The sequence below is a fragment of the Roseibium denhamense genome (genome assembly GCF_009711415.1).
GTDB classification, from domain to species: Bacteria; Pseudomonadota; Alphaproteobacteria; order Rhizobiales; family Stappiaceae; genus Roseibium; species Roseibium denhamense.
Genome location: NZ_SMLZ01000104.1, coordinates 1 through 111,783, shown reverse-complemented (window position 1 = coordinate 111,783; position 111,783 = coordinate 1). Strand labels below are relative to the sequence as shown.

Here is a 111,783-nt window from a genome sequence, read left to right as displayed (position 1 = left end):
TGGTCCGGTCTGGGAGGGATTGGTTATTAAGCTTCCCGGAGGCGCGCCTGTTTGGCGGGGGGGCGGCGGTCTGCCTCTGGTAATGGATCGAACTGTGGATCTGTTTTCAAATTGAAATGGAATGCAGGTCCGGCTCCGGCGCGCGTCAAAGTTCGCCCATCGCGCGGCGGAACCGTTGGACGCTTTGCGCAAACCCATGAACCAGCGCATCGGCTGTAAATCCGTGACCGATCGACATTTCCCGGATGAATGGCGCGCGCTCCAGAAGGGGCGGGATGTTTTCAACCGTGAGATCGTGCCCGGCGTTGACGCCCAGGCCAGCGCTTCTAGCAGCTTCGGCCGCCGCAGCAATCTTGCCGAGTTCCCTTTCCGCGCTGGCGGGATCGTCATAACAGGCGCCATAAGGACCTGTGTAGATTTCGATCCGCTCCGCCCCGAGGGCAGCGGCTTGTTCGGCAGAGGCTGGATCCGGGTCACAAAAGAGCGACACGGTGACGGCCCACTCTTTCGATGCAGCAATGGCGGTCTCTAGGATCCCGGTGTCTTTTGAAAAATCCCAGCCATGGTCGGATGTGGTCTGCTCGGGGTCGTCTGGCACGAACAGGACCTGCTCGGGCCGCGCGTCTTCCACGAGTTTCAGGAAGTCCGGTGATGGATAGCCTTCCAGGCACAATTCCTTGTTTGGGAACCGGTCCTCGATCAATTCGGCCAGGTCGAAAACGTCGGACTTCCGGATGTGGCGCTCGTCCGGCCGCGGGTGCACGGTTATCCCCTTCGCGCCGGCATCCATGGCAAGTGCCGCGAGTCCTGTCACGCTCGGCCAAGGAAGGTCGCGGCGGTTCCGCAGCATCGCTACGGCATTTACATTTACGGACAGGCGGGAGATTGCGGACATGGTGTCGTTCCGGCTTGGTCTATTGGGGTAGTGGATGAAGATGTCGGATCGAAGGCCGAAGATTGGTTCAAAAGCCTTTGATGTCAAACGTCATATTGTCTCTAAGGACAATATTTCCCGCCGGTTTTCTCAAACTGGCAAAGACAGTTTCGCGCAGTCCTGACGCGGCGTTTCCGTTCCATTCTCAGTTCGCGTCCCCTGTCAAAACACCCAGATTGCTGGTGCTTGAAATGCCGTGTTACAGTTTTGTGACAGTTGGGAGTGACTTATGCAGAGCGATGTCTTGGACGCCGGGGATGAAATCGAGAGCAACGTGCCTCCCGAAGATGAACCGGCCGACGACAGCGGGACGCCATACTCGACCAGATATCAATATTTTTATGTGCCGGCCGCCGGCGACAGTGGCACCAATGGTGTATCCGCGCCCGGGGCGTTTTTGAGGCTCGGCAGCTACTCCGACATTGAAGAAGATGCAGCGCTTGCCGATGGCGTTATGCCAGCCTTTTATCCGGCCAAGCACATCAGCGACGAAGCCAGCGATGCGACGGTGAACTCCGGCGGCCCGAACGGCGCCGGGAGCTGCGGAATGCTGCTCGCCTGTGACGGGCGCGTGCTTTTGCGTGCGTCTGACCGTCTTTACATCAACACGGATGAAAAGATCCATATCCAGTCCGGCGACAAGATTACAATTATCGCGGACACCGGAGATGTCAGTCTGAAAACCGGGAAGAACTACAATGTCCGGTCAGCCAAAAAGGTAAGCATGCGGTCCGGTATTGGACCCAACGATTCCTACTCGACGCGGTCCGTGAACAGCTCCGGTGAAAAAGGGATCGAGATCATTGCCGACGAAGGCAGTTCCGATGTCTATATCGAAGGAAAGTCGCTTTATCTTCAGGTGAATGGCACCAGCACCGCGGATGTCACGGAAGACAATTCCACAATCATGCGTGCCGACAACTATGAAGATATCTGGGGCAACCAACTGTGTTTCTTCAGAGGCCGCAATGTCGAATTCTACTTCGGATATGGTTTCTCCTACCGGGCCAGCGTTTCCCTCAACATCTCTACAGCCATCGATATCAATATCGGACTGTTTGATGTTGGATTTCTCGTTTTCGACATCACCAAGACAGTGGTTGAAGTGAAGGCGTCGATGTTCAAGGCCAAAACCTCCACGGCGGAAGTCGCAGCGACGGCAACACGGGCGCGGTCGGACGCCGTCAGTGTCAGTGCTGTTCCCACAAAAGCGGAGTCCGGCGTTGTGACGGCCAGCACCGGCAGCGTGAAGTCGCTGATTGCGTTTTGGGAAGCGAAGATCGCAAATACTGCGCAGATCTAAGAAAACCCTACTTTTTCTGGGGGGGATTCTGTCAAACCGGGCGCTTCATGGACGCTGGGCAATGTGCACACTCTGATTAGAGCTGCACATTGCACTGCTGCATGATCGAGGCCTTCATGTTCCCCATTTCGGTGGCGATTTGGCTGGTTTTCGCCGAGAGGCTGCTAATGTCCATTTCGTAGAACACCGTGTCCGTCGATAGGTTGCAGACCCTGTTGCTGAGTTGAGTGATCTGTGTGTCGAGTACACTGTTGTTCACGCTCATCTCTTTCAGGTTGACTGCCCATTTGACCAGCTCAAACGTGCCAATTGCGAATTTGAAGTCCGTCATCAGGAGATTCAAATCAATGGATGTCGAGACATTAAACGATGCGCTGGCGCGGTAACTGAGGCCGCCTGCGAAGTAGAGCGACAGGTGGCTGCCTCGGAAGATTGACTTCTTGTTTCCCCAGATATCATCGAGGGTGTCAGAGCGCACAATGGTCGTCTGCTCTCCATCGATGTCCGTGGTTTGAGATCCATGCGCATGCAAATAGATCGCTTTTCCTTCGAGGAAAACGTCCGAGTTGCCATTGTCCGCGATGATTTCAACGCCTGTGTCCCCTGATGTGTTTTCAGCGGGTGGCACATATGGTTCATTCTGATTGGCGCCGGACCGCAGGCTGACTTTCTTGGTGGCAGAGACGGAGAAGTTGTCGCCTGTTGCTGCCGTGATCGGTCCAGTATCGGCCGTGAGATTAATGTCCTTGCCAGAATGAATGTCCACCAGATCGGTGGCCTCGATGAAAACCTCCTCCTCGGCTTTCAGCATGACCCGGCCGTCACAGGTCAAGGCGATGCCGCAGCTCTGGGCGGCATCGGAACCGGCAGCGTTCTTGAAGACGTTATCTTCGGATTCCCTGGCGATATAGCGGCTCGGATAATAGGCGGACAAACCACCCTCCGTCTGCGCGCTTTCCTCTTCGATATCGGAATAAGCGCCCAGGCGCAGGAAGGCACCTGGCTTGGTGATGCATTCCGCATCGTCCTCATCAGTCTGGTGCGAGGGCACAAAGAAATACTGGTAGCGGGTCAGCGACTGAGCCCTTTCCTGAGCAGACGAAGCCTCCGTGGCTGCCGGCAGTATGCTGTCCGGCGGCTCATACGGCGATTCGCTTGTATCCGCTTCGGGCCATCCAATGTTCAGATCCATCTCACTCTCCCTATCTGTTTTAGTGGATATCAATTCCTGGATCTTAGATGGCGATTGGCTGCGCCTTTCCAAATTAAGGATTGGTAAGGGTTGGAAAGGCAGCTCCTGACTTTCCTGGCGTGGGTTTGTTCTCCGGACTTTCCTCGGAGGGGCGAATGCTTGGCTTGAGGATTATTCAAAAAACGTGTTGTCAGTCCCGTGATCTATCGATATCTGTAACGTAATAACGTTACATATTGAGGAGAGGTCATGTCTGTGTCCCGTTTGCCGGTGACCGTGCTATCCGGGTTTCTCGGTGCCGGAAAAACCACCCTTTTGAACCGGGTCTTGAACAACAGGGCAGGGCTCAAGGTCGCCGTCATTGTCAACGACATGTCCGAGGTCAACATCGATGCGGATCTTGTCAGGGCTGGCGGAGCGGAACTGAGCCAGACCGACGAAACGCTGGTTGAGATGTCCAATGGCTGTATCTGCTGCACCTTGCGGGACGATCTCTTGCAGGAAGTCCGCAGGCTTTCGCAGGAGGGCCGGTTTGACTACCTGCTGATTGAGTCCACCGGAATCTCCGAGCCGTTGCCCGTTGCGGCGACCTTCGAGTTCCGGGATGAACACGGGGACAGCCTTTCGGATGTCGCCAAGCTCGACACGATGGTCACCGTTGTGGATGCCGTCAATCTTCTGAATGACTATTCAAGCCATGACTTCTTGGCCGACCGGGGGGAAACCCTCGGGGAGGAAGATGACCGCACCCTGGTGCATCTGCTCACCGATCAGATCGAGTTTGCCGATGTTGTGGTTCTGAACAAGGTCGGGGCCGCTGAGCCCGCCAAGGTGGATGCAGCCCTTAAGATCATCCGCAGCCTGAATGCCGATGCGAAGATTATTCAGACCGATTTCTCGGAGGTCGATCCGTCCGAAATCCTCAACACGGGATTGTTTGACTTCGAAAAAGCGCACGAGCATCCCATGTGGGCAAAGGAACTTTACGGTTTTGCCGACCATGTGCCGGAGACCGAAGAATATGGTGTTGCTTCATATGTTTATCGCGCCCGGCGGCCTTTTGATCCCGCGAGGATCCATGCGGTTCTGAACGGCCCGTTGCCGGGTGTTATCCGCGCAAAGGGGCACTTCTGGCTGGCATCGCGTCCGGACTATGTGGCCGAGTTTTCACTGGCTGGCGCGCTGTCCAGTGTAAGCCCAATTGGAACCTGGTGGGCCTCGGTGCCGGAGAGCCGGTGGCCGCAGGATGAAAGGGCACGGGCCTATGCCCGCTCGAACTGGAGCGAACCCTTTGGCGACCGGCGGCAGGAAATCGTCTTCATTGGGGCGGGGATCAACTGGAGTGAGGTAAGTGCCACTTTGGACGCTTGCCTTGTTCCAGAGAGCGCCGGAAATGATCTTTCTTCTTTTGCGGATATGCCCGACCCCTTCCCGGTGTGGCAGCGCGGCAGCGCGGCGGCATGACCGTGTATCAGGAAAAGATCGCACCGCGCCAGCGGCTGGCTCGGGACGTCTTGATTGGCCGGGATCCCGATATCCTGTCTGACATTGCCTCTCCGGGTGTCGCTGCGGCAATCTGGTCACGAAACTGCGATCCGGGCTTTCAGGCCTGGATCGATGGGTTGCCGGAGGAGCAGCTGCCGGACCTTCGAACTGTCATTCCGTTTCATCTGGCCAGTTCTGCGGTCCTGTCAGCCTGCCAGCAGGCGGGAACGCCCCACGGCCCGGAACTCGACATGTTGAGCGATGATGTCGGGGCGCTTGCGCTCATGCTGGCAAAGACACTGGACATAAGGCAGGTCCGGGTCCGTCTGGATGTGGCAACCGGTGTCATGTGTCCGAAGTTTCACATTGACAATGTGCCGGCCCGGCTCTTGTGCACGTATCGCGGCGCGGGGACGGAATATGTTCCGGCCGGGTTTGAGATGGAGCCAAGCCGTATCAGGCAGGTCAACACCGGGCACGTTGCGCTGTTCCGGGGGCAAACCTGGCTTGACGAGGAGAAGACGGGATTGCTGCATCGCTCGCCCGGTCGCGAAAGCGATGGAAAGACGCGCCTTCTGCTCGTGATTGACGCGGTCAGCTGATCGCAGAGGGTACCGCCAGCCGCTCCTGATCTCAGAAGAACCACTGCTCTGGCGCGTCAGGAGCGGCTAGGCACGTTCTGAACTGCTTTGATTTTTTGAGAGAATTGCGAGAATGGTTGAGATGATCTGAGAATTTCGCGTAATAAGTGCGAAATGGGGTGCGGCAAGCTAATCAGCTTAGAGAATTGTACACAGAGCGGTATTTACTCAAATTTCCTATTGGCGTAACTGCCGGTATATGTATGCATTATAAATAGTTTGACGCAGCGGCAAGCCGGGCGGCGATGGCTATTTATAACGGACTGATACTTCTTGCCCAGGCCATAGTCTACTTCACGGTCATGATGGGATTGTTGCGCGCGCGCCGGATGATTGGCCTCGGTGCCTTCATGTGCGCGCTTGGTGTCCTGCATTTTCTCGAGACATATCTTGGAAGTTTCTTCTATGTGCAGGTGCCGTTTGGGGTCGTGACACCGGGGTCCGTCGTCTTTTTCGCCGGCAAACTCTTGATGATCCTGCTCCTTTACATCCGTGAAGACGCCATGGTTGCCCGCCAGCCGATTTATGGCTTGTTTATCGGCAATCTGCTGGTCGTTTCACTTGTGCTTCTGCTCGGCCTTCATGTGACCACGCCGCTTGCAGGTGAGCGTGTTCCCGACATGGACTTCATCGACGAGATGGGGTGGTTGATGGTTTGGGGCACGACGTTGCTCTTTATCGACGGGATCGCCATCATCGTCCTTTATGAGCGGCTGGGGAATTGGTTCGGCCGCCATCTTGGCTGGCGGTTCCTGGTCTCGGGCGCTGTCGTTCTGACCTTTGACCAGTTCGGGTTTTTCCTGGCCCTGCATTTTCTTCTTGGGGCGCCCTGGGATGTTTTCTGGAGCGGTTGGATCGGGAAGATGATTGCGACCGGTGTCTACACGGGTCTCTTCATCATCTATCTCCGGTTCTTCGGTCATGAGAGCCAATGGCTGACCAACAGATCATTCAAGGATGTCTATGCGGTTCTCACTTACCGTGAGAGATACAAAGACCTTTTGGAGACCGCCAATCGCGATCCTTTGACGGGTGTTTATCATCGCCGCCGGTATGAAGAGATCGCGGCGCAGCTGCTTCAGGAAAACCTCGGTCATGGCCGTCCGGTTTCGATGATGATGATCGATATCGACAACTTCAAAGCCGTCAATGACAGGCTGGGGCATCAGGCCGGCGACACAGTCCTAATATCGGTGGCCCAATTGCTGGAAAGCAACCTGCGATCAGATGATCATCTTTTCCGGTTTGGCGGGGAGGAGTTTGTGTTGATGTCCGAGCGGCTTCCGGTCGACGGGGGGATCTCGCTTGCGGAGAGACTTCGAAAGTCCATCCTGCGGCACAGCGAAAAGCATCTCTCTGAACCGATAACGGTCAGTATCGGTGTTGCCTGCGCGCCGGAGGATGGGGAAACACTGCATGCGCTGTTCAAGCGGGCCGACGAGCGCCTGTATCGAGCGAAGGACCTGGGCCGCAACCGCGTCTGCGGCCCCGAAGTCAATGTTGAGTGACGCTAGGTCCGACCGGCTGGGCGGCATCTATGCCAGGCGCGTGCTTTTAGATCAGCGGGCGAAAAATCGGATCCGATGTACCGCCCAAAGCTGATCGATTGTGGAGTTGTCGAGCATCTTTGGGCGTTTCCAACAAAATGCCCAATGCTCTTTAAACCCTGTTCAAAAGACGGGCGCGGATCGTATTCGGCAGGGCCCGGATTTCTTCCAAGATCTTGACCGGGTCAGACACCGGGCTGTCGACATCCAGAACCACGTAGCCGATGTCTTGATGGGACTGCAGGTACTGAGCGCAGATATTCATGTCATGACGGGTGAACAGGTCGTTGAGGGTGCGCATGGCGCCCGGTGCGTTGTGGTGCACCTGAATGAAGCGGGTCGCCTCTGTTCCTTTTGGAAGCTGAACCTGTGGAAAGGAAACCGCGCCGATCGTGGACCCAACGTCGGAATACTCTACCAGGCGCTTGGAGACCTCTTCGCCGATCCGGTCCTGTGCCTCTTCCGTCGAGCCGCCGACATGCGGTGTCAGAATGACGTTGTCGAGACCGCGCAATGGACTGATGAACTCGTCCTTGTTGGATTTGGGCTCGACCGGAAACACATCGATGGCAGCGCCAGCAAGATGGCCAGAGGACAGGGCTGCCGCAAGAGCGTCGATGTCGATTACCTGACCGCGCGCATTGTTGATGAGGAACGCGCCCTTTTTCATCTTGGCGATCTGTTCGGCGCGGAACATGTTCCGTGTTGCCGGTGTATCCGGCACATGCAGAGACACCACATCGGCTTCCGCAAGCAGCGCATCCAGGCTGTCCGTTGGCATCACGTTGCCATGCTGCAGCTTGTCGATGGTGTCGTAGTAGATCACCCGCAGACCCATGGCTTCGGCAAGATTCGAGAGCTGGGTACCGATGTTTCCATAGCCGACGATACCCAACGTCTTGCCGCGCACCTCGTGCGAGCCGGCAGCCGTTTTCATCCATTTGCCGTCATGCGCGCCGGAAGACTTTGGAAACACGCCGCGCATCAGAATGACGATTTCGGCGATAGTCAGTTCGGCGACAGACCGCGTGTTGGAGAAGGGCGCATTGAAGACCGGAATGCCGCGCGTCAATGTACCGGGCAAGTGCACCTGGTTTGTGCCAACGGAAAAACAGCCGACGGCGACCAGACTTTTTGCTGCGTCCAAGACCTCTTCGGTGAGCTGGGTCCGCGAGCGGATGCCGAGCATCTGGACACCTTGGAGCCGTTCAATCAGCGCATCCTTGTCGAGGGCACCAGGCAGGACCTCGATATTTGTGTAGCCGGCTTTGTCCAGAACAGCGCGCGCGGTCGGGGATATACCTTCCAGCAGCAGCCACTTGATCTGGTTTTTCGGCCGGGAAAGACCGTGAATCATGGGCGGAAAGCCTCTTGTCTGTCTTTGAAGTTCAGCGCCGGTGTTGGCGCCTTGAAAACGCCGGTGTCGTATACGCGCAGATCGGTGTCGCGTCTAGTGTGGTGGGATTGAAGTGCGTCTCACGAAAGAGGCAACTTCCAATTCAGGCAACTAGGTCGCGCTCGTGCAATTGAGGCGGCCAAAACGCGGGAAACGACATCAAATGGCGGTCGGCGCCTCACCAAACTGGCTTTTGCTCTCAATGCATGTGGATTAGATGAAGTGTTTCTGATTTCTGCGGAAGTTTCATTGTAAACATTGACAATATAAGCAGAGTTATTTGCTAAAATACGCTAGTTGTTTGTCTTTATAAGAATTTTTACATGGAGTTCATATGCTATTTCCCTTACGGAGCCTGAGCTTCAAGGTGGTTTCGGGATGCTTATGGAATTGGAAACGCTCAAACAGTCATTTCTGGACCTGACCAGCGATGCCGTTGCGATCGGGGAATATGTCGGCGCCGGTGATGGCGTACGCGTTGTTTATATCAATCCAGCATTCACAAAGTTGTTTGGGTACCAAGAAGACGATGTCATCGGCCGACCGGTAACGGAATTGGCCGGTTCAGCATCCTCTTCGCCGTTTTCATTCCTGCAGAACCGCGTGCAAATGTCCGATCACCGCCCGCCGGATATGGTCAGGGTCCACACGGCCGATGGCACCCGTCTGCCGATCAGTGTTTCGGCATTCGGTTGTCATGATGGGGAACGTGGCAAGCACATTGTTGGCGCGACATTTCGTGACATGAGCGGAACCACCTACGCCGGGCCCCTTCCCGGCAGCCCTGAGAGTGACCGAAGTGATGGCCCGGGCATCCCGCCGCAGTCCTACGAGGATCTGCTTGCCGATCACACGCGGCTTTTGTCCGCCTTGAATGCCTATCCGGATCCGATTGTCATCTATGACAAGGATCAAATCCTCGTCTATCGCAATGACGGCTATGCAGCTTCAATGGCGGATGACATCACGGAGATCGTTCCCGGTATGCATCTTCGGGATGTGCTGCGAAGCGCAATCCGCCATGGCCGGTATCCTGCCGCTGTCGGACGGGAAGAAGACTGGATCAACGAAATCCTGTCGCCCTCGACCCTGTTCCGGCCGTTAGAAGATGTGGAGCTGGATGGTGATGTGCACCACCGGCTGTTCCGCAACCGGTCTATCAACGACGATTACATCATCATCCGCTTGAACTCGACCGAATTGGTCCGCGAAAAGCGCGCTGCGGAGGCGATAAAGGCCCGACTGATAGCAGCCCTGAATGCCTATCCGGCGCCCTTTGTAATTTATGATGCCGAAGACTGCCTTGTCGTTTGCAATGACGCCTACCGAGCCTCCATGGCCAACGACCCGAACGACCTGAAGGAAGGTATGCACCGGACGGAAGTTGCGAGGATCGCCATTCGTGCCGGCAAAATCGCGAATGCGATTGGGCGCGAAGAAGAATGGATGTCCGACGCGCATCAGCAGGAAGAAGTGGAGAAGCCGGTTCAGGACCTGGAACTCCCCGGCGATGTTCATCACCGGCTGCTCAGGTCACGGGTTGAAAACGGCGACCTCGTGATCTTGCGGATCGATACCACCGAGCTTGTCCGCCACCGGCGCATGTTGGAGCAAAACTCCGAGAAGCTGGAGAAGGCGAACTCCGAAATCACTTACATGGCGCTTCATGATGACCTGACCGGGCTTGCGAACCGGCGCTATCTGGCCGTGAAATACGAGGAGCTGGTCAAGAAACGGGCGGAGACGGGCGGCGACCTTGCTGCCCTGCATATCGATCTCGACCGGTTCAAGCAGATCAACGATACAATGGGCCACCGTGCCGGTGACAATGTGCTCGTTGAAGTTTCCAGGCGTATTTCAGGCAGGTTGTCAGCGGATGAATTTGTGGCCCGGATTGGCGGTGACGAATTTGTCGTTCTTCTGCATGTTCCCTCCGGCAGTTCACGGCCGCAGGATCTTGGATACCTGCTATTGAACGACCTTTCCAAGCCAACATATTTTGAGTCCCGGGAATGCCGGTTTGGCGCGTCCATCGGACTTGCCCAAACGCCGCTTGCCGGCACAGACGAGCTTCTGACCAATTCCGACGTTGCACTCTACAAGGCCAAGCGGAACGGGCGGGGGCAGCTGGCCGTATTCGATCAGTCGGATCTTGCGGATGTGCGGCGTGCCAAGGCATTGGCGGATGATGTCCTGCGGGGAATCGAGCAAGAGGAATTCGAGCCTTACTACCAACCGCAAATCGATGCGCGGTCAGGCCGCATTCTGGGCGTTGAAGCTCTGGCACGATGGCGCCATCCCGAACTGGGTTTGCTGCCGCCGGCAGAATTCCTGGAGGTGGCGCGCGAACTTAATGTCGACAGCGATATAGACCGCCTGATTTTCGAAAAAGCGATAGCGGAATGTGCGCCTGCGTTTGCCGGAAAACATGCCGGACTGGCACTGTCCTTCAATGTGAGCGAACGGAGGATTTCACATGCCGATCTTGAAATTCTCCATCGTCATGTCAGGGATTATTCGGGGCAGATCTGTTTTGAACTGCTTGAAACGATTTTCCTCGAGGAACAGGACGACGCGTTTCTTGAGCGTTTGCGCTTGCTGAAAGAACTCGGCATTTCGATTGAAGTTGATGATTTCGGCAGCGGCCGCGCATCCGTTGTCGCCCTTCAGAAAATCAACCCCGACAGATTGAAGATAGACCGGCGGCTGGCGTCGCTTGTCACCAAGGGCAGCGCAGGCCTCCGCTTGCTGCGGTCAATCATCGAAATTGCGCAGGCGCTCGATCTTGGCGTAACAGCGGAGGGCGTTGAGACCGCTGAGCAGGCCGAGATCCTGACCAAGCTCGGATGCGATCAGCTTCAGGGGTACCACTTTGGCAAACCCATGCCCTTTGCCGACCTTTTACGCCATCTGGAGCAGGAGCCGGACCGCACCGGTGGTCAGGCCGCGCGTGCGGATACCGGCGCGATATAGAACTTCTTCTTCCCAAGGATCGAAACGTTCGCCAGGTGTCCAGCCTGGACCCTTCGTGCGGAAATAAACCGCTTGACCTCACCTTAACTTGAGCTCCTATCAAGCCGTCTTTGAACCTTCAAGACAACGACTTGGGAGTAGGTCAAAGATGCGGATTTCAAACCGGAAATATGCAATCACCGGAGCCGGCCGGGGCTTGGGCGCAGCGCTTGCCATTACAATGGCCGACGCCGGATGCCGTGTTGTGCTGCTGGGAAGACATGAAGGCATGCTCACCGAAACCGCTCGTACGATCAAGGACCGGACGGGACAAGTGGCCGCCACGATTTCCTGTGATCTTGCGGATGCGAAGAGTTGTAGTGTGGCAGGGACAGCGCATGCCGCCAATCATGAGGACCTGGACGGGGTGATCCACAATGGCGCCATGTGGCTGACGGGCCCTTTGTCCGGTATGCTGGATGAGGACATTCAGTCCTGTCTTTTATCTGCGGCGAGCGGTGCGTTGATCCTGACGCGCCATGTTCTTCCCAATCTTCTGAACAGACCCGATGCTGACATCCATACGGTTGTGTCCACCAGCGGCATCCAGAACCGCAAGCAATCAGGCGGGGGCGTGCCGTTCCGTGCGTCAAAATCCGCACAGGCCGGAATGGTGCAAGGCCTTGCCGATGAACTGGCAGACACCAATGTGCGGGTCTCTGCCGTTTTTCCAAGTTACATCGATGATATCTCGCCGCTGGATGCAGAGTGGACCGCGGCCGATACTGGGCGTCAGTCGCTTAGCAACCGGGAAGTGGTTGAGGCTATTCTGTTCATGCTGAACGTCCCCCCAAGCGTGACAGTCTCATCGCTTGTGATCGAGTAAGCGCAGGAGTGGACCGCGACAGCTGTGCTTTGGCAGGGGCCACGGTACAGCTGTCACTTTCTTATCCTTCGAAGAGCGAATTCAGCGGGGCCGGATGGCTTGCCGGTTCCAAATAGCCTAGGCTCATCCCAGACGTCCTGCCCAACCCCGGAGCCTTCCAGTGATCAGCTTGCCGCCCTTGCCCTATACCGAGTGGTCCGAGACGAAAGACACGCTTCATCTATTTTTGCAGATCATTGGCAAAATCCGGATGAAGACGCATCCAAAGCTGAACCATTGGTGGCACGTCACGCTCTACCCGCATATCAGCGGCCTGACGACGGGACGTATTCCCTACGGGGACAGCGGCTTCGAGATCCTCTACGACACGCTGGACCACAGGGTCATCATTACGCGGAATGATGGTCGAAAAGCCGAATTTTCCGTGCCGGGCCTGACCGTGGCCGGTTTTTATGATGCGGTTTTCTCCCGTCTTGCGGAGTTAGATATTGCGGTTGAGATTCTGGCCACGCCCTATGACAACAAGTCGACAACGCCCTTTGCGCAGGACACCCGGACGCGTGCCTATGATGCGGCGGCAGTTTCCCGGTTCTGGCGGGCCCTGTGTTCGATCTCTGGCGTTTTTGAGGCGTTCCGCACCCGCTTTGCCGGCAAGCAGACCCCGGTTCAGCTTTACTGGCACTCTTTTGACCTGGTCGTGACGCGGTTTTCAGGAAAGCCACATCCGCTCGAAGGTGGCCGTCAGTCGGACCGGGAAGCCTATTCCCATGAGGTGATTTCCGTCGGGTTTTGGCCCGGCGACGACACCTTCCCGGAAGCTGCCTTTTACGGCTATGCCTATCCGGAGCCGGTAGGCATGAACCAGGTAGAACTTCAACCGGCACCGGCATTCTGGGCTGAGAAAAACGGCGGCGCGCTGGCGATCTTGAAATATGAGGACGCCCGGACAGCCGAGGATCCGTCCGCTGCTATCCTCGCGTTTCTCGACAGTCTTTATGAGGGGGCTGCGGTCAAGGCGCAGTGGCCTGCTAGGGAGCTGGTGCATGCCCATGCTTGATGCCTTGGCCGTACGGCGAAGACTGAGCTTGGTGGTGTCGTTTGTTGTATGTGATCGGATCTGCTACCTTTACGGTAGGGGGGCTTAGTGCTGCGTCCGGGAGGGACACATGCTTAAGTCATTTTTTGCGACATTATTCTGCTACTTGCTGTTATTACACACCACTCTTGCGCAACCGGCCGACATAGCTTGTCGGGGTGACGGGCCGCAAATCGCTGGTGCTGTGAATCTTGAGACCATTGATCTTGCACCTGGCTATGTCACCAATGATGGCGGTATTGCGTATCTGAGACAGATTGACGATATCGTCTATTGGTTCGCCGAGCATCCGGGGCGAAGCTACGCCCATGTATTCCGGGGGCGGCGAATCGGCAGTACCATCACGGGCCGCTTCATTTCCGTCCCCAAATTCACCGCAACAGCGAATGGCCGGGTGACCCTTTCAATCATCGCTGGAGGTCACCTCAGGCTGCAGGGACAGGCGAACGGATTGCCCTATTCGATCATGCGTCCGTGCAATCTCTCGCAGCTGCGTGCCCAGCTTCCACTACAAACCGACGGAGGTTTTCGAAGTCACGGCACCGATTTTGACGGCACCTACCAGGACGACAGGGGGCGCCGTTTTTACCTTCGCACCGTGGGAGACAAAGTGGTTTTTTTCGCTGAATCCCGTTTCCAGAAGGGCAAACGTCCCGTAGCGGCCTATTTTTATTTCGGGACCCGCATCGAAGCGTCACCACGGTTTTCTTCCGGTCCCATGATCGCCCTTCCAAAGGGCCAGCGGCGTGCGAACGGCGGGTTCAGCATGGGGTTCGGAGATCCCAAATCCATTTCCGGCCGGAGCGACTTTCAGCATCTGCAAAACATTCTGGCCGTGCCGATGGCTGAGCGCATGCAGGTTCAGCTGCTGGGGGAGCCGGACGCGCGCCTGCGCGATGTCGATATCCGGGGGAGTCTTCTTACCGTTGAGGGGGATATTGTCGTCGGTGAGATGCAATCCGGTCTCGCGAATGCGAGCTATGCATTGAGCGTTTCCAGCGGTGCCAAGCTTTGGCCGGATTGCCGGGTCCCTTATGAAATTGATGCCAGTTCCCTTGTGGTGCGCCCCGGTGACAGCGATGTCGTCTTTAGCGGCAGCAACGCGCCGAACCTTTCCTCGGCGAAAATCCAGACGCGCCAGGCCATCGACGCTGCGATTGAATACGTGAACGCCAACACGGATTTCCGTTGGGTTCCAAAGACCTCCGCCGATGACGATTATGTCGTTTTCACCGGGCTGGAGGCCCCATGCGACTATGAGGATACGGACCGCAGCCAGCCGGTCTTTTGCGGTCGGTCAAAAGTGGGCCGTGCGGGCGGCCGGCAGGATATTCTGTTCACCATCCCAAGCCAGCAAGCCCGGAACTTCATTGGCCGGGGGACATTCGTCCACGAAATGGGCCATGCCATGGGGCTGTTTCATGAGCATACGCGGATTGACCGCGACGAATATGTTCAGATCAACTGGAATGGTATCCGGGAATCGGCAAAGCCGAATTTCGTGAAGAGGACCAGCAACGGTCTTGAGATCGGACCTTACGATTTCAGGTCGAACATGCACTACGGGGCCAGGACCGGCGGAATTCTGAGCGGCAATTTGCGTGCCCGGACGATCATTCCAAGGCCGGAAGGACAAACTATCGGAAGCCTTCCATCCGGGTACACGCGCGGCGACATCGATGCGTTGGGCGCGATGTGTCCCGATCCTGTGCAGCAGGATACGCGCTCCAGACGAGGCGATGGCGGGGGAATTGCCATCACCAATCTGGACAACGATCCGCGCATGGAAGTGGTCTTGATGACATATGATGACGCCAATGGCCAGAACAGCTTTAAACTCGATCTGTGCGACTATGAGGAGACCGGCAACAGACTGACATGTTTCGAACAGCTGCAACTGGATGGCCTTGGCCATCGCGGCAATGGTGCGGGGATAGCCTTTGGCGATCTTGACGGGTTCAACAGCGACGACATGCTGGTTGCGGTTTATGACGGTGGAAATCTGATAAAGTACAGGATCTGCAGGGATTTTGCCGATGACCGGCTTGGCAACTGCCTGTCCAGCCGCCAGGCCATGGGCGGACAGTCGCTCGGCAGCAACATCGATGGATTGGGTGTTGCCATTGGCGACATTGACGGTGAGGGCCGCGACGATGTGATCATCGGCGTCTACGACAATCCGGATGGGCAGAACAAGATCAAATACATCATTGGCCGCAATCCCACGAGCCTTGGAAATTTCACCTGGTTCGGGCCGTTTCAGGAGGACGGTTTGAGCCATCGTTCAGATGGCTTTGGGGCGACGCTGTTCGACAGCGATAACAATGGCAGGCCTGAGCTGATGTTCGCGATACTGGACGACAGTTCCGGATCGGATCACTTCAAGACTGTCACTTTGTACAATTTGAACACGCTTGGAATTTCAGACGGAACCCGGCTCGAACAAAGGTTTCATGCCCATTCCAGCAGCTCAGATGGTGCCGGGATCGCCGCTCACCAGTTCGGCGACGGTGATCCAGCGACACCATCGATCAATGATGGGGCGCCGGACCTGTTTTTGATGTCTGTCGATGATCCGGGAAATGATGATGAGCGCAACAACCGCTATAAATTGCGGCTCATCTATTCCGGTGCTCAGTAGGCGTTGAACTCCGCAACATAATAAGGCCCGCCGCGATCAGCGTGGCAGGCCATGGTTGTTGTCGCAATTCTGGCGAGGATCAGAGCCCTTCCGGCCCGCGCTGGACGGCGGCGACGCCTGTGCGGGAGACTTCCACCAGCCCCAGTGGCTTCATGATCGAGATGAATTGCTCGATCTTGGAGGTCCGTCCTGTAATTTCGAAGACAAAGTGATCGGTTGTCGCATCAATCACCGTGGCCTTGAAAGCATCGGCCAGGCGCAGGGCCTCCAGCCGCTTTTCACCGGCACCTGTTACCTTCACAAGAGCGAGCTCCCGTTCCAGCGGCTTGTCCTGGTTCATGCGGCGCGCCCGGACGGTCAGGTCCGTGACCCGGTGAACCGGCACCAACCGGTCCAGCTGGTGGCGGATCTGTTCGATGATCATCGGGGTCCCGGTGGTCACGATGGTGATCCGGGACAGGTGCTTTTCGTGCTCTGTCTCCGACACCGTCAGGCTGTCGATATTGTAGCCGCGGCCTGAAAACAGCCCGATCACCCGTGCCAGCACGCCCGGCTCGTTGTCAACGATCAGCGATAGGGTGTGCGTTTCGATCTCGTTGCTGACTTCCGCAAGAAAATAGGCGGATGGCGCATTGACGTTTTGTGCGTTCATCTTCTCAAAAATCCTTCTGACCGGCCCTAGACGAGAGTTTTGCCTTCGGCGGAAATCGCATTGGCGACCGCCTCGTCATTGGCCTCGTCCGGAAGCAGCATTTCATTGTGAGCTTTGCCCGATGGGATCATGGGGAAGCAGTTGGCGAGCGCCGCAACCCGGCAATCGAACAGCACAGGCCTGTCGACAGCGATCATTTCTTCGATTGCACCATCCAGATCGGACGGTTTTTCAACCCGGAACCCAACCCCACCGTAAGCTTCGGCCAGTTTGACGAAATCTGGCAGGCTCTCCGTATAGGAATGCGACAGACGGTTGCCATGCAGCAGCTGCTGCCACTGGCGCACCATGCCCATATACTGGTTGTTCAAGATGAACACCTTGACGGGAAGCCGGTACTGAACCGCGGTCGACATTTCCTGAATGTTCATGAGGATCGAGGCATCGCCTGCAATGTCCACGCACAGCGCATCGCGGTGGGCAACCTGGGCACCGATTGCGGCCGGAAGGCCGTAGCCCATGGTGCCGAGGCCGCCAGAGGTCAGCCACCGGTTCGGCTCCTCGAAACCGTAGAACTGGGCTGCCCACATCTGATGCTGGCCCACTTCCGTGGAAACAAAAGTCTTGCGGTGTTTGGTCAGTTCATAGAGCCGCTGGATGGCGTATTGCGGCATGATGACATCGTCGTTGGGCTTGTAGGCCAGCGAGTTGCGGGCGCGCCAGGCATCGATTTGATGCCACCAGGCCTTCATCGCGCTGTCTTCAGCCTTCATGGACGACGTGCGCCAGATCCGGACCAGATCTTCCAGGACATGGGCCACATCGCCGATTATCGGCAGATCCGCATTGATCGTCTTGTTGATCGAAGACGGATCGATGTCGATATGGATCTTCTTGGAACCGGGGGAGAAGGCGTCTGTCCGCCCGGTGATGCGGTCGTCAAAGCGGGCACCGATGTTGATCATCAGGTCGCAGTCGTGCATCGCCATATTGGCTTCGTAGGTTCCATGCATGCCGAGCATGCCGAGCCAGTTGTCACCGGAGGCCGGATAGGCGCCAAGGCCCATCAGGGTTGAGGTGATCGGGAACCCTGTCAGAGAGACCAGCTCGCGCAGCAGCTGGCAGGCCTGCGGGCCGGAGTTGATGACGCCGCCGCCGGTATAAAGGATCGGCCGTTTCGCGGCGGCCATCATTTCCGCAGCCATGCGGATCGATGCCGCATCGCCCTTCACCTGCGGGCGGTAGCTCTTGTGGGCGGCAGCCGGGTTCGGTGTCGGACCCTGATAGGTGCCGGTCGCGAACTGGACGTCCTTTGGGATGTCAACGACCACCGGACCCGGACGGCCGGATGTTGCGACATAAAAGGCCTCGTGCAGGATGCGCGGCAGATCGTCGACATTGCGGACCAGCCAATTGTGCTTCGTGCAAGGCCGGGTAATGCCGACCGTGTCGCATTCCTGGAAGGCGTCATTGCCGATCAAATGCGTCGGCACCTGGCCAGAGATGCAGACAAGCGGAATGCTGTCCAGCATGGCATCGGTCAGGGCGGTGACCATGTTGGTTGCGCCCGGGCCTGACGTGACCAGGGCAACGCCGGGCTTGCCGGTGGAGCGGGCATAGCCTTCCGCGGCATGGCCCGCGCCCTGTTCGTGGCGCACGAGAATGTGCTCGAGGCCGTCCTGTTGAATGATCTCGTCATAGATGGGAAGCACTGCGCCGCCCGGGTAGCCGAAGATGGTATCAACTCCCTGGTCTTTCAGCGCCTGGATGACCATTTCGGCGCCGGTCATTTCCCGTGTCATTCTTTTCACGTCCTCAGTTTTCCGCCTGAATTCAGGCTTGGCTCTCACTTTTTTGGTTCGCTTTCGCGGGTTAGGACTGCAATTCGGTCCGTTGGTGTGATCGTCCTTCGACGCCGGATACAAAAAAAGGCCCCTGGGGGAGCCTTGGTCGCGCGCCATTATGTCCGGTCGGGGGTTATCCCGCCGGGGCGCGCATGTCCACCACCACTAGAATGAGCGACATCATCATGCCGGTCCGGTCCTTGTTGCTGTGCAAAGGCCGCGAAGCCCGTTCTTGCGTTTTTTGGCTATAAGCCGGTCCAACCGTTCAGGCCTCCATAAACAGAAGCATCAAACAAATTGGCTCAAGGACAACCCGCCAGCCGAGCCTTGATGCGGCGCACCCTAGTCAGGCGCGTTTGATGGGTCAAGCCTTAAATCCGAATATTGCGCAGAAGATCGCTTATGTTTTTAAATGTTTCTTATGGATGGCAAATTAAAGATGATAATTAGCGGGAATCTGCTGCGCCTGTCAGCCGCAGTTTGACGGCATCCGAATTGACAAAAAAATGACATGAGGGGATTGCATCGGCCTGCTTGCCCGATTATACAGCGGGCTCTCCGGCGCACCGCAGTTCGGCTGCGGGCCAGCATCGTTGCCGGACTTGGTGAGAGCCGATAGCTCAGCTGGTAGAGCAACTGACTTTTAATCAGTAGGTCCAGGGTTCGAACCCCTGTCGGCTCACCAAAAACTTCCTGGACAATCCAAAAAGCGAACGCAAACGACCTGATGGCTTTGCCTGTTAGGCTGATTGCTCCTGCACACTCCTTTCATGACCAACTTGGTGCGTGATGTTGTCCTGGCATCGAGCCACGACAGCAGCTGAAAATGACATTTTCGCCTATTGCGTGTATATTTGGTTGTGGTCCTTCTTCCCCTGCTTGCCGTTAGGGAAGTTTTGGTAGCTGTAAGGTTTCGTAAAAGCAATAGCTTAACCGAATTTCCTGAGCGCTGGCGAACGCGGGTTCTGAAAAATCAGAAGAAAAAATTCACAAGAATAGAATCCTAGCGTCTTTAGGTTGTGCGGAACAAAACGGGTTCAAATCCGCAGCGAAGCGGATCGGGGAGCGACTGATGAGGGAATGGGATAGGAACATTACCGGCACCGGCACGCCTGCTCACAGCCTGTGGATGAGCTGGATTGACGATGCCCAGGTTCTCCGCCGCCGTGCCTTGCGGTTGACCCGCGGCGACCGCGAGGCCGCGGAGGATCTCCTGTCGTCGACCTTGATCAAGGCAGTCACCCATGTGGAACGCCACGAGACCAGCATCCGCGAGCCGAGGGCTTTCCTGCTGTTCGCAATGAAAAATGAATATATCAGCCGACTGCGCAAGGAGACGTCCGAGCGGCAGGTGCGGGACTTCAGCGCAGATGTCTATCAGGACCACCAGGCCGGATTGGCGGACAGCCAGCCGGATCAGGAAAACCTGTTGCGCCATCAGGACGCGCTGCGGCGGGTTCTAGAGGTGGTCAATGCCCTGACGCCGGAGTTCAGAATGGTGTTCCGTTTGAGGTTTTGTGAAGAGTGCAGCTACCGGGAAATCGCCGGACGGCTTGACATATCCGAGCCGCTTGCGCGCAAGCGGGTCCAGCATTTGCGGGAACATTTGCGTAAAGCGCTTTCGGATGACAGTCCGGCGCTTTCTGCGGGTTCTGCGTCACAAGCTGTCCGGTAGGGCGTCCTTGTTCCTGACCGGGAATGTCCTGTGAAGCGCTGTCACTCGATGCAGGGCAAGAGCACCGGTTCTAAGGATCGCGATCACGACGACATAGGAAAACACCATGGCCGACAATGTTAACGCGCAAATTACAGATGCGGTGACGCAGACCAATGTGAAGGTGGTCGCCGAGGCCCCCGCGCAAGCCATTGCGAGCTTGTATCAGGTCAGCAGCCATGCGTCCGGCCTGTCTATTCAGAACGCGGTTCACAGCCAGCAAGCCATGAACCAAATCACAACGGCGGTTGTATCCAAGGCGTGTCAGCTGATTATGGATATTGGCGAGTAGCCTATGTGAGATCGGCGTCCGGCCCGGAGAGTTCAGATCATGTTCGGTGCATTGAAAGATTGGTTGGGCGGCTCGGCTGGCACAACGCCGCCGATTGCAGATGCCGGGGAACCAGTCCCGGGTTTGTCCCGCAATGGCGCGGGCCACTTGGCACCAGCACCGGGATCTTCGTCCGGAGCGGATGGTGGCCAACTCAGGAGCAGTAAAAACATGGCAGGAGATCAGCACTCGGGTGCCCCGGCCGATGGGCATAACAAGCCGGACGGTAAGCCTGGTCCCGGCGGTGGAGACGGCGGTAGCAAGAACGGTAAACCATCAGGACCAAATCCGGCGGGTGGAAGTCCGGCAGGAGGGGGCGGCGCAGCGCCGTCAACATCGGCCCTGAATCAGCAGGTGGTGCAAGCGGCCGCGTTCTCGAATTATGAGAATGCGGATTACGCTCCGACAATGGTTGCAACGCCGCCGGAAATCATGGTGGGTCAGACAACCGGGCTCGCGGTACAAGATGCTGCCAACTACATGAACGCGATCATGCAGATCGCGGTGGCGGCGCAAGCCGTTGCCATCAAGAAAGCGGCCGAAGATCCGGCGATGGCGGCGGCGGAAATTCCCCTGCTGACCGACATTCAGAACATGGTGACCCAGGCGGTCCAGGTTTATGGCACTGTCAGCTCAACGGCCGGCACATCCGCCAAAACTGTCATTTCCGATTTGAAACCGAGTTGAGCATTGCGATGACCCAAGATCCAATCATTTTTCCCGCCCGGACGATTAGCAAGCCATTCATAGCGTACTGTCCAAGCCTCGCCGGACAGAAAGGTTCCGGCAATGGACAGGACAATGACAATCCGGATGATGGTCAGGAGGAGCGTGGCGCAGATCAGCCCCCCAAAGGGCGCACATTTCCCAAGCCGCTTCTGGATGCCTTTGAAGAGCTGCCGAAGGACAAGCAGGACGAGATCGTCGATCTCCTGGACCGGATGATCGGGAGGAAATCATGAGGGAACGTCTGGAGTATGCCTGCCGGGAGCTTGATGAGCTCTTGATGCAGTGTTTGTTGACGTGGTCCGATGCGGCCGACCGCCACCGGGAAACACCTCAATATTTGCACGCGCACGCGCAATATATGAGCGTGTCGTCCCATCTGTTGCGCGCAAGAGCGGCTTTAACCAGCGCATCGCAAACGCTCGTCAGTGGCACAGTGACAACGAATACCGTCTCCGAGGACACGTCCTTGACGCCTTCGGCTGCAGGTCCCGCGCCCATGCCAGTTCAGGTCCATGTGACCTGTCACTGTGTGCCCGGCAATGGATCTGGGCATTGCCGGAACTGTTCAGACATAACGAGTGGCCGGCCGGGCCGGCCGGAGCGGTCTGACAGGTCCTGCGGACGCGGGACGGGACGGGATTGGAACCGCACCGTTTTCGGGGAAGGGGCGGCCCCTGCAAGTTCTGACGGATTGTGCCCTCCGCAAGACGGCGGGCGGGGCAGGACCGGGACCGGCGGTTCCTCCCGCTTTCCGGCGGAGGCTTCAGACATCATCGATGAAGTTGTCACGGAAACGGACGTGGTCGAGGACGATGAGGTCGTCGATCTGCAGACCGGGAAAACTGACAAACGGCGTATTGAAACACATCAAAAGACGGACAGTGTCCAAAAGGAGGCTAGAAGTGGCCCGAAATCCAAAGCCCGCCGGTCAAAAAGCCGGGACTGAAGCGCAAGGCGGCGAAGACCCGGAGGAGGTTTCCTTGTCGTCAAAGGCCACTCAGGAAAGCAGCGGGGCAAAAGCCGCAGGCACCGCCACAAAAGATGAGACGGCACGTGGTCGTGCGGACCAGCGGTCAGGGCGGGTAGCCCCAGACACGGCTGCCGTCTTCAAGCATCTTTTGGAGAGTTACCTTGAGACCTCGCGGCTGCAGGGAGACTATCAAAACCTGTACCGGTCCTTGCCGGCCGTTGTAGGGATCGCGGCTGAGGTGTTGAAGAAGAAGGAAGATGGCGACGCTGCGCTTAACGAGGGGATGCAAGCTGTTGAGCGGGTTCTTAAGAATGCGCGCGACAAGGCCGAACAACTGTCCAAGGCCATGCTGGCCCAGCAGGCGGCGCTCGATCAGATCCTGCAGAACAAGACATCCCTGACAGAGCTTTTGAAGGCTGGCGGACAGGCCGTTGAAAATCAAAAGCCCGCGAAGAGCCTGGCCACCGATATCGCTGCCCTGTCCGATCCCAAGGTGGCTTATCAGCTCAACACGCTGATGGGGACAATCAACGCGATGATTTCGCGTGAAATTGCGCGCCAGCTATCCGGATATAATGGTGCAACGGCCACCGCTCAGAAAGGTCCGCAAACCGCATCCGCAGCGCCGCCGAACACGTCCCCCAAGACGTGAGCATTTAGCACAGACCGTGTTTTGCGGCACCGTTTGCCCTCATAGGAAGCACACGGTTCATACAAGAACCTGGTGCGCGCCTTTTTCCAAGCCAGATGCATGAGTTCTCGACCTCTGTGCAGCGTTCTCTCCCAGGAAGAAGCTTTCGGGTGCTGCGGGGGCAGCGGGCGGTTTGGCCGCTGCCGGGCGTTGCTGTGCGCCTGGCGCTTCACCATAAGCTGCCAAATGCCCGAAAAAAACAAATAAAATAGAGGCTTAGCCGTTCACAACTTGGCTCTCCCAACGTCATACCAAGTGCCAAAACCGGATAATGGCTCCGGCTCAGCTCAAGGAGTAGCAAGAATGGCAGATCCCGTAACGGTGAACCCAATGGTCACGGACGCCGTGACCCAATCGAACGTCAAGGTGGTCGGCGAATCACCGGCCATGGCCATCAGTACCCTGTATCAGTCGATGGCCCATTCAACCGGTATTCTGTTTGAGAATGCGGTGGCCGCACAACAGCAGCAGAACATCCTGGCCCAGGCGGCTGTGAACCAGGGCGTCATGCAGATTTACAGCATGGACACAATGGCCGGAGCAGGGGCCACCGAAAAGGTGGGGCAAACCGGCGTTGCCGACAATCTGACCGGCTTGATGACCGTGCTGCAGGCGTTCAGCGGCGGCCGGTAACAAAACCCGGATCCCCCGATCCCAACTGGCTCTGTTCCAATATCCTGGAACGGAGCCACTCTTGCTGGTTTTATCAATATAGAAAAAACAACCATTGATTGGTACTGTTCCTGCGGGCCATGCGCGTCTTAGTCCTGTAAGTGGATGCCCGCAAAGGTGCCATCTGCGTGATGCCCAAAACTGCCGAAACACCTAAGCGTGCCGGCCCGTCCGGCGCGATGCAGGAGGGACCATGCCAGCACCATCTCCGAAAAACACACCCGACACGGCTTCTGAGGCCCTTGACCAGTTGGAGCAGGATCTTGAAGGCCTGGACAAGGCGGCCGCTGCGGCCAACTTGAACGATCTTGTCTTGGGAATGTCACCGGCCCTGGCGGCAACCAGCCTTTACCTATCCAATGCGCATTCGCTCAGCGTCTTATATGAGAATGCGGTGGCAACGCAGCAGCAACAGACCCAGCTTGCCCAAGCCTCGCTGAAGGCCGGTTTGAAACAGCTGCATGCGCTGGCCTCGCAAGGGGCTCAAGCGGCGGATGCAAGGATGGATCCAGACCAGAGCATCATTGACCTTCTCAAAGCCGTCAAAGAAATGGGCGCACCGGGACGTTAGTGCGGCCTGCTTGATTTCTCTGGGGCGGAATGCGTTTTCTAGGTTGGAAGGTCCGAGAAACTGCGGACTTTTCAGACAGGGGCGGTTGGCTGTATAGAGGGCGCTAAATGGCTGGACGAGAGCTGTCCGGCGCCTTCTAAGAAAAAGAACACGTCCCATGAAGAACGACTTTCTCGTCGCTGCCCTCTATCTGTTTACACCGCTCGATGATTTCGAGGCAATGCGTGACCCCTTGAAGGCGTTTTGCGAAGACAAGGATGTGCGCGGCAGTCTTCTTCTCGCGCAAGAGGGGATCAACGGAACGATTTGCGGGCCGGAGGCAGGCGTTCGCGCCGTTTTGGCGCATCTGAAGTCCGACCCCAGGCTGTCAGGCTTGCAGCACAAGGAATCCTGGACCCACCGGCATGTCTTCAAACGCATGAAGGTAAGACTGAAGCAGGAGATCGTGCGGCTTGCAGTCGACGGGATCGATCCGAATGAGATTGTCGGCGAATACGTCAAGCCGGAGGATTGGAACCAGCTGATTTCCAATCCGGATGTCGTGGTGATCGATACTCGGAACGACTACGAGTTTGCGTTCGGCACGTTCGAAAACGCGCGCAATCCGGAAACCCAGTCCTTCAGGGAGTTTCCGGATTGGGTGCATGACCAGCAAGACCTTCAAAAGAAACCGAAGGTCGCCATGTTCTGCACGGGCGGTATCCGCTGCGAGAAGGCAACGGCCTGGATGCTGAAAAACGGATTTGACGAGGTCTATCACCTGGAAGGCGGTATCCTGAATTACCTTGAAAAGGTGCCGGAAGATCAGAGCCTTTGGAAAGGTGAATGCTTCGTGTTTGACGACAGGGTCTCGGTCGATCACAAGCTTGAGCCGCGTTGGGGGGAGTGGATCCCCGAAGAAGCCCGGCACATCATCAATGAAGACCTTGACTATGATCAGGGACCGCGTGAGCGGACGGATGACGGCATGCCTGTAAAGGCCGTTTCTTAACAAAGGTTAACGAATTCGCTTTTGCCGAACGGGCAATTTCCCTAGAGTTACCATCGCAGGCCTTTTGCGGCCGGACTTGGGGGAATGTTCATGCGTCACAAGCTTTTCAGCGCTGTAACAGCGCTCACAATATCCGTTTTGTTTGCAGCATCTGCGGCCGAGGCCGGTGGAAAGGCATTGTCCTGCTACCAGCAGGCCGTGGTTCCAGCCGTTTACAAAACCGTTCAGGAACGCGTTCTGGTAAAGGCGGCAAGCAGCCATACGGTCCAAAAACCTGCTGTCTACGGCTACCAGAAGCGCCGCGTGCTGGTTCAGCCGGAACGCGTGACGTATCGAACGTCTCCGGCTGTCTACCAGACCCGTCACCGCCAGGTTCAGGTGCAGCCAGCCAGCATCGGCTGGGAGTACCGGATAGTCAAGGGCCGCAAAACCTTGTGTAAGGTCCAACATCCGGCTGTTTACCGCACAGTGGCCGAGAAGGTTATGGTGCAGCGGGCCTCAAAAGTGGCCGTCCGGCATCCCGCCGTTTATGGCCATGTGAAGGAAAAAGTGCTGATCCAGCCGGCGCAAAACTACGTGGTTCAGCAGCCAGCGGTCTACAAAACGGTGACGCGCCAGGTTCTTGTTCAACCGGCCCGCACCGTGTGGCAACCGGTCAAGGTGCGCGGCTGCCGGCACTAACGCATCAGGCGCTTTGAAACTGACACGCTGGTCTGGAAGCTAGTGCTGCTAGCAGCCACAAAATTGCATTTTGCGAGTCAAATCAGTTGAATAAGGAGTTCCTTAAGTAGGAATTCGGGAATTTCTTTTCTGTCGGCTGCATTTTCCCTAGGGTCATCTGATGGTGTTTAGTCACGAGGCAAGGTGATCGGTATGCGGTACATGAACAGCGTCAAGATAATCGCATTTGCGTTTGCGTTCATTGGCTCGAGCCCGGCTTTGGCGGCCGGTATGACGCAAGCTTGCTATGAGAAAGCCCATCAGCCTGCCGTTTACAAAACCATCAAACGGACCGTCATGACGCACAGGGCCCATACGCACTGGGAATACCGGACAATAGGCGGGCGTGAAGTCTTGTGTAAGGTGCACCGCCCGGCCGTCTATGAGACCGTGCTGCAGAATGTTATGGTGCAGCCTGCCAAAACCGTCCTGCGCCCCATAAGCGCCCGTGACTGCAATCAGACGGCCCGGATCACCAGCAATTTTTAGCCGCGTCGGGGCAGCGGTCAACTTTACCTCGCCCGATGCAACAAAGACGTCTTAGCCGGTCTTGAAACGATATGTTTCAAGGCCTTTTTGCCCGTGGCCTTCAACCAGGAACAGACCTCCAGACATGCAATCCGCATCGGTCGATGTTGGGTCGCTTTCTTGCCGGATGCTGGTGACAACCAGTTGATCCAGCTCCGGGCCGCAGAAACACGGCATAGTCGGCTTCTGAACTGGCATCTTGATTGCGTGGAGCAATTCACCATTGGCTGAAAAGCAGTTCAAGACCCCGGCTGAGACACCCGCACTCCAGTAGTTCCCTTCCACATCGACGGTTGCCCCGTCCGGGCGCCCGGTATTGTTGGTCTGCTGGGCGTAGAGCATCTTGGACCCGAGCGTTCCCGTTGCTGGATCGAAGGAATAGCATTCGATCCAGCCGGGCGACGTGTCGGAGTGATACATGTAGGTGCCGTCGGGCGTCCAGGCGAGACCGTTGGAGCATTGCAATTCGTCGCGGATCTCTTCAACGTCGCTGCTTCCGTTCACCCGGTAAAGACCGGCAATTGGATCGCGGGGCGACTTTGTATCCATCGTTCCCACCCAGAACGCGCCGTCCGGCCCGACCTTGCCGTCATTCAACCGGGTTGTCGGTTTGTCTGTCTCGATTTCCGCCAGCACTTCGCTGTCCCCGGTGGCCGGATCAAACAGCAGGATCTTGTCCCAGACACTGACAATGAGGCGGTCGTCATCAGTCAGCCCGAAGGAACCAACTTCGTTGTCGAACTGCCAGCTTGTTATGTCTTTTGATGCCCAGTCCATGGACTGGATTGTCCGGCCCTGGATATCGGCCCAAAGGAGCCGGTTATGTCTGTCGTCCCAGGTCGGGCATTCGGCGAGTTGGTAGGTCGTATCGAGAAAACGGGTAACTGTGTGAGCCACTGGGGCGGGTTCCTTGGAAACCTATGAACGAAAAGGAGCCAGACTATAGCGGGCAAGTCTGCGAGCGTCGACCACGGTTTTGCCACGGTTGCATCAGGTTTGCGAAATGACGATCGTCTCGGGAAGCGGGATGGCTGTGCGCCGGACAATCGGCCGGATGGCAAAAGACGATTTCATGCGCAAAACACCGGGCAGGCGGGTGAGGTGGTCCCGGTGAATACGCTCGAAATCAAGCGGGTCTTCCGCGATTATCCGCAGGATGTAATCGGCGTCACCGGCCATCAGGAAACACTCCATGATCTCCTCGGACCGGGCCACGGCCCGCTCAAAGGCCTCCAGAGTCTCGCGGGACTGTCCGGTCAGGGAGATCTCGACGAACACATCCATGCGCCGGCCGAGTTTCTTCTGGTCCAGCAGCGCCACGTAGTTTTCAATTACACCGGCTTCTTCCAGCGTCCGCATCCGGCGCAAACAGGCTGAGGCAGACAGACCGACTTTTTCGGCAAGATCCGCATTTGCGATCCGTCCATCCTTTTGCAGGACGTCCAGGATTTTTCTGTCGAGGCGGTCGAGTTTCATTTTGTTGCACTGCATATAATTCGATGAATTAAAAACTACGTAGCAGATTGTCTCTTTAAATGACATCTGCACGCATGAAAATTGCAAATATTCCATCCTAGTGCCATTCGAACGCAACCTCCTGCGGCGCAAGCGGGCGTATAATCAAACCAATCAAAACGCTTCCAGAGGAGATTGGTGTCATGCGTGTTGGTGTGCCGAAGGAAATCAAGAACCACGAGTACCGGGTGGGCCTGACACCGGACAGTGTCCACGAAATGGTTGCCCATGGACATGAAGTTGCAATCGAGACCAATGCCGGGGTTGGCATTGGCGCCGCCGATGCCGAATATCAGGCCGCAGGCGCCAAGGTCCTTGCGACCGCAAAGGATGTTTTTGACTGGGCGGAGATGATCGTGAAGGTTAAGGAGCCGCAGGCTGTCGAGCGCGCCATGCTGCGCCCGGACCATATCCTGTTCACATATCTGCACTTGGCACCCGATGCAGACCAGACTGCTGACCTTGTGAAATCGGGCGCGACATGTATCGCCTATGAGACCGTTGTCGATGCAAAGGGCGGATTGCCGCTCCTTGTTCCAATGTCTCAGGTGGCCGGACGTCTGTCAGTCATCGCCGGTGCCAAGTCCTTGGAAAAGGCCAATGGCGGTTCGGGCGTTCTTGTGGGCGGCGTTCCGGGCGTGGCCCCGGCCAAGGTGGTCGTGATCGGTGGCGGTGTCGTCGGCTCCCATGCCATTGAAATGGCTCTTGGACTTGGTGCGGACGTAACCGTTCTGGACCGGAACAATCAGGTTCTGGCCGGTCTGTCCCAGACCTTCGGGCCCGCCTTGAAAACGGTCTACTCGACAAAGTCCGCGCTCGCGAAGCTGGTTCTCGAAGCCGACATGGTCATCGGAGCGGTCCTGGTGGCCGGAGCCGCTGCGCCGAAACTAGTGTCTGCTGATCTCGTCAAGCGCATGAAGCCGGGCTCGGTGCTGGTCGATGTGGCCATTGATCAGGGCGGTTGCTTCGAAACGTCAAAAGCAACAACCCATTCCGATCCGACCTACATCATCGATGAGGTGGTGCATTACTGCGTTGCAAATATGCCAGGTGCCGTGCCGCGCACGTCCACCTATGCGCTCAACAATGCAACGTTGCCGTTCGCGTTGGCGCTGGCCGGCAAGGGAGCGGAAAAGGCGTTGCTGGACAATGCACATTTCCTGCCGGGACTGAACGTCTACAAAGGTCAGGTGACCTGTGAAGCGGTTGCCGCGAACCTTGGCTACACCTATGTCGATCCGGCCGCCGCGCTGACCCGCAAGGAAGAGAGCCAGGCCGCATAATCCTGCGGTAGGCCCAGATGGTTCTTCAATAAAAAATGCCGGGCGCAATAAGCCCGGCATTTTGTATTTCTAGATCACAGTGTCAGGGACAGCGGACTTTGTAGGGCGTTCCGTCCTGATCGCGCGCAATGCAGTTCCGCGGGGTGGTCACCACACCGACAATACCGCCGCCAACCGCGCCAAGAGCCGCGCCTGCCAATGCAGCACCGGCCGTGGATCCGGCAACCGCGCCGATTGTGGCGCCGGTTGCAGCGCCCAGTCCGCCGCCAATCAACATGCGGTCCCGCTGGCTGTCAGTGTTCACGCACCCTGCGAGAAAGACCGCGAGCGCCGTCACCGCGATGGCTGATTTCATAAGACCGTTCCTTGGCAAAGAATCCTCCGCCAAGGGTGATCCGCTATGGTTAACAGTTCCTTAGCGGATCAAAGGTTTTCCCGGGAAAGACCTTACGGGCAGACGACCCGGTAGGGGTTGCCATATTGGTCATAAGCAACGCAGTTCTTGGGCGCTGTCGCTGCCCCGACGATCGCGCCGCCTGCCGCACCGATGGCCGCACCAGCTAGCGCCGGACCGGCGCCATTGCCTGCCGCCGCGCCGATGATGGCACCGGTTGCCGCACCAAGGCCGCCGCCCACGAGGGCACGGTCACGCTGGCTATCGGATTGGCAACCTGCGAGGAGAGCAGCTGCCGCTGCCACAAAAAGCAGTTTCTTCATGGTGTTTCTTCCCGAAATCAGCCCACCAGTCTTTTTGGGTCAGCCCGCTTATGGGCAAGCGACCCGGTAGGGATTGCCGTTCTGGTCATAGGCAACGCAGTTCTTTGGCGTCGTCGCGCCTCCCACGATAGCACCACCGGCCGCGCCAATAACACCGCCGACAAGAGCGCCGCCGACATCGCCCGTTGCTGCCGCGCCAATTGCTGCGCCTGTTGCTGCACCGAGACCGCCGCCGACAAGCGCACGATCGCGGGAACTGTCGGATTGGCAACCAGCCAAAGCAAAACCGACGGCTGCGAGCAAGACAAGCTTCTTCATTCCAAAATCTCCTCTAGGGCTGAGTGTTTAAGCCCAATATGATCCGACGTCCCGAAAACGCGCAACGTCTGGCTGTTATTCAGTCGAGCCGAATCGTAAGCTGCTTCGCGTACTGGAGCAATGACTGTTTTAATTAACAATACACTCGCGTAACGTATCGATAACCTTTTACAACAGCATGACCTGATAATGGTCGTTAGGCAAAAATAAGGCGGCAGCCACCCTGATAGCCGCTGCCCACATCACGTTTTCAATTCATGCCGCAAGGCTTCGTTGACGGGCGGTTGCCCTCAGCCGCGCAAGGCAGAGAGCAGCCCCCTTGTCGAGGCGTCTTTGGACGCAGGATCGGTCTCGCCCTTGACCATCGGCAACAGCGCAGTGGCCAGTTCCTTGCCAAGTTCGACCCCCCACTGGTCGAAGGAGTTGATGCCCCAGATAATGCCTTCCACGAATACCCTGTGTTCGTAAAGTGCGATCAGCCTGCCAAGCGCAAACGGGGTCAGCTGCTCATGAACGAGTGTGATGGACGGGCGGTCGCCCGGAAACACTTTGTGCGGGGCGAGCCGCTCTACTTCATCTTCGGCCATGCCTGCTGCTTCGAGGAGAGATGAGGCTTCCTCCAGGGTCCGGCCGAGCATCAATGCCTCGGATTGGGCCAGACAGTTCGCCACCAGCAGATCATGGTGGTGTTTCAAGTCGTCTTCATGGCCTTTGGCCGCGATCAGGAATTCGCACGGGATCACGGATGTTCCCTGGTGAAGAAGCTGATAAAACGCGTGCTGGCCGTTTGTGCCGGGCTCGCCCCAGACCAGCGGGCCGGTTTCGTGATCGACCGCGCTGCCGTCTTGCTTGACCCGTTTTCCGTTGGATTCCATGTCCAGTTGCTGCAGATAAGCGGGCAGGCGGGCTAGGCGCTGATCATAGGGAAGTACCGCCCGCGCAGTGTACCCGAGAACATCGCGGTGCCAGACGCCAATCAGGGCCATGATCACGGGCAGGTTTTCTTCAAGCGGGGCTTCCTGGAAATGGAGGTCCATTTCGTAAGCGCCGTCCAGGAAATCGATGAACGCATCCGGGCCGATCGCGATCATGAGCGGCAGCCCGATGGCTGACCAAACGGAATACCGTCCGCCGACCCAATCCCAGAAACCGAAAACCCGGCTTTCTTCGATCCCGAAGGCAGCGACCTTGTCCAGAGCCGTCGAGATGGCGGCAAAATGGTCTCCGACAGCATCCTCTCCCAGTGTATCGGCGATCCACTTACGCGCTGTTTGCGCGTTCGTCATCGTCTCGATGGTCGTGAAGGTCTTGGAGGCGACAAGGAAAAGCGTCGTCTCCGGATCCAGCTTTTCAAGCGTGTCTGCAATGTGGGCGCCGTCGACGTTGGACACATAATGCAGTTCCGGGCCGTCGTGATAGGGGGCCAGAGCGAGGGTGGTCATAACCGGGCCGAGATCGGACCCGCCGATGCCGATATTGACAACATCGGTAAACGGGGCGCCGCTTGAGGACGTCAGCTCGCCGGAGCGGATCGCCTCGGCAAAGTCGGCCATGGCATCCAGCACGGCTCTAATGTCCGGCATGACGTCCTTTCCGTCGACCATGACGGGGGTGTCCGACCTGTTCCGCAAGGCGGTGTGCATCACGGCGCGGTTTTCTGTGGTGTTGATCTTTTCACCGGCAAACATGGCATCCCGTTTGCCCTTGATGTCCGCTGTCCGGGCCAGCTCCAGGAGCAGCTCGAGGCCGGTGGCATCAAGTTTTGTTTTTGAAAAATCGAGAAGAAGATCGCTGCAATTGGCGGAGAATTTCTGGAACCTGTCCGGGTCTTCTGCAAACAATTGGCGCAGCGAACTGGTCGATAGTTGGCTGGCATGTTGCGAGAGCGCGGAAAAGATCGCTTCGAGCGCCATGAAGCATCTCCTTAAATCGATTAAATCCAAAGAATTCCGCCGTGCGGAAAGCCATGCTTCCTTACCACAGCCGATTTGCCGGGGGGAAGGAAAAACCCGTATTAAAATATCGGCAAGGGATTTACCCTACCGTTAGGAAAATTCTTTCCGGAGTAAAACATGCACGGCTTTACCCACCTGCAGGATCAGCCCGATGCCGAAGAAGAAGTGCTCGTCGTTGACTTCGACAATATGGCTGCCGTCCACGGTACGGTTTCGAATGTGAGTGAATGGGGATGCCGTGTCACATCCGTGGATGTGAAGGAGCTTTACAAGAACATCGGCATCTTGCCGAAGGACGCCGCCAAGCTCGTGCGGGCAAGTGTCACGTCCGTGAAAGGAAACGACGCGGCGGTCGTCTTCGCCAAAAACGAAAAGTCTGTTGCCAACAAACGCCGGGAGAAGCGGAATACGGTCAACATTCCGGTCAAGATTACCGATCTTGAGGGGATTACCGAAATTACCGGGACGATTATTGATGCCGGCAATAATGGGTGCCGGGTCTCCGCGAAGGGATTGGCCGCCTTTCCGGAGGAGGTGATCTTGACCATGAAGAAATTCGACAGGCCGGTCATCGCCGAGTTTGCCTGGCGCAATGAAACCTCGGCCGGGCTCCGCCTTTTGTGGAACCGGACGCTTGAGGAAAGTGAAAAGTCCGACGATGACGAAGCGGCGGCCGACGAGGCATTTGCTGCCGCCGAACAGGGTGCTGGAGCCGACTAAACCCAAAATCGGCCAGGCAGCTCACTCCGCCGGCCTCTGCCATTCTGATTGATCGCTCGGTGGTCCAATATGACCGGGAGAGGCTTTCGGAGCCGCCCGTATTGGGGCCGGTTTATGACGTCAACGCGGCGGCCGCTTTCGCGCGGGTCTCGATCCCGCTCCAATCTTCGGCAGCAATCGCCTTTGCGTCCGCGATCCATGAGCCACCCACGCATAGGACATTCGGCAGTTTCAGATAGTCCGGCGCTTTTTCGAGGCTGACACCACCGGTCGGGCAAAACTTGGCCCCTGCCAGCGGCGACGACAGGGACTTGAGATAGGCGGCCCCACCTGCCTGCTCGGCCGGGAAAAACTTGAGCCGTTCATAGCCGCGCTCCAGCAGGAACATGACTTCCGACGCGGTCGCTGCGCCGGGCAGCAAGGGGACATCGTGGCTCGCGGCAGCATCGAGCAGGGTGTCTGTTGCGCCCGGTGAGACGATGAACTTGGACCCGGCCTTAACCGCAGCCTCGTACTGGCTTGCGTTCAACACGGTTCCAGCGCCGACGATTGCACCCTCAACATTGTCCGCCACCGCCTTGATTGCTTCCAGCGCCCTGGCCGTCCGCAGGGTGATCTCGATGGACGGCAGGCCGCCGCGCACAAGGGCCTCCGCCATCGGGACCGCCTTTTTGGGATCTTCCACAATCAGGACCGGAATGACCGGCGCTGCCGTCATGACTTTTTCGAGTTTGGCGATGTCCTGTGCCATTCTGTTTCCTGTTCGTGCTTTTTGGGCAGGGACCTTACGCTCCAAATACGTGGGCGCCGGTATCCGGTGTGCCGACATTGGCGCGGAAGGCTGCAAAGAGATCGCGGCCGACACCTACCTGATGTGCGCTGAGGTCGGCCTCTGCCACCGGGCGCGCGTTAAACTCGGCCTCATCCACCAGAACGGTCAACTCACCCGATACCGCATCAATCCGGATCATGTCGCCATCGCGGATTTTCGCGATCGGACCACCATTGGCTGCTTCTGGGGTGACGTGAATTGCGGCCGGGACCTTGCCGGATGCGCCGGACATGCGGCCGTCGGTAATGAGCGCCACCTGATGGCCACGGTCCTGGAGAATGCCGAGGGAGGGCGTTAGCTTGTGGAGTTCTGGCATCCCGCACGCCTTCGGCCCCTGGAACCGGACCACGGCTGCAACATCGCCGTTCAGTTCCTTGTTCTTGAAGGCGGTCAAAAAGTCTTCCTGATCGTGGAACACGCGCGCCGGTGCCTCGATGACGTGGCGTTCCTTCGCGACCGCCGAAATCTTGATTACGGCCTTGCCGATGTTGCCGGTCAGCATTTTCAAGCCGCCCGTCGGCTGAAACGCCTTTGTTAGAGGCGCCAGAACCGTCTCATCGCCTGACTGTTCAGAGACGGGGTCGCGGACCACATTGCCCGCTTCATCAAGCCGTGCTTCCACGGTGTAGCCGGACAGGTCGCTTCCGTAGACGGTCTTCACGTCCTGGTGCAGATACCCATCGCCCAGAAGCTCGCGGATCAGGAATGCGAGACCGCCAGCCGCCTGGAAGTGGTTCACATCGGCCTTGCCATTGGGATAGACACGGGCGAGAAGCGGAACAACGTCGGACAGGTCGGAGATATCGTCCCAGGTCAGTTTGATGCCAGCAGTTGCAGCGATGGCCACAAGATGCATCGTGTGATTGGTGGAGCCGCCGGTCGCGTGCAATCCGACAACGCCGTTCACGATAGCCTTTTCGTCAATGATTTCGCCCGCCGGAGTGAATTCGTTCCCAAGCGCGGAAATGGCCAAGGCGCGTTTTGCAGCTTCCCGGGTCAGTGCTTCGCGGAGCGGTGTGCCCGGATTGACAAAGGACGCGCCGGGCATGTGAAGGCCCATGATTTCCATCAGCATCTGGTTGGAGTTCGCTGTGCCGTAAAAGGTGCAAGTGCCTGGCGAGTGGTAGGCCCTGGACTCCGATTCCAAAAGAGCGTCGCGGCCCACTTTTCCTTCCGCATAAAGCTGGCGGACCTTTGCTTTTTCGTCATTGGAAATGCCGGTTGTCATTGGACCGGCTGGGACGAAAACGGCTGGAAGGTGCCCGAAGGACAGGGCTGCAATGGCCAGGCCCGGCACGATCTTGTCGCAAATCCCAAGAAAAACAGCCGCATCGAACATCTGGTGTGATAGGCCGACAGCTGCCGCCATGGCAATCACATCGCGGGAGAACAGAGACAATTCCATGCCGTCCTGGCCCTGGGTGACCCCATCACACATGGCCGGAACACCGCCGGCAACCTGGGCGACGGCACCAATCTCGCGGGCGGCTTGCCGAATGAGCCCAGGATAGGTCTCGTAAGGCTGGTGCGCCGACAGCATATCGTTATACGCGGTAATAATGCCAAGGTTGGGCACAACGTCGCCCGAAAGCGCTTGTTTGTCCGATAGGCCGCAGGCGGCAAAGCCGTGCGCCAGGTTTCCGCACGAAAGTCTTGAGCGCTGAGGTCCCTGATCGGCCGCTTTGCCGATGCGGTCCAGATAGATTGAGCGGCTGTCGTGACTACGCTTCGCGATGCGTTCGGTCACCTCACCGATGCGATCTTGAATGCTCATGGCTGTCTCCCTCTCAAAGCCTGCCGGCACAAGCCGGTCCCAGCTCCAAACCAGATAGGGCAGTTTTGCCCGATCTGTTATCTAGATCAGCGGGCGGTAAATCGGGATCGATTTGCCGCCCGAAGCTGATCGACTGTGTAGTGGTCGGGCATGTCTGGGCGTTTCATACAAAACGCCCAAAGATGTTCTAATCGATTTAAATCGCGTGCGGCTCCTATATCTGCAGGGCCGGGCACCGTTCTTAGTCGCTGTCTTCTTCGGCCCAGGTTCTTCCGTCGCGCTCAACAAGCGCGATGGCGGCCGATGGTCCCCAAGTGCCTGCGGTATAGCCTTTCGGTGTTTCCTTGGAGTTTGCCCAGGCCGCCTGGATCGGGTCAATCCAGGCCCAGGCCGCATCGACTTCGTCGCGGCGCATGAACAGGGTCTGATTGCCCCGGATGACATCCATGATCAGCCGCTCATAGGCGTCCGGGTTGCGCACCTTGAAGGCTTCGGCAAAGCTCATGTCGAGAGGCACCTGGCGCAGGCGCATCCCGCCCGGGCCCGGATCCTTAATCATGACCTGCATTTGAACGCCTTCGTCCGGCTGCAAACGGATGATCAGTCGGTTCGCGGTGATCCGCCCGGCTTCTACATCGAAGATCGAATGCGGGATCGGCCGGAATTGAACAACGATCTCGGAAACACGTCTTGCCAGACGTTTGCCGGTGCGCAGGTAGAAGGGCACGCCCGCCCAACGCCAGTTTGCGATTTCCGCTTTCAGCGCGACGAAAGTCTCCGTACGGCTTTGATCATTGCCGAGTTCTTCAAGATAGCCTGGAACAGCGCCGCCTGCAGAGGCTCCGGCACGGTATTGGCCACGGACCGTCAGCTTGTCCGAATTCTGCTCGTTAATGGGAGCGAGCGCTTTGAGAACCTTCAGCTTTTCGTCGCGGACACTGTCGGCGTTCATGGATTCCGGCGGCTCCATCGCGACAAGGCAAAGCAGTTGCAGGATGTGGTTCTGAACCATGTCCCGCAAGGCGCCGGCGGTATCGTAATATCCGGCCCGGCCCCCGGTTCCCAGGGATTCGGCAACGGTAATCTGCACATGGTCGATATGCGCGGCATTCCAGAGCGGTTCGAAAAGCGCGTTTGCAAAGCGCAATGCCATCAGGTTCTGAACCGTTTCCTTGCCGAGATAGTGATCGATCCTGAAAATCTGATCCTCATGGAAAACGGCGCCAACCGTATCGTTCAGGGCTTTGGCAGAGGCACCGTCTTTCCCGATGGGCTTTTCCATGACAACGCGGGCGTGGTCGTTGACGACACCGATCCGGCCGAGATTTTCGCAGATCGTGCCAAAGAGATCCGGTCCAACGGCAAGATAGAAAGCCCGGATAACGTCCGGTTGCTCGTCCAATACCTCTTTCAGGCCTTCAAACCCGTCACCGGTGGCAATGTCGATCTTCACATACCGGATGCGGTCAAGAAACTGCTGGAGATGGACGTCGTCCAAATCCTTGACGTGTTCCTGAAGGGCGGATTTGGCAAATGCCCGGTAATCGTCATCAGAATAGTCCCGGCGGGCACTGCAGATGATCCGGCCGCTGCCGGGCATCTGGCCGTCTGCATCGCGGTGGTAAAGTGCCGGCAGGAGTTTCCGCTGCGCCAGATCGCCCGACGCGCCAAACACAACCAGGTCAAACTCGTCTACTTCAATGACGCGTACCGCCATGAACACATTCCTTCTTGATGCGCAATGCCCAATCCGCCGCAGCGGCATCCGCTCTGGCAAGGGTTTTAAATCGATTTAATTCCATTGTCAGCCCCCCTATTTGAGAGAGGCGATTTCTTTTTCCAGTTCCGCCCGGCGCGGTAGATCCGCCCCCCGGCGCGAGCAGGTAACCGCAGCCGCTTGCGCGCACAATTGGAGAAGCCGGGTCAGCGGTCCCTCGTCGAGTGCGGCAAGCGCGGGCCTGTTCGTGATCCCAAGTGTTTTAAGTCCTGCCAGAAGCGCTGCCTGAAAGGTGTCTCCGGCACCAACGGTATCTTCGACCTTCACCTTGATGCCGGGGATGCTGACTTCAATCCCCATGGTGAAGGCAGATGCGCCTTCCGCACCTTTGGTAACAACGACCAGTTTCGCGCCTTTCGCCAGCCAGGTCCGTGCAACATTTTCGACCGGTTCGCCAGGTGCGATAAGGTCTAGATCCTCGTCGCTGACCTTGATGACGTCGCATAGTGGAACCAGGCTCTCCGTGTTCCGGCGCCATGTTTTCATGTCGCTCACGACGGTTGGCCGTATGTTCGGATCAAAGGCAATCAGGCACGATGTCCGCTCCCGCTCTATCAGCGCACGGTAAGCTTGGGACACCGGCTCTACCAGCGCGGTGTATGATCCGATGTGGATGAATTCTGGAGGTGTTCCGGCAAAGTCGGGCAGATCATCGGAGGTCACCATCCGGTCCGCAGCATTGTCCCCGTAAAATGTGTAGGCCGGGACGCCATCTTCGTTTTTCTGGACGATGCTGAGGGTCGTCAGATAGTCAATGCGTAGGATGTGTTGACCGGAAACACCCTCATCGGCCAATTTGGCCACCAGTTTCTCCCCGAGAACGTCCCTCGAAATCCCGCCGAAAAAGGCTGCGTCTTCCTCGAGCCGGGCAAGCCCGAGCGCGACATTGTAAGGAGATCCGCCAATACGCGCATCGAAAGACAAAGACGTTGCAGACGTGTCCTCTCCGAAAAGATCGAACAGGGCTTCACCGCAGACCAAAAACATAAACTCAATCCAATTCTTAAAAGCCGTTCGTGCCTCGATTGCCAGATTTGCGCTAGAGCATTGGGCGATTTGTGAGACATGCCCAAAGGTGCTCGTTCAGGCCACAATCGATCAGCGGGCGGTATGTCGTCGCCGATTTATCGCCCGCTGGTCTAAGCAATGCAAGGCGGTCACTCACACACCCAGTGCTCACAATCCGCGGTGATCAGTTAGGTCGTGATCGCTAACGGCCCGACACTGAGTTTTCAAAATAGCGACTGCCCATTATGCCGCTTTCGCTTCCGGCGGGTCCATGGCCCCGGTCATGATTGCAACGGCATCCGACATGGATAAGTCGTCCGGTTTGATCACACAGGCGCGCCGGCCGAGCCGGTGAATGTGGATCCGGTCGGCCACCTCAAACACATGTGGCATGTTGTGGCTGATCAGAACGATGGGCAGGCCGCGCGCCCTCACGTCCTTGATTAGATCCAGCACCCTGCGGCTTTCCTTGACTCCGAGCGCTGCAGTCGGTTCATCCATGATGACAACCTTGGACCCGAATGCGGCTGCACGGGCAACGGCAACGCCCTGACGCTGGCCGCCCGACAGTGTCTCGACCGCCTGGTTGATGTTCTGAATCGTCAAAAGGCCGAGCTCGTTGAGTTTGCCGCGCGCGATCTCCTCCATTTTCTTGTGGTCGAGCTGCCGGAGCCATTTGCCCCGGAAACCCGGTTTGCGGAGTTCGCGGCCCATGAACATGTTGTCCGTGATGGACAGGGCCGGGGACATGGCAAGTGTCTGATAGACGGTTTCAATGCCCGCTTCCCGTGCGTCGATCGGAGACGAGAAATGCACTGTCTTTCCGTCGAGGCGTATTTCGCCCTCATCCGGCTGGACCGCGCCGCTCAGGGCCTTGATCAAGGTTGACTTCCCGGCGCCATTGTCGCCGATTACGGCTAGGATTTCGCCCGGATAGAGTTCGAAATCGGCATGGTCCATCGCCACGACACGCCCGTAGCGTTTGACTAGATTGCGTGCTTGCAAGACAGGTTCCATCAGACAGATACCTTTCTGATCCATTGGTCGACCGCGACCGCAGCAATGATGAGAAGGCCAATGAGCAGGTAGGTCCATTGGGCGTCCGCGCCCAGGAGCCGCAAGCCAAGCGTAAACACGCCGACGATCAATGCCCCGAACAGGGTGCCAAGGATTGATCCCCGTCCGCCGAACAGTGAGATCCCGCCAATCACCACAGCCGTGATGGATTCAATATTCGCAAGCTGGCCAGTTGTCGGCGACACAGACCCGATCCGCCCGATCATGGCCCAGCCGGCAAAGGCGCAGATAAGGCCAGAGAGCATGTAGACTGAAATCTGCACTTTCTTGACCTGAACGCCGGATAGCTGCGCCGCTTCAGGGTCATCTCCAATGGCATAGACATGCCGGCCCCACGCGGTTTGACGGAGCACATATGCCAGAACAAGGACCAGCAGCACCATGAAGATCACCCCATAGGTGAAGATTGCTCCGCCGATCTCGACCTTATTGCCGAAGAACTGGAGGAGAGGGGCCTGCTCTGAGATGTCCTGGGACCGGATGGTTTCATTCGCGGAATAGAGAAAATTGGTTGCCAGAACGATCTGCCACATGCCGAGCGTCACAATGAACGGTGGTAGTTTGACGACGGCGACCAGAAAGCCGTTGATGTAGCCGCAAATCGTTCCGCAGATAAGGCCGGCTGCAACGGCGACCTCCACCGGAAGCCCGTAGCGGAACGTGAATTGGCCCATGACCACAGAGGACAGGACCATGATCGCCCCGACTGAGAGGTCGATCCCGGCGGTGAGGATCACAATGCTCTGGGCTGCTGCCACGATGCCGACGATCTGAACCTGTTGGAGGATCAGCGTCATGGCGAAGGGGGAAAAGAATTTCGAGCCCAGGAGGATCCCGAAGACCCCAACGGAGATAAGCAGCACGATCAGCGGCACGAGAGACGGCGTCTGGTGCAATGTGTGCTGAACTTTCTGGCCGAAACTTTGTTTGTGCTCGTCAAACTCGGCAACAGTCTGGGGACTTGATGCAGCCGCGGATTCAAACTCCGCTGGCCCCCTGGCTGTCTTCGTTTCTGAGGTCATGCCCGAATCCCTCTTGTGTGTTGCGGTGGAAGGGCGCTGTTGCCAGCGCCCTTCCGGCAGTTCCAATCGTGGAGCGGCTTAGCCCCAGCAGAGATTAGTACCTTCGGCTGTATCGATGGAGTCAACACCGTCAACCGGCTTATCGGTGACCAGCGCAACGCCGGTGTCGAAGAAGTCCTTGCCGGGGGTCGGTTCAGGCTTGTTGCCGTTGTCGGCCCATTCCTTGATGGCCTCAATTCCAAGAGACGCCATCAAGAGCGGATATTGCTGGGACGTGGCGCCAATTACGCCGTCCTTGACGTTTTGAACGCCCGGGCACCCGCCATCGACGGATACGATGAGCACGTCATTTTCCCGGCCGATTGCCTTCAGCGCCTCGTAGGCGCCAGCTGCGGCCGGTTCGTTGATTGTGTAGACGACGTTGATCATCGGATCTTGCGCAAGGAGGTTTTCCATGGCGCGGCGGCCGCCTTCCTCATTGCCCTGGGTGACGTCGTTGCCGACGATCCGCGGATCAGTCTCATCGCCCCACTTGTTCGGGTCGCCAAGGTCAATGCCGAAGCCTTGCAGGAAGCCCTGGTCGCGCAGAACGCCAACGGTCGGCTGGCTGATGGCCAGGTCAAGCATGGCGATCTTGGCGTTCGCAGCTTCGTCTCCAAGCGAGCCTGCGGCCCATTTGCCAATCAGCTCTCCAGCAAGGAAGTTGTCTGTTGCAAAGGTCGCATCGGCAGAGTCAATCGGGTTCAGCGGCGTGTCGAGTGCGATCACCAGAAGGCCGTTGTCGCGGGCCTGTTGAACAGCCGGGACAATGGACGATGTGTCGGACGCAGTCAGCAGGATGCCCTTCGCGCCGTCGGCGATGCAGGTCTCGATGGCTGCGACCTGGGTTTCGTGGTCACCATCGACCTTGCCGGCAAAGGACTTCAGCTCGATGCCGAGTTCTTCTGCCTTGGCTGTTGCGCCTTCTTTCATCTTCACGAAGAAGGGGTTGGTGTCGGTCTTGGTGATCAGGCAAGCCGAAATGTCGGCAGCCATAGCCGGTGTCGCTGCCATTGCAGCAAGAACGGAACCGGTCGCGAGTAGTTTGCGGATCATTTACGTTTCTCCTCCCTGGCCTGTCATTCAGGTACGGCTGGGTGCGGCCAGATGCGACCCCCACCGTGCTGCCCGTGCGGGAAAACCGGTGCGCTCCTCAACGCTTCCGGCACCTGCGGGTCCTTCGTGCTTGCCGCCGGTCAATATCGTGGCCCGCGGCGAGAAATTAAAAAATTGCGGCAAACTGGCCGCACCAACGGCTCCGGCATCATGACCGAACGAGCCCACCAGTATGTCAGGCGACAACCGGCTTTCCGGTGCAGCCTCCGTCACCGCGGATGCCAGCGCCTTGCCGAAACGCTCGTTGAAAGCGGATCCGAGATCGCTGTCGATCAGCACAAGCGGCATATCCAGCACCGCGAAAGCGGAGCGCAAGGCAACAGCCAAGGCATCGACACAGTCTGCGAGCCACTCCAGAGCCAGTGGATCGTCGCACTCAAACGCGGACTGAAGATCCTTGCGGCTCATATTAGGAAAGTTGAGGGGATCAAGGTGCCGGGCAAGCGCAACGAGGCTCGCACGCGCCAGCAGCAGGTCCCAGGCCTGACGGGGAGGATTGGCGGTCGACAGTTTGCCCGGCGGCACCGGGACCATTGCCACATCGCCCGCGTTGCCGGACGAACCGCGCACCACGTCACCGTTCAGGATTAACCCGCCCCCTATGGCAGGGCCGAGAAACAAGTAAAGGAAATTGTCGTTTTGCCGCCCGACCCCGTAAAAAAGCTCAGCAACGGCGGCCGCCGTCCCGTCATTTTCGCTGAAGACAGGTAACCCGGTCTCGTCCTGCAGCGCATGGGTCAGATCAAAGTCGTCCCACTTCTTGAAATCAGCCTCAGGAAGACCGAGCTCGTGCAGCCAGGCGCCAAGATTGAAAGGTTGCGCCAGTCCAATGCCTGTTATTCTCGCCCTGTCGGTATCATCAAGAGTCGCACCAAGCGCCTCAAGATCCTCAAGCAGGATAGATAAGGCTTCGGCGGGGGCCGGAAGGATCCTGTCGTGTATCCGCCGGTCCAGGATGGTCCCGGAAAAGTCCATCAAGACGGTTTCGAGACTGGTCCGGTCGACCCGGACACCAAAGGAAAAAGCTCCCTTCGGCGCGAGGCTGAGCATCGTCGCCGGCTGGCCTCTGCTGCCATCATGGCGCTTGCCGACTTCAGTAATGAAACCATCTTCATGCAAATCATGTATGATCGCGCCAATAGCGGCATTGGTAAGCTGGACGGCTCTTGCAAGTTCGGCTTTTGAAGCGGTGCCGGCGCGGCGCAAAATCTGCAGCACGATGCGTTCATTGTAACGCCTCAGCTGCGCGGAGTTTGACCCCCGTCCTGACTTACGCTGTTCCTCCACGACCAGCTATCCTCCCGTTTTTCCGGCTCGCTGCACCGGAATAATTTATTATGATGAAATTATTCTATTGATCCCTGGTTATGTCAATCGTCAACTATGTTGCATCGCGTTATTTCGATGCTGTATAGCAACAAATTCCTGTTTTTATGCCGCTATTTTCAGCGTCCCGGTTTTGGCTGTGTGACCTTGGGGAAGCCTTTTGGCGCAATTGATCCAGCCGGAGACCGGTAAGTTACCGGTGTGTGGCTGTCATGATAGGAGCTGTGCGCTCGCAGGATTATGCAGCATTTTTCCTTCCGGTATCCTGTCCAGTCTGATTTGGTGACAATGACGTCGAATCGGAGGTTTAAAGATGCAGCCCGCTCATGATGCAGCGTTTTTGTCGAAAGCGATCAAGGCCGGTGCGGGCGAACTCCCGGCGGATCTGGTCATCAAGAATGTCAATCTGTTCAGTGTTGTTGATGGGTCGACAGCACAAACCGATATCGCGATTTTCGGCGACCGGATCGTTGGCACGCATGGCCAATACAAAGGCGAGCAAACGATCGATGGCGAGGGGCTGACGGCGGTTCCCGGCTTCATCGACACCCACCTTCATGTTGAATCTTCGCTGGTAACGCCGTTTGAGTTTGACCGTTGCGTGCTGCCACATGGGGTAACAACGGCGATTTGCGATCCGCACGAGATCGCCAACGTGCTTGGCGCCGAGGGGATCCGGTACTTTCTCGACAGCTCGCTTCAGACGGTCATGGATTTGCGTGTCAATCTCTCGTCATGCGTGCCCGCGACGGCTTTCGAGACCGCCGGTGCTTGCCTGGAGATCGAGGACCTATTGCCCTTCAGGGATCACTCCAAGGTGATTGGTCTGGCGGAATTCATGAACTTTCCCGGTGTTCTGGCCTGCGATCCGAAGGTGCTTGCCAAACTTGAGGCGTTTCAGGATGGCCATATTGACGGCCATGCACCGCTTTTGTCCGGTCTCGGGTTGAACGGCTATCTTGCGGCTGGAATCCGCACGGATCACGAGGCAACCAGCGCTGAAGAGGCGCTCGAAAAACTCTCTAAAGGCATGACGATCCTGATGCGGGAAGGGTCTGTCTCAAAGGACCTTGAAGCGTTGGCTCCGATCCTGACGCCGGACAGGTCTGCGTTCGTTGCGTTGTGCACCGATGACCGGAACCCGCTGGATATTGCCGAAGAGGGTCACCTCGACAGCATGATCCGCCGGCTCATTGCCAAGGGTATCCGTCCCCTCGATGCTTACCGGGCGGCGAGCTGGTCTGCGGCAAATGCCTTCGGGCTGAAGGACCGCGGCATCATCGCGCCGGGCAAACGGGCCGATATCGCACTTCTGAGTGACTTTACGGAATGCCGTGTCGAAACGGTCCTCAGTGGAGGCGTTGTTGCTGGCGAGGCGGCTTTTTCTGCTCGCAAGATTGTACAACCGGTTGGTCTTGATAGCGTCCATGTCGCACCGGTGAGCGCGGAGACATTCGTCATTCCGGCACGAAACAGCGAAGCCGATGTGATCGGTGTGGTGCCGGGCAAGATCATCACGGAGCATCTCAAGCGCACGCTGCCGGTGTCCGGCGGCAAGACCCATGTCGACCTCAACCAGGATGTGCTGAAAGTCTCGGTCGTTGAACGGCACAAGGGAACCGGCAACATCGGTCTTGGCTTTGTTCATGGTTTTGGCATGAAGAGCGGGGCCATCGCGTCTTCCGTTGGTCATGACAGCCACAACATATGTGTGGTCGGGGCCGATGAGCAGGCCATGGCCCATGCGGTGAATAGGGTCATCGCCATGAAAGGCGGGTTTGCTGTCGCAGATGCCGGTGGTGTCACCGCCGAGCTTGCCCTGCCGCTTGCCGGGCTGATGAGCCTGGAGCCATTCGAGGCCGTCCGGCATGAGCTGGAGGATCTAAGAGCGGCCGCCAAGGCGCTGGGCTGCACCTTGGCCGAGCCCTTCCTACAGGTGGCGTTTTTGCCCTTGCCGGTTATCCCGCACCTGAAAATCACGGATTTCGGGGTCTTTGACGTCAACAAGTTCGAGCTGGTCGATCAAGGATGATGATCCTCACACTCGCCGTTTCAGGATACCGTTCGCTCCGCGATCTTATCCTGCCGCTTGACCGCATCACGGTCGTGACCGGTGCCAATGGGAGTGGAAAATCAAGCCTTTACCGGTCTATCCGCCTGCTTGCGGATGTCGCGCAGGGACGTGCGATTGCCTCGCTGGCAGCCGAAGGCGGGCTGAGTTCAACCCTTTGGGCAGGGCCCGAGGCATTTTCCCGCGCGATGAAGCGGGGCGACGTGCCGGTGCAGGGCACGCTGCGCAAGGGCGTGGTCAGTCTCAAGCTCGGTTTTGCCGATGAAGACTATGGGTATGCCATCGATCTGGGGCTCCCTGTGGCCGATGGAACCTCCATGTTCAACGCCGATCCGGAGATCAAAGCTGAGGTGCTTTGGGCCGGTGAAGCACTCTCCAGGGCAAACGAGATTGCTGGGAGGACCGGCCCGACCGCGCGGGTGCTGAACCCTCAAGGCCAGCGCATTCCGGTCGTGCAGAACCTTGCCCAATTCGACAGCATGATGACACATGCCGCAGACCCGAAGGACGGTTTGGAACTTCTCGTGATGCGCGAGCGCATGCGCGGCTGGCGGTTCTATGATCACCTGCGCACAGACCGGGACGCACCCGCAAGGTTTCCAAAGATCGGAACCCGCACACCGGTCCTGTCTGCCGACGGTTCGGATCTTGCGGCGGCCCTGCGCACGATCCAGGAAATCGGCAATCCGGTGGCACTTGCGGACGCCATCGACGATGCCTTTTCTGGCGCGTCTATCGAGATCTCCGTCAATGAAGGTTATTTTGAGCTGCTGATGAACCAGAAGGGCCTGTTGCGGCCGCTTCGTGCCAGTGAGCTGTCAGACGGGACACTGCGCTATCTTTTGCTGACCGCCGCCCTGTTGTCGCCCCGGCCAGCTCCGTTGATTGTCCTCAACGAACCGGAGACAAGTTTGCACCCCTCCTTGCTGGAACCGCTCGGCAGGCTGATCCGCACGGCTGCAGAAAAGACACAAGTTATTGTTGTGTCCCATGCCGAGGTGCTGGTGCACGCCCTCTCGGACGCTCCGGGCTGCGCGCACTTTCATCTCTACAAGGAGCTTGGCGAAACCCAAGCGGGTGTTGACGACACGCCGCGCTGGAAGTGGCCGTCCCGCTAGGCTCCTGAAATCGCAGCCCTCCTGCCGTGCTTGCAATCACAGGTTATGGACTCGTCTGTCAGGCCGCCTGAAAAAAGTTGGGGGGGTGTCGTTACGTCGCGAGTTGACGTGAACGGAAGCTTCGGGCATGTCAATAAACGCGCCACGATTGGCACGGCCTGAGAAGCACTGCGTGCGGCTTTTGGGAGGACGCGTCCGGCAAGAGGAGCCGGGCATGTCACAAGCTGTAACGCCAGAGCATGAGGTCCAAGAACAACGCGTTGGAGAACGTTATGACGACTGCGGAGGAGTGGAACGCGGCGTTCAATGCCCGTCCAGTACATGAGTATCTCGAAACGACTGTGAAGAAATTTGGCGGCCGGCCTGCCGTGGACTTCATGGGTAAGGGCTGGTCTTACGCGGAGATCGGCGCGCTTGTGGATCAGGTCGCCTGCGGTCTTCAGGCAATGGGTGTGCGCAAGGGCGTTCATGTCGGTCTCTGCCTGCCCAACACGCCTTTCTATACGATCTTTTATTTCGCCATCATGAAGGCGGGCGGCACGGTTGCGAACTTCAATCCGCTTTATGTTGAACGCGAAATCGCGTTCCAGGCGCGGGACGCCGATGTCCGGATCATGGTCACGATGGATCTCAAGGTCATCTACGACAAGGTCGAGGAAGTCCGCAAAGAGAAGATCCTCGACAAGATCATTGTCTGCCCGATGACCTTCTGCCTTCCAACGGTCAAGAAGGTTCTCTTTAGCCTGTTCAAGCGCAAGGAAGTCGCGGACATTCCGCATGATAACGCGCATATCCAGTTTGAATCCCTGCTCAACCATGGTCAGACACCGCAGCCCGTTGTGATTGACCCTGAAAACGATATTGCCGTGTTGCAGTACACGGGCGGAACGACCGGCGTTCCGAAAGGCGCGATGCTCACGCACCGCAATCTGTCTGCGAATATCGAGCAGATGCGGACGATCTTCTTCGATGCCGTTCCGGGCCAGGAGCGCATCTTGTGCGTATTGCCCTTCTTCCACGTGTTTGCGATGACGGTTGGTCAGAACCTCGCCGTTATCCTGGGCGCTGAAATGGTTCTGCAGCCACGCTTCGAGCTTGAGGCGGTGCTGAAGGCCATCGTGCGCAAGAAAGTGACCCTGTTCCCGGGCGTCCCGACGATCTATACGGCGATCAATAATTCGCCGCTTACGAAAAAATATGACCTGTCCAGCATCGATAAATGCCTGTCCGGGGGAGCCCCGCTTCCGGTTGAGGTCAAGGAAAACTTCGAGAAGATCACCGGCTGTACCCTTGTTGAAGGATACGGGCTGACCGAGTCGTCACCGGTGGCGGCCATCAACCCCCTCGACAAGCCGAACCGCGCAGGATCCATCGGATGCCCGGCTCCCGGGACGCTTGTGCGGTTTGTCGACATCGAAGACGGCAAGACGGAAGTGGAAAAGGGTGCCAAGGGTGAGTTGCTGCTCAATGGTCCGCAGATCATGAAAGGGTACTGGAAGCGGGATGATGCGACCGCGACCACGATCACCGAGGATGGCTATCTGCATACGGGAGATGTCGGTTATCAGGACGATGATGGTTACATCTATCTGGTCGATCGCATCAAGGATCTGATCCTGTGCTCTGGCTACAACGTCTATCCGCGTGTGATCGAAGAAGCGATCTATCAGCATGAGGGGGTTGACGAGACCATCGTGATTGCGGTGCCGGACGATTATCGCGGCCAGTCTCCAAAAGCCTTTATCAAACTGAAGGAAGGTCATGCCGTGACGGGTGAAGAGATGAAAACCTTCCTCAAGGATCACCTTTCAACGATTGAAATGCCGCGGGAATTCGAGTTCCGCGATGAACTGCCCAAGACAATGGTCGGCAAACTGTCAAAGAAGGAACTGGTCGAAGAAGAGGCAGCCAAGCGCGCTGCGGCTTGATCCGGACAGGAAGACTCTTTCGAAGAAGGCAGCTTTTCCGCTGCCTTTTTCAGTTTGTGTAGCCGCGTCCGTCTGCCGCGCGGGCGAGTTCCCGGCCGCGTTTTGCCTCCCGGCGAACGGTGTAGATGGAGGCGGTAATGATGACAGCCGCGCCCAGCAGGGTCTCAAGACGGGGCCATTGGCTGAAGATCAGAGCACCGAAAATGGTGGCATACAAAAGCCGGGTATAATCGAGCGAGGCTATCGCCGTTGCTTCGCCGGACTTGAAGGCGCGTATATTCGCCATCTGCGCTGCCCAGGAAATGACGCCGATCACGAGCAAAAGCCCCCATTGGGACAGGGTCGGAGGCTGCCATGTCATGATGGCCGGTATCAGCATCAACGCGCCGACTCCCAGGGCCTGGTAGGTCAGGATTGTGACCGGCGGGTCGGTTCGGGTAAGGATCCGGACCACGATCATGACCATTCCGGCGCAGGCCGCTCCGGCTATCGCCAGCAATGCAAACGGGTCGATGAAGCCTTCGCCGTCCGGTCGCAGCATCAATAGAACGCCCAGGAAGCCGACAATCGTTGCGCCCCAGCGGTGCACACCGACGGTCTCGCCGAGCAGCCAGATTGCGAAGATCGTGATGAAGAAGGTCTTGGAGAAACTGATTGCCGTGGCATCAGCAAGGGGCATTTCCACCACAGCCGTAAACCCGCACAGCATGGCGCCTGACGCAAAAAGAACCCGGGTCACTTGAAGGCCCGGCCGTTTCGTGGCCAGCGAACCGGGCAGTCCGCCGAGGATCTTTGGAGCCACAATCAAGAGCATCACGGATTGACGCACCACCAGGATCTGAAAAACGGAAAGGTCCTGACCAATAAATTTGAACAGGGCCACCATGATCGAAAACAAGAAGGCTGCGAGCAGGATCCAGAGCGCGCCGATCGTGTTGGCGGGAAGTTGGTTGAGGTAGGTTCTGATCCGGTTTGCGGCACGACGGCGACGGAACTCCGGATTGGGCCGCTCGGCCGGCTGAGGCGTTTTGATGGGGTCAGTCATCGGATGTCCTGCACCGGCGGGGCGTGGTTTGGGCGGGGCATGATCTCTCCATGCGCCCTCGGCCGGCGATTATTGATTGAGCGCACCATAGCCCAATCTCCGGTCAAGGGAAGAGGCGGCCTAAAATCAGCGGCTTCCAACGAAAAGGGGGCAAACGTATGCGCGGTGAATACAAGCTTGAAACGCAGAAGCTGTTTGCACCGGATGCATGCGTCATGCAATGCTCTATTAAACGTCGAAATCAAGGCACGGGTGATTTCTTGGTGTCTGGAAGTCATTGAATGGCAGGGGTTAAAAAGGGCGGTCTCCAAGCCAAAGCGAACGTTATCGGTTGGCGCGAGGTTGTTAGCCTTCCAGAGCTTGGTGTGTTCGATATGCGCGCCAAGATCGACACGGGCGCACGCACATCCGCACTTCATGCGGAAGATCAGGAAACATTCGATAAGGACGGGCGCACCTGGGTGCGGTTCAAGGTTCCAGCATCGAAACATCACAGCGATTTCCAGGTGGAAGTTCCGGTGATCGATCAACGCAATATCAAAAACACAAGCGGTGTTCCGGAGCGGCGGATCGTCATCCGGACCCTGCTGCATATCGGCACCCATCACTGGCATGTGGATGTCTCGCTCGCCAACCGCGAGAACATGGGGTTTGACATGATTTTGGGACGGACCGCGATCCGGCGCCACAATGTGTTGGTGCATGCCGGGCGCTCCTTTTTGACTGGCAAGCCACAAAGGGCTCCTGAGAAGTAACCTAAATCCGCTTGTACGAGGCCTCGGGTAACGAGACGGCGGCAATTAAACCCTGTCCAGAAGGAAACAAGGGGACGTACGTATGAAAATTGCAATGATGGCGCGGAACGCCGATCTTTATTCCCACCGCCGCCTTAAGGAAGCCGCCGAAGAACGCGGTTTCGAAATGGAGATCATCAACACCTTGCGGTGTTACATGAACATCGCGTCCCGGCGGCCGGAAATCTACTACAACGGGGCAAAGCTGACCGGATTTGACGCGGTCATTCCCCGTATCGGTGCGTCGATCACCTTTTACGGTCTGGCTGTGTTGCGCCAGTTCGAAATGATGGGCGTTTATCCGCTCAACGAATCCGTTGCCATCGGGCGGTCTCGTGACAAGCTCCGGTCCATGCAGTTGCTGGCCCGTGATGGCATTGGCCTGCCGGTCACCACATTCGCCCACGATCCCAAGATGACCGCCGAGGTTCTAGAAACTGCGGGCGGGGCGCCTGTCGTCATCAAGCTTTTGGAGGGAACACAAGGGATTGGGGTGGTTCTGGCCGATACAGAGCGCTCGGCCAAGTCGGTGATCGAAGCTTTCCGCGGTGCCAATGTGAACATTCTGGTTCAGGAATTCATCAAGGAAGCAGGTGGCACCGATATCCGGGCGCTTGTCGTCGGCGGCAAGGTGATCGCCGCTATGAAACGGACCGGGGCGGAAGGCGAGTTCCGTTCCAATCTCCACCGGGGTGGCAGTGCTGCGGCCATCAAGATCTCGCCTGAAGAACGCTCTACCGCGATCCGGGCGGCCAAGAGCATGGGGCTGAATGTGTGCGGCGTTGATATGCTCAGGTCCAACCATGGTCCGGTGGTGATGGAAGTCAATTCATCCCCCGGGCTCGAAGGCGTTGAAAAGGCCACCGGTAAGGATGCTGCCGGCAAAATAATTGATTTCCTCGCGGCAAACTATGCTGTCGGGAAAACAAAAACAAAGGGCCGCGGATAGGAACACTTGAGTGAATTCAAAAGCAAAACCTTTTCAGATCGGCGAGTTCACCATTTCACCTGGAACCCGGCGTACCATCGATCTTCCCGTCAGCGTTTTGTCGGATCATACCCCGGTCACCATGTCGGTTCACGTCATCCACGGCCGAAAGCCCGGCCCGGTGATGTTTGTGAGTGCGGCGGTCCATGGCGATGAGGTGATCGGCGTTGAAATTGCACGCCGCGTTCTCAACGCTCCTCAGCTTTCAGCCCCGGAGCTTGAGCGCCTGAAGGGCACTCTTCTGGTCATTCCCATTGTGAATGCCTTCGGGTTCTTGAACCATTCCCGGTATCTGCCCGACCGGCGTGATCTCAACCGCTCGTTTCCAGGCACCCAGCGCGGATCACTCGCCGGACGGCTTGCCCATTTGTTCATGACCGAAATCGTCAACCGGTCGGACTTCGGAATTGATCTTCACTCCGCAGCCATTCACCGCACGAACCTGCCGCAAATCCGGGTGTCGCCGCTGCGGCCGGAAACCTTGACGCTCGCCAAAGCATTTGGGGCGCCCGTCGTCCTGACCTCAAAGGTTCGCGAAGGATCCATGCGCGGAGCCGCCCAGGAAAAAGGGATCGACGTACTGGTCTATGAAGCCGGAGAAGGGCTCAGATTCGACGAAATGGCCATCCGTGCCGGTGTTTCCGGTGTGCTTCGTGTGATGCGTGCGCTGAAGATGCTCGGGGCCAAAGGGATCACAAAACCGAAGGCCAGATCCATCCTCACAAAGGCAAGTTACTGGGCACGGTCTCCGGCCGGCGGCCTGTTGCGGCCCTTCAAATCGACGGGCGATGTGGTCGAACCGGATATGCTGCTCGGCATTGTTTCAGATCCGTTCGGTGAAAATGAACGCGAGGTCATTGCAAGTTACGGCGGACTTGTTATCGGTCGCACAAACCTTCCGGTCGTCAACGAGGGTGATGGGTTGTTTCATATTGCAGATGTCAGCGAGAAGTATGATGCCGAACAGACACTTGACAGTCTGACATCTCAGCTTGAAGCCGACCCGTTGTTTGATGAGGATGAGATCATTTAACGCTGTAGCGTCCGTGGGCAATGTGTCATGGCTCGCGATACCCACACCGCACTCTGGCCAGGGTCCTTTGAGAACCCTATGTTGCAGTTCAAACAGATAGTTCACCGTCCCGCGCGTTAGGACGGTTCCTTCCAAGCAAACAGGTCCATGAACATGAACCAGATGATGACTCCGAAATTCGGTGTTGGCGCACCTTTGCGGCGCAAGGAAGATCAACCGTTGATCACGGGACAGGGCGTCTATACAGCGGATTATCAGCCGGAGGGCTGCCTCCACGGTGTTGTCGTGCGGTCCGCCATGGCCCATGCCAAGATCCGGGTTGAAAACGCTGATGATGTCCGGGAGATGGACGGTGTCCGGCTCGTCCTGACGGGAGCTGATGTGGCCGGTATGGCCATGCCGACACGCGCCCGGCCGAAACAGATTGATGGCAGCGATTTCACCGCACCCGTCCAGCCATTGTTGTGCGGCGATGAAGTCCGGTATGTCGGCGATGCCATTGCCTTTATCGTTGCCGACGATCTGAACATAGCCCGTGATGCGGCTGAGAGCCTGGAAGTCGATTACGATCCTCTTGACGTGGTGGTCGGCATCGAGGCCGCGCTTGCTCCCGGTGCGCCGAAGGTCTGGCCGGACTTTGATAGCAACGTCTCTTTCACCTATGGCCAAGGCGATGAGGCGAAAACAGAGGCAGCTTTCGCCAAGGCCTCCAAGGTCGTGTCAATCGATGTGGTCAATAACCGGATCGTTGCCAATTATATGGAGCTGCGCGGCTGTGTGGCGGAGCACATTGCGGATCAGGAGCGCTTCCGTCTGACGCTCGGCACGCAGGGTGGCCACGGGATGCGCGGAGTTGTCTGTTCCATTCTGGGCCTGCAGGAAGACCAGCTGCAGGTTATCACGCCGGAAGTCGGCGGCGGGTTCGGCACCAAGATGTTCTGCTACCGGGAGTATCCACTTAGCCTGTTGGCGGCGAAGGAATTGGGCGTTCCCGTTCGCTGGACGGGCGAGCGCATGGACCACTTCGTCACCGATGCGCACGGCCGCGACAATCTCAGCCATGCTGAGCTGGCGCTTGACAGCGATCACAAGATCCTCGGGCTCAAGGTGCATGTGCGTGCCGCCATGGGGGCATACTTGCATCAATTCGGCCCGTTTATTCCTTATGTCGGTACGTCCATGACGTCCGGCCTTTATGACATTCCAGCCGTCTTTGCCAAGGTCGAGGGTGTTTACATGCACACCGTGCCGACCGATGCGTTTCGCGGGGCGGGACGGCCGGAAGCAGCTTATCTGATCGAGCGGCTGATCGATAAGGCGGGGGAGGAAACAGGACTCGGCCCTGTCGAAATCCGCAAGCGCAACTTCGTCCGGCCGGACCAGATGCCATACACCACCCAAACAGGCCGGATGTACGATACCGGGGACTTTGCCGGTCATCTGGACACGGCCTTGAGCGTTGCAGACTGGGACGGCTTTGAAGCGCGCCAGGCCGACAGCCGGACGCGCGGGAAGCTGCGCGGCATCGGGATTTGCTCCTATATCGAGGCATGTGCATTTGCGGGCAGTGAGGAAGCAACGCTCGAACTCGGCACCGACGGAACCGTGACCTTGCTGATCGGGACACAGACCAACGGGCAGGGGCACGCAACGGCCTATTCGCAAGTTGTCGCCGAAGGGTTTGGGCTGACCATTGACGATATTCAGGTCATTCAGGGCGATACGGATCTCGTCCGCAAAGGCGGCGGGACCGGCGGATCCCGGTCCATCCCGATCGGCCTGCCGTCCGTACGGGACGCAACCACGACCTTGGTCAAGAAAATCAAGGAACTGGCCGCCGACAGGCTGGAGGCCGGGATCGAAGACCTTGAACTCAGTGAGGGTCTGGTGCGTGTTGTCGGCACCGATCAGCAGGTCACGCTCGCGGAGATAGCGGCAGGAGGCGGCGAGCCTTTGTCAGCCCGGGAAGAGGTGCGCCAGAGCGAGGCAACCTATCCCAATGGCACTCACATCTGTGAACTTGAAATCGATCCTGATACGGGAACGACATCCATAGAAAACTATGTGATTGTTGATGATTTCGGGGTCACGGTGAATCCGCTTCTGTTGGCAGGCCAGGTTCACGGTGGTGCGGTCAACGCGATCAGTCAGGCCCTGTGCGAGCACACTGTATATGACGAGGACGGACAGCTTCTGACCGCCTCTTTGCTTGACTACCAGCTGATCCGGGCCGGGGACCTGCCATCCATTCATTTCGAGACCCGCAATATTCCCTCAACGACAAATGCCATGGGGATCAAAGGGGCGGGGGAAGCTGGCACCATTGGCGGCTGCGCGGCTGTCATGAATGCCGTTCAGCGGGCCTTGAAAGATGGTGCCGGTGTTACGCAGACGGTTGATATGCCCGCAACCCCTTTAAAGGTCTGGGAGCTGATCGGGGCCGCGAAGTAAGTCTCAAAGCTTTGCAAATCAAAAAAGCGCCGGGATTGGCCGGCGCTTTTTCATGTCCGTGGCCTACTCGGCAGGCATGGCATCTGGCGTGACACCTGTCCGTTCATGCTCCCAGATATGCTCTTCAAAGGCGCGCAGACGTTTGTAGACAGAGATCAATTCGACAATTGTGGTCCAGGCGTTGACCAGATACTGGAACGAACTTTCAACCCGGTTGAAGGCCCGCACGATCTGCTGCATGACACCGAGCGTAATGGCACCGCTGACAATGGTTGGCGCTAGCGCCACATAAGGCACGAGCACAGTCGCCTGGAGGTAAGACCAGCGGGCAACGTCGAAATAGAGGTAATGGAAGAACAGGCGGAAATAGTTCTTCCGCACATGTCCAAAAAGTTCGTTGACTGAAGGAGGATCCGCGCGGTCTTCACTGTCTTCGCCATAGACAAGCTCTTTGCGGTAGGCGGCCTCAACTTTCTGGTTATTGAATTCAAGACCTGGAAGCCGGATCCCGACAATCGCGAGCAGCACAGTTCCTGAGGCTGCGGACAGGATTGCAACATAGACGAGAGAATGCTCGACAGGTCCGATCCAGGGCAGCTCAGTAACGTTTTTGGACAGCTCCCAAAGAAGCGGCAGAAACGCGATCAAGGTCATCACCGACCGCATGAAGGACACCCCAAGGCTTTCCATGATCCGCGCAAACCGCATCGTGTCTTCCTGGACGCGCTGTGAGGCGCCCTCGATATGCCGGACAAGTTTCCAGTGCGACATGTAGTAGTTGTTCATGGCTGTGCGCCAACGGAAGATGAAGTGTTTGGTGAAGAAGTCGAGTACCACGGCGATCGCGACATAAAGCGCCGCGATCCAGAAGAATGTCGCAAGTTCCGCCATATATTCTTCTGTAGTCACGCTGCCCGGTTCGGAAAGCGCCTTCTGGATCGTGTCATAGAATGAGCCGAACCACTCGTTGATCTCGACATCCAATTGCACCTTGTACCAGGTGACCCAGAGAATGACGACGGATCCGACCCAGGCCCACAGGAACCACTGGCGGTTTTTGAAGAACGAACGGAACATGGGGCACAGCCTCTCGAATCGTGGTTTGTCGGAATTATAGGCGGCTCAAGGATCGGCGCGAGGCCGGTGTCTCTCATTAAGGCAGTTGTGAAGAGGAATTGACTGTGCTGCTGCAAATTTCGTCAGGTGTTTGCTGCGCAGCAGGCATGTTGTGAACGCATTTGCAATTATGCGTTGCCCAAGCAATACTAAGCCTCAGATAATTACCCCACCCGCTGGTCCTGATTTGTTTGCCATTGCCGTGCCTTGCCGCGCCATAATGCACACACCATTCCGTCACGGCCAACCTGCCCGTTGTTGAACTATTGGATCCGGTCAATTGCACCCGGGCCGAATTTTGCGGCGGAACCTGAAAGTCAATTATGGCCATAAAACGCCTTACTCCCCACTTGGCCGGTCCGCCAGCTCCAACCGGCATGACCCGTCAGGCACCAATGATCGGGATATCGCTGAAGCTCGCATCAACCTTGGCGTTTTTTGTCATGGTGACCGCCTTGAAGATTGCCGCTGACCGTGTGCCGATCGGAGAGCTGGTGTTTGCCCGCAATTTCTTTGGCTTGTTCCCGGTTTTGATCATGGTCGGCCTGCGTCGGGAGTTGGCGCTTGCATTCAAGACCGTGAACCCGGGGCGCCATTTGACCCGTGCAGCCGTCGGCCTGACAGCCATGGTCTGCGGATTTACAAGCTTTCATCTGCTCCCGCTGCCGGATGCGACTGCGCTCGGGTTTGCAACGCCGCTCATGGTGGTGGTGTTTGCGTTCTTCCTGCTCGGGGAACCTGTCCGGATTTACCGCTGGAGCGCCGTTATCGTTGGATTTCTCGGCATTCTGGTGGTTTTGTCTCCGCATCTTGGCGAAACCCATTTCGACAATGACACCACGGTCGGCGCCATTGTGGGGCTGATTGGCGCCTGCTTTGCCGCCCTTGCGATGATTACAGTGCGCAAATTGTGTGAGACGGAGCGGACCTCAACCATCGTGACATGGTTTTCCGGGGCAGCCACCGTGATGGCGCTCCTGACCCTTCCCCTTGGATGGGTGCTGCCGGGCCAGGCGTGGGTCATGCCGGACCTGGAGACCGGGCTTTTGCTGGTCGCTGTTGGCCTGTTCGGCGGCATCGGGCAGATCCTGCTCACCCAGAGCTACCGGTTCGCCGAGGCTTCGACAATCGCCCCCTTCGACTACGTCAATATGCTCTGGGCGATCCTGATCGGCTGGGTGGTCTTTGCCGAAGTGCCAGTCGCTGAAGTGATCGCCGGGTCAGTTATCGTGATTGCCGCCGGTGTCTTTGTCATTTACCGCGAGCACCGTCTGGGCCTGGACCGCACAAAAGACCGCCGTGCGTCATCGCCTTCAAAGTCCTGAGGCCAAGGCCGTCCGTTTTCAGGCGGTCATGGGCAAATCGCGTCTACTGGCCTGTATATTCGAAGCGCTCCACTGGGCTTTTTGTGCCGTCTGGATAGATCAGCTGGACACTGATCGATTGGGTGGAGCCCATCGGCAGTTCGATGTAGGGCTTGTCTTTCAAGACGGCATTGGGATTGGACGGGTCGCATTCATCGAGCTCCCACATCTGGTCAAGCGGGCCATCATTGAGGCCATAAAACACGTAGTCGATCCCGCATTTCCAGGATTCCAGATGCGTGAAGTAAATTAGCTGCTGGCCGTTCCAGTCGCGAAAGGACACCCAACTCGCCTTTGTCACGTCCAGGATTTGTTTGATCTGCTCCGGCGGCATGGATTGTGCGTTTCCATTGGCCGGAAGACTGGCGGTCACCCCAATCAAAAGGGCAAGCCCGTATCTTTTAAATGCGCTCATGGCTGGTCTCCCATCCCAAGATACTGGTTTAAAATGCCTTGAAAGTAATAATGGTCTTTGTGTCCTGAATGCCGTCAATCGGATGGACTTTCTGATTGACGAAATGCCCGATGTCCGCATCGCTTTCGACATAAAACTTCACCAGCAGATCGTAGTCACCGCTGGTTGAATAGACCTCGGAGGCGATCTCCGCGTCAGCAATCGCGTTGGCGACCTGATAGGTCTTCCCCAGCTGGCATTTGATCATAACGAAAAAAGGGGTCATCTGGCACTCCGGCGCTTGCGGTCATGAACGGTTCCCAAGGACATCGCCGATCTGCCGCATCCAGTCAATCGCCCGTCACCCATGGCGTTCACGTTGCCAGCCACAAACACTTGCAATCTGTGCAAAGCCTTGTTAGCTCTCCGGTGTCTCATGGGGGTGCCCGGCGATTGTGGATCGGGCTGAGAGGCAGATGGCCAACTCCTTGAACCTGATCCGGTTTATACCGGCGGAGGGATTTGAGATGATGCTGAAGATCGCTTTTCTTTTCTCACCAGGACCGCAAGACAGCTCCGGCCCCGCAAACACAGGAGCCAGATCATGAGCTTGTCCGTTGCTGCCAGTACGCAGGCATTGTCGGCTGAAAAAGCCGCAAGGCTTTTGGATCGTGTCAGAAAAGCTGCCCCGAGGGTTCATTGTATCACCAATGCGGTGGCACAGCCCTTCACGGCGAACACCTTGCTTGCGCTCGGCGCTGTTCCGTCCATGACGATTGCGCTTGATGAAGTTGCAGGTTTTGCAGCCAGCGCCGATGCGCTGCTGGTCAATCTCGGCACCCTTGATGACGAGCGGCGGCAGGCAATACCGGCAGCCATCAGGGCAGCGAAGGCAGCTGGCCATCCGGTCGTTCTCGATCCGGTTTTCATCGACCGGTCGCCCGGGCGGGCAGACTATGCCCGCGACCTCATGGGAATGGGCTTGGACATCATCAAAGCTAATGAAGCCGAACTCAACGCACTTTTTGACACGCGGGACGGTGTGGACGATGCAATCAGCCGCGGCGCTGTGTTTGCAATCACCGGCGCTGAAGACAAGATCGAAAGCCAGGGCGAAGATTTCCGACTGATCAACGGTCATCAGCTTTTGGTCCGCGTCACCGCAACCGGTTGTGCGGCGGGGGCCGTCCTGGCGGCCTTCAGTGCGCTTGAAGATGACAAGGCGCTGGCCGCTGCGGCCGGCCTGTCGGTTTTCAACATCGCCGGTGAGATTGCCGCAGAGCGATGTGGCGGCCCCGGGACGCTTGTGCCTGAATTGCTGGACGCTCTTTACCAGCTCTCCCCGCAGGATATCGAACGGCGCTTGAAAACGGCTTAAGCCGCCTTTTCCCGCCGGTTTTTCTTCTATCAAGGAGGTTATCATGACCGCTATTGCGGTGACTATTGCAGGATCGGATTCAGGCGGGGGTGCCGGAATTCAGGCGGATCTGAAGTCGTTCTCGGCCAATGGTGTGTTTGGCGCCAGTGTCCTTACGGCATTGACCGCGCAGAACACCAAGGGGGTCTTTGCAATTCACGATGTGCCGCCAGAGTTTGTCCGCGCGCAGATCGATGCTGTCTATTCAGACTTGGAGGTTTCAGCGACGAAGATCGGAATGCTGTCCCGCGTGGAGGTGATCGAGGCAGTGGCCGATGGACTGAAAGCGCATTCGGCTGGCCCGATTGTGCTGGATCCGGTGATGGTAGCGGCCTCCGGCGACCCGCTTCTGGCCGACAGCGCGGTGGCGGGTCTGATTGAAATTCTAGTGCCGCTGGCAGACGTTCTGACCCCGAACCTGCATGAGGCGGCACGGATGCTGTCGGCGGATGTCGCGCAAGATGACGCCGCCATGGAAGACCAGGCGCGAAGACTGCTGGCGCTTGGCCCGAAGTCGGTGCTGCTGAAAGGCGGCCACGGGACGTCGGACGAGAGCGCGGACCTGTTCTTGGCAGCAAGCGGGGAAACCTTCTGGCTCCGGTCTCCTCGAATCGCGACGGTGAACACGCATGGCACCGGATGCTCTTTGTCATCGGCCATTGCAGCCGGACTTGCGAAGGGGCAGCCGGTTGACGAGGTCGTGAGGGCCGCGAAGGCCTACATCCAGTCGGCAATCGCGGCCTCAAATCAGCTGCAGATCGGCCAGGGCCATGGGCCCGTCCATCATTTTCATCACATGTGGAGCTAAATCATGCCTGAAGCAAAACCGGATAACCGTCTCGTTTCCCGCCGGGGTCTTCTGGGCGGGACCGCAGCAGCCGCGGCCGCACTGAGTGCTCCGGTCGCCGCGCAAGGCGATGCATCTATCGAATGGAAAATGGTGACGTCCTGGCCGAAAAATCTCCCGGGACCGGGTGTCACCGCGCAGCGTATTGCGGATCAGGTCGGCAAGATGTCCGGTGGGCGTTTCCGGATACGGCTTTATGCCGCCGGCGAATTGGTCCCGGCCCTCGGTGTGTTTGATGCGGTTTCGGCAGGCACGGCCCAGATGGCCCACACGGCTTCGTTCTTCTGGCAAGGCAAGGTTCCGGCCTCCGTCTTCTTTACCGCGGCGCCCTTTGGTCTCCTGCCGAATGAACACATCAGCTGGATCGAACAGGGCGGCGGCCAGGAGCTGTGGGATAAGCTTTATGCTCCTTTCGGTATCAAGCCTGTCATGGCCGGGAACACCGGTGTTCAAATGGGGGGCTGGTACAAGAAAAAGCTCTCCGGACTTGAGGATCTCAAGGGGCTCAAGATCCGCATGCCCGGACTTGGAGGCGAGGTGATGCGCCGCCTTGGGGCGACCCCGGTCAGTCTGCCGCCGGGCGAGCTCTTTCAGGCGCTTCAGACGGGTGTTTTGGATGCAACGGAATTTCTTGGGCCCTGGTCCGATCGGTCCATGGGGTTCCAGAAAGCGGCATCATTCTACTACACGCCTGGCTTCCATGAGCCCAATGGCACCGGGGAGGCGTTGTTCAATGAAACAGCCCTGAACGGTTTGCCGGAGGATCTGCGGACCATTCTTCTTGAGGCCTGCCGGGCGGAAAATGGCCGTGCGCTTGCCGAAAGCGACTGGCAGAACGCCACAAGCCTCCAAATTCTTCAAGAAAAGGATGGTGTTGAGGTCGTGCCCTATCCGGATGAAATCATCTCGGCTTTGCGCACTGAAACAAAGTCGGTCCTCGAAGCGTTTGCCGATAGTGACCCGGTGAGCCGTGAAATCTACGAAAGCCACGCGGCGGCCCGGGACCGCATGGCGCCTTGGAGCGATGTGGCAATGCGCCGTTTCCTGGCGGCACGGGATGGATCTGTGTAAAGACAGGAGCATCGGGCGTTTGTCAGAAACATTCAGCGATACCCGATCCCTCCCTATTCGATCGGCTCTGGGCGGTAAATCGGGTCTGATTTACCGCCCGCTGATCTAGGCGGCGACAACCTTCTGGCGCTGCTCGCCAAGCCCGCTGATGCCAAGGGTCATGACATCGCCCGGCTGTAGGAACACCGGCGGGTTCATGCCCATGCCGACGCCCGGCGGTGTCCCGGTGGTGACGACGTCACCCGGCTCGAGAACCATAATGCCGGACAAGTAAGCGATGATTTCCGCTATTGGGAAAATCATTGTCGATGTGTTGCCCGTTTGGCGCCGCGTGCCGTTGACATCAAGAAAGATATCGAGGTTCTGGGGATCCGGTATCTCGTCCGTTGTCACCAGATAGGGGCCAAGGGGGCCGAATGTCGGACCGCTTTTGCCCTTGGTCCATTGGCCGCTTCCGCCAAATTGCCAAGTGCGTTCGGAAACATCATTACAAATGAGATACCCGGCAATATGGGCAAAGGCATCGGCCTCGCTGATCTGCCAGGCGCGCTGGCTTACGACAAAAGCAAGCTCTACCTCCCAGTCCAGTTTCGTGCACCCTTTTGGGATGACAACATCGTCATGGGGACCATTGATACTGCTCGGCGCTTTTGAAAAAACGACTGGTTCGCTCGGGATGGGCTGTCCAGCTTCTGCAGCGTGGTCCCTGAAGTTCAGGCCGATTGCAATAAAATGTCCGGGGCGTTTGATCGGGCTGCCAAGCCTGGGGGACCCGGCAACTTGTGGAAGGGCGGCGGGCTCGAGGGCTGCGAGCCGATCCAGCTGGGCGTTGGTGCAGGTATCGCAATCAATGTCAGAGACATGGGCCGACAAGTCACGTAGCACGCCAGCCTCGTCGATCAGTCCCGGTTTTTCGGCCCCTTTTGGACCATAGCGAACCAATTTCATGGCAACTCCTGTTGTTGGAAGCTCAGAGAATGACGGGTGGAGTATGGCCGCGCAAGCCGGTCATGGATCCAGGAAACGGGCGAAGGTGGCCGAAGGTTATGCCCATTCCGTTGCGGTATATGTGTCTTTGCCGCAACGGTCGAAAAACAAAGTAGTTTCCCATATGACGTATTGGTAACTGCTCAAAAAATAGGCATTTGTGTCAGTTTGTGTTCGTAGTGTGACAAATGCCACCGAAATCGGTGATTTGTCGCAGTTTGACGCACCTTTGACCCGAATGTACTCCGAATCGCCCCGTTGATATCGCGCTGCACCATTTTTTTAGGGGGGGCGGTGCCCTGCGATTGCTTATTGTCAACCGCGAGGAACTTAGTCCAACCTTGTCAGCAAATGTCATGATTCCTCCGGGGGGAGGAGGACGGGAGAGAAACGAATGTCGTGGGCAGTAAAAAAATCAGTTCTTCTTACTTCTACCGCAGTAGCGTTGTCGATTGTCGCCACTGCGGCACACGCTGGCGGTTTTGCTCTGCGCGAGCAGAGCAGTTATTACCAGGGAATGTCTTTTGCCGGTAACGGGACAACCGGTGATTCAATCTCTGGTATGTTTTGGAATCCGGCTACAATCACCGGCGCTGGTCACGGCATTACGTTTGAGGGGCATAACACGCTAATTGTGCCGAATGCCGACATTGAAGGCACAAACACACTTGCGGGCGGAGCAGTTGTTGCCCCTTACGATACTGGTGACATCGGCTCTGATGCGTTCATTCCCTCTAGCTACACCGCCATCAATGTGAACGATCAGCTTTACCTGGGCATGTCCATCACGGCTCCCTATGGGTTGTCCACAAAAGTCGAAGATGAGGATTGGACAGGTGCCGGGTACAATCGCTCTTCAAAGGTTTTCTCGATCAATGTAAATCCAATCGTTGGTTGGAAATTTAACGATATGATTTCGGTCGCATTTGGACCTCAAGTGCAGTATGCGGACATACGTTTGACGAATGCGGCACTGTCACCAACTCTGGCGAACCTTCCTGGGCAGACCTTAGCAGGCACCTGAATTGGCGTTGGCGTGACTGCGGGATTGACATTCAAACCGATCGAGTCGACGGAGATCGGGTTGGGCTACCGCTCGGCCATGTTCACTAAGATTGGCGGAAATCTGAACGCTGCTCTCAACCCGGCTGCACCAACGGTTGTTTCAAACACAGACGTCGATACAACCCTGGTAACGCCGGACATGATAACGCTGTCTGCAAAGCACAGTATCACCGAAGATATCCGCGTGCTTGGTACCTTTGAATGGACAAACTGGAGCCGGTTGAAACAGCCTCGCATTACCTCGGCTGCTACTGGGGCCGAAATCACGTCATTGCCCTTCAATTACAACGACGGTTTCTTCCTGGCGCTTGGCGGCGAATATGATTTCAACGATAAGCTGACCCTGCGTGCCGGTGCGGCCTACGAATGGTCCCCGATTGATGAAGAAATCCGCTCTGCGCGTCTTCCCGACAACAACCGGATTTGGGTCAGTGGCGGCGCATCCTATGAATTCAACAAGCACATGTCTTTCGACCTAGCTTATACTCATATTTTCGGGACAGATACGGACATCAACATCGATGCGTCTCATCAAGACTACAGTGCGACGAAAGGCGTCCTGGCGGGCTCCGTCGACTCGTCTGTCGATATTTTGAGTGCGTCTTTCCGGGTTCGCTTCTGATACCAAAAGATCTAAAAAGTTTATGTTTGAGCCGGGGTTTTTGCCCCGGCTTTTTCGTAGCCGGATCAGAATGCGGCGGGGTAGAGGCCACCATCCATCAGGATGTTCTGACCCGTGATATAGCCCGCATGTTTTGAACACAGGAAAGCGCAGGTCTCGCCAAACTCCTCTGCCGTCCCAAAGCGTTTGGCCGGAATCTCAGCGGCTTGCTCCGAACGGACTGTTTCGAGGGACTTGCCAGAGGCCTGAGACATCCTGTCGAAGCCGCCTTTCAGCCGATCCGTATCCATCTTCCCCGGCAGCAGGTTGTTCACGGTAATTCCGTGCGGCGCCAATTGGCGGCAAACCCCGGCCAGAAAAGCGGTCAGGCCGGCCCGCGCGCCGCTGGACAGGTCCAGGCCTTCGATCGGCATTTTCACCGACATTGAGGTGATGTTCACGATCCGGCCAAATCCCCTGGCTTTCATGCCCGGCACAACAGCCTGGATCAGTTCTACGGGTGTGACAAAGTTCTGCACAGCGCCTTCCAAAAGGGCTGCACGGTCAAGTTCGGTGTAGTCCCGCCGGGGCGGGCCGCCATTGTTGTTGACGAGGATATCCGGCGCGTCACACGCCTCCAGAAGCGTCCTTTGCCCCTTCGGCATTGAAACGTCCGCGGCAACCGCTGTCACGGTGACCGGAAATCTGGTGCTCAAAGCAAGGCGCGTTTCTTCAAGAACATCCGTGTTCCGGCCATTGATGACGATGTTGCAGCCTGCTGCGGCCAAAGCCTCCGCGCATCCGCGGCCAAGGCCCTTGCTCGATGCGCAGATAATGGCCGTTTTGCCGGTTAATCCCAGATCCATATCCATCCATTCCTTCTATGGTCATGCTCTTTCTTTTGAGCAGCGCCGCCTGCCTGTCAAATCTTAAGTGCCTCAGCGGAAGCGGAGAACCGTAAAGCGGGTGAATTGCTTTTGCTGTCCGGGTGCCCAAATTTGTAAGACAGGTAATTAACCATGGCCGAAAAGTCGGGGCGGGTGTCATAATAGTGATACCTGAATCGCGTCTAACGCGGCCCAACAGGATTGTGGAGTAGCGCTATGACAACGCCGGAGGCATCTCGGAACTTTCGGGCCTTGTTCATTTCCGACGTCCATCTCGGGACGCGCGGATGCCAGGCGGAATTGCTGCTGGATTTTCTGAAAGACAATGATGCCGAGACGATCTATCTGGTCGGCGACATCGCAGACGGCTGGCGGTTGAAACGGTCTTGGTACTGGCCTCAGCTGCACAATGATGTCGTGCAGAAAATCCTCCGGAAGGGGCGCAAAGGGTCGCGCGTCATTTACATACCTGGAAACCATGACGAGTTTCTGAGGAGTTTCCTCGGCACGCATTTCGGCGGCGTGGAAGTGACGGACAGCATTATCCACGAATCGGCAACGGGTAAACGGTATCTGGTGATCCATGGGGATCAGTTCGACGTTGTTATCCGGCATGCCAAATGGCTCGCCTTTTTCGGCGACAAGGCCTACGTGACGGCGCTAGGCATCAACACTTGGCTCAATGTCATACGCCGGCGGCTGGGACTGACATACTGGTCCTTGTCAGCCTGGGCCAAACTGAAGGTCAAGAACGCCGTTAGCTTTATCGGCCGTTTTGAGGAGGCCCTTTCAGATGAAGCCCGCCGCCAAGGCGTCGAAGGAGTTATTTGCGGCCATATCCACCATGCGGCAGATCGCGACATAAACGGCATTCACTATATCAATACAGGTGATTGGGTCGAAAGCTGCACCGCAGTGGCCGAGCACCATGACGGCACATTCGAGGTGATCCGATGGGCGGAGCAAACCCGGGCAGGGACCGCGCCGGTGAAAACCAAAGAAGAACCGGTCGCTGCATGACTTCCATTCTCATCGTAACAGATGCATGGCATCCGCAGATAAATGGAGTGGTCAGGTCCCTCGAGCGCACCGCAGAAGAACTGGAAAAACTTGGTGTCCGCGTGGAGGTTCTTTCTCCACAGGAATTCCGGACCTTGCCGTGCCCCACCTATCCTGAGATCAGGCTGTCCCTGACCCACAAGGGAGCCGTGCGCCGCATGATCGAGGCGTTCGGATGCGAACATCTGCATATCGCAACCGAGGGGCCGCTTGGGCTATTGGCCGCATCTGTTGCCCGCAAAACGGGCCGGTCCTTCACGACCAGCTACCATACACGGTTTCCTGAATATCTGTCCGCGCGGCTTCCGGTTCCCTTGTCCTGGTCTTACAGCTGGTTGCGGCGTTTTCACAATTCGGCCAATGGCTGCATGGTGGCAACCCGGTCCTTGGAAAATGATCTGCGCGCCCGCGGGTTCGAGAACCTCATGCGCTGGTCCCGTGGGGTCGATGAGGACCTATTCAAGCCCTATGAAGGGTCTGTTCTGCCACCGGATCTGCCGCGCCCGGTTTTCATGTATGTCGGACGGGTTTCCGTTGAGAAAAACATTGAGGCCTTTTTGGATCTCAAGCTGTCCGGGTCCAAGGTCGTTGTCGGCGGCGGTCCGCAGCTGGATCAGCTGCGCCGCGAGTATCCGAACGTCCATTTTACCGGGTCAAAGCTCGGCGAGGAACTTGCCAGGCATTACTCCGACGCGGATGTCTTCGTTTTTCCCTCCCTGACGGACACGTTCGGGAATGTCATGCTTGAGGCGCTTGCCTGCGGTGTTCCGGTTGCCGCTTTCCCGGTCATGGGGCCGCTCGACGTCATCGGTGATACCGGTGCAGGCGTGTTGTCGGAGGACCTTGCGGAGGCGGCCGAGGCAGCCCTCGATATTCCAAGGGATCACTGCCGCAAGATCGCCCTGAACTACACCTGGGCAGCCAGCGCCAAGCAGTTTTTGGATAATTGTGTCGAAGCACGCGATCAGTTTATGCGCGTGCACGAAGCTCCTGCAAAAGCGGCTGAGTGAGAACGCCGCTCTTGAAGCGTGCGCCGTCCTTGACTAGTCATCATCCTGATTGAAAACGGAAGGATGACTGGACATGGCGCACGAAACCCTGAACGAAACCGATCCCAAACAGGACGCCAAGGCCGTTTCCTTTGATGACGTTGTTGCAGCGGCCGGCCGGATCAAAGATGAGGCGGTGCTGACACCGCTGCTTTCCTTTCCGGTTCTCAACGAACGCACAGGGTTTTCTGTCTACATCAAGCCGGAATCCATGCAGCGGACAGGATCCTTTAAGTTCCGGGGTGCCTATAACCGTTTGAGCCAGTTCTCGCCTGCCGAACGCGACAAAGGCGTGGTGGCGTGTTCATCCGGAAACCATGCACAAGGCGTTGCAGCTGCTGCCAAGATCCTCGGTATGCCGGCTACCATCATCATGCCCGCGGATGCTCCGGCCATCAAGCTTGCGCGCACCCGCGCATATGGTGCTGAGGTCATCACATATGACCGGGAACACCAGGACCGGGAAGCAATCGCTGCGGAGATTTGCGCGCGCACAGGGGGCACATTCGTCCACCCATATAACGATGCTTCCGTGATTGCCGGCCAAGGAACAGTTGGGTTGGAGCTGGCTCATCAGGCCAAGGCGCAAGGCGTGGCGCTCGACCGCGTTCTGGCCTGCACAGGCGGCGGCGGATTGTCCAGCGGGATTGCGCTCGCGCTGTCTCAAGACATGCCGGATGCTGTGTTTCACACGGTCGAGCCCGCCGGTTTCGATGACTACAAGCGGTCGCTACAAGCCGGAACGCTTTTGTCCAATGCCGCCAAGACGGGCTCGATCTGCGATGCGCTTTTGTCCGAAAGCCCGGGAGAGATCGGTTTTTCGATTTTGCGCGGAGCCGCAGGCGAAGGGTTGGTCGTGACGGATGAGGAGGTTCTGGAAGCGGTTGCCTTCGCGTTCACCGAGTTGAAGCTGGTCGTTGAGCCGGGTGGCGTCGCGGCTTTGGCTGCCGTCCTGTCGGGCAAGGTCCCCGGATCACCGGAGGCAATGGGGCTGGTATTGACCGGCGGCAATATTGATCCGGATATGCTGCAGATTGCGCTGGCGCGTTAACGCATCATTAGCTCCGACGACTTAAGCAGCAAAATCTTGACCTTACACTCTGCGGATGCAGGGCGGGGCTGTGATTGAGTGAATGAAGTATTCGGATTAGGCATAGGTGTATTGCAGGGAATATCCCTGTTTAAAGTGCCAATATTTCCCGGCGGTATTCGCCGGAAAACATTCCCGTACTTGGTGTTTAATAATCCAGTCGCCCGCGCTCTGGAGTCTTTCGGCAATGCTCTTCGAAGCAGCGATTTTAATGTTTCGTTGAAGGGGCTGATTTACTCTAAAGAGATGTCCTGTCACGCATTTCTTAATTGAGGGATCGAAATGCCGAGCCATAGCTTAAGTGACCGTTTGCGCTTCTTCCGGTTCACGGACGAGGACAGAAGCCTGGCCAAGTCCATTTGGCCTGACATAAAGGCGGCGCTCCCCGGCATCCTGGACGGGTTTTACGCGCATGTGAAAACGGTTCCGCACTTGGCGGATATGGTTGGAAACCAGCAGCAAAGACTTGTTGCGGCTCAGATGGCTCATTGGGAAGTCCTGTTTCATCAAGGTCCGGGTGAGGAATACCTCAAAAAGGCTGTCCGCATCGGGCTGGCCCATGTCCGGATCGGCCTTGATCCGAGCTGGTATATTGGTGGTTACTCCTTCGCCCAGACCGAGCTTACGGATGTCATCATGGCCAAGCGGTTCCTGTCCGGAAGCAAGAAGCAGAAGGCGCTGTCAGTGGTGACCAAGCTGGTCATGCTGGACATGGATATTGCCGTGTCGACCTATCATGAAACCATGGTGAATGCGGCCGATACCCGCGAGAAGAACCTGAAGGACGCGATCAAGGCGTTTGAAGGCGTGCTGGGCAGCACGACGAAGACGCTCGGCGCTGCGTCGAACGACCTTGAACAGTCTTCCGGGGATCTTGGCCGTGAGACGTCCGCGATTTCATCGCGGGTTCTGGCGATGGATGCGTCTTCTGCCGAAACCTCCAGCGGTGTGCAGTCGAGCGCAACAGCGACGGAAGAGATGTCGGCTTCCATCATTGAGATCGGGCGCCAGGCCGGACAATCCCGCGAAATGGCACAGCAAGCTGTGGCCGGCGCACAAAGCACCAACGATTCCGTCACCAAACTGGCAACCTTTGCAGAGCAGGTCGGGTCCGTAATCGGCCTGATTTCCGACATTGCAGGGCAAACCAACCTTCTGGCGCTCAACGCGACCATTGAAGCGGCCCGGGCAGGGGAAATGGGCAAGGGCTTTGCGGTTGTCGCTGCCGAAGTCAAGGAGCTGGCCAGCCAGACCACCAAGGCGACTGAAGAGATCACGGAACAGATCGCCGCGATCCAGGAAGCAACACAGCAATCTGTTCAGGATATCGATGGCATAACGTCCATTATCAATGAGCTTGCCGAGATCGCGACGAGCATTGCCAATGCGGTTGATCAGCAATCGGCCGCCACTGCAGAAATTTCGTCTAGTGTTCAAATCGCGGCCCAAGGCACCCAGGCATTCACCGATGAAATTGGTGCCGTCCGGGATTCGGTGACGTCTCTGGACGGGACCGTTGGAACGATCCATGAAATGTCCCGGGCGCTCAAGACTCAGTCCGACCGGCTCGGAGATGAGGCCGACCAGTTCTTCCAGAGAATTCAAGCGGGCTGACAGCCGTTTGGGCGAATTGGCGGGTGATTTACCCGGCAATCTGCCCGTCCCGTTCAATGCAAAAAAGCGTGTTCACCGGAACACGCTTTTTTAAATTCGGTATATTGATTAGTAGGCGTTAAACCTGCTCACCCTAGTTGAAGAGCGCCTGGCGTTCCGCTTCGGACAGGTCGGCCAACGGATCGGCAGCATCGTCTTCCGCCTTTTCCTCGGTCATTTCCCATTCGATATCTGCCTCTGCCTCGGCTACATCAGCTTCGTTCTCGCCGCTGTCTTCCGCAACCTCGGTGTCAAAGAGCTTTTCAATGGCAGCTTCATCCAACATGGCTTCCGGATCGTTGCCTTCGAACGGGTCATCATCTTCAATGGGGTCGTCGGCAGCTTCAGGCTCGGAAGGGGCTGAGGCGAACATGTCGTCGATGGCGGCTGCGTCCATCGGCTCGCCGCCGCCAGCCATCAGGGCTTCAATGTCCGCTTCGCTGGCATGTACCGGTGTGTTGTCCTGTGAAGGGTCGGATGAACCGGACTCAGCACCGGTTACCTTGATTGCTGCGTCGAAGACGTCTTCGCTGACCGCCATCAACTCATCGACGCTACCTTGGGACACGCCGGCGCCAGCGCGCTGCGGGCCGTTCAGCAGGTGCGCATCCGGGCGGCTGTCGACCGGGCCGGCCATATCTCCAGCTTCCAGGTCCTCAATGCCCCAGATGTTGATCATCAGGTTGATCCGGCTCTCCAGATAGCGGAGCACCTGCACCACCTTGTTGGTTCTCTGGCCCGTCAGATCCTGGAAGGAGCAGGCCATGAAGATCTCCGTGGCCTTAGCATCAATGTCGTCACAGGTGGCGTCATCCGCACCGTTCTCGCGCAGGACCCAAGCCTTTTCCTGAATTTGCTCAGCAGCTTCCAGAATGGATTGAGTTGCGCCTTCTGTCTGCGTGACGATTGCGTCGAGCTCGTGCGAAGCGTCAACGAATCGGTTGCTCTCGTCGCCCTCGGCCTTGATGTTCGCAATCTCGGATTTCGTCCGCTCGATCGCCTCATGCATGTCCGCAATATCAAGACGGATCTTGTCGAGATCCGGTACCTTGCGCTGACGGGTTACGACCTTCTCAAGGCGATGGATCGCCCCCAGGATTTCCGTGGTTTCCGGCGTTTTATGCCGGTTCAGGAACTCCTTGAGAAACCGTCGCCCACGATCGGATTCCATCAGGGTCTGTTCGAGAGTCTGATATTCAGCATCGCTGATCAGCTCTGGTTCTTCCTGTTTTGCTTCCGCTTTCATATGGACGCGAATCTCGACTAAGTTATGGTTATTCGCTGCCTTTTCAGAGCAACATCTTCATTAAGGTAAGTCGAAAAACGTTAATATCCTTTATACCAAGAACTCCTGATAAGACGTGATATGAACCAATCCGGCCCGGCCATAAACGTGCGTGTTTCGGCACTCTTTGCATGCCACTTCTTTGGAATCGGGCTTTTTCTGCCCTTTTTTCCGGTTGTGCTTGAGTTGCGCGGCTTGAACGCGCAGCAGATCGGGCTGGTCCTTGGAACCGGTATTTTTCTGCAAATATGTGCCAATCCGCTGCTGACGAATATTTCGGACAGGACCGGGCACCGCCGGTATTCGATCCTGGCTTACGCATTGCTTGCAGCAGTGTTCATGGCGTTGTTTTCCGCTGCCGCAGGGTTCTTGTTTCTTGCCGCGGCTGCCATCGCCTACATGGTCTTCAAGGCGCCCGTTTTACCGCTGAGCGATGCCTATGCCCTGGATGTCTCGCGCAACACCGGTGCCGATTATGCCAGGATGCGGCTTTGGGGCTCCGCAGGCTTCGTTGCCGCCAATCTAATCGGCGGTAACCTTGCGACCGAAACAGGCTCCTGGCTGATGCTGGTCCTGATCGCGGTCTCCTGCATGGCAACCGGCGCGGTTGTTTTGTCGCTGCCGCGGCAGCGACGCAGGAAAAAGGGGCATGAAGAACCGGCCGATACGGGGGGAAACACACCGTTCCGGACGATCTGGTTCTGGCCGGTTCTGGTGCTGCTTGGCCTGTTTCAGGCAACGCACTCGGCATTTTACGGGTTTGGCACCCTTTACTGGCAGGCCAATGGCGTTGCCGACATGGCCATTGGCTGGTTGTGGGCAATTGGGGTGATTGCGGAAATCGCGTTGTTCACGATTGCCGGAAAATTGGCCAACCGGTTTGACCCGTCCTTGTTTTTGATCGCGGCCGGAATTGCCGCCATCATCCGGTGGGGGCTGTTTCCCTTGGCCGATACCTTTCTGTCAATGGCCGCTTTGCAGATCTTGCATGGCCTGACCTTCGGGGCGGCTCATTTGGGCGCCGTCGCCATCCTGGCAAAGGTTGTCCCGAGCCGCTGGGCCGGTACCGGGCAGGGGCTATTGTCCACGTCTATCGGCATTCAAATGTCGATTGGGTTGAGCGTTTCCGGCTGGCTGTATGCAGCTGATGTCAACGCGCCGTTCTACGCCATGTCAATGATCTCGGTCGTTGGAACATTGGCCATGATCGCGCTCACTCCGATGGTGCGGCAGCGGATGGCGGAGACAGCCGCTGAGGGTAATGCATAACGTTGCTTCATCCACGGATATTCTGAATTCCGAGTTTCACTGAAACGGAGCCAGAACAATCCGCTCTTAATTGAAAGAACAGCGGAGCGCTTTTCCTCTGTTCTTCCCATGCGTTGGCGGACATATTCTTGGCGTCAGCCCCACAGTTCCGGCCGCGGCGGATGCAGGATGCTGCCTTCAAACGTTAGACCGGGTGAGCGGTCCTGCGAAAGCAGCAGGGGACCATCCAGATCAACAAAGTCGGCATGCTGGGCCAGCAAAACGGCAGGCGCCATCGCCAGCGATGTTCCGAGCATGCAGCCAATCATGATCTTGAAATTGTCAGCCTTTGCCTTTTCGAGAAGATCCAGTGCCGCTGTCAGACCACCTGCCTTGTCCAGCTTGATGTTCACCGCATCATACTTGGCGCGCAGACCGTCAATTCCGCTTCCCGGGTGCAGGCTCTCATCAGCGCAAATTGTCACGGAAGTGTTGAGCCCCGCCAGCATGCCGTCGGCTTTAGAGGGCAGCGGTTGTTCGATCAGGGCAACGCCGGCAGCTTCACACGCGGCCATATTCGCCTCAAAGCAGGTGTCATCCCAGGCCTCGTTGGCATCCACGATCAAGGTGCTGTCTGGTGCCGCTTGCCGCACGGCTGCGATCCGCAGATCATCTCCTGCACCGCCGAGTTTCACTTTCAGGAGTGGACGGTGCGCTGCCGCCGCCGTCTTTTGCGCCATGATTTCGGGCGTGTCGACACTGATTGTGAAGGCCGTTGTCAGAGGTTCCAAAGCACCAAGCCCTGCCAATCCGGCAGCTGATGTTCCGGCTTTCTTGGCTTCCATATCCCACATGGCACAGTCGACCGCATTGCGGGCCGCGCCTGCCGGCATTGCCTCCAAGAGCGCGCTTCTTGAAAGTCCCTCGCGCAGGCGCGGGGCGATTTCGCCGATCTGCGTTTGCACACTCTCTACGGTTTCGCCATAGCGGGGGTAGGGAACGCACTCGCCGCGCCCAACAAAGGGGCCGTCTTCCAACTGGACGACCACGACCTTGGCATGTGTGCGGGTTTCGCGGGAAATCTTGAAGCCGCCGGCGATTTCGAACTGTTCGGCCTCGAAAAGCACATCCATACTCATGGGGCACCGAATTCCGCAGACACCTTGTCGACAATGGTCTCCATTCCGAAGCGAACCGGGTCGGTTGCAGGCAGACCGTGTTTTTCTCCGACTTTTGCGAGATAGGCCAGTGCTTCATCCTCATCCAGCGCTGCGGTGTTGACCGCGATCCCGATACAGCGGATGTCCGGATTGGTCAGCTTGCCGCACTGGATCGTCATGTCGATGACGTCCTGAATGCTGGGCAGCGGAGTGTCGACACCGCGCATGGTCTTCCGGGTGGGTTCATGGCACACGATAAAAGCGTCGGGCTGGGACCCGTGCAGAAGCCCGAGCGTCACACCGGCAAAGGACGGATGGAAAAGGGAGCCTTGTCCTTCGATAATCTGCCAATGGGACGGATCCGTTTCCGGAGACAACCATTCTGCGGCTCCCGAGATGAAGTCGGCAATCACAGCATCCAATGCGGCGCCACGGCCGGAAATGAAAACACCGGTCTGACCGGTGGCGCAGAACGAGCTGGTGTAGCCGCGATCATTCATGGCCTTATCCATGGCAAGAGCGGTGTATTTCTTGCCGACCGAACAATCCGTGCCAACCGCGAGAATTCTTTTGCCACTGCGTTTGGTGCCCTTGCCGGTCGCGAAACTTGTCGTGTTGTGGCGAACATCATGCAGTTGGCGGCCGTTCTTCTCCGCAGCTTCCTTGATCGCCAGAATGCTCCCGAGGCGCACATGCAGGCCGGACGCAACATCAAGACCGCTGTTCAAAGCCTCTACGATCGATTCGACCCAGTTTTCAGGCAGACGCCCGCCGGCATTCACGGCACCGATGATAAGGGTCTTTGCACCACCTTCGGCGCCTTCTGAAATTGTCATGTCCGGAAGCCCGGTATCGGCGGCACAGCCGGGCATACGGACCTGGCCAAGGCACCAGTCCTTGCGCCAGTCCACGATGCCGATCGCGGTCTTGGCCGCGAGGGCATCCGGGACATCACCAAGAAACAGAAGATAGGGACGCGCAATTTCCATGGAGAGAGCTTTCAAGTGGCTGCTGGACGTAAAACTTCTCCATCAGGTATAGGAGGGGAAGGGAACAAGCGGCAAGAGGGCAGTCCGCCAGAATGGCATTCTTGGAAAAAAACGTCGCGCCGGAATTGAATCTGGAGCCGGATGGGCCGGATCACCAGTATCTGTCGCTCTGCGGCGACTGGACGGTGAGCACTCTTGCCGAGGCGGAGGCCGGGATCAAGGAGCTGGCCGTTGCCAAGGACCGGCTGACCTGCATTGACGTATCCAAGATCGTGAATCTGGACACAAGCGGAGCCTGGCTGATCCACCGGACGCGTGGACGGCTGGAGTTTGCCGGCCGGAAGGTGGAGCTGACAGGACTGACCCCGGAACGCAAGGATCTGTTCCACAAGATCGAGCACTATCATCCGCCCAATTACAAACCCGAACGATCCAGTCTGAGCATTGTCGGCTTTCTGGAAGCAACCGGCCGGCAGATGGTGGAGGCCGCCAAAGATGGCATGGCCATGCTCCACATCCTGGGGTCGCTGGGTCTGGTCATTTCGACGGTGCTCCTACAACCGAAGCGGCTGCGCAGCATCTCTATTGCTGTCCAGTTCGACCGCAGCTGCATCGGGGCGGTGCCAATCGTTGCTCTGATGAGCTTTCTGATCGGTGCCATTATTTCCCAGCAGGGCGGTTTTTATCTCAAGCAGTTCGGTGCGGATATTTTTGTGGTGGATCTGGCCGGTATTCTGGTCTTGCGGGAAATCGGGGTCATCCTGACGGCGATCATGGTCGCGGGCCGGTCGGGTTCGGCGTTTACGGCCGAACTTGGCGCCATGCGGATGCAGGAAGAGGTCGATGCTTTGCATGTGATTGGCCTGAGTGTGACCGAAGTTCTGGTCTTGCCGCGCATCCTGGCGTTGATGATTGCCCTTCCGATCCTGACCTTCATTGCCAATATGTCCGCCCTTTTCGGGTCGGGCCTTGTGACCTGGGCTTATCTTGACATTCCGCCAGCAGCGTTTCTGGCTCAGTTGCAAGCCGCCATTACGGTGGATACGCTGGTCGCCGGGCTGGTCAAAGCCCCATTTATGGCGCTGATTATCGGCCTCATTGCGTGCGTCGAAGGTCTCAAGGTTGAGGGATCGTCTGAATCACTCGGCCGTCACACGACCATGTCCGTTGTGAAAGCCATTTTCCTTGTAATCGTCGTAGACGGTTTCTTCGCCGTCTTCTTCGCGGCCATTGGAGTTTGATGACGCCGATGCAATCCACGGACGTTGCCACCAAGGCGCCGGAAAGCATGACAGACCCGGAGCGGGGTGTTCTTTTGTCTGTCCGGGGTGTGACGGTTGGCTTTGGCTCCAAGATCATTCTTAAGGACCTCGATCTTGACGTGAACAGCGGCGAGGTTCTCGGGTTTGTCGGGGGCTCGGGAACAGGCAAATCGGTGCTGATGCGGACCATTTTGGGCCTGACGCCGAAGAGAGCCGGACGGATTTCGGTTTTCGGGCACGATCTGTCCAAGGCGAACCGGCGCGAGCGGCTCATGATCGAGCGCCGCTGGGGCGTTCTGTTTCAGCAGGGCGCACTCTTTTCCTCCCTGACGGTCAAGCAGAACATTCAAGTCCCGATGCGCGAACACCTGAAGCTGTCACCGCGGCTAATGGATGAGCTGGCAAGCCTGAAGCTTGAACTGGTCGGCCTGCCACAGGATGCGGCCGATAAATTTCCGTCTGAGTTGTCGGGCGGCATGGTGAAACGCGCCAGTTTGGCCCGCGCCCTTGCGCTTGATCCGGATTTGGTGTTTCTGGATGAGCCAACCTCTGGGCTTGATCCCATTGGGGCGGCAGCGTTTGATTCTTTGATTGATAATCTCAGCTCTACGCTGGGATTGACTGTTTACATGGTGACCCACGACCTCGACAGTCTGCATTCCATTTGCGACCGGATTGCTGTTCTTGGGAATAAACGCGTCCTGGCGATCGGAACGCTGGACGATATGATGAAAAATGATGACCCATGGATTACGTCTTATTTCCGGGGTGAACGGGCCTTACGGCGGACTTGAGGTTGGACTGAATGGAAACCCGCGCAAATTACATACTGATCGGTGCCTTTATGGTAGCGACTCTGATCGGTGCGTTCGGGTTTGTTTACTGGCTCGCAGTCACCGCTGAGTCGCGCCAGAATGTTGAGGTGAAGATCCTCTATCCGGGGCCGGTGACCGGCTTGCCGGTTGGCGGTCAGGTGCTCTTCAACGGGATCCGGGTCGGAGACGTAAAATCGCTCGACTTTGCGCCCGGCGATCCTACCAAAGTTGTTGCAACTGTCGGCATCAGGCCGAGCACGCCGCTGCGCGAAGACACCAAAGCGACATTGAATTTTACGGGTTTGACGGGGGTCGCCTATGTCGATCTGAGCGGCGGTACGTCCGATTCCCCTTTGCTCCTTGGCCAGAACAACGGGAAAATTCCGGTCATCGAAGCGGACCGGTCGTTCTTTGACGATATTGTTGATGGGGCGCGCGACGTCCTTAAGCGGGCGGATTCAACCATGAAAACGGTTGATGACCTGCTGAAGGAAAACAGCCCGGCAATCGCCCAGACGATCCAGAATGTCGAGACCTTCTCCGGCGCGCTCGCTTCCAACTCCGATGGCGTTGAAGACTTCATGGCAAGCATCGGGCGGGCATCCGACGCCTTCAGCAGCCTGTCGGGCCGCATGGAAGGCCTGGTTGAGGAAGGCGAGCGGCTGCTGGCGGCTGTGCCTTCCGACAAGGTGACCTTGATTGTCGATGACCTGAGCAAATTTTCTGAGAGCCTCGGCAAAGCGGGTGATGATATTGACCTACTGATGTCTGATGCCCAAAGCGCGGCTCAGGAGCTGGAAGACTTTACAAAGCGCTTGAATGAAGGCTTCGGGCATGTTCAAGGCATTGTTCAAGCGGTCAAGCCTGAAGACATCGAGAAAGTTATGGCGGGCGCAGCGTCGCTTGGCGCATTGCTGGAGGAGCGCACGGACGATATCGACCGGTTGATCGTGTCCACCAGCGAAACCATGCAGAATGTCAACGAGATCGTGTCAATCGTGCAGGAGCGCGAAGGGGCCATCACGGACATTCTGGAGGGCAGCCGGGATGTTGTTCTCAAGGTCGATGGAATTGTAACGCGCGGGGTCGAGATCGCAGCTGCCATCGATCCTTTGCAGATCGAGGGTGTGGTCAACTCCGTTAGCGCTTTTGCGGAAGGGCTGAACCTGTCCCTGGAACGCGTGGATGCAATCGTCGACAGCGTGGACCCGGACAAGGTCGGGCAGGCTGTGGATGGGGTGACGGCGGTTATCGACAACATCAATAATCAGCAGAGCCAGATCAACGAGATCATCGCCTCGACCAAGTCCACAGTGCAGAATTTTGAGGCCGTTTCTGCAACGGTGCGGGGGCAGGACGACCGGATTGCTGCTTTGATTACCGACGTTCAGGCCGCCGCCGAACGGTTTGCCGCAACCCTTGGAACGGCGGACGACCTGTTGCAGGCGATTGATCCTGCAAGGGTTGCCAATATTGTTGGGTCTGTCGAAACGGCTGCTGCCGGGCTTTCCAATCCAGAGGATGGGATTCCGGCGATCCTGCAGAGCGCGCGCACCGCTGCCGACAATGTTCAGCAGATGACGGAAGACCTGAGCAAGCGGACGCCGGATGTTGACCAAATCATCACAGATGCCAAGCAAATGACGGCAACGCTGAATTCAACATCGGTGCGGGTTGAAAGTCTGATCGAGAAAGTCTCGGAGATGGTTGACGGAGACGGTGAAGGCCTGATCAAGGAGGCAACGCTTGCCGCGCAAGCGATCCGGAAAGTCGCTGTTGCGTTTGAAAGCCGGGCGGATTCTATTGCTGGCGGATTGTCCAAGTTCGCGACACAGGGGTCTGCCGATTTTGCGTCCGCGCTTGCCCAGGTCAACCGGACACTGGTTTCCATCCAGCGGGCGGCGGAAAGTTTCGAGCGCAGCCCCAACCGGGTGATATTCGGCGGGGAAGACGTGCCGACCTATAACGGCGCGCGCCGGCGTTAAGAGTGTGAAGTGAAGGGCTGGGAATGACGAAAGCAAGCACAGACATGACCCGCCGCGGGGTGCTGGGCGCCCTTGGCCTTGGGGTGCTCGTGTCGGGCTGCGCAAGCTCCGGTCCTTCCGCGTTTTATAGTCTAGAAGCCGGCAATGTTGGTGGACTGACAGGACGGTCAAGCCGGGTACAGGTTCTCGTGGCGGCACCCCGTGCCCTCAAGGCCCTGGATACCAGTTATATTGCTGTTGTCGACGACGGGCCTGTCTACAGCTATTTTCCTGCGGTTGCCTGGGCTGACACCCTTCCCAATGTGGTGCAGTTGAAGCTGGTGGAAACGCTTCAGAACACCGGGCGTTTGCGTGGCGTTGGCCTTCCAGGTGACGGTCTGCTGATTGACTATCAATTGCAGACCGACATCCGTAAGTTTGAGCTCCGGGTCGGTGGCGCCAATAGGGCCGTGGTCGAAATCGCGGCCCGTGTCGTTAATGATCGCAATGGACGGACTGTTGCAACCCGGGTGTTCCGGGCAGATACCCCATCCGGGAGCACGGACGTGTCAAAGGCCGTTGAGGCGATGAACACGTCAGCGGACAAGGTGTTTGCCGAAATGGCCGCCTGGACCCTGCAAAACGTGTAATCCTGAAGTTAGATCAGCGGACGGTGAATCGGACCCGATTTACCGTCAAAGGCAGATTGATCCCGCGATGGTCGCGGGTCCCTGCGTGTTTGCCGCATAACGCCCGAGGATCTAAAGCAGCATCAACGACAGGGACGGGACGGCGATCAAAAGCGCCAGCCGCGCAATGTCGGCTGCCCAAAAAGGCAAGATGCCGGCGAACATGGTCCGCAGGGGGACGTCCGTCAGCACCGAACGCAGGACAAAGACGTTCAAACCAATCGGCGGTGAGATCAGGCTGATCTCGGTCACAACGACCACAACAATCCCGAACCAGATCACGACCATTTCCGGATCACTCAAGATCCCCGTGCCGAAGTCGAGGGACGCTACCAGCGGAAAGAAGACCGGGACTGTCAGAAGGATCATGGACAGGCTTTCAAGCACGGCTCCCAGGATCACATAGATCAACACCAGCACCAGCATCACCACGTAGGCGTTAACATCCAGCGTCTCAACGAAGGCGAGAAGTGCATCCGGAACCCCGGCATAGCTGATGAAATTGGAAAAGACCTCAGCACCGATGATGATCGCAAAGATCATGGCGGTGGTCCGCGCGCAGCTCAGGCAGGCGCTGTAAAGCTTAGAGAAGGTCAGCCCGCCGGAGAAGAACGCAATCAACAGAGCGACCGCAGCGCCGATTGCGGCAGCTTCCGTCGGTGTGAAGAAGCTGCCGTAAATGCCAACCATGATGATGGCGAAGAGGCCGAGGACCGCCAGAACCCCATAAAGGTCCTGTTTCTTGACCTGAACGCCATCCGCGGTTGACGGCGCAAGCTCTGGCTTCACAAGAACGGTCAGATAAACAGCAATCAGGTAAAACACGACTCCGATCAGGCCAGGCAAAATGCCAGCGACGAACAGTTTCCCGATATCCGCTTCGGTCAACAAGCCGTAGATGATCAGGATGACGCTCGGCGGGATCAAGATCCCGAGCGTACCTCCGGCGGCAATCGATCCGGTGGCAAGACTGTCGGCGTAGCCCGCCTTGCGCATGGATGGCATGGCCACTTTCGACATGGTCGCAGCCGTTGCAAGCGATGAGCCGCAAACGGCCGAAAATCCGCCACAGGCGACGATGGATGCCATGGCAAGCCCGCCTCGCATCCGGTGCAACAAAGCATGTGCGGTCGTAAACAGCGATTGGCTCACACCGGAAATAGTCAGCAGATTGCCCATCAAAATGAACAGGGGGATGACGGAAAGTGTGTAGGAGAGGCCGGTCTCGAATGCGGCATTTCCCAGCAGATTGAAGGCCGCGTTCCAGTTTCGCAGAACGGCAAATCCGGCCGTGCCGACGATGATCATCGCGATTGCGATTGGGACACGCACCAGCACAAGCGCGAACAATGCGCCAAATCCGATCAGGGCTTCCAGCACGATCAGGCCTCTTTGCGAATACGGGAAATGGACCAGGTAACAGCCGCAAAGGCTGAGAGCGCGAAGGACGCCGCTCCAAGCCAGCCGGCAAGCGCTAAAGGGATCTCCAGGGAATCGGTCACGGTACCGCGCCTCTGAAGTTTTTCGGCATGATCAACAAGTTCGAGTGCGATCATGAGAAAGGTGCCAGCGGTTGCAATTCCCGCAAGGGCCGCGCCAAACAGCTTCAATGATTTGCTTTTGACCCCGTCGAGAAGCTCAACTTCGATATGCTCACCCGCACCCGTTGTCAGGGGGAGCGCACAGAAAATCAGGGCGGCCAGCAAAAGCTGCGTCAGTTCATAAGCCCCGGACACGGGACTGTTGAAAAAGTAGCGGGCGATGACATCGACGGTCGTCAGCCCGATCAAGGCGGCCAGGATAAGAAGACAGGCCCCTCCGAGAAGGCGAGAGACCCAACGCTGGATGGTGTGGCGCCAGTCCGGCGCCTTCGCCTCGGGTCTCTCTTCCATGGTTAGTTGCTAACGCCTGTTTGAGCCCGGAACTCGGCAAGGGCTCCGGCACCGTCAAACCCGGTCTCCTGGACCGCATCAGCCCAGGCGGCCTCGTGTTTGGCCGCAAGTTCGCGGATGGCGTCAAGGACAGGCGTCGGCGCGTCATAGACCTCGATATCCTTGTCGGCGATATAGTCCGCGCCCCGTGCGTCAGCGGCGTCCCATACGCCCCCGGCAAGTTCCGCGAGTGCTTCGCCGGAGACGGCCTCGATTGCGGCCTGGTCTTCCTCGGAAATGCCGTCCCAGATGTCCTCGTTCATGACGAGGAACCAGGACGTGTTGTAGATCCCGCCCGGCACCTTCATGGAGTATTTGATGTGGTCGGTCAGATTGAAGGCCTGAAGCGCTTCCACTGGGAAGGTAACGCCGTCGATCACGCCGCGCGAGAGTTTTTCAAACACTTCGCCCGGGCCCATGAATTGGGTCGTGATGCCCACGTCCTGGGAAAGGTCGGCGATGTACCCGCCAGGTGTGCGGATCTTGAGGCCGCCAAAGTCTTCAAGCGCTTCAATCTTGCGCTGATTGTTGTGGAACATTCCCGGTCCGTGCACCCATAGCCCGAGCAGCTTGGTGCCTTGGTGTTCCGCCTGCGCGTCTAGCGTGCCGCCATAAACGGACCAGTAGGCCTTAGAGCCGTCTGTTGCCGTATCCCCGAGGAAGGAGAACTGCCCAATGCGGGATCTCAGGAAGCGGTCGTCCTTGGTGAAGGAATGCAGGCCGTACGTGATATCGGCAACGCCGTCCGCTGCAAGATCATAGTGGGCCGGGGGCGCGCCAAGCGGCTTCGGCAGGATCCGGACGGTGACACGGCCATCTGTCGCCTCGGACACCTGTTCAGCCCAAGGCTCCATAACACCAACCACAATCGGGTGTTTCGGCGGAAGCCAGGACGACAAAACAAGTTCGTCGGCATATGAAGCTGCGGTGAAACCTGTCAGCGCGGCGGTCGCAACCCCTGCCATCAGGGCGAATGATTTGAATGTGTTCACGGTTTCCTCCTCCCGTTAAGCGGCTGGTCTCTTGTCTATCGTGGAAGAGCGTCACCCGCGGCTCTTCAAAATAGTTGCATATGAAACCAAGTCAATCGTAAAGTATGACGGAAAGCCTGAAAACAAAAGCAGGGCGCATACTGATGCCAAAGCCGTCTTCGCCAGACACCAGTCTCTGCGATAAAACGCCTATACCGCCGGAGGAAACGGATTTCAGGCCGCAAGACTTTAATCTTGAAACGTTCTTTCCTTACCTTGTGCGCGTGTTTTATTCCGACGTGACACAGGCTCTGTCCTCGGTCTATCAGCGCGACTATGGAATGATGCCGGCGGAGTGGCGCACGATGGCCATTTTGGGGTCCGCGCCAGCAGGTCTTCAGGCAAGCGAAATCGTCACCCGTTCCAGCATGGACAAGGTTGTTGTCAGCCGTGCCGTCAAACGCATGGAGGAGCGCGGATTTCTGCTGCGGGAGAGCAATGCAGCCGATGGGCGGAGCTTCCTGTTGAAGCTGTCTGACAGCGGACGGGCGGCTTTTGAGGATCTTGCGCCGAAGTTGCTCAAGGTTGAGCGGGAAATGCTGGAAGGCTTATCGGCTGCGGATGTCGACACGATCTTGAGCATCATGCAACGGATCCGGGGCAATTTGGCCAGGCACGTGGATGCTGGCACAGGGGAAGCCTGACCGTCTACCGGATATGTTTGTTCATGGGATTTGAATCAAAAAAGGCGGCCAACCGGCCGCCTTTTTGATTTTTATGAAGTACGCCTTAGTCCAGGCGCCCGCTCGCATGGGCCAGCATGGTGTACACCTTGCCGGTATCCGAGGTGAGGTAGGTTTGACCCAGCATATTGTCCCGGTCGTTGCGGGCAACTTGTGACAGCAATTGCTCGAAGTCCGCGACATAGCGTTCAACGGCGGTCCGGAATTCAGGGTCGCGCGCGTATTTCTGACGGATTTCGTCAAAGGTCTGCTGTCCCTGCAAGGTATAGAGCCGGCGGGTGAACACATGACGCTCACCGTTGCGGTAGCGTGCCCAAAGATCCACGAAGGTCTCGTGGTCGATCGCGCGTGCGATATCAACGGACAGGGAGTTCAGGCTCTCCACCGTGTGCAAGGCAGGGCGTGCCTCCTGCGTGTCCGAATTGGCATCATCGTCGCGTGAGGCGCGGCGCAGAAGATCCGCAACCCAGCCCTTGCCGCCGGACGCACCCCTGTCTGCCGGGGCCGGTTGGGCCTGCGGGGGGCGCTGTGCTGAGACACTTGGCTGCGGCGCAGCAGGACGCGGTTGTGCCGGAGCCTGGCTGTAGGTGCTTGGCGCTGGCTGCGCGGCCGGGGCTTGCTGAACCGGAGCTGCGCTTGCTGTGGCTGCGGCAGCCTGTGGGCGCGAGATGTCGAGCGCATTGGACTGCTTGGCGACAATCTCAGACAGTTCGGTGAGGGCGCGGACCTGCTCGTTCACGACCTTGCGGAGGGCCGCGGAAGATTCTTCGGCCTCATCCGGCAGGTTCAATACACCTTGCTTCAGTTCATTGCGGGTTGCTTCCAGCTCGCGGTGAACATCGCGGGCCACGTCACGCATGCGGGCCGCCGCATCGTTAAAGCGCTCCGAGGCGTCGCTGACCGTGCGGGTCATTTCCGAAATGATGTCGTCCTGAGCCGAGCGGATCGCATCGCGTGCCTTCTGGCCTTCCATTCCGGCGGTCAGACGCATGGATTCGAACTGCTCAGCAACCTGCTTGGAGGCAGCTTCAGCCGCGGCACTCAGCATGCCAGCTGCTTCACGGGCCTTGTCATCCGCCGTTTCCAGCGTCACGGACAAGGTCTGGGTGAAGGTCCGCATGAGCGTGTCGACAGCTTCTGTTTTGGCTAGCAGCGTGTCGGCCACGTCCTCGATAGCGGATTTGCGCTCGGATACGCGGCTTTCGACAGACCGGTTGGTGTCTTCCAGATGACGCGCTGCCTTTGTCAGTTCCTCGGACTGGTCGCCGAATCGGCCGGTAAGGTTCTGGATATCGGCAAGGGTCGTTGTCGTGACATCGCGCAGGTTGTTGACCTGTTCCGTGATGAGCGATGTTGTGCTGTTGGTCTCGGACACAGCCCGGTCGACTGCGGAGCGGAATTCCCCGGCACGGCGGGCGAGATTGCCCTCGACCTCGTTGAGGTTCTCCCCGGCATTCGCAACGATGGATTGCAGGTTCGCATTCGATGTCTCGATCTTGTTGAGGATCTCGGTGACATCTGCTTCGAGGCGGCGCTTGGTATCTCCAAGCAGTACCGTTGCCTGTTCACTGCGGTCGTTGATGCTGGCAACAATCCGGTCGCCGGCTTCCACGAGGGACCGGGTCGCATCGAGGCCTGTATGGGCGAAGGTGTCGGTGACGTCCTTGCCCTTGACCGTAATGGCTTCGAGAATGGCGGAATGTACCTCGGACAGACGGCCCGTCAGGTCGTTCGCCCGCAGCTCAATCGCGCTGATCAGTTCGTTGCCATCGGTTCCGACAATCTTCGCCAACTCACCGGACCGCGCGCCAAACGCCTCGTTCAACGTTGTCGCCCTGGAAAGCATCTCGTTGGCCACTTCGTTGCCGCGGTTGACCAAAAGATCAGCCGCTTCAGAGACCGCGCTGTTGACCCTTGCACGAACTATCCCAGCTTCGGAGGACATCTGTCCGCGGATTTCTTCCAGCGTCTTGGCCAGCGTCATCCGGGCCTGTTCGCTCTCTGCAGACAAGTTGCCGGAGATTTCAGCAATCAGGCCAGACAGCTCATTGCGGACCATGTCGCTTTCGCCTGTGAGGGAACCGGAGAACTCGGCAAGGGTTCCAGCGTAAAGCGTGCGGGCTTTTTCGCTTTCTGCGGCCATTGTGCGGGCCGCGTCACCGACAGCTGCGAGGACCAGTTCGCTGATCTTGCTGCTTTCGCCTGCCATCGCGGAGGTGGCCTGCTGCATGGTTTGGTTGATCTGATCCGCTGCCTTCTGGCTTTCGCCGACCAGAACGCCACGGGCTTCGCCCACCGATCCGAGAACGATCTCGCGCATGCGATTGCCCTCGGTGGAGAGTTTCGCCGTTGCTTCAACCAGCGCTCCGTCGACGATTTCAACGGTCTTGCTGCGCTCATCCGAGAGAGACTGAACGGCGCTGGCGACCGCTTCTTGAACCATATCGCGCAGGCGGGTGCTCTCGGTAGAGAGGGTTGCCCCTGCCTCGGAGATAACGGCCGTAAGGATATCGCGGGCACGCTCGCTTTCGCCGGTCAACGTACCGGAAATGCTTTCCAGCCGCTCATTCAGCACTGTCTCGAGCTGAGAGGCCCGGCTGTCGAGCGTTTCGGCCACTTCAAAGACCTTGGCGCCGAGTGACACGTTGATTTCCGCGATGCGCTCGGACAGGGACTCTGTCAACTCTTCGCTTTGCTTGCCGAGCACCGATCCGGCTTCCGCAAGACGGTTATCAAGCGCGGACGTCATTTCATCCTGGCCTTCAACGAAGGCTTGCGCGATTTCCTTCGTACGGGAAATCAGGGTTTCGGAAATCTGGCGGGCCCGGGCATCAAGGGTTTCGTCGATCCGGTCCGTGCCGCTTGTCATGGTCGCCGACAGCAATTCGGCCTTCTCTGCCATTGCGGTTGCCGCCGTGTCGACACGGCCAGACAAATGGGAGCCGATTTCTTCGGCGCGCTCAGCAAGGCTGTTGCCAGCCGCTTCGACACGCTGGCCTAGCTGCAAGGTGATCGCGTCGGACCGGTCTGCCAGAACATCGGTGATGTTGCGGGTCTTTTCCTCCAGCGTGTCACTGATGGAGGTGGTCCGATGTTCGATGGCGTCGGCTAGGATCTGTGTCCGGGTTTCCAGCGCTGCCTCAAAGCCGACCGTCCGCTGATCAAGCGTTAGATCGAGCGTGTTGATATGGCTGCCGAGAGATGCGTCCATGGTTGAGATCCGCTCGCTGAGGGAAGCATCCATCGATCCAATACGGTGTTCAAGAGAGCTGTCGAGCGAGGAAATGCGCTCGGTCAAGGTAACATCCATCGACCCGAAACGCTGCTCTAGCGAGGTGTCCATTGTGCTGATGCGATCAGTCAGGGTGGCATCGATCGCGTTGTACCGCTGATCCAGGGAGGCATCCATTGCTTCGATCCGGTTGCCGAGCGAAGCATCCATGGCTTCGATGCGTGCGGAGAAGGTGCTGTCCAGGGTGCCAAGACGGGAGTCAAGCGCCTCAGAAAGCAGGAGCGTTTTCGTGTCGAACGCATCGATCAGCTGACCGCCGCGATCCGTGACGATTGTCTCAAGTTCCGTGAGGCGCGTAGACAGGCCTTCCTGAAGTGCCTGACCGCGGACATCAAGCGTCTCTGCGATTTTGCCGCTGACTTCATTGATGTCTCCGGCAACCCGGTCACCTCGGGTTCCGATGAGCTCGGCAAGCTGTGTTCCGGTCTCTGCCAGCTTGACCGTCAGCATATTGGTCTGGTCGCTAAGGTTTGCGGCAAACTGTCCGGAAACACTTTCGAGGGTTTCGCGGAAATCAATGGTCTGCTGCTCGAGGATCGTTGCCATCTCGTTGCTGCGCGCGGCCAGACGTTCGTCAAGCTCGCTGCCATTGATGGAGATCGCAGTGTAGATGCGCTCGGAAATGTTGTCGAACTTCTCGGCCAGTTCCCCGCCGCGAACCGTGATGGTCTGTGTGAGGGAGCCGGCTGTCTCGTCGAGCTTGGAGGCAATTTCGCCGCCGCGCAGTGACAGGTCGACCACAATACTTTCGCCCGTGCCGCGCAGGATTTCCGCAACTTCGGAGGACCGGCTCGACAATGTCTCGACGATTTCCGCGCCCCGTATCGAGATGGTGTCAGTGACCGCCTGGCCTTTTTCCGAAATGCTGTCGACCACACGTGCGCCAGTCTCAGCAAGGGATTCATCAAGGGTGGTGACGCGGGTGTCGACGGTTGTCACCAGTTCCTCTGTACGGGACGTAATTGTGTCAATCAAACGGCCGGAGGTGAGGGAGAGGTTCGCGTTGATCTCTTCACCACGTGCCGTGATGGTGTCACCAACCTGCGTTCCTGTCGTCTCGAGCGCTGTTCTGAATTCATCAGCCTTGGTGTTGAGGGTTTCAACAACAGTTGTGCTTGAATTTGTCAGCGTTTCATTGATTTCCAGACCGCGGGTCGTGAGGTTTTCGACGAAGCTGTTGGCCGTTTCCGCAAACCGCTCGTTTACCTCGTTGCCGCGATAGGAGAGGGTCTCCCACATGGTGTTGCCTGTCTGGGACAGATTGTCGACCAAATCCTGACCAGTGGTGGATAGGCGGGCAACGTAGTCTTCGGCGCGTACCGTCAGGCTATCGACCAGCTCGCCGCCGGATGCGTTGAGCGTCGCTCCGAGAGATTCAATCCGGGAATCGACCGTTGCGGTCAGTTCTTCGACACGCGAATTGACGGCGTCGATCATGCGCTGGGTGGCGTGATCGACGGTCGAGCCGAGCTCGCCGGATGTTCCTGCCAGTTGCGAGGAGAAAGTTTCATGAGCGCCGGCAATGGTCTCGCGGACCCGCTCTGCATTCATGACGATCGATTCACGCTGACTGACCAATTCATCAATGAGCGCGCGGATTTTCAGTTCGTTGTCATTATAGGACCGTTCGAGGGACGACACCTCGTTATGAACCAGAACTTCCAGCTCGCTGGCGCGTGCGATGGCCCGTTCGATACCATCGCCCATCGCCGCGACTTCGCGGCGGATGGCCTGGCCGACACTCAGAATGGATTCCTTGGCCATGTCTTCCGGTTCGGCGAGACGGAGGGCGACTTCCGTCATCCCGCGGGCAACGATGCGCATTTCCTGCGCCCGCCAGATCATCATGGCCATGACGAAGAAGAAGATGATCGGCACGACAATGCCGACAGCCGCGAGGACCATCTCCGGTGAGCTGATCAGAGCTTGCGGGTCATTCAGATTGGTGAGCCGGTCGCCGAAAGACGTCATGAACAGGCTGCTGCCCAGGGCGGCCCAGATTGCACTCAGTGCCAGGGCACCCCAGAACGGGGCGGAAGACGGGCGGCGTTGCAGAGCGTAGATGAGGTTGCCGATATTGCGGCGATCGTCATTTGCGGCAGGAGGACGGCCACCACGCCCACGGCGCCGGTTCTGGCGCTGTTCGTCTCGTGGCGATGATCCTTCGGAATCTGATTTGGCGCCGGCCGCCGGAGCTTCAGCCGCATCCCCTGGGTCCTGCAACGGATCAGCTGCACTCGATTCAGGCCCGCCGAAGTCCAGTTTCAGCGCTTCTTCAACCGCTGAAAGGGCTGCTTCTGCCGGATCTTTTGCCTTAGTCGGATTTGCCATTTTTAGGTCGCCTCACGTCCGTACTCATTACATACCGGCTTCAGCCCGGCTGACATGTGTGCCAAGTCTGGGCGTTGCCGTATGCGCCTGCCTGATGACCGTGAATGAACGCAAGTTCACGGTTCAAGCGTTCGTTGAGAGGAGGGCCGCCGCTGACCGTCCGGAAACCGCTAGGGAAAACCGGTACACTCCCCACCTTGCCGCATGAGTAACTGTAATGGCACAATCTCTCCTAACGAACAAGAAACAGTAATGGCGTGAATCACTTAAGGGGGTGTTTGGATGTCTGAATCGAAGCGCAAGAGGGTCCCTGGCGGCAGTGAAAAGCCGGACAGCGCAGCAGGTCTGAAGCCGTCCAAATTAACCACCGTCCAGAAAAGATGGCTTCTCCGCGGGCTCGATCAGCCTGGCTGGAAGCTGCCTTTGTTTGATGAAAATGGCCGCGAAATTCCAGCACGCACAATTCATGCGTGTGTCGAGGCTGGGTGGGCAGAGCCTTGGTTTTCCAACCCAATTAAGCCGGATTGGCTGGTCTGCAAGCTGACGCCTGCCGCATTTGAGGTGTTGTCTGCAAGCCAAAATCGCAAAGACAGTTAATAGCGAATCATTTTATTAAAATTTTATCGATTTCAAAAAGCCTCAGAAAAGCAAGGGATTTTTTCTAAAGCTGTCGGGGCAAGCGTTAATTCGCATTAACCAAGAAAACAAATTTTTGGGGACATAGCGCGATTCGTCCGGTTTAGAGCATCGATTTAACCCGCTGTTTGGGAGTCTTCGCCCACTCTTCCACTGGTAAAGCTTGCGGCCGGGTGCCGACAGGCGAGTGTCGAGTAAGTGTGGAGCACCCTCATGGCCCCCTCATCTATGGCTCTGGTGGCTGGCCGAACCCGTCAGAACGCGCCGATTGATCTTGTTCAGCTGGCGACCAACACCCTTGGGAACCGGGATCTAGAGGTCCAGGTGCTGCATTTGTTCAAGACGCAGTCCTGCGCGACGCTCGAGCGTCTTGAAAGTGAAGAGGATCAGGCCGCGGTTCTCGATCTTGTCCATACGCTGAAGGGATCCGCCCGCGCCGTCGGCGCGCTTCGGGTCGCCCAAGTCTGCGAAGCGCTGGAAACCGACATCAAGGGACCGGAGCACGCATCCACGGACGGCCTTGTTGCCGCCGTCAAGGAAACCAACAGCTACATCAGCGATCTTCTCGAAGGGTGAGTGCCTTTCAATGTGCCTCATCCACGCTGCTTAGCCGTCTGCTCCAGCCCCTCGCTTCTTGACCTTTCGCGCCAAAGCTTTATGTCGAGGCAGCTGAGTTCGACACTTATCTGGCTGGGACGCGACACATGCCGAAAATCATTTATGTAAATTCCGATGGATCCCGAACCGAAGTGGATGCTGCCGACGGCTCCACAGTCATGGAAAACGCCATCAAGAACATGGTTCAGGGAATTGAAGCCGAGTGCGGTGGTGCCTGCGCCTGCGCGACATGCCATGTCTATGTTGATGAGGCCTGGAAGGATAAGACCGGAACGCCGGAACCGATGGAAGAGGACATGCTGGACTTTGCCTATGACGTCAAGCCGACCTCGCGGCTGTCATGCCAGATCCAGATGAACGCCGATCTTGACGGACTGGTCGTCCATGTTCCGGAGCGGCAAGCCTGATTTGATCTATTGTCACAGACAATGCTCAAGCCCGCCGGTGATCACCGGCGGGTTTTTTGTGTCCTGTCGAACGGGGCAGATTGCTCTTGATTTGAAAGTGTTGGAGCATCTTTTCCCTGTCTGATTGATCGCTCGGCGATCCAATCTGACCGGGAGACGCTCTAAGGCCGGTCACTCGGCAGGCTCGGCAACCGGTTTACGGAACCACCAGTCCACTTCCCGGCCTTCATCCGGGTTTGACGGGATGAGGGTTGATAGGAAGAGGCTGACCGCTGCCATGCCGGCACCTGCCAGAAAGACCGCCGCCGGAGACACCAGCCACACGATGCCGAAAATCACCGGAATGAACACAGCTGCGATGTGGTTGATCGTGAAAGCAACGCCAGCGGTTGGGGCAATGTCGGCCGGATCTGCAATTTTCTGGAAGTACGTCTTTATGGCAATCGCAATTGCGAAAAAGGCATGATCAATGACATAGAGCGCGGCGGCGAGCGTCGGGTCTGTGACAAATGCGTAGGTACAGAAGACGCCAATCAGTCCGATGTATTCCAGGATCAAAGCCTTGCGCTCGCCGAAACGGACGATCAGCTGGCCGATCTTGGGAGCGATCAGCATGTTGAAGGCGCCGTTTATCAGGAACAGGAACGCCACTTCGTGGACATCGTAGCCGAACCGCTCCACCATCAGGAAACCCGCAAAAACCGTAAAGATCTGGCGGCGGGCACCTGCCATGAAGGTCAGCGCATAGTAGAGCCAATAACGTTTGCGCAGGATCAGCTTCTTGTGCTGGGGAACGCCCTCGCGGAAATGCGGATAGGCCATCATGAGAAAGGCGAGAACGACAAGTGTCAGCCCGCCGGCGATTGCGAACACCGTGGTGAAGGACAAGTCGAACGTCTTCCAGCCGATGAATATCAGGCCATAGGCAATCAGCTGGGCAAAAGCGCCAACAGCGATGATCTTGCCCATGCTTGCGGCCGCTGTTGCTTTGGGCAGCCACTGCAACGACAGGGACTGGGCCATTGTTTCGTAATAGTGAAACCCGACCGACATGATCAGCGTCGTGATGTAAAACCCGATTGCGGTCGGGAAGTAGCCGGTGATCGCAACGCCGACACCCAATAGCAGCAAGGACAGATAGGCGAGGGTCTGCTCACGCATGAGGAGCAGCAGGTAGACGGCCAGAAAACTCAGGAAGCCTGGAATTTCGCGGATGGATTGCTGAATGCCGATCTCGCGCCCGGTAAAGTCCAGCTCCTGGACCGCGAAATTGTTCATCAGGTTCCACCACGCAGCAAAAGACAATTGCATGGCACCAGCCATGATCATCAACAGGACTGCAGGTGAACGCCAGCCGGTCGCTTCGGCCGGATGGGCGCTTTGGGTGAAGTAAGTCATGAATATGTGCCGTTTTTTGATCACAAAGACGGACAGCGCTGCCGGGATTGCTTCTACTCCCGATTTGGGCTTGCGCGTTAGCGCTGTTTTGTCATGATATGTCTCTGAAACGCCAAATTGAACCAAAAGGTCCAGAACCTTGTCACTTACCGTTCATCCGGAGCTCTCGGAATTTCCGAGGAAAGCCCTGAAAAGCCCGATCATTGGCTACGCCAAAAGCCAACCGGCTGGCGTCGGGCAAAATGGCTGGCATTCCCATGACACCGCGCAGCTCTTCCACGTTGTGAAAGGCTCCTTGGCGATTGAAACGGAAGCCGGAACCTTTTTTGCCCCGCCGGAACGCGCGGTCTGGCTGCCGCCGCGCGTTGCGCATGAAACCCGCTATTTGTCAGACACTGAAATCAGGTTCATCTACGTGCAATATGACTTTGCGCAGGACCTGCCGCAAACACCTCAGGTTATTCAGGTTACAACGCTTTTGCGTGCCTTGATCCTGGAATTCATGTCCTATCCGCGGGCAGAAACCGAAACGGGACCGGCCGCCCGGATCGCGTCGGTCATTTTGGATCAGTTGAAGATGCTACCTGCAGCACCCCTGCAGCTGCCAATGCCCCAGGAGGCACGGCTGCGGAGCCTGTGCGAGGGGATTGTCCGGTGTCCGGCTCATATTCCATCCTTGCCGGATGCCGCTCAAAGATGCGCGACTTCGGTCCGGTCGTTCGAACGCAGGATGAAGGCGGAAACCGGATTGTCCTATCGGACATGGTGCCGGCAGGTGAAACTGTTCCGTGCGCTGGAGCTGTTGGCTGCGGGCAGAAGCGTTTCCAACGTGTCCGACAAGCTCGGTTATGAAGGGCCAAGCGCATTTGTTGCAGCTTTCAAGAAGGCTTTCGGGGTTACGCCAGGCCGGTATTTCTAGCCAGGGTATCGGGCATCCTGTCAGAAACGTCTGAAAATGCCCGGCTACCCCGCGATCGATCAGCTTCGGTCGGTTAATCGCTTCCGATTTATTGCCCGTTGATCGAGGTGATCCCGATTGATCTGGCTCATGGCCGTTTTTTTATGAGCAGTAAAAAGTGGTGACAGCTATCACTTGGGGAGATCGGTCATGTTCAAGAAAATCCTGTTGCCTGTGGATCCGGCCGAGCCGGAATTCGCGTCCGATGCGCTTGAAAAAGCGTCCCAGCTTGCCCGGGACTACGGTGCTAAGATCCATCTTCTGGCGGTTTGCCCTGAAGTGCAGAGCTTCGTCGCAAGCCAACTTCCGGAAGGCTTTCAGGATCGCGAACTGAAGGAAACGGCCAAGGTCCTGGAGGCTATCGGAGGAAAGCTGGATGTCCCGGGGGGCACTGTGGATTGCTACGTCCGGATGGGGTCTGTCTATCACGAGGTCATTGAGGAAGCGGACAAGGCATCTTGCGACCTGATCCTGATGACATCCCACCGGCCCGGGCTTTCGACCTATTTTATCGGCTCAAACGCAGCTCATATCGTTCGCCATGCGCCGTGTTCCGTCATGGTTCTACGCGGAAGCTAGTCACCTTTGTGAATCTGAGGTTCGTTCACAGCATGCCGGGACAAGATTTGAACTTCAGACTCAGGTGACCAGATCAGCGGGCGGTAAACCGGAAACGATTTACCGCCCAAAATTGATTGAGTATGGAGTGGGCTAGCTGGTTTTCGGCTTGCGTTTCAAAAGCATGGCCACGGCAAGATAGCGGGGCGGGTACAGTTCTGGACGGATCATCAAGAGATGTTCCGCCTTCTTGTAAATATCCTTGATCAGCTGTTCCCTGTTCCCGTCCGCAGGCAGGGCTGCCCGCAGCACAGCCTCGGTAAACGCCCTGAAAAACGCCACATAAGCCTTTGCATAAGCCTGAACGTCTCCGCTTCTTTGATACTCAGTCACGAAATCTATCGCGACTTCATAACTGGTGGATTCAACAAGCTCAAAAAGCTTTGACGCCGGATTGCCTCCAGAAATCACCGGGCTGACCAGCTCTTCTTCATTGCGCAAATAGATGGGTTGGTAATAGCGGCGGTAGGTGTCCGCCGAGATGTATCCCGTCTCCACAAAGTGGCAAACGGCATCGTTTAACAGGTCATAGAGCCCGTCGGTCGTTGCGGCGCCGTCGCGAACACCGAACACCTGAACCAGAACATGGCCACCGCCGCGCAACTCATCGGCGCGGGCCAACAGGAAATCGGTGAGGTCAAGATCGGCCTGTTTGGCAAATTTTGCCCGTTCCTCCGCCGTGACGATTCCATTCTTCCTGATCCTGCTGGGCCCGTTGGGCAGGATGTATCCTGGAAGGTCAGGGCAGGGGCGTTTTGAGAAGAAGGCGATGGCATTGAATGTCATTGCCAGATCAACGCTGTCCGGCGGCAGCAGCTGGTCATACATCGATCCGCCTACAATCGATGAATAGACATTGGCCTCGCCGAAAACACTCACGCCATTGGGCCGCAAGCCGCGCAACAGCTCCGTAAAGTCGTTTGTCGGTAGATCGCTATGGACTGTATGCACGGCGCCGGTGTGACCGCCCTGCAGCTTCTGAATGGCATGATGCATGATCAGGATCGAATTCCGGCCCTCCGAACAGCCGAAATCCGCGAGCGTGACCGTATCGGATCGCGCCTGGCCGCGAAGGTCTTCGATTGCCCTGTCAAGGAAAGGCAGGACGGCGAGACTGGCTTCCAGCTGTGGTCTGGAGTGGGCGTTGTAGAAGCCTTGCCCGATCATTCCTCGGGTGGAACTGCGCGCAACCGGCGTATCCGGCTTTGAGGTGTCAGCAGTCATGTTGATGTTCTCCTGACCCTGAATTGATGTGGTTTACGAAAGTTGATGGGAACGTGTCAGCGGGCGAGTTCCTTCATGGCCTCCGTCAATCCCTCAACAGTCATTGGAAACATGCGCTGTTCCATGATTTCCTGAAGCATCTGGATTGAATGGGTGTAGCCCCAATGTGCCTCCCGGACCGGGTTCAGCCATACAGCGCTCCGGTAGAGATGCGTGATCCGCTGCATCCAGACCGACCCTGCTTCTTCGTTCCAGTGCTCAACCGATCCGCCTGGATAAGCGATTTCGTAAGGGCTCATTGAGGCATCGCCGATGAAGATAACCTTGTAGTCGGCCGGGTATTTGTGAAGCACATCCATCGTGGGAATGCGTTCCGTATGCCGCCTGTGGTTTTCCTTCCAGACATACTCGTAAAGGCAGTTATGGAAATAGAAATGCTCCATAACCTTGAACTCTGATCGTGCGGCCGAGAACAATTCCTCGCAAACGCGGATATGGTCATCCATGGAGCCGCCAATGTCGAAGAAGAGCAAGACTTTGACGGCGTTGTGCCGCTCCGGCCGCATCTTGATGTCCAAAAGGCCCTTGTGCGCGGTCGCCCGGATGGTGGTATCAAGGTCCAGTTCTTCGGCTGCGCCCGTGCGCGCAAAGTTGCGCAGACGTTTCAAAGCGACTTGGATGTTCCGCGTCCCCAACAGCTGGGTGTCGTCCAGATCCTTGAAATCGCGTTTGTCCCAAACCTTGACGGCACGCCGGTGACGGCTTTCATGCTGGCCGATCCGCACGCCTTCGGGATTGTATCCATAAGCGCCGAAAGGCGAGGTGCCAGCGGTTCCAATCCATTTGTTGCCGCCTTGGTGCCGTTTTTCCTGCTCTTTCAGGCGTTCGCGAAGCGTTTCCATTAGTTTTTCGAAGCCGCCAAGCGCTTCAATCTGCGCCTTTTCTTCTTCACTCAGATGCTTTTCAGCCAGTTTGCGCAGCCACTCTTCCGGGATTTCGGTGGTTTCGACTTCGCTCAAGAGATCCAGTCCCTTGAACACATGGCCGAAGACCCGGTCGAACTTGTCCAGATTGCTCTCGTCTTTGACGAGCGTCAGACGGGAAAGGTAGTAGAAATCCTCAACGCTTTTGTCCGCCAGATCTTTGTCCAGCGCTTCCATGAGCGTCAGATACTCGCGCAGCGAGACCGGGATTCCGGCGGACTTGAGTTCTGCGAAAAAGGAAATGAACATTCCCGGAGATTAGTTGCCGGTGGCCCCGGTGTCGAGACAGACGACTTGAAAAAGAGTGCCTATGACCTCTTTGGTTTTCCGGCTTGGCGCAGCGGCCAGATGCGGAAGTCGACCGCGATCTTGAGTGTCGCGGCAATGGCGAGCAAGCATAAAACGGCTTTGCTCATGGTCTCCATGGTGCCCTCGATCAAAAGCGCATGGATCACCGTCCCCAAGACGATTAAAAGCGCCAGTGCAATATGGGCAAGGCGCCAGGACCGCGGGCGGATTTTGAGTTTCTTCCGGAAGATGCCAAGCAGCGCAGTGACAAAAACAGCCCACATGGCCAGAACGCCCCAGACCGAAAACGGGGTTGGGGAGCGAAGCAGCAGCGCGTCGATAACGTCAGGCGGGCTGGTGATCCAAAGACCGCCTACATGGGCGAGAACGGCGAGCACAAGCAAAATGCCTACGGCCCAGTGAATGCGTCTTGCCCTAACGTGCGTTGCTCCGGGCAGATATCCGCCGATCAGAAGGGGCTGGACCAGAAGCAGGGCAAACGCGACGATGCCGGCGAACCCGGCCACGATGTAAACCGGCTGCCGCCAGGCAAGCAGCGGACTGAAGGCTGCTGCGGCAAGCGGGACCGTGATCACAAGCAAAAGGGCGGTCCAGATAAGGAACGCCCTGATTGCAGGTCTTTTGCCGTGCTCTATCCCGGTCAAGCCGGCTGCAGCACGAAATGGGCAGCGAGGGTTTTGTCCTTGGCGCTCTTCATGATCGGGCGCAGAAACACGGTCTCGAAATCACCGCTGTCATAAGCAAGATGCCCGTGCGGCTGGCCAAAAGCAGGCACAATTTGCGGCATTTCCAGCCTGAACTCGCCATTTGCATCGGTCAGGGTTGCGCCGTGGCTTTCTGGATCACGCTCATGGCCCTCCGTCGTGTGAGCCCAGATCTGGATCCGTTGCCCTGCCAGTGGGGCACCGTCTCCCGCGCGCCGGACGGTGCCGGTCATCCAGAAGCCGCCGCCGCCGATCCGGTCGACTATTGGCGCGCCTGGGCGGTAATTGTTGGCCCCGCCGCGCATGGTTGGCGTTGGCGCCAGCCCCTTGGCTTGGGCTGGAACGGTTAATCCAGCGGTCACGGGTATCATCAGGGATGCGGCCCCGGCGGATAGAATAGTGCGCCTGGAAAGCAAGCGTGATGTCATCAATCAAGCTCCTAAACAGTTCCGATTGCGTCCACCCGTCAATATAGAACCGCAAACGGCAATTCCGAGGCACGGCGAACCGGATTGGAGGTTTAGGATTTCACGGTTTCGTGAGCGAAATGCGCGTCCTTCAGCATTCCTGGAACCGCGGCGAACCATTGATCGGGAAAGGGAGCTGCCGTGGATGTCAAAGGTCGCTTTTCGTTCAAAAGCGGGTTTTAAACCCAAGCCTGACGGTCCCGGAGAAGGTCTCCGCGCTGTCATAACCGCCTTGTACGCCGGCAACAAAGCGTGCCCCGTTATTCAGATCCCAGGCGGCCTCCGCACCGGCAAATCCGCGGACCAGTGTGTCTTCGTCCAGGGACAGGTTGATGTTGGTTCCATTGACGCTGGCATCGGCTGTATCGGACAAGGTGAAGACGCCATCAGCGCCGGCCAGAAGAGAGACGGTAAGCGCGCCAGACTCATGCTCTACCGGAGCAAAGGCAAATTTGGCCTGACCTCCCAGCTCAAGAACATGGAGGGAGCGGCCGTCGCTCTCATATCGTGTGACACTCTCTTCGGCCGTTCCAAGCTGCCACAAGCCCACGTATCGTGCCCGTAAGGACGGTGTCAGGATGCCGCCAACAGTGGCGATGGTGCTGCCAAGGCGGGCAGAGGGGGCCACAAAAAGATGATCTGTCGTCATTGAGAGGGTTTGAAGACCACCTGAGACCGAATTGTTCAAGATCGTGATGTCTTCATCACTGGCGACGTACCCGCCCGTTACCGACAAATTGGCGAACATGTCCTGCCAGCTCTTGCCAACATATCCACCCCCGTAAAAACTGTACTGGGTCGCAGATGTCACATCATCATCGGTCTCGGTCGAGCCGAGCCAAGAACCGGCGACAAGCCCTGCGGTCCATGTGGTTGGCAACACGGTTTCCACACCGCCGATAATGCCGCCATAGACATGGTCGAACCCATCTTCTCCAGACCTGGAGACGACACCGCCGTAACTGTCGCCCCAGAAGGTAAGCCCCGTAACCGGTGAGATTGTGTCCAGGGTTCCGCTGTACGTCGCCGTTGCATCGAAGCCTGCCGTGTGCGCGGTATCGAGCCGTTGATCAATCAGGTCTGCGGAGGTTCTGGTCGTTTCCGTGACAATTGGAGCGAGTGACTGTTGTTTGAAATCATCCGGGTCGACAATTGTCAGTGTGTTGCCGGACGTCCAGGACGAAAGACCGTTGGTGCTAACGGTGCCGGGCAAACTGCCAAAGGAAAAAATACCGGTCCGGCCCGTATCGTAACTGAAACTTGCCGTGCTGGGGTCCGTGAAGTTGATCAACCCCTGCAAAACACTCCCTTCAGTCAAAGTGACGCTCATGTTGGAGCCATTCAGGTTGATTGACGGGCCGCTGGTGCTCAGGACGGTTCCCGAATTAACAATAACCGCATCATTGCCGGTGATGTCGATGCCCACACCGTCCGGTCCGCTGACGGAAATCGTTCCCGAATTGGTGACCAGCGCATTCGCGCCGTTCACGTCGATACCGTTTCCATCAGCATCCAGGGACGTGATCGTTCCGGAATTGATCACGACCGTTCCGATACCATCCACGTCAATCCCATCGGAGTTGTCGCCTGTCACGTTAATCTTTCCGGAATTGACGATGGTGATCCCGTCCTGATCCGACTCAATACCATGCGCGTTTGGGCCACTCGTTGTGATCGTGCCGCTCTGAGTCACCGTGCTGCCGGAGCCTTCAACTGAAATACCGTGAGATCCGTCGCCACTCGTCGTCAGCGTTCCCGAATTGGTGACGTTACTGGCGTCGCCGACCGAAAAAATGGCAATCGCATCGATACCATTGGTCGTGATGCTGTTTGTGTTCGTTATCGTGCTGCTGTCTCCGGCAGAAAATATCCCAAAGCTGTCCTCGCCCTGTGTGGTGATGCTGCCCGAGTTCTCGATGATCGCATTGTCGCCTGTGCTGAATATGCCCTGTGCATCCTCACCGCTGGTCGAAATTGTCCCGGTGTTGCTGATTTGGTCGGCATCACCGAAGCTGAAAAATGCCCGGCTTTCCTCTCCGGTGGTGATGATCGAGCCCGTATTAATGAGCGTGTTGCCGTCACCCAGTGCGAAAATACCGAAACCCTCTTCCCCGGTCGTCGAGATCGTGCCGGAATTGGTGACGATGAAATTGTCGCCGCCGCCGACAATACCGAAGGCCTCTTCGCCACTGGTGGTGATGGTTCCGTTGTTTTCGACGGTACTGTTATCGGACAAAGTACCGACCCCGCCGTAGCTGGTGACACCGGTTGTCTGCAGGTTGATGGTTCCGTTGTTGATGACGGTCTGGTTGTCCGCGCCCATGAAAACGCCGTCGTCATCGACCCCCGACAGTGTTTCGCCTGCGGCGACGGTACCGGTTTCGCCCGCAGTGGTCAGGTCCGTGCCGAAGGTCGTGATCGCCGTATCCGCAGAGGCGGCCGAGGCATGTGTAACAATCGCCGCCGCAGTTAGTGCCGAAAGGAGATGCGTGGACCTGTGTGCCGGACGCATTTGTACTGACAAGAGAAACGGCAAATTTTTTCGAGACTGGCGTTCGGGCACTTTTTTAGCCTTCTTGAGCGGACGGAACTACTGATTTTCGCAACGGAAAAGTTAAACACGCTTAAGAAAGCCGTCTCGTAATGGCAAATCAAAAAATGCTTCTGAATATAAACCTCAGATATAAAGCGCTGAAAACCGGCCGTTTATTTATTTGCAGGCTTATCATCTGCCGGGGTGGATGACATCAACTCCCCCATGAAATCCTTCACCCGTGGTCCGTTTGTCTCGATAAAGGGTGCAGGGCGGCAGACCGCGATGGCCGCTATGCCGATCCTGGCCGTCAGAAGTCCGTTGATCACGCCTTCACCGAGGCGTGCGGACAGGCGGGCGGCCAGACCGTGTCCAAGGACATCAGACGCAAAACTGTCGCCAGCTGCCAGTCCGCCTGTAACGGCCAGATGGGCTAGTACGTGTTTGGCAAGACGCAGGAAGCCAAGGCTGCCTGGACGGCCGCCATACAACACCGATAGCCGCCGGATTATGCGTAGGTTCTCGAACAGCACCATGGCAAGGTCCACCAGCGCGCGCGGACTGACCGCTGTCACGAGGGAAACACGTTTGGCGCTGTTGAGAACGATCTGCCGGGCCTCACGGTCAAGCGGTGCCAGCAGGTCCCGCTCCGCAAGCCGGACCAGATCCCGCCCGTCAATCACTTCGCGCATATGCCCGCGCAGGAGCTTGCGGCCCTGTGCCGTTTGCGGATGGTCCTTGTAGAGCTTCAAGAGATCGTTGAGGGCAGATGTTGCCGCCGTTGCATCGTCTGTATCAGCCGCTTCCGCGAGACGGGTGCGCAGGTCATCGATCCGGCCAAGCCGCATCAGGCCGCCAAGTTCGCGAACGGCCAGGCCGACCAGACCGGCTGCGGCGACAGCCGCCAGGACAACACCAAGCCAGCCAAGCCAGTCGGTCCGCGCGAACAGGTCGCGGATCAGGCTGTCAACCGCGAGGCCAAGAGCTAGTGAGGCAAGGCCGGACAAGCCAATGAGAAACCATTTGCCAAAGCTTGTACGCTTTGGCGGCATACTGGCTTCACGCGGCAAGCGGGGCTCGTCGTCCAGGGCCGGGTCCTGATGGACAAGGGTTTCGTTGGCCGATGGTTCTTCGTCCAGATCATCCGTCATGCGGACCTTGGTCTGGTCCAAACGGAAGGCTGCCGGCTTTCTCGGTGGGAATTGTTCACTCATGCCAGCCGGTCTCCGATCAAGAACTCCATTGCCCGATCCAGCCGGATATGGGGAAGCGAGAGTTCCAGCCCCTCAGCGGTCGTGTCCAATTGCGGTGGGCGGAACCTTAAAAATTGAAGACTGTTTTGTGCGTCTTCATAACGGGCATGAGCTGCCTCATTTCTTGGGTCAGCTTTTGCAAAAAGCGGATCAGTATCTTCGGGCAAGTCACCAGGAAACATGGCGATTTCCGTTTCACCGTCATAACTTTCCCCGTTCACGCGTTCTCCTGGAAGCGGTGTTCCAAGAATGGCCGGCAGTTCCGTTCCTCCGTGTTTGACGGTTGCCTCGCGCGTTGCCCGCACAGCGGCCAGCGCAAGAACGTCGACTTCGGCGCCCTTGAAACGTGCGCGGTCCGCGGCGCGGGCTACAAGCCGTTTCAAGATGGCTTCAAGCCGGTCATGATCCGACCGGTGCACATGGTCCGCCTTGGTGGCTGCAAACAAAATCCGGTCGATCCGGCGCGATAAAACAGACGCCAGCCAGCTGCGTTTTCCTGGCCGGAATGCGCCAAGCACTTCGCTCAAGGCAACTTCCAGATCCTTTAGAGCATCGGGCCCGGCATTCAGGGCATGAAGGACATCCACCAAGACAACCTGGCGGTCCAGGCGGGCAAAATGATCCCGGAAGAACGGCCGCACAATGTGGGTCTTGTAGGCTTCATAACGCCGTTCCATCATCGCGCGCAGTGTCCCGGCACGGGCCGGGGGAGCGTCGTGGGCTATATCCAGCGGCGCGAAGGTGAGGGCTGGCGAGCCATCGAGATCGCCGGGCATCAAGAAGCGTCCGGGCGGCAACATGGACAGTGCATGCGCATCTGCCCGGCAGGCCGCCAGATAGGTCTTGAAGGTCCGGCTCAGGGATTGCGCCGTTGCTTCATCTTCTTCCGCATCCGGTCGAACCTCCGCCATTTGCGCGAGAAAATCAGATGCGATGTCCGCTCTGCCTGGCGCCCTTGCTCTCGACAGAGCATCCGCGCAAAAGGTCGCGTAGTCCTTGCCAAGCAATGGCAGGTCCAGAAGCCACTCGCCCGGATAGTCGATCAGGTCCACATGCAGTTTCCCGGGGCCGAGCTTCCGGTAAAAGTAGGAGGCACTTTCATAAGCTATTGTCAGGCGGAGTTCCGAAACCTGCCGCGTCGACTCCGGCCAGATCCGATCCTTTACCAGGGCGCAAACATGGGCCTCGTAATCAAAGCGCGGAACGGCATCATCGGGCTGCGGCTGCAAACGCGCGCCGGTCATGCGGTGTCCTGCTGCTGCGCTGAAGACCGGCAAACGCCCGCCATGGATCAGATTGTGCACCAGTGCCGACAAGAACACGGTCTTGCCGGCCCGCGCCAGGCCCGTGATCCCAAGACGCACGCTCGGTACGGCCAGATCGCTTGCGGTATCGGCCAGATTTGATATGACCAATCGGGCTTCATCAGTCAGGGATGTCAAAGTCGTCACATGCGCCTCCAGACGCTCCGATGTAGGACCGCGGAAGCGGAAGTGCAAATCGGAAGCGGTGGGGCACTCTTCAATTGTCTTGCGTGCAAGCGCGGTTATGCAAGGTCACGCGACTTGACGAACCTCTCCAGGTGGCCCGTGTCCGCCTGAAGTTCCGCCCAATCCGATCCTTTGAAGTCGACAATCGCAAGAGCGGCAGTTGGATACTTCTCGCGCATGTCCGCCATGGCATCATCCGCGCCGGTCGCAGAGAGGTCGAGCGCGGTTTGCTCTGTTGCGGGATTGTGGCCGATCACCATCAGCGCCGCAGCGCTTCCGCCATGGCTCTTGATAAGGCTCAGATAGTCGCCTTCGCTTGATGTGTAGAGATCCGGCAGCAGCTGGATTGTTGTTTTCTGCGGTAAATGCGGCAGTAAGCGGGACAGTGTTTCGCGCGTCCGCTGGCTGGTTGAGCACAGGATGACATCTGGAAACAGACGCTTTTCCTTGATGTAGCGGCCCATGGATGCTGCGGCCGCTTTGCCGCGGGGGTTCAAGGGACGGTCGATATCGTCAAGGGACGGATCTCCCCAATCGGACTTTGCATGGCGCAACAGCATGAGCCGCATTGTGTTTTGTTCCCGTAATGGCCGGCCTAGTTCTGGCGGGCGAGGGCGCTGGTGAAGGAGGATACGGCAGGGCCGACATCAATCTCCTGGGTCGGCAGGGTATATGTCAGCCAAAGTGTGAAATCCGCCTTCGCGCCATCAAAATACCAAAGGGTCTCGATGAGGGTCGTTGGCGTCCATGCACGGGTCTTGAATGAGATCCCGGATGCAGCTGCGCCCGTCAGGCTGATCGGGTCAAATCCGGCTGACTTGTAGTTCCGTGAATACCGCAAGGCCTCCTGGCGGCCCGTGCCCTGCAGGTGCTTTCTCAGAACCGCCGTCATGCCATCCCGGCCGGTATAGATGCATCCTGCCAGCGCGACGTTGTCACCTTCCAGAACCTTGATCCTGAAGAAGGCTCCGATCACGTCTGGGCAGCGTAGGCCGCTGAAATGACGCAGGCCTTCAATATCGCTTTGCCACCCCGCATCCTGTTCTGGCGCCAGCTGCGCGGATGCCGGGGACAAGGGAAGGGCAATGACCAGAAGGCACCAGAAAAGGAAACTGGCAGATGATTTACTCAAGCTCATCCCTTGGTGTCTCCCGGTGAGGGGTTTCAAGAGCGTTCGCGGCGCGCCATGAACGCCAGGCGCTCGAAAAGGTGCACATCCTGTTCGTTCTTCAACAGGGCTCCATGCAACGGCGGGATCAGTTTGCTGCTGTCTTGTTGACGAAGGGTTTCCGGGTCAATGTCTTCGTTCAGCAAAAGTTTGATCCAATCGATCAGTTCGGATGTCGACGGCTTCTTTTTCAGCCCCGGCACGTCCCGCACATCATAGAACAGCCGCAGTGCTTCCGACAGGAGGCGGTTCTTGATGCCGGGGAAATGGACCTCGACAATCTCAGCCATCGTTTCCGGGTCGGGAAACTTGATGAAATGGAAGAAACACCGACGCAGGAACGCGTCCGGAAGATCTTTTTCGTTGTTGGACGTGATGATGACAACTGGCCTTTGATGAGCCCGGACAGTCTCCCCGGTCTCATAGACATGAAACTCCATGCGATCGAGTTCCAGGAGCAGGTCGTTTGGAAATTCGATATCGGCCTTGTCAATTTCATCGATCAAGAGAACAGGGCGTTCCGGGGCGACAAATGCTTCCCAGAGTTTGCCCCTGCGGATGTAGTTCTTGATGTCATGGACCCGCTCGTCGCCGAGCTGACTGTCCCGAAGACGGGATACCGCATCATACTCATAAAGTCCCTGTTGGGCCTTGGTTGTGGATTTGACATGCCATTCTATGAGCGGGGCATTGAGCGCAGAGGCAATTTCCTCGGCAAGAACCGTTTTGCCCGTTCCCGGTTCACCCTTGACCAGAAGCGGACGCTCCAGGGCCACGGCTGCATTGACCGCAACCCGCAGGTCTTCCGTTGCAATATAGTCTTTGGTGCCTTCAAAACGCATTTTTGCCTTCCCGGTTTATCGCAGCGCAAAAGTGGCAGCAGACCGTCTCAAGCGCAAGCCTGCGAGCTGACCGCCCGTAGGAAATGCTCTGCATGGGGAGACTCTTGCCGGTTCAGAGGGAAGAAATTTCCCGCTTAAGGCAGGTGTAGCCCTGGCGTCGGCCGATGGTGCACAGCTTTGAATCCAAATAGGTATTTGAAAAATATAATGAAATTTTCCTTTTTGAGAATTGGCACGCACTTTGCGAAGTGAGGCCCAAAGCCGGGCGTGTGCCTTGCGTAACTTGTGCCCAATTCAATCAAGAGGACGAAACATGGGTATTTATGGGGCTATTAATGCTGCAGTTTCCGGTTTGACGGCCCAGTCAACCGCGCTTGAGAACATATCAGGTAACGTCGCCAACTCTCAGACCACTGGATACAAGCGGCTGGATACGACCTTTGCCGATCTTGTGTCGGGCGGCGGCTCTATTCAGGCGTCTCAGGTGTCCGGAACAACCTATGCAACTTCGCGTGCGACGAACACGTTGCAGGGTGATATCGCGTCAAGTGATGTTGATACATACATTGCCATCAACGGCGAAGGTTACTTCGTGGTGACCGAGGCTGCTGATATTGTTGATGGACAGACAACCTTTGCCGATTCGACCTACTACACCCGTGCCGGCGATTTTGAGGTCGACCGCGAAGGCTATTTCGTAAACAGCTCCGGCTATTATCTGCAGGGCTTTGAGCTTGATGAGACAACCGGCAACCCTGTCGGATCCGAACCTACAGTCGTTCAAATCAGCAGTGAGCCTCTGGCAGCTCAGCCAAGTTCGGCCATCACGTATCAGGCCAACTTGCCGCCCGTGCCGGAAACGTCTGACTATGATCCAAACACGGCCAACAGTGATCTCTTGAACACCTCTGGCACAATTGCCGCGGATGAGCACATTCTCAGCGGCGATGAGACGGACTTTTTGAATTCGTCCATCATCGGTGGTTCTACAACGATCTATGATGAGAACGGTTCGTCCATCAATGTGGAAATGCGCTGGGCCAAAACAGCTGCCAACACTTGGAACCTCTACTACGCCAGCGATGGAGATGCGACCGACGCCTACAAGCTGATTGGTGAGGTGACATTCGACGCCTCCGGTGATGTGCAGGCTCTGGCCGTTCCAACCGACGCTGCGGCTGACGGCAACACCGTAAATGGCACGACTTCCTTTACGGTTGCGAGTATTGCTGTGAATGGCGTTGACGCAGCCAACATCGAGATCAACTTCGGCACATCATCGCTGACCCAGCAGGCAACAAATTCCAGCACCACGAACTCCCTGTCCATCAGCCAGAACGGCTACGCGGCTGGTGAGCTTGAGGGGATCTCGGTCGACTCTGCAGGCCGGGTGATTGCAAGCTATTCAAACAGCCAGACCCGCGCTGTTTATGAATTGCCGATTGCAACCTTCGAAGCCGAGCAGAACCTGCGCCGCGTTGACGGGGCTGCTTTTGCTGCAACATCGACCTCTGGCGAGCCGGATCTGAGCGGCGGCGGAACGATCATCGCAAATGCGATGGAGCTGTCTAACGCTGACATCGCGGATGAGTTCGCCAAACTCATCATTACCCAGCAGGCCTATTCGGCAAACTCACGGATCGTAACGTCCGCCGATGAGATGCTCGATGACGCCCTGAACATGGTCCGGTAACGGCCTTTGGGCCGGCGGTAGATCACCGCCGGCCCGCGTACCCCGCGTGATTTGAAGGAAACAGCCCGATGGGTTTGACCAGCGCACTGAATACAGCCGTTTTCGGGATTACCTATAACCAGCGTCAGATGGACGTTACGGCTGCCAATATTGCTAACGCCGATACTGCTGGCTATTCCACCAAAACGGTGTCCGCCAAAGCCTATTTTGATGGCCAGGGCAATGTTGCCGGTGTTGTTTCCAATGAGATCCGCAGGGTGCTGGACACCCAGATCCAGGAAGATTACTTCGCTTCGCTGTCTGATACGAATTACGCAAACCAGGTCGCGAATTTCACCGATCGCTTGGACGATATTTTCGGAACCATTGGCGACGACTCTGGTCTGGCCTCCATGGCGAGCAAGATGACTGCGGCCCTGTCCGGCCTTGTGAACAACCCGGGAAACTATGCCGCCCAACTGGACGTTGTGTCCACGGCCGAGGCCTTTGCGCGGGAAATCAACTCATCCTACGAACGCATTTATGATCTGAGGCGCGAGGCTGACGATCTGCTTGGGCAGCAGGCGGAGACCGTAAACGGGCTGCTACAAGAGGTCAGTGACATCGATGATGCCATCCGCGAGGCAACGATTTCCGGCGTATCGACGGCGGAGATGGAGGACCAGCGCGACCGGATTGTCGAGCAACTGTCCGGGTATCTTGATATCGAAACCTCGATTGAGAGCGACGACAACACGCTCACCATCAGAACGAGCAAAGGCGTCGAGCTTTACGCGAACAATCAAGCGTCTACTGTCAGCTTTGATGCAACACATGCATTTGCAGCGGGTGAGACCGGGAACTCGGTCATCGCGACAACTCCGGGCGGCACGTCTTTCGATCTCTTGGACGCAACCGATTCAGGGTCAATGCTTGCGTTGCAGGAGATACGCGACGAGGTCTTGGTCGAGGCCCAACAGCAACTTGACACCATTGCTGCCGAGTTGTCGCTGGCCTTCTCCAATGTCACAGTTGAAAGTACCGCCGTGACCGTTGGTCTGGACGATGGTTTCGATCTTGATGTTTCGGCGCTGCAACCGGGCAACAGCATCACGCTCGAGTACACCGATACCGGCGGCAATCCGCAAACGGTCACTCTGGTGGCCGTTGACGACCCTACCTTGCTGCCGCTCGACAACACCGCGACCGCACGTACGGACGACACGGTTCTGGGCTTTGATATCTCAAGCGGTTTACCGGCAACCTATATCACCAACATTACGGCCGCACTGGCGGGTACCGGATTGCTTGTCAGCAACGATGGTGCGGACAATCTTCGTGTTCTTGGCGACAACACCGCGCCGACGACCGTGGAGAGCTTGTCTGCAGAAATCACACCGACCGGCAGCTCTGATCAAGGCCTGGGCTTGCCGATCTTTGTGGATTCCCGCAACGGTACCGAGGTGTTCTCGGATGCTCTCGAAGACGGTGGCCAACGCGTTGGTTACGCCATGGGGATTACGGTCAATCCGGCACTTCTTGCCGATAGCGCTCTTCTGGTGAACTACGAGACGACGCCGACCGCTAATTCATCCAACGATCCGGCCCGGCCCGAGTACCTTCTCAACGCCTTTACATCCGGCACATCGCACTTTGATCCATCATCCGGGATTGGCAGCGCATCGACCCCCTTTGAAGGCAGCGTGATTGATTACATCAATCAGACTGTTGCCTTTCAGGGCAATCAGGCGGCGGACGCCAAGACTTACTTCGAGGCTAAGGAAACGCTGACGCTCAACCTCGCAGTCCGGTACGAAGAAAGCTACTCGGTGGATTTGGACGCCGAACTCGCCTTTCTGGTTCAGCTTGAAAACGCGTATGCGGCCAACGCGCGCGTCATGCAAACCATCAACGATCTCTTCGATCGCCTCTTGAATATCGTGTAAGGTGTATCATGACGGTCTCTTCAATCACCACATCCCGGTCTTATCTGACCCGTCAGCTTAGTGACATGTCGGACCTGCTGGCCGAGAAAACCAATCAGCTCGCGAGCGGCAAGGTTGGAACCACCTATGGCGAGATTGGGGACAGGAGGCTGCTCGACATACAGCTGACCCAGGAGGTGTCGCTGATTGAGACTTACCAGCAGACAATCACTGTTACCAACTTGCACCTTGAAACGCTCAACCTGGGCCTGGAGCGTCTTGAGGGGATCCGGCAGGACGGTAAATCCGCTTTGGACACAAATGACTTTGTCATCCAAAGCGATGGCCAGACCCAGACGCAATCCAGGGCCGAGCTTCTCCTGAATGAAGCGCTCAATGTTTTGAACACTGAGATGGCGGGCTATTATGTCTTCGGTGGTACCGATGCCATAAACGATCCCGTTGCGACGATTGACCAGATTATAAATGGTGACGGCACGTCTGATGGCCTGGCCACCTACATGTCCGAGTTTTCACAGGCCAATCTCGGAGCCAACAATAATGGGCGTATGGATGTCTCTGCCCTAACGACGACTCCCGGGCCGGTCGATTCCACATTTACGGTGTCCGAAGATGGCACGCATGACTTCGGTTTCGATATCGCATCCGTAACGTCGAATCTGACGAATGTAAATCTGACCGGACCTGCCGGAACCGGGACAGATCCAGATACTTTCGATGTTCAGTTTACGGGGCAGCCCAATCTTGGGGAAACAATCGAAATCGAACTTACGCTGCCGCCGGATCACACGGAAACGATCAGCTTTACGCTGACTGCCGCAACCAACAATGAAGAGGAAGATACCTTCATTATTGGTGCCGACTTGGAAGAGACGGCACAAAACCTGAGAGATCTGATTGCCTCGAAACTTGAAGAGGAGGCGCAGACCACCCTCAAGGCTATTTCCGATGAGTGGGCCGCAGACAACTTTTTTGATACGTTTGGCGGCGCAGAACCCCAACGCATTGACGGGCCACCCTACGATACCGCAACAGCCCTGACAGCAGGGGGAGGGACCACTTTAAGCTGGTACACCGGCCGCAATGACGCAACGACCGACCCTAGAACAGACAAGAACGCCGTCATCGATAGCAACTTGACCGTCAGTTACGGCGTGCGTGCAAATGAGCAGGGCATCACCGACGTCGTCAAAGCGCTTGCGACATTCGTCGCGGCCGACTTCTCGGGGGGAACGGCGACAGATGAGTTGTACTACAATCAGCTGTCAACAAACTTGCGGCAAATACTTCAGCCTGAAGGTGTCGATCAGTCGGGTGTGACTGACATTGCGACCGATATTGCGATCACCAGCCGGACCGTCTCGCAAACAGATACGCGGCATACGCAAATCAAGAACACCTATGAGAAAACAATCGGAGAGATCGAGGGCATCGATCAGGATCTTGTGGCAGCGGAAATCTTGAAGTTGCAAAACAATATTGAGATCTCTTACAGAGCCACGTCGATTGTGTTCAACCTAACCCTGTCCGACTATCTATGATTTTGTAAGTTCGTACCACGGTGCGACCGGCTAGAGGGAACTCTGCAGGCCAGATGCAACTGCAGACACAAAAAAGCCGGCTGCAAAACGCGCCGGCTTTATTCGTTTCAACCTGCTTGGGCGGCTTCAGGTTGTTCGATCGGGTCCGGAACTGCCCTCAAGCCTTCCGCAATACTGCGATTGATGCTGATAAGCGTGTCGAGCTTCTTGGGATCGGCAGTGATGATGATATCCATCGTCTGCTTCATGACGAATACACCGAGGGACCCAACATTATTCTTGATTTGCTGTGGCAATTCGCTCTCGGCGCTGGTCGCCGACGTCACAAGAACTGTCCAGAGTTTACGATTGTAAACCAGTGCCTCGTCGCGTTCTTCAAGGGTCAGATTGTCCCATTCATCCTTGATCAACTGAAGCCGGGCTGCGGCTTTCATCAGCAGATTCGCTTCCAGTTCCCGCGGCGATACCGGTGCCGTCTGGCTCGTTTTCTGGTAAGCCTGCGCTGCCTGTTTGTACATGACCGATCAGCTTCCCTTCATACTCGATGAGCTTGCGTGCTTCTTTGAGTGCTTTGTAAAAGGCGCCGGTTAGGATGGCGTTACTAATTCTGGTAACGTAGGGAACCGTGCTCGGCGCAGCCCTTATTATGTCGTTGACGAGGGTGAAGTAGTCTTCCTGAATCTTCTCCATGTCCGTAGACAAATACATCAACTGAACGGCGAGATAGACCCGTTTTGCCGGTGTATCCGCTGTGGCAGGTGTCAGAATGTCCTTTTCCCGAAGAATGGGAGCCTGGCCTTCGATGAAAAGACGGGTACGCTGATTGTCATTGGTGATTACACTATCGCCTATGATAATGCGTTCGCCTGGTTTCAGCTCGACCTTGAGCGCCATTCTTGACCTCCACTTACTAGTATCGCAGCGAAACGTTAACGAATTAGTTAACGCGCGCTGCGAATACCTTAACGACTACGTCCGCGGCGCTTACCCGAACAGGCTCAAAACGCTCTGGTCTGCCTGGTTGGCGAGCGATAGTGCGGTTGATGACAGCTGCTGCCGTGTTTGCAGGGCCAGCATATTCGCACCCTCTTCGTTCATATCAGCAATAATCAAGTCACCCGCGCCGATTTCGAGCGTGTTGATCAGATTCTGAGTGAAATCAGTTCGTATTTCAACGGTCGACAAAGCTGTACCAAGCGAACGGGCTGATGTCCTCAGTTCATCCAGGGCGGCATTGATCGCTTGCAACGTTCGGTCAATATCAGTGTCGGTTTTAAAATCCGATGCCAGGGCCGACAGGCTGACTGTTCCAACTCCCGAGCCAAGGCGCATTCGGTTGAAGTCCGCGTTGTCACTGCTGACATTGAAGGAGACTTCACCAATCAAACTGACGCTGCCGGCTGAAAAGGTAGCTGACAAGCCTTTGACGTTATTCATGAAACTCACGAGATCAGAAACAGTTGTCTCCTCATCAATTTCAAGGGATGCAGGCTCGAAGTCGTTGCCGTCAGTGATCGTGATCGTGTCGCCAGCCTGAAAGGCGCCTGACAAAACCAGTGTGTTCGTCGCAGACATTGATCCTGCGGTAATCGTCGTCGTACCGGCGGAGGCGCCGCCATCTGTCGCCGAGCTGCTGCCGGCACCACTGTTTGTATCTTTTGTGATTGTTATGTTGCTGTTCAGACCGGTTTTCAGTTCGATTTCATCGGTCGTCTCGTTGAAACTTGCTTCAACACCGCTCAGGTCATCAAGCGCATCAATGTAATCCTGAACTGTCGTGATATCCGTTCCAATTGTGAGCACGGCAGTGCTCGAACCATCGGCGATCAGGACGCGGTCGCCGGTTACCCAGCCTGCCAAGTCCGTCAGATTGGAGGAAGCCTGCAGGTTTGTGAGAGTCAAAGCTCCTGACCCGGAGAATAGATCAAAGCCGTTGGTGGCGCTGCCGCCGGTCGCCAAATCAGAAAGGTTCAGACCCGTTGCCAGGGTGGTGTCCGTATAGTCGACAGGATCAACCGTCAGATTGGATGTGCTGTCTTCATTAAAAATGACCTCAAGCTCATTGCCTGCCCCGGCCAGCAAGTTTTTGCCTTTATAGCCAGCGTCCTTGGCCATGTCCTCAATCTGCGTGAGGAGTTCATTGTACTGAATGGCAAACTGCCGCCGTTCGTATTCGCTTGATGTCTGCAGCGCCTGGTTGGCGATCGCCTTTGCGGATTCAACCAGCCGGGTGATCGATGTGATACCGTCGTCCGCCGCCCGAAGTGTTTGGACCGCCTGCCCCATATTGTCGAGAAGGTTCGACAGGTCGCCTGCACGATCATTGAGGCTCTGCGCGGTAAAAAACGAATTGGGGTTGTCCAGTGCAGAATTGACCTTAAGGCCAGTTGCAAGCCGGTTCTGTGTGACTGATGTAAGGTCAGCCGTGTTTTTGAGGGACAGTAGGTTGTCCCGGACCGCGCCGGAAAGAACAATATCAGGCATCTGACTTCACCGCTTTTCCTGTTCAGTACTCGCCATGGCATCTGCTCACCAGTTTGAAGATGAAGCACTGACCACGCTTAAAACCTAAACGGAAAGTTAATCCTTGGTGCACGGATTAACGCGATGTAAATAAAAGTTACCAAAAGGTTTCTTTTAAGTGTCTGATTTATTTGAGTAAAAAATTTGATGATTTTTCAGTAGTGAACGCAAATGAAAAACGGCGGGTCGTTGACCCGCCGTTTTTGCGCTTCGAAATATGAGTCGTAAGGCCTTGTGATTCTCTGCCTTTTTAGAACAGGGACAGGACGGTCTGGTCGGCCTGGGAAGCGAATGAAAGTGACGTTGAAGCCAACTGCTGCCTGGTCTGGAGCGCCAAAAGGTTTGCACCTTCTTCGTTGGTATCCGCCAAGGTCAGGAGACCAGCACCTTCCTGAAGTGTGTTGATGGTGGACCGTGTAAAGTCCTGCCGGATCTCGACCGTTGACAGGTTGGTACCAAACTCGGAGGCCTGAGACCGCAGGTTGCTCAAGGCCGAATTGAGCCGAGTGATAACCCGGTTGATGTCCGTATCTGAAGCAAATCCAGAGTCACTCAGAGCCGTCAAGGACACGCCGGTTGAGTTGGCGGTAAAGTCATTTGTGGCAAAGTCAGCGCCATCACTTGTCAGGGACAGTGTGACTTCGGACTCGATGTTGATCCGACCGCTGGTGGTGTCAAAGTCCGCATCAACTCCATCAAAATCATTGAGGAAAGTTTCCAGATCGTCGACTGTAGTGTCATCTTCGATTTCCAGAGAGCCGAGCTCGAAGCCGTTGCCGTCTGTCAAGGAGAGTGTATCACCTACCGCGAAGGATGCGGT

At 57.3% G+C, this 111,783-nt stretch carries 96 protein-coding genes, 1 tRNA gene, 2 pseudogenes and 1 riboswitch; of the genes and pseudogenes, 52 read left to right on the top strand and 47 right to left on the bottom strand.

The features are described from left to right. Positions 1 to 145 precede the first annotated feature (145 nt). Positions 146 to 895 (bottom strand): pyridoxine 5'-phosphate synthase, encoded by a 750-nt coding sequence (locus E1180_RS09210; RefSeq protein ID WP_155190881.1) that lies wholly within the window; start codon positions 893 to 895, stop codon positions 146 to 148. A 268-nt stretch (positions 896 to 1,163) separates the two neighbouring features. Here E1180_RS09210 and E1180_RS09205 point away from each other — a divergent pair, with 268 nt between their 5' ends. Then, a complete protein-coding gene (locus tag E1180_RS09205) occupies positions 1,164 to 2,237 on the top strand; it encodes a hypothetical protein (protein WP_155190880.1) in 1,074 nt (357 codons plus the stop codon). A gap of 76 nt (positions 2,238 to 2,313) precedes the next feature. On the opposite strand, the gene E1180_RS09200 is transcribed toward E1180_RS09205, so the two are convergent. Then, positions 2,314 to 3,429, bottom strand: a complete 1,116-nt coding sequence (locus E1180_RS09200) for a hypothetical protein (protein ID WP_155190879.1) — start codon at positions 3,427 to 3,429, stop codon at positions 2,314 to 2,316. A gap of 249 nt (positions 3,430 to 3,678) precedes the next feature. Here E1180_RS09200 and E1180_RS09195 point away from each other — a divergent pair, with 249 nt between their 5' ends. From E1180_RS09195 to E1180_RS09185, 3 genes are all read left to right on the top strand, one after another. Further along, complete coding sequence (locus tag E1180_RS09195) at positions 3,679 to 4,893, top strand: GTP-binding protein (protein WP_155190878.1); 1,215 nt, start codon at positions 3,679 to 3,681, stop codon at positions 4,891 to 4,893. Continuing rightward, on the top strand, positions 4,890 to 5,516 hold the full coding sequence (locus tag E1180_RS09190; protein ID WP_155190877.1) for a DUF1826 domain-containing protein: 627 nt from the start codon (positions 4,890 to 4,892) through the stop codon (positions 5,514 to 5,516). Before E1180_RS09195 ends, E1180_RS09190 begins: the two co-directional genes overlap by 4 nt. A 284-nt stretch (positions 5,517 to 5,800) precedes the next feature. Beyond that, entirely contained in the window at positions 5,801 to 7,063 is a 1,263-nt protein-coding gene (locus E1180_RS09185; protein WP_155190876.1) for a GGDEF domain-containing protein, read from the top strand. A gap of 151 nt (positions 7,064 to 7,214) precedes the next feature. Here the strand turns inward: E1180_RS09185 and serA are convergent, their stop codons facing one another. Continuing rightward, positions 7,215 to 8,459 (bottom strand): phosphoglycerate dehydrogenase, encoded by a 1,245-nt coding sequence (gene serA, locus E1180_RS09180; protein ID WP_155190875.1) that lies wholly within the window; start codon positions 8,457 to 8,459, stop codon positions 7,215 to 7,217. Positions 8,460 to 8,876: 417 nt separating this feature from the next. Here serA and E1180_RS09175 point away from each other — a divergent pair, with 417 nt between their 5' ends. From E1180_RS09175 to E1180_RS09160, 4 genes are all read left to right on the top strand, one after another. Then, positions 8,877 to 11,471 carry an EAL domain-containing protein gene (locus E1180_RS09175; protein ID WP_155190874.1) on the top strand — a complete coding sequence of 865 codons (2,595 nt, stop codon included), beginning with the start codon at positions 8,877 to 8,879 and terminating at the stop codon, positions 11,469 to 11,471. Positions 11,472 to 11,619: 148 nt separating this feature from the next. After that, the gene (locus tag E1180_RS09170; protein ID WP_155190873.1) at positions 11,620 to 12,336 is read left to right on the top strand and encodes an SDR family oxidoreductase; all 717 of its coding nucleotides are present in this window, start codon (positions 11,620 to 11,622) and stop codon (positions 12,334 to 12,336) included. Positions 12,337 to 12,496: 160 nt separating this feature from the next. Continuing rightward, positions 12,497 to 13,393 (top strand): DUF5996 family protein, encoded by an 897-nt coding sequence (locus E1180_RS09165; protein ID WP_155190872.1) that lies wholly within the window; start codon positions 12,497 to 12,499, stop codon positions 13,391 to 13,393. 223 nt (positions 13,394 to 13,616) lie between these two features. Next, positions 13,617 to 16,073, top strand: a complete 2,457-nt coding sequence (locus E1180_RS09160) for a M12 family metallopeptidase (protein ID WP_208997032.1) — start codon at positions 13,617 to 13,619, stop codon at positions 16,071 to 16,073. A gap of 79 nt (positions 16,074 to 16,152) precedes the next feature. Here the strand turns inward: E1180_RS09160 and ilvN are convergent, their stop codons facing one another. Beyond that, positions 16,153 to 16,725, bottom strand: coding sequence for an acetolactate synthase small subunit (gene ilvN, locus E1180_RS09155; RefSeq protein ID WP_155190871.1), 573 nt, complete (start codon positions 16,723 to 16,725; stop codon positions 16,153 to 16,155). Positions 16,726 to 16,751: 26 nt separating this feature from the next. Continuing rightward, positions 16,752 to 18,527: an acetolactate synthase 3 large subunit gene (locus E1180_RS09150; protein ID WP_155190870.1), complete on the bottom strand. Its 1,776-nt coding sequence runs from the start codon at positions 18,525 to 18,527 to the stop codon at positions 16,752 to 16,754. A 651-nt stretch (positions 18,528 to 19,178) separates the two neighbouring features. Between E1180_RS09150 and E1180_RS09145 the strand changes: the two genes are divergently transcribed. From E1180_RS09145 to E1180_RS09090, 12 genes are all read left to right on the top strand, one after another. After that, positions 19,179 to 19,254, top strand: a tRNA-Lys gene (locus E1180_RS09145). A 387-nt stretch (positions 19,255 to 19,641) separates the two neighbouring features. After that, on the top strand, positions 19,642 to 20,244 hold the full coding sequence (locus E1180_RS09140; RefSeq protein ID WP_208997031.1) for an RNA polymerase sigma factor: 603 nt from the start codon (positions 19,642 to 19,644) through the stop codon (positions 20,242 to 20,244). Positions 20,245 to 20,350: 106 nt separating this feature from the next. Beyond that, positions 20,351 to 20,575 carry a RebB family R body protein gene (locus E1180_RS09135; RefSeq protein ID WP_155190869.1) on the top strand — a complete coding sequence of 75 codons (225 nt, stop codon included), beginning with the start codon at positions 20,351 to 20,353 and terminating at the stop codon, positions 20,573 to 20,575. 210 nt (positions 20,576 to 20,785) lie between these two features. Next, positions 20,786 to 21,301, top strand: a complete 516-nt coding sequence (locus tag E1180_RS09130; protein WP_155190868.1) for a hypothetical protein — start codon at positions 20,786 to 20,788, stop codon at positions 21,299 to 21,301. A gap of 8 nt (positions 21,302 to 21,309) precedes the next feature. After that, the gene (locus tag E1180_RS09125; RefSeq protein ID WP_155190867.1) at positions 21,310 to 21,576 is read left to right on the top strand and encodes a hypothetical protein; all 267 of its coding nucleotides are present in this window, start codon (positions 21,310 to 21,312) and stop codon (positions 21,574 to 21,576) included. Then, on the top strand, positions 21,573 to 22,289 hold the full coding sequence (locus E1180_RS09120; protein ID WP_155190866.1) for a hypothetical protein: 717 nt from the start codon (positions 21,573 to 21,575) through the stop codon (positions 22,287 to 22,289). The genes E1180_RS09125 and E1180_RS09120 overlap by 4 nt, the downstream gene beginning before the upstream one ends. Next, positions 22,246 to 22,965 carry a hypothetical protein gene (locus E1180_RS09115; RefSeq protein WP_155190865.1) on the top strand — a complete coding sequence of 240 codons (720 nt, stop codon included), beginning with the start codon at positions 22,246 to 22,248 and terminating at the stop codon, positions 22,963 to 22,965. Before E1180_RS09120 ends, E1180_RS09115 begins: the two co-directional genes overlap by 44 nt. A 342-nt stretch (positions 22,966 to 23,307) precedes the next feature. Beyond that, on the top strand, positions 23,308 to 23,637 hold the full coding sequence (locus E1180_RS09110) for a RebB family R body protein (protein WP_133946398.1): 330 nt from the start codon (positions 23,308 to 23,310) through the stop codon (positions 23,635 to 23,637). A gap of 232 nt (positions 23,638 to 23,869) precedes the next feature. Further along, the gene (locus E1180_RS09105; protein WP_155190864.1) at positions 23,870 to 24,247 is read left to right on the top strand and encodes a RebB family R body protein; all 378 of its coding nucleotides are present in this window, start codon (positions 23,870 to 23,872) and stop codon (positions 24,245 to 24,247) included. Between the two features lie 157 nt (positions 24,248 to 24,404). Next, entirely contained in the window at positions 24,405 to 25,238 is an 834-nt protein-coding gene (gene trhO / locus E1180_RS09100) for an oxygen-dependent tRNA uridine(34) hydroxylase TrhO (RefSeq protein WP_155190863.1), read from the top strand. 90 nt (positions 25,239 to 25,328) lie between these two features. Further along, complete coding sequence (locus tag E1180_RS09095; protein WP_155190862.1) at positions 25,329 to 25,919, top strand: hypothetical protein; 591 nt, start codon at positions 25,329 to 25,331, stop codon at positions 25,917 to 25,919. A gap of 192 nt (positions 25,920 to 26,111) precedes the next feature. Beyond that, on the top strand, positions 26,112 to 26,447 hold the full coding sequence (locus tag E1180_RS09090) for a hypothetical protein (protein WP_208997030.1): 336 nt from the start codon (positions 26,112 to 26,114) through the stop codon (positions 26,445 to 26,447). Between the two features lie 51 nt (positions 26,448 to 26,498). Here E1180_RS09090 and E1180_RS09085 read toward each other — a convergent pair whose 3' ends face one another. Then, positions 26,499 to 27,383 carry an SMP-30/gluconolactonase/LRE family protein gene (locus tag E1180_RS09085; RefSeq protein ID WP_208997029.1) on the bottom strand — a complete coding sequence of 295 codons (885 nt, stop codon included), beginning with the start codon at positions 27,381 to 27,383 and terminating at the stop codon, positions 26,499 to 26,501. 93 nt (positions 27,384 to 27,476) lie between these two features. Next, complete coding sequence (locus E1180_RS09080; protein ID WP_155190861.1) at positions 27,477 to 27,962, bottom strand: Lrp/AsnC family transcriptional regulator; 486 nt, start codon at positions 27,960 to 27,962, stop codon at positions 27,477 to 27,479. Positions 27,963 to 28,144: 182 nt separating this feature from the next. Here E1180_RS09080 and ald point away from each other — a divergent pair, with 182 nt between their 5' ends. Beyond that, a complete protein-coding gene (gene ald / locus E1180_RS09075; RefSeq protein ID WP_155190860.1) occupies positions 28,145 to 29,284 on the top strand; it encodes an alanine dehydrogenase in 1,140 nt (379 codons plus the stop codon). Between the two features lie 82 nt (positions 29,285 to 29,366). On the opposite strand, the gene E1180_RS09070 is transcribed toward ald, so the two are convergent. From E1180_RS09070 to pgi, 4 genes are all read right to left on the bottom strand, one after another. Beyond that, positions 29,367 to 29,639, bottom strand: coding sequence for a hypothetical protein (locus E1180_RS09070; protein WP_155190859.1), 273 nt, complete (start codon positions 29,637 to 29,639; stop codon positions 29,367 to 29,369). 92 nt (positions 29,640 to 29,731) lie between these two features. After that, on the bottom strand, positions 29,732 to 30,001 hold the full coding sequence (locus E1180_RS09065) for a lipoprotein (protein ID WP_155190858.1): 270 nt from the start codon (positions 29,999 to 30,001) through the stop codon (positions 29,732 to 29,734). Between the two features lie 48 nt (positions 30,002 to 30,049). After that, positions 30,050 to 30,319 carry a glycine zipper domain-containing protein gene (locus tag E1180_RS09060; RefSeq protein WP_155190857.1) on the bottom strand — a complete coding sequence of 90 codons (270 nt, stop codon included), beginning with the start codon at positions 30,317 to 30,319 and terminating at the stop codon, positions 30,050 to 30,052. Positions 30,320 to 30,609: 290 nt separating this feature from the next. After that, on the bottom strand, positions 30,610 to 32,232 hold the full coding sequence (gene pgi / locus E1180_RS09055) for a glucose-6-phosphate isomerase (RefSeq protein ID WP_155190856.1): 1,623 nt from the start codon (positions 32,230 to 32,232) through the stop codon (positions 30,610 to 30,612). Between the two features lie 159 nt (positions 32,233 to 32,391). Between pgi and E1180_RS09050 the strand changes: the two genes are divergently transcribed. Further along, on the top strand, positions 32,392 to 32,994 hold the full coding sequence (locus E1180_RS09050) for a PilZ domain-containing protein (protein WP_155190855.1): 603 nt from the start codon (positions 32,392 to 32,394) through the stop codon (positions 32,992 to 32,994). A 112-nt stretch (positions 32,995 to 33,106) separates the two neighbouring features. On the opposite strand, the gene E1180_RS09045 is transcribed toward E1180_RS09050, so the two are convergent. From E1180_RS09045 to E1180_RS09010, 8 genes are all read right to left on the bottom strand, one after another. Further along, positions 33,107 to 33,745, bottom strand: a complete 639-nt coding sequence (locus E1180_RS09045; RefSeq protein ID WP_155190854.1) for a 2-dehydro-3-deoxy-phosphogluconate aldolase — start codon at positions 33,743 to 33,745, stop codon at positions 33,107 to 33,109. A 34-nt stretch (positions 33,746 to 33,779) separates the two neighbouring features. Next, on the bottom strand, positions 33,780 to 35,600 hold the full coding sequence (gene edd / locus E1180_RS09040; protein ID WP_155190853.1) for a phosphogluconate dehydratase: 1,821 nt from the start codon (positions 35,598 to 35,600) through the stop codon (positions 33,780 to 33,782). Between the two features lie 241 nt (positions 35,601 to 35,841). Then, positions 35,842 to 37,317 (bottom strand): glucose-6-phosphate dehydrogenase, encoded by a 1,476-nt coding sequence (gene zwf / locus E1180_RS09035; RefSeq protein WP_155190852.1) that lies wholly within the window; start codon positions 37,315 to 37,317, stop codon positions 35,842 to 35,844. 96 nt (positions 37,318 to 37,413) lie between these two features. Beyond that, entirely contained in the window at positions 37,414 to 38,364 is a 951-nt protein-coding gene (locus tag E1180_RS09030; protein WP_155190851.1) for a carbohydrate kinase family protein, read from the bottom strand. Between the two features lie 264 nt (positions 38,365 to 38,628). Beyond that, complete coding sequence (locus E1180_RS09025) at positions 38,629 to 39,426, bottom strand: ATP-binding cassette domain-containing protein (protein WP_196220568.1); 798 nt, start codon at positions 39,424 to 39,426, stop codon at positions 38,629 to 38,631. Further along, positions 39,402 to 40,484: an ABC transporter permease gene (locus E1180_RS09020; protein ID WP_155190849.1), complete on the bottom strand. Its 1,083-nt coding sequence runs from the start codon at positions 40,482 to 40,484 to the stop codon at positions 39,402 to 39,404. The genes E1180_RS09025 and E1180_RS09020 overlap by 25 nt, the downstream gene beginning before the upstream one ends. 78 nt (positions 40,485 to 40,562) lie before the next feature. Further along, entirely contained in the window at positions 40,563 to 41,579 is a 1,017-nt protein-coding gene (locus tag E1180_RS09015; protein WP_155190848.1) for a sugar ABC transporter substrate-binding protein, read from the bottom strand. 27 nt (positions 41,580 to 41,606) lie between these two features. Beyond that, the gene (locus E1180_RS09010; protein ID WP_283404367.1) at positions 41,607 to 42,926 is read right to left on the bottom strand and encodes an ROK family transcriptional regulator; all 1,320 of its coding nucleotides are present in this window, start codon (positions 42,924 to 42,926) and stop codon (positions 41,607 to 41,609) included. A gap of 352 nt (positions 42,927 to 43,278) precedes the next feature. Here E1180_RS09010 and ade point away from each other — a divergent pair, with 352 nt between their 5' ends. The 3 genes from ade (at position 43,279) to E1180_RS08995 (ending at position 48,082) form a co-directional block, all read left to right on the top strand. Further along, on the top strand, positions 43,279 to 44,997 hold the full coding sequence (gene ade / locus E1180_RS09005; RefSeq protein ID WP_155190846.1) for an adenine deaminase: 1,719 nt from the start codon (positions 43,279 to 43,281) through the stop codon (positions 44,995 to 44,997). Next, positions 44,997 to 46,154, top strand: coding sequence for an AAA family ATPase (locus E1180_RS09000; RefSeq protein WP_155190889.1), 1,158 nt, complete (start codon positions 44,997 to 44,999; stop codon positions 46,152 to 46,154). Before ade ends, E1180_RS09000 begins: the two co-directional genes overlap by 1 nt. A gap of 272 nt (positions 46,155 to 46,426) precedes the next feature. Further along, entirely contained in the window at positions 46,427 to 48,082 is a 1,656-nt protein-coding gene (locus tag E1180_RS08995; RefSeq protein WP_155190845.1) for a long-chain-fatty-acid--CoA ligase, read from the top strand. A gap of 49 nt (positions 48,083 to 48,131) precedes the next feature. On the opposite strand, the gene E1180_RS08990 is transcribed toward E1180_RS08995, so the two are convergent. Continuing rightward, positions 48,132 to 49,127 (bottom strand): DMT family transporter, encoded by a 996-nt coding sequence (locus E1180_RS08990; RefSeq protein WP_155190844.1) that lies wholly within the window; start codon positions 49,125 to 49,127, stop codon positions 48,132 to 48,134. A 281-nt stretch (positions 49,128 to 49,408) separates the two neighbouring features. Here E1180_RS08990 and E1180_RS08985 point away from each other — a divergent pair, with 281 nt between their 5' ends. From E1180_RS08985 to E1180_RS08970, 4 genes are all read left to right on the top strand, one after another. Then, a complete protein-coding gene (locus E1180_RS08985) occupies positions 49,409 to 49,882 on the top strand; it encodes an ATP-dependent zinc protease family protein (protein ID WP_155190843.1) in 474 nt (157 codons plus the stop codon). An 82-nt stretch (positions 49,883 to 49,964) separates the two neighbouring features. After that, the gene (gene rimK, locus E1180_RS08980) at positions 49,965 to 50,870 is read left to right on the top strand and encodes a 30S ribosomal protein S6--L-glutamate ligase (protein WP_155190842.1); all 906 of its coding nucleotides are present in this window, start codon (positions 49,965 to 49,967) and stop codon (positions 50,868 to 50,870) included. A gap of 10 nt (positions 50,871 to 50,880) precedes the next feature. Further along, positions 50,881 to 51,942, top strand: a complete 1,062-nt coding sequence (locus E1180_RS08975) for a succinylglutamate desuccinylase/aspartoacylase family protein (protein WP_208997028.1) — start codon at positions 50,881 to 50,883, stop codon at positions 51,940 to 51,942. A 153-nt stretch (positions 51,943 to 52,095) separates the two neighbouring features. Continuing rightward, a complete protein-coding gene (locus E1180_RS08970; protein ID WP_155190841.1) occupies positions 52,096 to 54,393 on the top strand; it encodes a xanthine dehydrogenase family protein molybdopterin-binding subunit in 2,298 nt (765 codons plus the stop codon). Positions 54,394 to 54,456: 63 nt separating this feature from the next. On the opposite strand, the gene sbmA is transcribed toward E1180_RS08970, so the two are convergent. After that, a complete protein-coding gene (gene sbmA / locus E1180_RS08965) occupies positions 54,457 to 55,470 on the bottom strand; it encodes a peptide antibiotic transporter SbmA (RefSeq protein WP_155190840.1) in 1,014 nt (337 codons plus the stop codon). A gap of 362 nt (positions 55,471 to 55,832) precedes the next feature. Here sbmA and E1180_RS08960 point away from each other — a divergent pair, with 362 nt between their 5' ends. After that, positions 55,833 to 56,834, top strand: coding sequence for a DMT family transporter (locus tag E1180_RS08960; protein WP_244314015.1), 1,002 nt, complete (start codon positions 55,833 to 55,835; stop codon positions 56,832 to 56,834). A 43-nt stretch (positions 56,835 to 56,877) separates the two neighbouring features. Here E1180_RS08960 and E1180_RS08955 read toward each other — a convergent pair whose 3' ends face one another. Both E1180_RS08955 and E1180_RS08950 read right to left on the bottom strand, forming a co-directional pair. Then, positions 56,878 to 57,288, bottom strand: coding sequence for a hypothetical protein (locus E1180_RS08955; RefSeq protein WP_208997027.1), 411 nt, complete (start codon positions 57,286 to 57,288; stop codon positions 56,878 to 56,880). Positions 57,289 to 57,316: 28 nt separating this feature from the next. Then, positions 57,317 to 57,553 (bottom strand): Lrp/AsnC ligand binding domain-containing protein, encoded by a 237-nt coding sequence (locus tag E1180_RS08950; RefSeq protein WP_155190839.1) that lies wholly within the window; start codon positions 57,551 to 57,553, stop codon positions 57,317 to 57,319. Positions 57,554 to 57,695: 142 nt separating this feature from the next. Beyond that, positions 57,696 to 57,806: riboswitch (TPP riboswitch) on the top strand. A gap of 65 nt (positions 57,807 to 57,871) precedes the next feature. On the opposite strand from E1180_RS08950, the gene thiM reads away from it, so the two are divergent. From thiM to E1180_RS08935, 3 genes are read left to right on the top strand one after another with little or no spacing between them, the layout of a single operon-like run. Then, positions 57,872 to 58,645: a hydroxyethylthiazole kinase gene (thiM, locus tag E1180_RS08945; RefSeq protein WP_155190838.1), complete on the top strand. Its 774-nt coding sequence runs from the start codon at positions 57,872 to 57,874 to the stop codon at positions 58,643 to 58,645. Positions 58,646 to 58,688: 43 nt separating this feature from the next. Beyond that, positions 58,689 to 59,492 carry a bifunctional hydroxymethylpyrimidine kinase/phosphomethylpyrimidine kinase gene (gene thiD / locus E1180_RS08940; protein WP_155190837.1) on the top strand — a complete coding sequence of 268 codons (804 nt, stop codon included), beginning with the start codon at positions 58,689 to 58,691 and terminating at the stop codon, positions 59,490 to 59,492. A gap of 3 nt (positions 59,493 to 59,495) precedes the next feature. Beyond that, positions 59,496 to 60,602 carry a TRAP transporter substrate-binding protein gene (locus tag E1180_RS08935; RefSeq protein ID WP_155190836.1) on the top strand — a complete coding sequence of 369 codons (1,107 nt, stop codon included), beginning with the start codon at positions 59,496 to 59,498 and terminating at the stop codon, positions 60,600 to 60,602. A 105-nt stretch (positions 60,603 to 60,707) separates the two neighbouring features. Here E1180_RS08935 and E1180_RS08930 read toward each other — a convergent pair whose 3' ends face one another. Beyond that, positions 60,708 to 61,550 carry a fumarylacetoacetate hydrolase family protein gene (locus tag E1180_RS08930; protein WP_155190835.1) on the bottom strand — a complete coding sequence of 281 codons (843 nt, stop codon included), beginning with the start codon at positions 61,548 to 61,550 and terminating at the stop codon, positions 60,708 to 60,710. 433 nt (positions 61,551 to 61,983) lie between these two features. On the opposite strand from E1180_RS08930, the pseudogene E1180_RS22420 reads away from it, so the two are divergent. Then, positions 61,984 to 63,276 (top strand): annotated as a pseudogene (locus E1180_RS22420) (OmpP1/FadL family transporter). 65 nt (positions 63,277 to 63,341) lie between these two features. On the opposite strand, the gene E1180_RS08920 reads toward E1180_RS22420, so the two are convergent. Then, positions 63,342 to 64,121, bottom strand: coding sequence for an SDR family oxidoreductase (locus E1180_RS08920; protein ID WP_155190886.1), 780 nt, complete (start codon positions 64,119 to 64,121; stop codon positions 63,342 to 63,344). A gap of 237 nt (positions 64,122 to 64,358) precedes the next feature. Here E1180_RS08920 and E1180_RS08915 point away from each other — a divergent pair, with 237 nt between their 5' ends. The 5 genes and pseudogenes from E1180_RS08915 (at position 64,359) to E1180_RS08900 (ending at position 68,954) form a co-directional block, all read left to right on the top strand. Then, positions 64,359 to 65,162, top strand: coding sequence for a UDP-2,3-diacylglucosamine diphosphatase (locus E1180_RS08915; RefSeq protein ID WP_155190834.1), 804 nt, complete (start codon positions 64,359 to 64,361; stop codon positions 65,160 to 65,162). Further along, a complete protein-coding gene (locus E1180_RS08910; protein WP_155190833.1) occupies positions 65,159 to 66,211 on the top strand; it encodes a glycosyltransferase family 4 protein in 1,053 nt (350 codons plus the stop codon). The genes E1180_RS08915 and E1180_RS08910 overlap by 4 nt, the downstream gene beginning before the upstream one ends. 73 nt (positions 66,212 to 66,284) lie before the next feature. Further along, complete coding sequence (locus E1180_RS08905; RefSeq protein ID WP_155190832.1) at positions 66,285 to 67,301, top strand: threonine ammonia-lyase; 1,017 nt, start codon at positions 66,285 to 66,287, stop codon at positions 67,299 to 67,301. A gap of 321 nt (positions 67,302 to 67,622) precedes the next feature. Beyond that, a pseudogene (locus tag E1180_RS22755) lies at positions 67,623 to 68,072 on the top strand (protoglobin domain-containing protein); the annotation flags it as partial. Continuing rightward, positions 68,052 to 68,954, top strand: a complete 903-nt coding sequence (locus E1180_RS08900) for a methyl-accepting chemotaxis protein (protein ID WP_425280907.1) — start codon at positions 68,052 to 68,054, stop codon at positions 68,952 to 68,954. The pseudogene E1180_RS22755 and the gene E1180_RS08900, both read left to right, overlap by 21 nt. A gap of 133 nt (positions 68,955 to 69,087) precedes the next feature. Here the strand turns inward: E1180_RS08900 and E1180_RS08895 are convergent, their stop codons facing one another. Continuing rightward, positions 69,088 to 70,239, bottom strand: a complete 1,152-nt coding sequence (locus E1180_RS08895) for a protein phosphatase CheZ (protein ID WP_155190830.1) — start codon at positions 70,237 to 70,239, stop codon at positions 69,088 to 69,090. Between the two features lie 120 nt (positions 70,240 to 70,359). Here E1180_RS08895 and E1180_RS08890 point away from each other — a divergent pair, with 120 nt between their 5' ends. Continuing rightward, positions 70,360 to 71,547 (top strand): MFS transporter, encoded by a 1,188-nt coding sequence (locus E1180_RS08890; protein WP_155190829.1) that lies wholly within the window; start codon positions 70,360 to 70,362, stop codon positions 71,545 to 71,547. 134 nt (positions 71,548 to 71,681) lie between these two features. On the opposite strand, the gene dgcA is transcribed toward E1180_RS08890, so the two are convergent. After that, entirely contained in the window at positions 71,682 to 72,665 is a 984-nt protein-coding gene (gene dgcA / locus E1180_RS08885) for an N-acetyl-D-Glu racemase DgcA (RefSeq protein ID WP_155190828.1), read from the bottom strand. Further along, positions 72,662 to 73,675 (bottom strand): N-acetyltransferase DgcN, encoded by a 1,014-nt coding sequence (dgcN, locus tag E1180_RS08880; protein WP_155190827.1) that lies wholly within the window; start codon positions 73,673 to 73,675, stop codon positions 72,662 to 72,664. Before dgcN ends, dgcA begins: the two co-directional genes overlap by 4 nt. 92 nt (positions 73,676 to 73,767) lie before the next feature. Between dgcN and E1180_RS08875 the strand changes: the two genes are divergently transcribed. From E1180_RS08875 to E1180_RS08860, 4 genes are read left to right on the top strand one after another with little or no spacing between them, the layout of a single operon-like run. Further along, the gene (locus tag E1180_RS08875; protein WP_155190826.1) at positions 73,768 to 74,916 is read left to right on the top strand and encodes an ABC transporter permease; all 1,149 of its coding nucleotides are present in this window, start codon (positions 73,768 to 73,770) and stop codon (positions 74,914 to 74,916) included. Between the two features lie 47 nt (positions 74,917 to 74,963). Further along, positions 74,964 to 75,731, top strand: a complete 768-nt coding sequence (locus tag E1180_RS08870; protein ID WP_208997034.1) for an ABC transporter ATP-binding protein — start codon at positions 74,964 to 74,966, stop codon at positions 75,729 to 75,731. 11 nt (positions 75,732 to 75,742) lie between these two features. Next, on the top strand, positions 75,743 to 77,737 hold the full coding sequence (locus E1180_RS08865; RefSeq protein WP_155190825.1) for an MlaD family protein: 1,995 nt from the start codon (positions 75,743 to 75,745) through the stop codon (positions 77,735 to 77,737). Positions 77,738 to 77,760: 23 nt separating this feature from the next. Beyond that, a complete protein-coding gene (locus E1180_RS08860) occupies positions 77,761 to 78,366 on the top strand; it encodes an ABC-type transport auxiliary lipoprotein family protein (protein WP_155190824.1) in 606 nt (201 codons plus the stop codon). Positions 78,367 to 78,477: 111 nt separating this feature from the next. On the opposite strand, the gene E1180_RS08855 is transcribed toward E1180_RS08860, so the two are convergent. The 3 genes from E1180_RS08855 to E1180_RS08845 are packed head-to-tail and all read right to left on the bottom strand — an operon-like array spanning position 78,478 to position 81,328. After that, positions 78,478 to 79,785 (bottom strand): TRAP transporter large permease, encoded by a 1,308-nt coding sequence (locus E1180_RS08855; RefSeq protein WP_283404365.1) that lies wholly within the window; start codon positions 79,783 to 79,785, stop codon positions 78,478 to 78,480. 2 nt (positions 79,786 to 79,787) lie between these two features. Next, positions 79,788 to 80,297 carry a TRAP transporter small permease gene (locus E1180_RS08850; RefSeq protein WP_155190822.1) on the bottom strand — a complete coding sequence of 170 codons (510 nt, stop codon included), beginning with the start codon at positions 80,295 to 80,297 and terminating at the stop codon, positions 79,788 to 79,790. Positions 80,298 to 80,299: 2 nt separating this feature from the next. Then, the gene (locus tag E1180_RS08845; RefSeq protein ID WP_341873551.1) at positions 80,300 to 81,328 is read right to left on the bottom strand and encodes a TRAP transporter substrate-binding protein; all 1,029 of its coding nucleotides are present in this window, start codon (positions 81,326 to 81,328) and stop codon (positions 80,300 to 80,302) included. A gap of 143 nt (positions 81,329 to 81,471) precedes the next feature. On the opposite strand from E1180_RS08845, the gene E1180_RS08840 reads away from it, so the two are divergent. Then, complete coding sequence (locus E1180_RS08840) at positions 81,472 to 82,011, top strand: MarR family winged helix-turn-helix transcriptional regulator (protein WP_155190821.1); 540 nt, start codon at positions 81,472 to 81,474, stop codon at positions 82,009 to 82,011. Positions 82,012 to 82,096: 85 nt separating this feature from the next. On the opposite strand, the gene E1180_RS08835 is transcribed toward E1180_RS08840, so the two are convergent. Next, the gene (locus E1180_RS08835) at positions 82,097 to 87,673 is read right to left on the bottom strand and encodes an apolipoprotein A-IV repeat region-like domain-containing protein (protein ID WP_155190820.1); all 5,577 of its coding nucleotides are present in this window, start codon (positions 87,671 to 87,673) and stop codon (positions 82,097 to 82,099) included. A gap of 849 nt (positions 87,674 to 88,522) precedes the next feature. Here E1180_RS08835 and E1180_RS08830 point away from each other — a divergent pair. Together E1180_RS08830 and E1180_RS08825 are read left to right on the top strand one after the other, a co-directional pair. After that, positions 88,523 to 88,885, top strand: a complete 363-nt coding sequence (locus tag E1180_RS08830; protein ID WP_208997024.1) for an Hpt domain-containing protein — start codon at positions 88,523 to 88,525, stop codon at positions 88,883 to 88,885. Between the two features lie 128 nt (positions 88,886 to 89,013). Then, positions 89,014 to 89,334, top strand: coding sequence for a 2Fe-2S iron-sulfur cluster-binding protein (locus E1180_RS08825; protein WP_155190819.1), 321 nt, complete (start codon positions 89,014 to 89,016; stop codon positions 89,332 to 89,334). A 171-nt stretch (positions 89,335 to 89,505) separates the two neighbouring features. Here the strand turns inward: E1180_RS08825 and E1180_RS08820 are convergent, their stop codons facing one another. Continuing rightward, entirely contained in the window at positions 89,506 to 90,732 is a 1,227-nt protein-coding gene (locus tag E1180_RS08820; protein ID WP_155190818.1) for an MFS transporter, read from the bottom strand. A 139-nt stretch (positions 90,733 to 90,871) separates the two neighbouring features. Here E1180_RS08820 and E1180_RS08815 point away from each other — a divergent pair, with 139 nt between their 5' ends. Further along, entirely contained in the window at positions 90,872 to 91,651 is a 780-nt protein-coding gene (locus E1180_RS08815) for an AraC family transcriptional regulator (RefSeq protein ID WP_155190817.1), read from the top strand. 189 nt (positions 91,652 to 91,840) lie between these two features. Then, entirely contained in the window at positions 91,841 to 92,269 is a 429-nt protein-coding gene (locus E1180_RS08810; RefSeq protein WP_155190816.1) for a universal stress protein, read from the top strand. Between the two features lie 132 nt (positions 92,270 to 92,401). Here the strand turns inward: E1180_RS08810 and E1180_RS08805 are convergent, their stop codons facing one another. The 10 genes from E1180_RS08805 to E1180_RS08760 form a co-directional block, all read right to left on the bottom strand. Continuing rightward, positions 92,402 to 93,532, bottom strand: a complete 1,131-nt coding sequence (locus E1180_RS08805) for a class I SAM-dependent methyltransferase (protein ID WP_155190815.1) — start codon at positions 93,530 to 93,532, stop codon at positions 92,402 to 92,404. Positions 93,533 to 93,588: 56 nt separating this feature from the next. After that, positions 93,589 to 94,764, bottom strand: a complete 1,176-nt coding sequence (locus tag E1180_RS08800; protein ID WP_155190814.1) for a vWA domain-containing protein — start codon at positions 94,762 to 94,764, stop codon at positions 93,589 to 93,591. A gap of 59 nt (positions 94,765 to 94,823) precedes the next feature. Further along, a complete protein-coding gene (locus E1180_RS08795) occupies positions 94,824 to 95,405 on the bottom strand; it encodes a ferric reductase-like transmembrane domain-containing protein (protein WP_244314014.1) in 582 nt (193 codons plus the stop codon). Positions 95,406 to 95,464: 59 nt separating this feature from the next. Beyond that, a complete protein-coding gene (locus E1180_RS08790) occupies positions 95,465 to 95,956 on the bottom strand; it encodes a peptidase associated/transthyretin-like domain-containing protein (protein WP_155190812.1) in 492 nt (163 codons plus the stop codon). 205 nt (positions 95,957 to 96,161) lie between these two features. Continuing rightward, positions 96,162 to 98,507, bottom strand: a complete 2,346-nt coding sequence (locus E1180_RS08785; protein WP_155190811.1) for a beta strand repeat-containing protein — start codon at positions 98,505 to 98,507, stop codon at positions 96,162 to 96,164. Positions 98,508 to 98,701: 194 nt separating this feature from the next. Then, positions 98,702 to 99,742 carry a YcjF family protein gene (locus E1180_RS08780; protein ID WP_155190810.1) on the bottom strand — a complete coding sequence of 347 codons (1,041 nt, stop codon included), beginning with the start codon at positions 99,740 to 99,742 and terminating at the stop codon, positions 98,702 to 98,704. Continuing rightward, entirely contained in the window at positions 99,739 to 101,232 is a 1,494-nt protein-coding gene (locus tag E1180_RS08775) for a YcjX family GTP-binding protein (RefSeq protein ID WP_283404363.1), read from the bottom strand. The genes E1180_RS08780 and E1180_RS08775 overlap by 4 nt, the downstream gene beginning before the upstream one ends. A 95-nt stretch (positions 101,233 to 101,327) precedes the next feature. After that, on the bottom strand, positions 101,328 to 101,840 hold the full coding sequence (locus E1180_RS08770; RefSeq protein ID WP_155190809.1) for a SixA phosphatase family protein: 513 nt from the start codon (positions 101,838 to 101,840) through the stop codon (positions 101,328 to 101,330). 26 nt (positions 101,841 to 101,866) lie between these two features. Then, the gene (locus E1180_RS08765; RefSeq protein ID WP_155190808.1) at positions 101,867 to 102,409 is read right to left on the bottom strand and encodes a hypothetical protein; all 543 of its coding nucleotides are present in this window, start codon (positions 102,407 to 102,409) and stop codon (positions 101,867 to 101,869) included. A gap of 26 nt (positions 102,410 to 102,435) precedes the next feature. Then, positions 102,436 to 103,281, bottom strand: a complete 846-nt coding sequence (locus E1180_RS08760; RefSeq protein ID WP_155190807.1) for an AAA family ATPase — start codon at positions 103,279 to 103,281, stop codon at positions 102,436 to 102,438. A gap of 313 nt (positions 103,282 to 103,594) precedes the next feature. Between E1180_RS08760 and E1180_RS08755 the strand changes: the two genes are divergently transcribed. The 3 genes from E1180_RS08755 to E1180_RS08745 all read left to right on the top strand — a co-directional run bounded on the left by E1180_RS08755 (position 103,595) and on the right by E1180_RS08745 (position 108,440). Then, on the top strand, positions 103,595 to 104,974 hold the full coding sequence (locus tag E1180_RS08755; RefSeq protein WP_155190806.1) for a flagellar hook protein FlgE: 1,380 nt from the start codon (positions 103,595 to 103,597) through the stop codon (positions 104,972 to 104,974). A gap of 68 nt (positions 104,975 to 105,042) precedes the next feature. Further along, positions 105,043 to 106,899, top strand: a complete 1,857-nt coding sequence (flgK, locus tag E1180_RS08750; protein ID WP_155190805.1) for a flagellar hook-associated protein FlgK — start codon at positions 105,043 to 105,045, stop codon at positions 106,897 to 106,899. 8 nt (positions 106,900 to 106,907) lie between these two features. Next, positions 106,908 to 108,440 (top strand): flagellar protein, encoded by a 1,533-nt coding sequence (locus E1180_RS08745; RefSeq protein WP_155190804.1) that lies wholly within the window; start codon positions 106,908 to 106,910, stop codon positions 108,438 to 108,440. A gap of 107 nt (positions 108,441 to 108,547) precedes the next feature. On the opposite strand, the gene E1180_RS08740 is transcribed toward E1180_RS08745, so the two are convergent. From E1180_RS08740 to E1180_RS08725, 4 genes are all read right to left on the bottom strand, one after another. Further along, positions 108,548 to 108,892, bottom strand: a complete 345-nt coding sequence (locus E1180_RS08740; RefSeq protein ID WP_244314016.1) for a flagellar biosynthesis regulator FlaF — start codon at positions 108,890 to 108,892, stop codon at positions 108,548 to 108,550. Then, positions 108,837 to 109,334 (bottom strand): flagellar biosynthesis repressor FlbT, encoded by a 498-nt coding sequence (gene flbT, locus E1180_RS22415; RefSeq protein WP_155190802.1) that lies wholly within the window; start codon positions 109,332 to 109,334, stop codon positions 108,837 to 108,839. The genes E1180_RS08740 and flbT overlap by 56 nt, the downstream gene beginning before the upstream one ends. Positions 109,335 to 109,424: 90 nt before the next feature. After that, the gene (locus E1180_RS08730) at positions 109,425 to 110,924 is read right to left on the bottom strand and encodes a flagellin N-terminal helical domain-containing protein (protein ID WP_155190801.1); all 1,500 of its coding nucleotides are present in this window, start codon (positions 110,922 to 110,924) and stop codon (positions 109,425 to 109,427) included. A 289-nt stretch (positions 110,925 to 111,213) separates the two neighbouring features. Then, positions 111,214 to 111,783, bottom strand: a 570-nt coding sequence (locus tag E1180_RS08725; RefSeq protein WP_280115234.1) for a flagellin, incomplete at its 5' end; no start/stop codon positions are given.

Bases quoted from the DNA above. Each gene is read 5' to 3' on its own strand.
- E1180_RS09210 (WP_155190881.1), bottom strand. From the start codon at position 895: ATGTCCGCAATCTCCCGCCTGTCCGTAAATGTAAATGCCGTAGCGATG.
- E1180_RS09205 (WP_155190880.1), top strand. From the start codon at position 1,164: ATGCAGAGCGATGTCTTGGACGCCGGGGATGAAATCGAGAGCAACGTG.
- E1180_RS09200 (WP_155190879.1), bottom strand. From the start codon at position 3,429: ATGGATCTGAACATTGGATGGCCCGAAGCGGATACAAGCGAATCGCCG.
- E1180_RS09195 (WP_155190878.1), top strand. From the start codon at position 3,679: ATGTCTGTGTCCCGTTTGCCGGTGACCGTGCTATCCGGGTTTCTCGGT.
- E1180_RS09190 (WP_155190877.1), top strand. From the start codon at position 4,890: ATGACCGTGTATCAGGAAAAGATCGCACCGCGCCAGCGGCTGGCTCGG.
- E1180_RS09185 (WP_155190876.1), top strand. From the start codon at position 5,801: ATGGCTATTTATAACGGACTGATACTTCTTGCCCAGGCCATAGTCTAC.
- serA (WP_155190875.1), bottom strand. From the start codon at position 8,459: ATGATTCACGGTCTTTCCCGGCCGAAAAACCAGATCAAGTGGCTGCTG.
- E1180_RS09175 (WP_155190874.1), top strand. From the start codon at position 8,877: ATGCTTATGGAATTGGAAACGCTCAAACAGTCATTTCTGGACCTGACC.
- E1180_RS09170 (WP_155190873.1), top strand. From the start codon at position 11,620: ATGCGGATTTCAAACCGGAAATATGCAATCACCGGAGCCGGCCGGGGC.
- ilvN (WP_155190871.1), bottom strand. From the start codon at position 16,725: ATGAACGCACAAAACGTCAATGCGCCATCCGCCTATTTTCTTGCGGAA.
- E1180_RS09150 (WP_155190870.1), bottom strand. From the start codon at position 18,527: ATGACACGGGAAATGACCGGCGCCGAAATGGTCATCCAGGCGCTGAAA.
- E1180_RS09140 (WP_208997031.1), top strand. From the start codon at position 19,642: ATGAGGGAATGGGATAGGAACATTACCGGCACCGGCACGCCTGCTCAC.
- E1180_RS09135 (WP_155190869.1), top strand. From the start codon at position 20,351: ATGGCCGACAATGTTAACGCGCAAATTACAGATGCGGTGACGCAGACC.
- E1180_RS09130 (WP_155190868.1), top strand. From the start codon at position 20,786: ATGGCAGGAGATCAGCACTCGGGTGCCCCGGCCGATGGGCATAACAAG.
- E1180_RS09125 (WP_155190867.1), top strand. From the start codon at position 21,310: ATGACCCAAGATCCAATCATTTTTCCCGCCCGGACGATTAGCAAGCCA.
- E1180_RS09120 (WP_155190866.1), top strand. From the start codon at position 21,573: ATGAGGGAACGTCTGGAGTATGCCTGCCGGGAGCTTGATGAGCTCTTG.
- E1180_RS09110 (WP_133946398.1), top strand. From the start codon at position 23,308: ATGGCAGATCCCGTAACGGTGAACCCAATGGTCACGGACGCCGTGACC.
- E1180_RS09105 (WP_155190864.1), top strand. From the start codon at position 23,870: ATGCCAGCACCATCTCCGAAAAACACACCCGACACGGCTTCTGAGGCC.
- trhO (WP_155190863.1), top strand. From the start codon at position 24,405: ATGAAGAACGACTTTCTCGTCGCTGCCCTCTATCTGTTTACACCGCTC.
- E1180_RS09095 (WP_155190862.1), top strand. From the start codon at position 25,329: ATGCGTCACAAGCTTTTCAGCGCTGTAACAGCGCTCACAATATCCGTT.
- E1180_RS09090 (WP_208997030.1), top strand. From the start codon at position 26,112: ATGCGGTACATGAACAGCGTCAAGATAATCGCATTTGCGTTTGCGTTC.
- E1180_RS09080 (WP_155190861.1), bottom strand. From the start codon at position 27,962: ATGAAACTCGACCGCCTCGACAGAAAAATCCTGGACGTCCTGCAAAAG.
- ald (WP_155190860.1), top strand. From the start codon at position 28,145: ATGCGTGTTGGTGTGCCGAAGGAAATCAAGAACCACGAGTACCGGGTG.
- E1180_RS09070 (WP_155190859.1), bottom strand. From the start codon at position 29,639: ATGAAATCAGCCATCGCGGTGACGGCGCTCGCGGTCTTTCTCGCAGGG.
- E1180_RS09065 (WP_155190858.1), bottom strand. From the start codon at position 30,001: ATGAAGAAACTGCTTTTTGTGGCAGCGGCAGCTGCTCTCCTCGCAGGT.
- E1180_RS09060 (WP_155190857.1), bottom strand. From the start codon at position 30,319: ATGAAGAAGCTTGTCTTGCTCGCAGCCGTCGGTTTTGCTTTGGCTGGT.
- pgi (WP_155190856.1), bottom strand. From the start codon at position 32,232: ATGGCGCTCGAAGCGATCTTTTCCGCGCTCTCGCAACATGCCAGCCAA.
- E1180_RS09050 (WP_155190855.1), top strand. From the start codon at position 32,392: ATGCACGGCTTTACCCACCTGCAGGATCAGCCCGATGCCGAAGAAGAA.
- E1180_RS09045 (WP_155190854.1), bottom strand. From the start codon at position 33,745: ATGGCACAGGACATCGCCAAACTCGAAAAAGTCATGACGGCAGCGCCG.
- edd (WP_155190853.1), bottom strand. From the start codon at position 35,600: ATGAGCATTCAAGATCGCATCGGTGAGGTGACCGAACGCATCGCGAAG.
- zwf (WP_155190852.1), bottom strand. From the start codon at position 37,317: ATGGCGGTACGCGTCATTGAAGTAGACGAGTTTGACCTGGTTGTGTTT.
- E1180_RS09030 (WP_155190851.1), bottom strand. From the start codon at position 38,364: ATGTTTTTGGTCTGCGGTGAAGCCCTGTTCGATCTTTTCGGAGAGGAC.
- E1180_RS09025 (WP_196220568.1), bottom strand. From the start codon at position 39,426: ATGGATCAGAAAGGTATCTGTCTGATGGAACCTGTCTTGCAAGCACGC.
- E1180_RS09020 (WP_155190849.1), bottom strand. From the start codon at position 40,484: ATGACCTCAGAAACGAAGACAGCCAGGGGGCCAGCGGAGTTTGAATCC.
- E1180_RS09015 (WP_155190848.1), bottom strand. From the start codon at position 41,579: ATGATCCGCAAACTACTCGCGACCGGTTCCGTTCTTGCTGCAATGGCA.
- ade (WP_155190846.1), top strand. From the start codon at position 43,279: ATGCAGCCCGCTCATGATGCAGCGTTTTTGTCGAAAGCGATCAAGGCC.
- E1180_RS09000 (WP_155190889.1), top strand. From the start codon at position 44,997: ATGATCCTCACACTCGCCGTTTCAGGATACCGTTCGCTCCGCGATCTT.
- E1180_RS08995 (WP_155190845.1), top strand. From the start codon at position 46,427: ATGACGACTGCGGAGGAGTGGAACGCGGCGTTCAATGCCCGTCCAGTA.
- E1180_RS08990 (WP_155190844.1), bottom strand. From the start codon at position 49,127: ATGACTGACCCCATCAAAACGCCTCAGCCGGCCGAGCGGCCCAATCCG.
- E1180_RS08985 (WP_155190843.1), top strand. From the start codon at position 49,409: ATGGCAGGGGTTAAAAAGGGCGGTCTCCAAGCCAAAGCGAACGTTATC.
- rimK (WP_155190842.1), top strand. From the start codon at position 49,965: ATGAAAATTGCAATGATGGCGCGGAACGCCGATCTTTATTCCCACCGC.
- E1180_RS08970 (WP_155190841.1), top strand. From the start codon at position 52,096: ATGAACCAGATGATGACTCCGAAATTCGGTGTTGGCGCACCTTTGCGG.
- sbmA (WP_155190840.1), bottom strand. From the start codon at position 55,470: ATGTTCCGTTCGTTCTTCAAAAACCGCCAGTGGTTCCTGTGGGCCTGG.
- E1180_RS08960 (WP_244314015.1), top strand. From the start codon at position 55,833: ATGGCCATAAAACGCCTTACTCCCCACTTGGCCGGTCCGCCAGCTCCA.
- E1180_RS08955 (WP_208997027.1), bottom strand. From the start codon at position 57,288: ATGAGCGCATTTAAAAGATACGGGCTTGCCCTTTTGATTGGGGTGACC.
- E1180_RS08950 (WP_155190839.1), bottom strand. From the start codon at position 57,553: ATGACCCCTTTTTTCGTTATGATCAAATGCCAGCTGGGGAAGACCTAT.
- thiM (WP_155190838.1), top strand. From the start codon at position 57,872: ATGAGCTTGTCCGTTGCTGCCAGTACGCAGGCATTGTCGGCTGAAAAA.
- thiD (WP_155190837.1), top strand. From the start codon at position 58,689: ATGACCGCTATTGCGGTGACTATTGCAGGATCGGATTCAGGCGGGGGT.
- E1180_RS08935 (WP_155190836.1), top strand. From the start codon at position 59,496: ATGCCTGAAGCAAAACCGGATAACCGTCTCGTTTCCCGCCGGGGTCTT.
- E1180_RS08930 (WP_155190835.1), bottom strand. From the start codon at position 61,550: ATGAAATTGGTTCGCTATGGTCCAAAAGGGGCCGAAAAACCGGGACTG.
- E1180_RS08920 (WP_155190886.1), bottom strand. From the start codon at position 64,121: ATGGATCTGGGATTAACCGGCAAAACGGCCATTATCTGCGCATCGAGC.
- E1180_RS08915 (WP_155190834.1), top strand. From the start codon at position 64,359: ATGACAACGCCGGAGGCATCTCGGAACTTTCGGGCCTTGTTCATTTCC.
- E1180_RS08910 (WP_155190833.1), top strand. From the start codon at position 65,159: ATGACTTCCATTCTCATCGTAACAGATGCATGGCATCCGCAGATAAAT.
- E1180_RS08905 (WP_155190832.1), top strand. From the start codon at position 66,285: ATGGCGCACGAAACCCTGAACGAAACCGATCCCAAACAGGACGCCAAG.
- E1180_RS08900 (WP_425280907.1), top strand. From the start codon at position 68,052: ATGGATATTGCCGTGTCGACCTATCATGAAACCATGGTGAATGCGGCC.
- E1180_RS08895 (WP_155190830.1), bottom strand. From the start codon at position 70,239: ATGAAAGCGGAAGCAAAACAGGAAGAACCAGAGCTGATCAGCGATGCT.
- E1180_RS08890 (WP_155190829.1), top strand. From the start codon at position 70,360: ATGAACCAATCCGGCCCGGCCATAAACGTGCGTGTTTCGGCACTCTTT.
- dgcA (WP_155190828.1), bottom strand. From the start codon at position 72,665: ATGAGTATGGATGTGCTTTTCGAGGCCGAACAGTTCGAAATCGCCGGC.
- dgcN (WP_155190827.1), bottom strand. From the start codon at position 73,675: ATGGAAATTGCGCGTCCCTATCTTCTGTTTCTTGGTGATGTCCCGGAT.
- E1180_RS08875 (WP_155190826.1), top strand. From the start codon at position 73,768: ATGGCATTCTTGGAAAAAAACGTCGCGCCGGAATTGAATCTGGAGCCG.
- E1180_RS08870 (WP_208997034.1), top strand. From the start codon at position 74,964: ATGACAGACCCGGAGCGGGGTGTTCTTTTGTCTGTCCGGGGTGTGACG.
- E1180_RS08865 (WP_155190825.1), top strand. From the start codon at position 75,743: ATGGAAACCCGCGCAAATTACATACTGATCGGTGCCTTTATGGTAGCG.
- E1180_RS08860 (WP_155190824.1), top strand. From the start codon at position 77,761: ATGACGAAAGCAAGCACAGACATGACCCGCCGCGGGGTGCTGGGCGCC.
- E1180_RS08850 (WP_155190822.1), bottom strand. From the start codon at position 80,297: ATGGAAGAGAGACCCGAGGCGAAGGCGCCGGACTGGCGCCACACCATC.
- E1180_RS08840 (WP_155190821.1), top strand. From the start codon at position 81,472: ATGCCAAAGCCGTCTTCGCCAGACACCAGTCTCTGCGATAAAACGCCT.
- E1180_RS08835 (WP_155190820.1), bottom strand. From the start codon at position 87,673: ATGGCAAATCCGACTAAGGCAAAAGATCCGGCAGAAGCAGCCCTTTCA.
- E1180_RS08830 (WP_208997024.1), top strand. From the start codon at position 88,523: ATGGCCCCCTCATCTATGGCTCTGGTGGCTGGCCGAACCCGTCAGAAC.
- E1180_RS08825 (WP_155190819.1), top strand. From the start codon at position 89,014: ATGCCGAAAATCATTTATGTAAATTCCGATGGATCCCGAACCGAAGTG.
- E1180_RS08820 (WP_155190818.1), bottom strand. From the start codon at position 90,732: ATGACTTACTTCACCCAAAGCGCCCATCCGGCCGAAGCGACCGGCTGG.
- E1180_RS08810 (WP_155190816.1), top strand. From the start codon at position 91,841: ATGTTCAAGAAAATCCTGTTGCCTGTGGATCCGGCCGAGCCGGAATTC.
- E1180_RS08805 (WP_155190815.1), bottom strand. From the start codon at position 93,532: ATGACTGCTGACACCTCAAAGCCGGATACGCCGGTTGCGCGCAGTTCC.
- E1180_RS08800 (WP_155190814.1), bottom strand. From the start codon at position 94,764: ATGTTCATTTCCTTTTTCGCAGAACTCAAGTCCGCCGGAATCCCGGTC.
- E1180_RS08790 (WP_155190812.1), bottom strand. From the start codon at position 95,956: ATGACATCACGCTTGCTTTCCAGGCGCACTATTCTATCCGCCGGGGCC.
- E1180_RS08785 (WP_155190811.1), bottom strand. From the start codon at position 98,507: ATGCGTCCGGCACACAGGTCCACGCATCTCCTTTCGGCACTAACTGCG.
- E1180_RS08780 (WP_155190810.1), bottom strand. From the start codon at position 99,742: ATGAGTGAACAATTCCCACCGAGAAAGCCGGCAGCCTTCCGTTTGGAC.
- E1180_RS08770 (WP_155190809.1), bottom strand. From the start codon at position 101,840: ATGCGGCTCATGCTGTTGCGCCATGCAAAGTCCGATTGGGGAGATCCG.
- E1180_RS08765 (WP_155190808.1), bottom strand. From the start codon at position 102,409: ATGAGCTTGAGTAAATCATCTGCCAGTTTCCTTTTCTGGTGCCTTCTG.
- E1180_RS08760 (WP_155190807.1), bottom strand. From the start codon at position 103,281: ATGCGTTTTGAAGGCACCAAAGACTATATTGCAACGGAAGACCTGCGG.
- E1180_RS08755 (WP_155190806.1), top strand. From the start codon at position 103,595: ATGGGTATTTATGGGGCTATTAATGCTGCAGTTTCCGGTTTGACGGCC.
- flgK (WP_155190805.1), top strand. From the start codon at position 105,043: ATGGGTTTGACCAGCGCACTGAATACAGCCGTTTTCGGGATTACCTAT.
- E1180_RS08745 (WP_155190804.1), top strand. From the start codon at position 106,908: ATGACGGTCTCTTCAATCACCACATCCCGGTCTTATCTGACCCGTCAG.
- flbT (WP_155190802.1), bottom strand. From the start codon at position 109,334: ATGGCGCTCAAGGTCGAGCTGAAACCAGGCGAACGCATTATCATAGGC.
- E1180_RS08730 (WP_155190801.1), bottom strand. From the start codon at position 110,924: ATGCCTGATATTGTTCTTTCCGGCGCGGTCCGGGACAACCTACTGTCC.